General features: G+C 73.8%; 82 protein-coding genes and 3 pseudogenes (1 of these 85 cut by a window edge). 50 read left to right on the top strand and 35 right to left on the bottom strand.

Annotated features, from left to right (window positions below):
- The 21 genes from AB0947_RS30830 to AB0947_RS30730 form a co-directional block, all read left to right on the top strand.
- Window positions 1–363: NAD(P)H-dependent oxidoreductase (locus AB0947_RS30830; RefSeq protein ID WP_366753635.1), on the top strand; the 363-nt coding region annotated here is incomplete at its 5' end.
- Between the two features lie 160 nt (window positions 364–523).
- Window positions 524–1,018 (top strand): MaoC family dehydratase, encoded by a 495-nt coding sequence (locus AB0947_RS30825; RefSeq protein ID WP_366753634.1) that lies wholly within the window; start codon window positions 524–526, stop codon window positions 1,016–1,018.
- A gap of 202 nt (window positions 1,019–1,220) precedes the next feature.
- A complete protein-coding gene (locus AB0947_RS30820; RefSeq protein WP_366753633.1) occupies window positions 1,221–2,033 on the top strand; it encodes a restriction endonuclease in 813 nt (270 codons plus the stop codon).
- A gap of 207 nt (window positions 2,034–2,240) precedes the next feature.
- The gene (locus AB0947_RS30815) at window positions 2,241–3,542 is read left to right on the top strand and encodes a phosphatase PAP2 family protein (protein WP_366753632.1); all 1,302 of its coding nucleotides are present in this window, start codon (window positions 2,241–2,243) and stop codon (window positions 3,540–3,542) included.
- Window positions 3,543–3,685: 143 nt separating this feature from the next.
- The gene (locus AB0947_RS30810; protein WP_366753631.1) at window positions 3,686–4,867 is read left to right on the top strand and encodes an ROK family protein; all 1,182 of its coding nucleotides are present in this window, start codon (window positions 3,686–3,688) and stop codon (window positions 4,865–4,867) included.
- Between the two features lie 252 nt (window positions 4,868–5,119).
- Window positions 5,120–6,637, top strand: coding sequence for a sugar ABC transporter ATP-binding protein (locus AB0947_RS30805; RefSeq protein ID WP_366753630.1), 1,518 nt, complete (start codon window positions 5,120–5,122; stop codon window positions 6,635–6,637).
- The gene (locus AB0947_RS30800) at window positions 6,634–7,650 is read left to right on the top strand and encodes an ABC transporter permease (RefSeq protein WP_366753629.1); all 1,017 of its coding nucleotides are present in this window, start codon (window positions 6,634–6,636) and stop codon (window positions 7,648–7,650) included. The genes AB0947_RS30805 and AB0947_RS30800 overlap by 4 nt, the downstream gene beginning before the upstream one ends.
- A gap of 17 nt (window positions 7,651–7,667) precedes the next feature.
- Window positions 7,668–8,708, top strand: coding sequence for a substrate-binding domain-containing protein (locus tag AB0947_RS30795; protein WP_366753628.1), 1,041 nt, complete (start codon window positions 7,668–7,670; stop codon window positions 8,706–8,708).
- 70 nt (window positions 8,709–8,778) lie between these two features.
- The gene (locus AB0947_RS30790; RefSeq protein WP_366753627.1) at window positions 8,779–10,062 is read left to right on the top strand and encodes a Gfo/Idh/MocA family oxidoreductase; all 1,284 of its coding nucleotides are present in this window, start codon (window positions 8,779–8,781) and stop codon (window positions 10,060–10,062) included.
- A gap of 14 nt (window positions 10,063–10,076) precedes the next feature.
- Entirely contained in the window at window positions 10,077–11,075 is a 999-nt protein-coding gene (locus tag AB0947_RS30785; protein ID WP_366753626.1) for a sugar phosphate isomerase/epimerase family protein, read from the top strand.
- Window positions 11,076–11,169: 94 nt separating this feature from the next.
- On the top strand, window positions 11,170–13,656 hold the full coding sequence (locus AB0947_RS30780; protein ID WP_366753625.1) for a PQQ-dependent sugar dehydrogenase: 2,487 nt from the start codon (window positions 11,170–11,172) through the stop codon (window positions 13,654–13,656).
- Between the two features lie 12 nt (window positions 13,657–13,668).
- Complete coding sequence (locus AB0947_RS30775; protein ID WP_366753624.1) at window positions 13,669–14,997, top strand: ThuA domain-containing protein; 1,329 nt, start codon at window positions 13,669–13,671, stop codon at window positions 14,995–14,997.
- Window positions 14,998–15,120: 123 nt separating this feature from the next.
- Window positions 15,121–16,245, top strand: a complete 1,125-nt coding sequence (locus AB0947_RS30770; RefSeq protein WP_366753623.1) for an inositol-3-phosphate synthase — start codon at window positions 15,121–15,123, stop codon at window positions 16,243–16,245.
- Complete coding sequence (locus tag AB0947_RS30765) at window positions 16,242–17,132, top strand: SCO3242 family prenyltransferase (protein ID WP_366753622.1); 891 nt, start codon at window positions 16,242–16,244, stop codon at window positions 17,130–17,132. Before AB0947_RS30770 ends, AB0947_RS30765 begins: the two co-directional genes overlap by 4 nt.
- Window positions 17,129–17,542: a hypothetical protein gene (locus AB0947_RS30760; RefSeq protein WP_366753621.1), complete on the top strand. Its 414-nt coding sequence runs from the start codon at window positions 17,129–17,131 to the stop codon at window positions 17,540–17,542. Before AB0947_RS30765 ends, AB0947_RS30760 begins: the two co-directional genes overlap by 4 nt.
- Window positions 17,539–18,420: a sugar phosphate isomerase/epimerase family protein gene (locus AB0947_RS30755; protein WP_366753620.1), complete on the top strand. Its 882-nt coding sequence runs from the start codon at window positions 17,539–17,541 to the stop codon at window positions 18,418–18,420. The genes AB0947_RS30760 and AB0947_RS30755 overlap by 4 nt, the downstream gene beginning before the upstream one ends.
- Window positions 18,417–19,061, top strand: coding sequence for an EboA domain-containing protein (locus AB0947_RS30750; RefSeq protein ID WP_366753619.1), 645 nt, complete (start codon window positions 18,417–18,419; stop codon window positions 19,059–19,061). Before AB0947_RS30755 ends, AB0947_RS30750 begins: the two co-directional genes overlap by 4 nt.
- Window positions 19,061–19,909 carry a TatD family hydrolase gene (locus tag AB0947_RS30745; RefSeq protein WP_366753618.1) on the top strand — a complete coding sequence of 283 codons (849 nt, stop codon included), beginning with the start codon at window positions 19,061–19,063 and terminating at the stop codon, window positions 19,907–19,909. Before AB0947_RS30750 ends, AB0947_RS30745 begins: the two co-directional genes overlap by 1 nt.
- A 3-nt stretch (window positions 19,910–19,912) precedes the next feature.
- Window positions 19,913–21,082, top strand: coding sequence for a metabolite traffic protein EboE (gene eboE, locus AB0947_RS30740; RefSeq protein WP_366753617.1), 1,170 nt, complete (start codon window positions 19,913–19,915; stop codon window positions 21,080–21,082).
- Window positions 21,079–22,494, top strand: a complete 1,416-nt coding sequence (locus AB0947_RS30735; protein WP_366753616.1) for a nucleotide pyrophosphatase/phosphodiesterase family protein — start codon at window positions 21,079–21,081, stop codon at window positions 22,492–22,494. Before eboE ends, AB0947_RS30735 begins: the two co-directional genes overlap by 4 nt.
- Complete coding sequence (locus tag AB0947_RS30730; RefSeq protein ID WP_366753615.1) at window positions 22,491–23,642, top strand: sugar phosphate isomerase/epimerase family protein; 1,152 nt, start codon at window positions 22,491–22,493, stop codon at window positions 23,640–23,642. Before AB0947_RS30735 ends, AB0947_RS30730 begins: the two co-directional genes overlap by 4 nt.
- Window positions 23,643–23,706: 64 nt before the next feature.
- Here AB0947_RS30730 and AB0947_RS30725 read toward each other — a convergent pair whose 3' ends face one another.
- Complete coding sequence (locus AB0947_RS30725) at window positions 23,707–24,753, bottom strand: PhlD (RefSeq protein ID WP_366753614.1); 1,047 nt, start codon at window positions 24,751–24,753, stop codon at window positions 23,707–23,709.
- Between the two features lie 117 nt (window positions 24,754–24,870).
- On the bottom strand, window positions 24,871–25,704 hold the full coding sequence (locus tag AB0947_RS30720) for a helix-turn-helix domain-containing protein (protein ID WP_366753613.1): 834 nt from the start codon (window positions 25,702–25,704) through the stop codon (window positions 24,871–24,873).
- Window positions 25,705–25,989: 285 nt separating this feature from the next.
- On the opposite strand from AB0947_RS30720, the gene AB0947_RS30715 reads away from it, so the two are divergent.
- A complete protein-coding gene (locus AB0947_RS30715; RefSeq protein WP_366753612.1) occupies window positions 25,990–26,658 on the top strand; it encodes a hypothetical protein in 669 nt (222 codons plus the stop codon).
- A 322-nt stretch (window positions 26,659–26,980) separates the two neighbouring features.
- On the opposite strand, the gene AB0947_RS30710 is transcribed toward AB0947_RS30715, so the two are convergent.
- Window positions 26,981–28,126, bottom strand: a complete 1,146-nt coding sequence (locus AB0947_RS30710; protein WP_366753611.1) for a DUF6596 domain-containing protein — start codon at window positions 28,124–28,126, stop codon at window positions 26,981–26,983.
- Complete coding sequence (locus tag AB0947_RS30705; protein ID WP_366753610.1) at window positions 28,126–28,539, bottom strand: YciI family protein; 414 nt, start codon at window positions 28,537–28,539, stop codon at window positions 28,126–28,128. Before AB0947_RS30705 ends, AB0947_RS30710 begins: the two co-directional genes overlap by 1 nt.
- A gap of 236 nt (window positions 28,540–28,775) precedes the next feature.
- Between AB0947_RS30705 and AB0947_RS30700 the strand changes: the two genes are divergently transcribed.
- The 3 genes from AB0947_RS30700 to AB0947_RS30690 all read left to right on the top strand — a co-directional run bounded on the left by AB0947_RS30700 (window position 28,776) and on the right by AB0947_RS30690 (window position 35,260).
- Window positions 28,776–29,114, top strand: coding sequence for a CU044_2847 family protein (locus tag AB0947_RS30700; protein WP_366753609.1), 339 nt, complete (start codon window positions 28,776–28,778; stop codon window positions 29,112–29,114).
- A gap of 14 nt (window positions 29,115–29,128) precedes the next feature.
- Window positions 29,129–33,427 carry a trypsin-like peptidase domain-containing protein gene (locus tag AB0947_RS30695; RefSeq protein ID WP_366753608.1) on the top strand — a complete coding sequence of 1,433 codons (4,299 nt, stop codon included), beginning with the start codon at window positions 29,129–29,131 and terminating at the stop codon, window positions 33,425–33,427.
- 135 nt (window positions 33,428–33,562) lie between these two features.
- Window positions 33,563–35,260, top strand: coding sequence for a hypothetical protein (locus AB0947_RS30690; RefSeq protein WP_366753607.1), 1,698 nt, complete (start codon window positions 33,563–33,565; stop codon window positions 35,258–35,260).
- A gap of 194 nt (window positions 35,261–35,454) precedes the next feature.
- Here the strand turns inward: AB0947_RS30690 and AB0947_RS30685 are convergent, their stop codons facing one another.
- Window positions 35,455–36,699 carry an MFS transporter gene (locus AB0947_RS30685; protein WP_366753606.1) on the bottom strand — a complete coding sequence of 415 codons (1,245 nt, stop codon included), beginning with the start codon at window positions 36,697–36,699 and terminating at the stop codon, window positions 35,455–35,457.
- A 133-nt stretch (window positions 36,700–36,832) separates the two neighbouring features.
- Between AB0947_RS30685 and AB0947_RS30680 the strand changes: the two genes are divergently transcribed.
- A complete protein-coding gene (locus tag AB0947_RS30680) occupies window positions 36,833–37,768 on the top strand; it encodes a LysR family transcriptional regulator (RefSeq protein WP_366753605.1) in 936 nt (311 codons plus the stop codon).
- A gap of 53 nt (window positions 37,769–37,821) precedes the next feature.
- On the opposite strand, the gene AB0947_RS30675 is transcribed toward AB0947_RS30680, so the two are convergent.
- From AB0947_RS30675 to AB0947_RS30635, 9 genes and pseudogenes are all read right to left on the bottom strand, one after another.
- Window positions 37,822–37,956, bottom strand: coding sequence for a phosphodiester glycosidase family protein (locus tag AB0947_RS30675; RefSeq protein WP_366753604.1), 135 nt, complete (start codon window positions 37,954–37,956; stop codon window positions 37,822–37,824).
- 48 nt (window positions 37,957–38,004) lie between these two features.
- Window positions 38,005–38,127, bottom strand: coding sequence for a type B 50S ribosomal protein L36 (gene ykgO / locus AB0947_RS30670; protein ID WP_366753603.1), 123 nt, complete (start codon window positions 38,125–38,127; stop codon window positions 38,005–38,007).
- A 37-nt stretch (window positions 38,128–38,164) separates the two neighbouring features.
- Entirely contained in the window at window positions 38,165–38,425 is a 261-nt protein-coding gene (locus AB0947_RS30665) for a type B 50S ribosomal protein L31 (RefSeq protein WP_366753602.1), read from the bottom strand.
- A 74-nt stretch (window positions 38,426–38,499) separates the two neighbouring features.
- Entirely contained in the window at window positions 38,500–38,664 is a 165-nt protein-coding gene (gene rpmG, locus AB0947_RS30660) for a 50S ribosomal protein L33 (RefSeq protein WP_014669330.1), read from the bottom strand.
- Window positions 38,665–38,757: 93 nt separating this feature from the next.
- Window positions 38,758–40,653: a Na+/H+ antiporter NhaA gene (locus AB0947_RS30655; protein WP_366753601.1), complete on the bottom strand. Its 1,896-nt coding sequence runs from the start codon at window positions 40,651–40,653 to the stop codon at window positions 38,758–38,760.
- A 125-nt stretch (window positions 40,654–40,778) separates the two neighbouring features.
- On the bottom strand, window positions 40,779–41,045 hold the full coding sequence (locus tag AB0947_RS30650; protein WP_366753600.1) for a DUF2630 family protein: 267 nt from the start codon (window positions 41,043–41,045) through the stop codon (window positions 40,779–40,781).
- A 144-nt stretch (window positions 41,046–41,189) separates the two neighbouring features.
- Window positions 41,190–41,558, bottom strand: a complete 369-nt coding sequence (locus AB0947_RS30645; protein WP_366753599.1) for a hypothetical protein — start codon at window positions 41,556–41,558, stop codon at window positions 41,190–41,192.
- Between the two features lie 196 nt (window positions 41,559–41,754).
- Window positions 41,755–42,240 (bottom strand): annotated as a pseudogene (locus AB0947_RS30640) (transporter); the annotation flags it as partial.
- A 248-nt stretch (window positions 42,241–42,488) separates the two neighbouring features.
- Window positions 42,489–44,408: an ABC transporter ATP-binding protein gene (locus tag AB0947_RS30635; protein ID WP_366753598.1), complete on the bottom strand. Its 1,920-nt coding sequence runs from the start codon at window positions 44,406–44,408 to the stop codon at window positions 42,489–42,491.
- Window positions 44,409–44,604: 196 nt separating this feature from the next.
- Between AB0947_RS30635 and AB0947_RS30630 the strand changes: the two genes are divergently transcribed.
- From AB0947_RS30630 to AB0947_RS30620, 3 genes are all read left to right on the top strand, one after another.
- Complete coding sequence (locus AB0947_RS30630) at window positions 44,605–44,868, top strand: hypothetical protein (RefSeq protein ID WP_366753597.1); 264 nt, start codon at window positions 44,605–44,607, stop codon at window positions 44,866–44,868.
- Complete coding sequence (locus AB0947_RS30625) at window positions 44,861–46,084, top strand: hypothetical protein (protein WP_366753596.1); 1,224 nt, start codon at window positions 44,861–44,863, stop codon at window positions 46,082–46,084. Before AB0947_RS30630 ends, AB0947_RS30625 begins: the two co-directional genes overlap by 8 nt.
- A gap of 631 nt (window positions 46,085–46,715) precedes the next feature.
- Window positions 46,716–47,360, top strand: coding sequence for a CatB-related O-acetyltransferase (locus tag AB0947_RS30620; protein WP_366753595.1), 645 nt, complete (start codon window positions 46,716–46,718; stop codon window positions 47,358–47,360).
- 2 nt (window positions 47,361–47,362) lie between these two features.
- Here the strand turns inward: AB0947_RS30620 and AB0947_RS30615 are convergent, their stop codons facing one another.
- The 3 genes from AB0947_RS30615 to AB0947_RS30605 form a co-directional block, all read right to left on the bottom strand.
- Window positions 47,363–48,934 carry a glycoside hydrolase family 30 beta sandwich domain-containing protein gene (locus AB0947_RS30615; protein ID WP_366753594.1) on the bottom strand — a complete coding sequence of 524 codons (1,572 nt, stop codon included), beginning with the start codon at window positions 48,932–48,934 and terminating at the stop codon, window positions 47,363–47,365.
- A 130-nt stretch (window positions 48,935–49,064) separates the two neighbouring features.
- Window positions 49,065–49,961: an N-acetylmuramic acid 6-phosphate etherase gene (gene murQ, locus AB0947_RS30610; RefSeq protein ID WP_366753593.1), complete on the bottom strand. Its 897-nt coding sequence runs from the start codon at window positions 49,959–49,961 to the stop codon at window positions 49,065–49,067.
- A gap of 488 nt (window positions 49,962–50,449) precedes the next feature.
- Window positions 50,450–51,394 carry a MurR/RpiR family transcriptional regulator gene (locus AB0947_RS30605; protein ID WP_366753592.1) on the bottom strand — a complete coding sequence of 315 codons (945 nt, stop codon included), beginning with the start codon at window positions 51,392–51,394 and terminating at the stop codon, window positions 50,450–50,452.
- Between the two features lie 225 nt (window positions 51,395–51,619).
- On the opposite strand from AB0947_RS30605, the gene AB0947_RS30600 reads away from it, so the two are divergent.
- The 4 genes from AB0947_RS30600 (at window position 51,620) to AB0947_RS30585 (ending at window position 58,440) form a co-directional block, all read left to right on the top strand.
- A complete protein-coding gene (locus AB0947_RS30600; protein WP_366753591.1) occupies window positions 51,620–52,618 on the top strand; it encodes a BadF/BadG/BcrA/BcrD ATPase family protein in 999 nt (332 codons plus the stop codon).
- Window positions 52,619–52,626: 8 nt separating this feature from the next.
- A complete protein-coding gene (locus AB0947_RS30595; protein WP_366753590.1) occupies window positions 52,627–54,198 on the top strand; it encodes a sodium:solute symporter in 1,572 nt (523 codons plus the stop codon).
- Between the two features lie 176 nt (window positions 54,199–54,374).
- Window positions 54,375–55,541, top strand: coding sequence for an anhydro-N-acetylmuramic acid kinase (locus tag AB0947_RS30590; protein ID WP_366753641.1), 1,167 nt, complete (start codon window positions 54,375–54,377; stop codon window positions 55,539–55,541).
- A 16-nt stretch (window positions 55,542–55,557) separates the two neighbouring features.
- Entirely contained in the window at window positions 55,558–58,440 is a 2,883-nt protein-coding gene (locus AB0947_RS30585) for an FAD-binding and (Fe-S)-binding domain-containing protein (protein WP_366753589.1), read from the top strand.
- 538 nt (window positions 58,441–58,978) lie between these two features.
- On the opposite strand, the gene AB0947_RS30580 is transcribed toward AB0947_RS30585, so the two are convergent.
- Complete coding sequence (locus tag AB0947_RS30580) at window positions 58,979–59,557, bottom strand: TetR/AcrR family transcriptional regulator (protein ID WP_366753588.1); 579 nt, start codon at window positions 59,555–59,557, stop codon at window positions 58,979–58,981.
- Window positions 59,558–59,905: 348 nt separating this feature from the next.
- Here AB0947_RS30580 and AB0947_RS30575 point away from each other — a divergent pair, with 348 nt between their 5' ends.
- Genes AB0947_RS30575 through AB0947_RS30560 form a run of 4 tightly spaced genes read left to right on the top strand, consistent with a single transcriptional unit; the run spans window position 59,906 to window position 64,779 of the window.
- Window positions 59,906–60,487 (top strand): 2Fe-2S iron-sulfur cluster-binding protein, encoded by a 582-nt coding sequence (locus AB0947_RS30575; protein ID WP_366753587.1) that lies wholly within the window; start codon window positions 59,906–59,908, stop codon window positions 60,485–60,487.
- Window positions 60,484–61,476 (top strand): xanthine dehydrogenase family protein subunit M, encoded by a 993-nt coding sequence (locus AB0947_RS30570; protein WP_366753586.1) that lies wholly within the window; start codon window positions 60,484–60,486, stop codon window positions 61,474–61,476. Before AB0947_RS30575 ends, AB0947_RS30570 begins: the two co-directional genes overlap by 4 nt.
- On the top strand, window positions 61,473–63,611 hold the full coding sequence (locus AB0947_RS30565; protein WP_366753585.1) for a xanthine dehydrogenase family protein molybdopterin-binding subunit: 2,139 nt from the start codon (window positions 61,473–61,475) through the stop codon (window positions 63,609–63,611). The genes AB0947_RS30570 and AB0947_RS30565 overlap by 4 nt, the downstream gene beginning before the upstream one ends.
- Window positions 63,604–64,779 carry an XdhC/CoxI family protein gene (locus AB0947_RS30560; protein WP_366753584.1) on the top strand — a complete coding sequence of 392 codons (1,176 nt, stop codon included), beginning with the start codon at window positions 63,604–63,606 and terminating at the stop codon, window positions 64,777–64,779. The genes AB0947_RS30565 and AB0947_RS30560 overlap by 8 nt, the downstream gene beginning before the upstream one ends.
- 26 nt (window positions 64,780–64,805) lie before the next feature.
- Here the strand turns inward: AB0947_RS30560 and AB0947_RS30555 are convergent, their stop codons facing one another.
- Entirely contained in the window at window positions 64,806–65,804 is a 999-nt protein-coding gene (locus AB0947_RS30555) for an aldo/keto reductase family protein (RefSeq protein WP_366753583.1), read from the bottom strand.
- 104 nt (window positions 65,805–65,908) lie between these two features.
- Window positions 65,909–66,568, bottom strand: a complete 660-nt coding sequence (locus AB0947_RS30550) for a TetR/AcrR family transcriptional regulator (protein ID WP_366753582.1) — start codon at window positions 66,566–66,568, stop codon at window positions 65,909–65,911.
- Between the two features lie 124 nt (window positions 66,569–66,692).
- Between AB0947_RS30550 and AB0947_RS30545 the strand changes: the two genes are divergently transcribed.
- From AB0947_RS30545 to AB0947_RS30535, 3 genes are all read left to right on the top strand, one after another.
- Window positions 66,693–67,646 (top strand): chlorophyllase, encoded by a 954-nt coding sequence (locus tag AB0947_RS30545; RefSeq protein WP_366753581.1) that lies wholly within the window; start codon window positions 66,693–66,695, stop codon window positions 67,644–67,646.
- Between the two features lie 196 nt (window positions 67,647–67,842).
- The gene (locus tag AB0947_RS30540; protein WP_366753580.1) at window positions 67,843–68,667 is read left to right on the top strand and encodes an aldo/keto reductase; all 825 of its coding nucleotides are present in this window, start codon (window positions 67,843–67,845) and stop codon (window positions 68,665–68,667) included.
- A 50-nt stretch (window positions 68,668–68,717) separates the two neighbouring features.
- Window positions 68,718–69,512 carry an SDR family oxidoreductase gene (locus AB0947_RS30535; RefSeq protein WP_366753579.1) on the top strand — a complete coding sequence of 265 codons (795 nt, stop codon included), beginning with the start codon at window positions 68,718–68,720 and terminating at the stop codon, window positions 69,510–69,512.
- Window positions 69,513–69,527: 15 nt separating this feature from the next.
- Here the strand turns inward: AB0947_RS30535 and AB0947_RS30530 are convergent, their stop codons facing one another.
- On the bottom strand, window positions 69,528–71,978 hold the full coding sequence (locus AB0947_RS30530) for a SpoIIE family protein phosphatase (protein WP_366753578.1): 2,451 nt from the start codon (window positions 71,976–71,978) through the stop codon (window positions 69,528–69,530).
- Window positions 71,979–72,156: 178 nt separating this feature from the next.
- On the opposite strand from AB0947_RS30530, the gene AB0947_RS30525 reads away from it, so the two are divergent.
- A complete protein-coding gene (locus AB0947_RS30525; RefSeq protein ID WP_366753577.1) occupies window positions 72,157–74,223 on the top strand; it encodes a SpoIIE family protein phosphatase in 2,067 nt (688 codons plus the stop codon).
- A gap of 51 nt (window positions 74,224–74,274) precedes the next feature.
- Here AB0947_RS30525 and AB0947_RS30520 read toward each other — a convergent pair whose 3' ends face one another.
- Entirely contained in the window at window positions 74,275–74,637 is a 363-nt protein-coding gene (locus tag AB0947_RS30520) for an antibiotic biosynthesis monooxygenase (protein ID WP_366753640.1), read from the bottom strand.
- A gap of 39 nt (window positions 74,638–74,676) precedes the next feature.
- Window positions 74,677–75,039 (bottom strand): annotated as a pseudogene (locus AB0947_RS30515) (RidA family protein); the annotation flags it as partial.
- Window positions 75,040–75,111: 72 nt separating this feature from the next.
- Here AB0947_RS30515 and AB0947_RS30510 point away from each other — a divergent pair.
- A complete protein-coding gene (locus tag AB0947_RS30510) occupies window positions 75,112–76,041 on the top strand; it encodes a LysR family transcriptional regulator (RefSeq protein WP_366753576.1) in 930 nt (309 codons plus the stop codon).
- A 165-nt stretch (window positions 76,042–76,206) separates the two neighbouring features.
- On the top strand, window positions 76,207–78,486 hold the full coding sequence (locus AB0947_RS30505; protein WP_366753575.1) for a hypothetical protein: 2,280 nt from the start codon (window positions 76,207–76,209) through the stop codon (window positions 78,484–78,486).
- 400 nt (window positions 78,487–78,886) lie between these two features.
- Here AB0947_RS30505 and AB0947_RS30500 read toward each other — a convergent pair whose 3' ends face one another.
- Window positions 78,887–79,108, bottom strand: a complete 222-nt coding sequence (locus AB0947_RS30500; protein ID WP_225809492.1) for a hypothetical protein — start codon at window positions 79,106–79,108, stop codon at window positions 78,887–78,889.
- A gap of 115 nt (window positions 79,109–79,223) precedes the next feature.
- Entirely contained in the window at window positions 79,224–80,111 is an 888-nt protein-coding gene (locus AB0947_RS30495; protein ID WP_366753574.1) for an SDR family NAD(P)-dependent oxidoreductase, read from the bottom strand.
- Between the two features lie 56 nt (window positions 80,112–80,167).
- On the opposite strand from AB0947_RS30495, the gene AB0947_RS30490 reads away from it, so the two are divergent.
- The gene (locus tag AB0947_RS30490) at window positions 80,168–80,632 is read left to right on the top strand and encodes a MarR family transcriptional regulator (RefSeq protein ID WP_366753573.1); all 465 of its coding nucleotides are present in this window, start codon (window positions 80,168–80,170) and stop codon (window positions 80,630–80,632) included.
- 58 nt (window positions 80,633–80,690) lie between these two features.
- Here AB0947_RS30490 and AB0947_RS30485 read toward each other — a convergent pair whose 3' ends face one another.
- Window positions 80,691–81,644: a LysR family transcriptional regulator gene (locus tag AB0947_RS30485; RefSeq protein WP_366753572.1), complete on the bottom strand. Its 954-nt coding sequence runs from the start codon at window positions 81,642–81,644 to the stop codon at window positions 80,691–80,693.
- Between the two features lie 108 nt (window positions 81,645–81,752).
- The gene (locus AB0947_RS30480; protein WP_366753639.1) at window positions 81,753–82,334 is read right to left on the bottom strand and encodes a TetR/AcrR family transcriptional regulator; all 582 of its coding nucleotides are present in this window, start codon (window positions 82,332–82,334) and stop codon (window positions 81,753–81,755) included.
- 440 nt (window positions 82,335–82,774) lie between these two features.
- On the opposite strand from AB0947_RS30480, the gene AB0947_RS30475 reads away from it, so the two are divergent.
- From AB0947_RS30475 to crcB, 3 genes are read left to right on the top strand one after another with little or no spacing between them, the layout of a single operon-like run.
- Complete coding sequence (locus AB0947_RS30475; RefSeq protein ID WP_366753571.1) at window positions 82,775–83,260, top strand: CrcB family protein; 486 nt, start codon at window positions 82,775–82,777, stop codon at window positions 83,258–83,260.
- Entirely contained in the window at window positions 83,257–83,613 is a 357-nt protein-coding gene (locus AB0947_RS30470; protein ID WP_366753570.1) for a DUF190 domain-containing protein, read from the top strand. Before AB0947_RS30475 ends, AB0947_RS30470 begins: the two co-directional genes overlap by 4 nt.
- Window positions 83,610–83,984 carry a fluoride efflux transporter CrcB gene (crcB, locus tag AB0947_RS30465; protein ID WP_366753569.1) on the top strand — a complete coding sequence of 125 codons (375 nt, stop codon included), beginning with the start codon at window positions 83,610–83,612 and terminating at the stop codon, window positions 83,982–83,984. The genes AB0947_RS30470 and crcB overlap by 4 nt, the downstream gene beginning before the upstream one ends.
- A 22-nt stretch (window positions 83,985–84,006) precedes the next feature.
- On the opposite strand, the gene AB0947_RS30460 is transcribed toward crcB, so the two are convergent.
- Both AB0947_RS30460 and AB0947_RS30455 read right to left on the bottom strand, forming a co-directional pair.
- On the bottom strand, window positions 84,007–84,384 hold the full coding sequence (locus AB0947_RS30460; protein ID WP_366753568.1) for a fic family toxin-antitoxin system, toxin component: 378 nt from the start codon (window positions 84,382–84,384) through the stop codon (window positions 84,007–84,009).
- The gene (locus tag AB0947_RS30455) at window positions 84,384–84,623 is read right to left on the bottom strand and encodes a hypothetical protein (protein ID WP_366753567.1); all 240 of its coding nucleotides are present in this window, start codon (window positions 84,621–84,623) and stop codon (window positions 84,384–84,386) included. Before AB0947_RS30455 ends, AB0947_RS30460 begins: the two co-directional genes overlap by 1 nt.
- A gap of 211 nt (window positions 84,624–84,834) precedes the next feature.
- Between AB0947_RS30455 and rox the strand changes: the two genes are divergently transcribed.
- Entirely contained in the window at window positions 84,835–86,271 is a 1,437-nt protein-coding gene (gene rox, locus AB0947_RS30450) for a rifampin monooxygenase (protein WP_366753566.1), read from the top strand.
- Window positions 86,272–86,333: 62 nt separating this feature from the next.
- On the opposite strand, the pseudogene AB0947_RS30445 reads toward rox, so the two are convergent.
- The 3 genes and pseudogenes from AB0947_RS30445 to AB0947_RS30435 form a co-directional block, all read right to left on the bottom strand.
- Window positions 86,334–86,940 (bottom strand): annotated as a pseudogene (locus tag AB0947_RS30445) (hypothetical protein).
- 33 nt (window positions 86,941–86,973) lie between these two features.
- Window positions 86,974–88,308, bottom strand: a complete 1,335-nt coding sequence (gene lysA / locus AB0947_RS30440; RefSeq protein ID WP_366753565.1) for a diaminopimelate decarboxylase — start codon at window positions 88,306–88,308, stop codon at window positions 86,974–86,976.
- Window positions 88,309–88,321: 13 nt separating this feature from the next.
- Entirely contained in the window at window positions 88,322–88,672 is a 351-nt protein-coding gene (locus AB0947_RS30435) for an SAV_915 family protein (protein ID WP_366753564.1), read from the bottom strand.
- 309 nt (window positions 88,673–88,981) lie between these two features.
- On the opposite strand from AB0947_RS30435, the gene AB0947_RS30430 reads away from it, so the two are divergent.
- A complete protein-coding gene (locus AB0947_RS30430; protein ID WP_366753563.1) occupies window positions 88,982–89,548 on the top strand; it encodes a universal stress protein in 567 nt (188 codons plus the stop codon).
- A gap of 100 nt (window positions 89,549–89,648) precedes the next feature.
- On the opposite strand, the gene AB0947_RS30425 is transcribed toward AB0947_RS30430, so the two are convergent.
- From AB0947_RS30425 to AB0947_RS30415, 3 genes are all read right to left on the bottom strand, one after another.
- Complete coding sequence (locus AB0947_RS30425; RefSeq protein ID WP_366753562.1) at window positions 89,649–93,491, bottom strand: kelch repeat-containing protein; 3,843 nt, start codon at window positions 93,489–93,491, stop codon at window positions 89,649–89,651.
- A 49-nt stretch (window positions 93,492–93,540) separates the two neighbouring features.
- Window positions 93,541–94,965 carry a CHASE3 domain-containing protein gene (locus AB0947_RS30420; protein ID WP_366753561.1) on the bottom strand — a complete coding sequence of 475 codons (1,425 nt, stop codon included), beginning with the start codon at window positions 94,963–94,965 and terminating at the stop codon, window positions 93,541–93,543.
- A 136-nt stretch (window positions 94,966–95,101) separates the two neighbouring features.
- Entirely contained in the window at window positions 95,102–95,614 is a 513-nt protein-coding gene (locus AB0947_RS30415; RefSeq protein ID WP_366753560.1) for a DUF6069 family protein, read from the bottom strand.
- A gap of 277 nt (window positions 95,615–95,891) precedes the next feature.
- Between AB0947_RS30415 and AB0947_RS30410 the strand changes: the two genes are divergently transcribed.
- Window positions 95,892–96,264: the beginning of a MerR family transcriptional regulator gene (locus AB0947_RS30410; RefSeq protein WP_366753559.1), read on the top strand. Its footprint extends 452 nt past the window's final position; 373 of the gene's 825 nt are visible here — the first part of the coding sequence; its start codon is at window positions 95,892–95,894; the stop codon falls past the right edge of the window.

Genomic DNA, 96,264 nt, shown 5'->3' with positions numbered 1-96,264 from the left:
ACGCCGGTCTTCAGCGCCTCCTACAGCGGCCTGTTCAAGTCCTTCTTCGACGTGCTCGACAAGGACGCGCTGACCGGCAAGCCGGTCCTGATCGGTGCCACCGGCGGCACCGGACGGCACTCGCTGGTGCTGGAACACGCGCTGCGCCCGCTGTTCGCCTACCTCCGCGCCGTCGTCGTCCCCACCGGGGTCTACGCCGCCTCCGAGGACTGGGGCGCCGAAGGACTCGCCGAAAGGACCGACCGGGCCGCGGCGGAACTCGTCGCGCTGATGAGCGGACCGCCGGTGGTCGCGCGCCCCGCCCAGCCGGCCTTCGAGTTCCGCCCGCCCGCGCCCACCGTGCCGAGCACCAGGGGCCGGTGACCCCGGCCCGGCAGCGCGCCCCGCACCGGCCGAGGCCGACGCCGGGAGTCATGTGACCTGACTCGCCGTGAGCCGGGCCCCTCACGCGTACCCCGAGAGACGCACCAGCAAGACGTACCGGAAAGACGCACCCCAGAGAGACGACGGAGAGGACAGCACGATGGACACTCAGGACACGGCGCCGGCGACCGGGTTCGACCCGGACGCGTTCCTCGTCGTCCCGCCCAGGACCTTCGAGGACCTGCACGTCGGCGAGGTGTTCCGGGCCCCCAGCCGGACCCTGACCGACGCCCACGCGGCGGCCTTCCAGACGGTCTCCGCGGACAACCACCCGGTGCACTACGACGCCGAGTGGGCGCGCCGGCACGGGCACTCCGCGCCGGTGGTGCACGGCCTCCAGGTGCTGGCGTTCACCGCGCCGGGCGCCACGCTGTTCCCCCACTTCATCGGTGAGGTGTTCATCAGATTCCTGGAGGTGTCCTGCACGTTCCTGGCCGAGGTGCACTCCGGGGACACCCTGTACCCGGCCCTCACCATCACCGGCCTGGAACCGCGCGGCGACGACGGTGTCGTGGTGACGCAGGCCACCATCCACAACCAGCGCGGCGAACTCGTGCTGTCCGGACAGCACAAGTACCTGCTCCGGTGCGGTTAGACACGGACGGACACCGGGCCGGGGGCGGGCTCCGTCGCTCCCGTAGCGGGGACAGCCCTGGTCGGCGAGGTCGCCGGCCAGGGCTGAGCCATGAGCGGTGTGCGATCTTTCGATGATCTCGGGCATCCGGAGAGGACCGGCCTTTGTCGTCGCCGTCCGGGAGGGAACCCGCGTGTCCGTACCTATACGCCCCGTTCGACGTGTGCGGAACGACCGACGTTTCGATCTGCGCACGACCGCCTTGTTCTTCCTGCTGCTCGCGGTCCTGTTGTGCCTCCTCGCGCTGGTGGTGCGGACGGCCGCGGGCATGGTGGAGCGGCGCCCGCTGTGGGCCGGGGTCCTGGCGGTGCTCGGCATCGCCGCCGCCGTGACGGGCCGGTCCAGGTGGCGCCGGTTCTCCGCCGCGAAGTACGCGCGCCGGACCGCCCGCGCACTGGAGGAAGCGGCCGCGGAGGCAGCCGTTCCGCTGCGGCCGGCCGCGGAGGCGGCGGTTCCACCGCGGCCCGCCCCGGAGGCAGCCGTACCGGCGTGGCCGGCAGGCGAGGAGACGGCCGGTGGGGAGCCGGCCGGTGAGGAGACGGCCGGTGAGGAGACGGCCGCGTTCCCCGGCGGTGTGGTGGACTGCGCCGAGCTCGAGCCCGACGGTTTCGAGGAGGCCATAGCCGACCTGTGCGCCCGTGACGGGTGCCGGGAGGTGGAGGTGGTGGGCGGCGCCGGCGACCTGGGGGCGGACGTCACCGCGCTCACCCCGGACGGACGGCGCGTGGTGATCCAGTGCAAGCAGTACGGTCCGGCCAACAAGGTCGGCTCGCAGGACCTCCAGCGGTTCGGCGGAACCTGTTTCACCATCCACGAGGCCGATGTCGCGGCGGTCGTGACCACGAGCGACTTCACCACGCCCGCTGTCGAGTACGCGCGCCAGTGCGGCATCGTGTGCGTGGACGGCGACGCCCTGGACGCCTGGTGCCGCGGTACGGGGCCGAGTCCGTGGGACGGAGCGGGCATCGCGTGCTGACCGTGCGGGGCACTTCCCCATCCACAAGGCGCGGGCGCTCGGATAACATGATCGAACTCACGACAAGCACGCCCTCATTGCCCGACCTCGCCGGAAAACCACACAACACCCAACACATCGGCCAAACAATTGATATCTAGAGCATCGCGGGTCATTCCGCCACCAGACAACAGAAGTTCGTTCGCCGCGTGGCGTCGACCCCGGACGGTGCTCTGGGCCACGGCCGGTGTGGTGACCCTCGCGTTCCTCGTCGCGCTGGAGATCGCCGCGCGCCACTACGGTCTGCCGGGGCCGGTCACCTCTCAGGTGCGGGAACTGGTGTTCCCGCCCAAATCGGGGTTCCTGCTGTACGCCAGCATGGCGTTGACGATGGTGGTCCTCACCTGGCGGGAACGGTTCCTCGCGCTCGGCGCGGCGATCGGCATCGACGTCGTCTTCCTGCTGGCGCGGTGGGCGGCCGGCGCCGACCTGACCGACGGCGGCCATCCCTTCGGCAACGGCGCGTTGTGGGTCATCGTGGGCTGCGCGGTCATCGCGGTCACGCGCCGCACCGGCAGCGAACGCCTGCTGCTGCTCAAGGGCGTCGGGCTGGGCCTGCTGCTGGTGGCCGGCCGCAAGACGGGCGACACCTGGCTCCTCATCACGTCGAAGACCCGCCCGACGGTGCTCGACCCGTACGTCGCGACCGCCGACCACGCGCTGGGCGACCCGTCGTGGGTGGTGGGCCGGATCGTCCGGGCCACCGGCACGGTCGGCGCCCACACCCTCGACTACGTCTACGCCCAGCTCGCGGTGGCCGCGGTCGTCGTCGCGATGTACCAGCTGCGCCACGTGGCGGCCGAGCGCCGCTTCCCGCGCCACCATCTGGTGCGCACGTTCCTGGTCATCGGGCTCCTCGGGCCGGCCATCTACATGATCTTCCCGGTGGTCGGGCCGGTCTTCGCCTACGGCGCCGACGGCGGGCACTGGGCGGTCGCCGCCCTGTGGCCGGACACGCCGTCGCCCCTCGGTACCCCGCACCCCATACCGTTCGACGGGATCACCCCGCGCAACTGCATGCCCAGTCTGCACACGGCGTGGGCCACCGCGATCTTCGTCCACTCCCGCAAGGGACCGCGTTTCCTGCGCTACGCGGGCACGTTCTGGCTGATCGCCACGCTCACCGCCACACTCGGATTCGGCTACCACTACGGCGCCGATCTCATCGCCGGCGCGGTGTTCACGCTCACCATCGAGGCGGCGCTGCGCGCGTACGACCGGGGCTGGGACCGGTCCGGAATCCAGCTGGTCGCCCACGGTACGGCGGTATTCGCCGCGCTCCTGCTGTCGTACCGCTTTCTGCCGGTGCGAATGGCCGCGCACCCGTGGCTGTTCGGCCCCCTTCTCCTGCTGGCGATGCTCTCGGTGGTCCACGGCTTCGTACGGACCACCGCACTGTGGGAACCGAAGCCCGCTCCCGCTCCCCTACCGCAACCGGAACCGCAGCCGGAACTGGGAGCCGTCCCTTAGCCCACGCTCTTTGTCCTCTCAGTGGAAGAAGTTCCCGGGAATCCGTGCACAACTTCTTCCCAGGTTCGGCGGCCACTGCTACGTTCCCTGTCGAAAGCCCGACACTGGTGGCCGCAAAGGGCGGGGAGGGGCACGTGAGACGCATGACGGCACGACCGGCCAACGCGCACCAGGCCCGCCTGTTGAAGCTGCTGCGGGACGGCGGCCCCAACTCCCGGGCCCAGCTGGGCGACCAGGTCGACCTGTCGCGGTCCAAGCTGGCCGTGGAGGTGGACCGGCTGCTGGAGACGGGCCTGGTGGCGGCCGACGGACTCGCCGCCTCGCGCGGTGGCCGGCGCTCCCACAACGTCCGGCTCAACCCGGACCTCAGGTTCCTCGGTGTCGACATCGGCGCGACCTCGGTCGACGTCGCCGTCACCACCCCGGAACTGGAGATCCTCGGCCATCTCAACCAGCCCATGGACGTGCGCGAGGGGCCGGTAGCGGTCTTCGAGCAGGTCCTGGACCTGGCGGGGAAGCTGAGGGCCGCGGGGCTCGCCGAGGGCTTCGACGGCGCCGGCATCGGCGTCCCCGGACCGGTCCGCTTCCCCGAGGGCGTACCGGTCGCCCCGCCGATCATGCCCGGCTGGGACGGCTTCCCCGTCCGGGAGGCGCTCAGCCAGGAGCTCGGCTGCCCGGTCATGGTCGACAACGACGTGAACCTCATGGCGATGGGAGAACAGCACGCGGGGGTCGCCCGTACCACGGCCGACTTCCTCTGCGTCAAGATCGGCACCGGGATCGGCTGCGGCATCGTCGCGGGCGGCCGGGTGCACCGGGGCACCACCGGAAGCGCCGGCGACATCGGCCACATCCAGGCGGTGCCCGACGGCCGGCCCTGCGCCTGCGGCAACCGGGGCTGCCTGGAAGCACACTTCAGCGGCGCGGCCCTGGCCCGGGACGCGGTGCACGCGGCCGGGCAGGGCCTGTCCGCCGAACTCGCGGCCCGGCTGGAGGCGAACGGCACCCTCACCGCCGTGGACGTCGCCGCCGCTGCCGCCGCGGGGGACGCCACCGCCCTCGAACTGATCCGTGAGGGCGGCACCCGGGTCGGCCAGGTCATCGCCGGACTCGTGTCCTTCTTCAACCCGGGCCTGGTGGTGATCGGCGGCGGGGTGACCGGCCTCGGCCACACCCTGCTCGCCGCGATCCGCACCCAGGTCTACCGCCAGTCACTGCCGCTGGCCACCGGCAACCTGCCCATCGTCCTCGGAGAGCTGGGACCGAGCGCCGGAGTCATCGGCGCCGCCCGGCTGATCAGCGACCACCTCTTCTCACCCGCGTAGACGCCCCACCCGCGCCACCCGTCACCACCCCGCCCGCGCAAGCCCGTCAGCGTTCCGCCCGCGCGAACCTCAGCGTTCCGTGCGTGCGAGCGAACCACCGTTCCGCCCGCCCACGCACCCGGCCCGCATCAGCGACCCATCCCCCGCACCGCCGCACCACTCAACTTACTCGTGTAACGCCGCTCCCTGGCCGCAGGGCGCTCGCCCCGCTACGCCCTGACACCGGTCCGCACGCCCGCCGAGGGGACTCACATGGCACCAGAACCACCGCTGCTCAGCATGTCCGGAATCACCAAGTCGTTCCCCGGAGTCCGCGCTCTGGACGGCGTCGACCTCGACGTCCAGGCCGGGGAGGTGCACTGCCTGCTCGGCCAGAACGGCGCCGGGAAGTCCACCCTCATCAAGGTGCTGGCCGGCGCCCACCAGCCGGACGGCGGCGGCATCCACTGGCGCGGCGAGCCGGTCACCCTGCGCTCCCCGATCGCGGCCATGCGCCTCGGCATCGCCACCATCTACCAGGAACTCGACCTGGTGGAGCACCTGTCGGTGGCGGAGAACGTCCACCTCGGCCACGAGCCGACGGCCGCCGGGTTCGTCGTCCGCGTCAAGGCCGCGCGCGCCGCGACGGCGGCGCTGCTGAAGCGGCTCGGGCATCCCGAGATCGATCCGGCCCGTCTGGTCGGGGAGTTGTCGGCGGCGCAGCAGCAGATCGTGTCGATGGCGCGGGCCCTGTCCCACGACGTACGGCTCATCGTGATGGACGAACCGTCCGCCGCGCTCGACCCCGACGAGGTCGACAACCTCTTCCGGATCGTCGGCGATCTCACCGCCGACGGGGTCGCCGTCGTCTACATCTCGCACCGGCTGGAGGAGATCCGCCGCATCGGCGACCGGGTGACCGTGCTCAAGGACGGCCGGGCCGTCGCCGGCGGGCTGCCCGCGAAGACCACGCCGACCCGGGACGTCGTCGCCCTGATGACGGGCCGCAGCGTGGAGTACGTCTTCCCCGGGCGGCCCGCCCGGGCGCCGGAGGCCGAGCCCGTCCTCCAGGTGCGGGGCCTCGCCCGGGACGGGGAGTTCGCGCCGTTCGACCTCGATCTGCGCCCGGGTGAGATCGTCGGGCTCGCCGGCCTGGTCGGCTCGGGTCGCTCGGAGATCCTGGAGACCGTCTACGGGGCGCGCCGGCCGACCGCGGGCGACGTCGTCGTCGGTGGGCGCAGGCTGCGCACCGGGAGCGTCCGTGCCGCCGTGCGCGCCGGGATAGGGCTCGCGCCCGAGGAGCGCAAGGCGCAGGCCCTGCTGATGCTGGAGTCCGTCACGCGGAACGTGTCGGTGTCGTCCCTGTCCCGCTTCTCGCGGGGCGGCTGGATCGACCGGCGCGGCGAGCGCGGCGCCGCGCGGGCGGCGACCCGGGAGCTGTCGCTGCGCCCCGACAACCCGGACGTGCCGGTGCGCACCCTGTCCGGCGGCAACCAGCAGAAGGCCGTGCTCGCCCGCTGGCTGCTGTGCGGCTGCCGGGTGCTGCTGCTGGACGAGCCCACCCGCGGCGTCGACGTCGGCGCCCGCGCCGAACTGTACGCGGTGGTGCGCCGGCTGGCGGACGAGGGCCTGGCCGTCCTGCTGGTCTCCAGCGAGGTGCCCGAGGTGCTGGGCCTCGCCGACCGCGTACTGGTGCTCCGCGAGGGCCGTGTCGTGCACACGGCGCCCGCCCAGGAGCTGGATGAACACCGAGTCCTCGACCTCGTCATGGAAGGAAGCCCGGCGTCATGACGCAGCATGTCTCCCCGCCCCGGGACACCGCCGGCCCGACACCGCCGGCCCGGCTCCCCGTCTGGCGCGGCCTGCCGGCCCGCGCCGACCTGCGCACCCTCTCCCTGCTCGGGGTGCTCGCCGCGCTGGTCGTCATCGGCGGCGTCACCAAGCCCGACGAGTTCCTCGACACCCGCAACCTCCAACTGGTGCTGACCCAGGCGTCGGTGATCGGCGTGGTCACCGTCGGCATGACGTTCGTCATCACCTCCGGCGGCATCGACCTGTCGGTCGGCGCCATCGTCGCCCTGGCCTCCGTGTGGGCGACCACGGTCGCCACGCAGGAGTACGGCTTCGCCGGAATCCTGTTCACGGCGGTGGTCGTGGGCCTCGGCTGCGGTCTCGTCAACGGACTGCTCGTCGCGTACGGCGGGATGGTCCCCTTCATCGCCACCCTCGCCATGCTGGCGTCGGCGCGCGGTCTCGCCCTGCAACTCACCGACGGCAAGACGCAGATCGTGACCGTCGACGGCATCCTGAACCTAGGTGAGCGCGACTCCTATGTGCTCGGCGTCCCGCCGCTGGTCCTGGTGTTCGCGATCGTGACGGTCCTCGGCTGGCTGCTGCTCAACCGCACGACCTTCGGCCGGCGCACGGTCGCCGTCGGCGGCAACGCCGAGGCGGCCCGCCTCGCCGGCATCGACGTCCGCCGCCAGCGGCTCTACCTGTACCTGCTGTCCGGGCTGTGCTGCGGCATCGCCGCCTTCCTGCTGATCGTGCTCTCCGGCTCCGGCCAGAACACCAACGGCAACCTGTACGAACTCGACGCCATCGCGGCCGCCATCATCGGTGGAACCCTGCTCAGCGGGGGCCGCGGCACCGTCACCGGCTCCGTGCTCGGCGTGCTGGTCTTCACGACGATCACGAACATCTTCGCCCTGAACAACCTCCAGAGCGACGTCCAGCAGATCGCCAAGGGCGCGATCATCGTCGCCGCCGTCCTGGTCCAGCGCCGTACCGCGAGCACGACCTGAGGAAAGGGTTCACCACCATGTCACAGCTGACGAGCCGCAGAGGACTGCTCTTCGGGACCGCCGCCGTCTCCGCCGGTGCCTTCCTCGCAGGTTGCACGAGCAACGAGACGAAGGAGGAGAAGACGGCCGCGAACGAGCAGCCGGCCGCCGACGACAAGCCCGGCAGGCACGTCACCATCGGCTTCGCCGGACCGCAGGCCGACCACGGCTGGCTGAACGCCATCAACGACAACGCCAAGAACCGGGCGAAGAAGTACTCCGACGTCACCCTGGAGATCACCGAGGGCTCCAACGACACCGCCCAGCAGATCGGCCAGATCGAGACGCTGATCAACAAGAAGGTCGACGTCCTGGTCGTGCTGCCCGCCGACGGAAAGGCCCTGACCCAGGTCGGCCTCAAGGCGATGCGCGCCGGCATCCCGGTCGTGAACCTGGACCGCGTCTTCGACTCCGCGCAGGCCTACCGCTGCTGGATCGGCGGCGACAACTACGGCATGGGGCTCAACGCCGGGCACTACATCGGCGAGAAGCTCAAGGACAAGCCGGACGCCCGGGTCGTCGAACTCGCCGGCCTGGACAACCTGGAGCTGACCAAGCAGCGCACCCAGGGCTTCGACGACGCCTTGAAGAACTACCCGAACATCAAGAAGGTGGCCCGGCAAGCGGCCGAGTTCACCGTCGAGTCCGGTCAGGCCAAGATGGCCCAGCTGCTCCAGGCGCAGCGGAGGTTCGACGCCCTGTGGAACCACGACGACGACCAGGGCGTGGGCGCGCTGCGGGCCATCCAGCAGGCCGGGCGGGACGACTTCCTGATGGTCGGCGGCGCGGGCGCCCTCTCCGCCTTCCAGGCCATCAAGCAGGACGACGGCGTGCTCAAGGCGACCGTCCTGTACCCGCCGACCATGGCGGCCTCCGCCATCGACCTGGCCCGCGCCCTCGGCCAGGGCAAGGGCGTCGGCGGTCTCGCCGAGTTCGAGATCCCGGCGTCCCTGACCCTGTACTCGGCCGTGGTCGACAAGACCAACGTCGACCGGTACATGCCCACCGGCTTCCGCTGAGCCGGCCCGCCCGCCCGCACCCCCCACCGCGCCACGACGAACGCGCCCCGACGACGAGGAGGACGAGCGCATGGAACAGCCGCAGCAGTCAGCCGGCCCCGAGGCCGCACCGGAGAGGGCCCCGGGGGCCGCACCGGGGACGGCACCGGACGGGGCCCCCGGAGCCGGGAGACCGCCGCTGCGCGTCGGCATGGTCGGCTACGCCTTCATGGGCGCCGCCCACTCCCAGGGCTGGCGTACCGTGGGCCACGTCTTCGACCTGCCCCGCCGGCCGGTGCTGGCCGTGCTCTGCGGACGGGACGGCGCCGCCGCCCGGGCGGCGGCCGAGCGGCACGGCTGGGCCGCCGTGGAGACCGACTGGCGCGCGCTGATCGCCCGGGACGACGTCGACCTCGTGGACATCTGCACCCCTGGTGACAGCCATGCCGAGATCGCGGTGGCCGCGCTCGCCGCCGGCAAGCACGTGCTGTGCGAGAAGCCCCTCGCGAACACCGTCGCCGAGGCCGAGGCCATGACGCGCGCCGCGGAAGAGGCGTACGGGCGCGGGCGGGTGGCGATGGTCGGCTTCAACTACCGCCGGGTTCCCGCGACCGCGCTCGCCCGCCGGATGATCGCCGGTGGCCGGCTCGGCACCCTGCGGCACGTCCGGGTGACGTACCTCCAGGACTGGCTGGCCGACCCCGCCTTCCCGCTGACCTGGCGGCTGCGCAGGGAGCACGCCGGTTCCGGCGCGCTCGGGGACCTGGGGGCGCACATCGTGGACCTCGCCCAATACCTGGCGGGCGAGCCGCTGGCCGGGGTGTCGGCGCTGACGGAGACCTTCGTCCGGGAGCGCCCGCTGCCCGGCGGCCCGGGCCGCGGTCTGGCGGCCGGGTCCGCGACGGGCACCCCGCAGGTGAGCACCGGCACGGTGACCGTGGACGACGCCGCCGTGTTCACCGGCCGGTTCGCCTCCGGTGCCCTCGCCGCCTTCGAGGCCACCCGGTACGCCACCGGCCGCAAGAACGCCCTGCGCGTCGAACTCAACGGGGAGCGCGGCTCGCTCGCCTTCGACCTGGAGCGGCTGAACGAGCTGTGGTTCCACGACGCCACCGGGCCCGGCCCCGAGGCGGGCTTCCGCCGCATCCTCGTCACCGAGCCCGAGCACCCGTACCTGGACGCCTGGTGGCCGCCGGGCCACGGCCTCGGCTACGAGCACACCTTCGTCCACCAGGCCCGCGACCTGGTCCACGCCGTCGCCGCGGGCACCCGCCCCGACCCCTCCTTCGCCGACGGACTCCAGGTGCAGCGCGTCCTGGCCGCGGTGGAGGAGAGCGCCGAGAAGAACTCCGTCTACACGCCTGTCGCGAGCTGAAGGAGGCCGCGCTCATGCCGCGCCCGTTCACGCTGTTCACCGGCCAGTGGGCCGACCTGCCCCTGGCCGAGGTCTGCCGGCTCGCCCGCGACTTCGGCTACGACGGCCTCGAACTCGCCTGCTGGGGCGACCACTTCGAGGTCGACAAGGCCCTCGCCGACCCCGACTACGTGAAGTCCCGGCACCAGCTCCTCGACTCCTACGGCCTGAAGTGCTGGGCGATCTCCAACCATCTCGTCGGCCAGGCGGTCTGCGACGCCATCATCGACGAGCGGCACCGGGCCATCCTGCCCGACGCGGTGTGGGCCGACGGCGACCCGGAGGGCGTACGGCGGCGCGCGGCCGACCGGATGAAGGACACCGCCCGTGCCGCCGCGGCCTTCGGCGTCGACACCGTCGTCGGCTTCACCGGGTCGGCGATCTGGCACCTGGTCGCCATGTTCCCGCCCGCGCCCGAGTCGATGATCGAGCGCGGCTACGAGGACTTCGCCGACCGCTGGAACCCGGTCCTCGACGTCTTCGACGCCGAGGGCGTACGGTTCGCGCACGAGGTCCACCCCAGCGAGATCGCCTACGACTACTGGACCACCCACCGCGCCCTGGAGGCGGTCGGCCACCGCCCCGCCTTCGGGCTGAACTTCGACCCCTCCCACTTCGTGTGGCAGGACCTCGACCCGGTCGGCTTCCTGTGGGACTTCCGCGACCGGATCTACCACGTGGACTGCAAGGAGGCGCGCAGGCGCCTCGACGGCCGCAACGGGCGCCTCGGCTCCCACCTGCCGTGGGGGGACCCGCGCCGCGGCTGGGACTTCGTCTCGGCCGGACACGGGGACGTGCCCTGGGAGGACGTCTTCCGGATGCTGCGCTCCATCGGCTACGGCGGGCCCGTCTCCGTGGAGTGGGAGGACGCCGGGATGGACCGGCTCCAGGGCGCTCCCGAGGCCCTGTCCCGCCTGAAGGCCTACGACTTCGAGCCGCCGTCGGCCTCGTTCGACGCGGCGTTCGCCAACTGACGTCCCGCGTCGGTTGATGCACGGCTCCGGGACGACGGCGCGTCCCGGCGTACTCACCCGCCCCGTACAACCAGCCCCACTCTGGAGGCCTTTCGTGCACGGGAACGATCGCACCACCCGCACCGGAATCCGCAGACCACGCCTGCGCAAGGCGCTCGCCCTGTTCGGCGGCGCGCTCCTCGCGGGCGCCACCCTCACCCTCACCTCGCCCCAGGCCGGCGCAGCCGTCGCCGGCCAGGACCCGGCCGCGGCGGCCGAGGACTTCCAGCAGGTCACCCTCGCCAAGGGCGAGGCGGAGACCGGGGAGCCCATGTCCCTCGCCGTCCTCCCGGACCGCTCGGTCCTGCACACCTCGCGTGACGGCGAGCTGCGCCTGACGGACGCGGCCGGGAACACCAAGATCGCCGGCAAGCTCGCCGTGTACTCCCACGACGAGGAGGGCCTCCAGGGCGTCGGCGTGGACCCCGGCTTCACGACGAACCGTTTCATCTACCTCTACTACGCGCCCCCGCTGAACACCCCGGCGGGCGACGCGCCCGAGACCGGAACCGCCGCCGACTTCGCCCCCTTCGACGGCGTCAACCGCCTCTCCCGCTTCGTGCTGAACACCGACGGCACCCTGGACACGGCCAGCGAGAAGAAGATCCTCGACGTCCCCACCACGCGCGGCCTGTGCTGCCACGTCGGCGGTGACATCGACTTCGACGCGGCCGGCAACCTCTACCTGTCGACGGGCGACGACACCAACCCCTTCCAGTCGGACGGCTACACCCCGATCGACGAGCGCGCGGACCGCAACCCCGGCTTCGACGCCCAGCGCACCGCCGGCAACACCAACGACCTGCGCGGCAAGATCCTGCGCATCAAGGTCGGCGCCGACGGCTCCTACTCGATCCCCGACGGCAACCTCTTCCCGCCCGGGACGGACAAGACCCGGCCCGAGATCTACGCGATGGGCTTCCGCAACCCGTTCCGCTTCAGCGTCGACAAGGAGACCGGCATCCTCTACGTCGGCGACTACGGCCCCGACGCCGGCGCCGCCGACCCGAAGCGCGGCCCGGCCGGCCAGGTCGAGTTCGCCCGGGTGACCAAGCCGGGCAACTTCGGCTGGCCGTACTGCACGGGCGCCAACGACGCCTACGTCGACTACGACTTCGCGACCAATGCCTCCGGTGCCTCCTTCGACTGCTCCGCCCCGAAGAACACCTCCCCGCACAACACCGGCCTGACCGACCTTCCGCCGGCCCAGCCCGCCTGGATCCCCTACAACGGCCCGTCGGTCCCCGAGTTCGGCGACGGCTCCGAGTCCCCGATGGGCGGCCCGGTCTACCACTACGACCCCGCGCTCGACTCGCCGGTCAAGTTCCCCGAGGCCTACGACGGCGACTTCTTCGCCGGTGAGTTCGGCCGCCGCTGGATCAAGCGCATCAGCAGCGACGCGGACGGCACCGTGCGGTCCATCAAGGACGTGCCGTGGACCGGCACCCAGGTGATGGACATGGCGTTCGGGCCCGACGGCGCGCTGTACGTCCTCGACTACGGCGTCTCCTGGTTCGGCGGCGACGAGAACTCGGCGCTGTACCGCATCGAGAACGCCACCGACGGCCACTCGCCCGTCGCCCAGGCGGCGGCGAGCCGCACCTCCGGCCAGGCGCCGCTGAAGGTCCAGTTCTCCTCGCAGGGCACGAGCGACCAGGACGGCGACGCGCTCACCTACAGCTGGGACTTCGGCGACGGGACGCGGTCGACCGACGCCAACCCCACGCACACCTACCGCAAGAACGGCACCTACACCGCGACCGTGACCGCGAAGGACCCCTCGGGCCGCACCGGCGGCGCCAGCGTGCAGATCGTCGTCGGCAACACCGCGCCCACGGTGGTGCTCCAGACCCCGAAGGACGGGCAGCTGTTCAGCTTCGGTGACGCCGTCCCCTTCACCGTGAAGGTGACCGACCCCGAGGACGGCCGCCGGATCGACTGCGCCAAGGTCAAGGTCACCTTCGTCCTCGGCCACGACACCCACGGCCACCCGCTCACCTCGGCCACCGGCTGCACCGGCACCATCCAGACCAGCGCCGACGGCGGCCACGACGAGGACGCCAACATCTTCGGCGTGCTGAACGCCGAGTACACCGACAACGGAGGCGGCGGCCAGGCCGCGCTCACCTCGCACGACCGGAGCGTCCTCCAGCCCCGCCACCGCCAGGCCGAGCACTTCGGCGACAGCTCCGGCGTCTCGGTGATCGCCAAGGAGACGGCGCACGGCGGCAAGACCGTCGGTGACATCGACAACGGCGACTGGATCTCCTTCACGCCGTACGTCCTGGGCAACGCCAAGAAGATCACCGCGCGCGTCTCCTCCGGCGGCGCGGGCGGCACGCTGGAGGTCCGGGCCGGCTCGGCGGGCGGCACGCTGCTCGGCAAGGCGACCGTGCCGGTGACCGGCGGCTGGGAGACCTTCCAGGACGTCCAGGCCGACCTGTCCCGCGCCCCGCGCGGCACCACCACCCTCTACCTGGTGTTCAAGGGCGGCAGCGGAGCCCTGTTCGACGTCGACGACTTCACCTTCACCACCGGCTGAGAGGAGCGGCACATGCGCACAGTGACCGCCGTCGCGACGGCCGCGCTGCTCCTCGGCTGCGCCGCGGCACCGGCCGCCTCGCACGGCACGGACGGCACGGACGGCGCCAAGCGGGTGCTGGTCTTCTCCAAGACGGCCGGCTTCCGGCACGATTCGATCCCCGAGGGCGTGGCCGCGGTGCGGCAGCTCGGCGCGAGCGGCGGCTTCACGGTCGACGCCACCGAGGACGCGGGCGCGTTCACCCGGTCCACCCTGCGGCGCTACGACGCCGTGGTGTTCCTGTCGACCACCGGGGACGTCCTCGACAGCGCCCAGCAGGCGGCGTTCGAGGACTACGTCCACCGCGGCGGCGGCTACGTCGGCGTCCACGCGGCGGCCGACACCGAGTACGACTGGGCGTTCTACGGCGGCCTCGCCGGCGCGTACTTCCAGTCGCACCCGGCGATCCAGCCGGCCACCGTGCGGGTCGAGGACCGCGCCCACCCGGCGACCTCGGGGCTGGCGCGGACCTGGAACCGGACCGACGAGTGGTACAACTACCGCTCCAACCCCCGGGACCGGGCCCACGTCCTCGCCTCGCTCGACGAGTCGTCGTACACCGGCGGCACCATGAACGGCGACCATCCGATCGCCTGGTGCCAGGAGTACCAGGGCGGCCGGGCCTTCTACACCGGCGGCGGCCACACCAAGGAGTCGTACGCGGACCCGGAGTTCCGCCGGCACCTGCTGGGCGGCATCCGGTACGCCATCGGCGCCGCCCAGGCCGACTGCCGGCCGGAGAGCGGATACACCAGCCTGTTCGACGGTGACTCCCTCGACGGCTGGCGGCAGGCGGGCCCCGGCTCCTTCACCCTGTCCGACGACGGCACGCTCACCTCGTCCGGCGGGATGGGCCTGCTCTGGTACGCCGGCCGCAGCTTCGGGTCGTACTCCCTGAAGCTCGACTGGAAGGCGGCCGGCGACGACAACTCGGGCGTGTTCGTGGGCTTCCCGCCCTCGGACGACCCGTGGTCGGCCGTGGACAACGGCTACGAGATCCAGATCGACGCCACCGACGTCCCGGAGAAGACCACCGGGTCCGTCTACGGCTTCCGCTCCGCCGACCTGAAGAAGCGCGACCGTGCGCTGAACCCGCCGGGAGAGTGGAACACGTACGAGATCCGGGTCCAGGGCGAACGCCTGCGGATCTGGCTCAACGGCGTGAAGATCAACGATTTCACCAACACCGATCCGGCCCGGAGCCTCACCGACGGGCACATCGGCATCCAGAACCACGGAGCCGGTGACGAGGTGTCCTTCCGCGACATCCGGATCAGGGAACTGCCCGCCAAGGGCCACTGAACGGCGGCGGGCGGGAGACGCCGGACTCCCGCCCGCCGTCACCACCTCCGCACGCCCGAACCCCCCACGCACGGCGTTCATCCCCACCGCTTGCGGTGTCCGCGCTCGACAAGGAGGCTGCCCATGTCCGCGCCCCCCGCCCGTTCCCCGCGTGCCGGCGTCTGGCTGATCGGCGCCCGCGGCTCCGTCGCCACCAGCGTCGTCGCGGGCTGCGCCGCGCTGACGGCGGGCCTGCACCCGCCGACGGGCCTGGTCACCGAGGGCCCGGCGTTCGCGGGAAGCGGCCTGCCCGCGCTGTCGTCCCTGGTCTTCGGCGGCCATGACACCACGGACTGCCCCCTGCCCAAGCGGGCCGAACAGCTCGCCGCCGGCGGCGTCCTCCCGCCCGGCCTCCCCCCGGCCGTCGCCGCCGAACTCGCCGCCGCGGACCGGGAGATCAAGCCTGGCGGCCCCCTTCCCGGCGACACCCGCACCGCGGAGGAACTGATCACCGCCTTCGCCGAGGACCTGCGCGGCTTCGTCCGACGGCACGGCCTGGCCCGTGCGGTGGTGGTGAACGTCGCCTCCACGGAACCGGCCGCGACCGGGACGGAGCTGCCGCCCAGCTCCCTCTACGCGGCGGCCGCCCTGCGCGCCGGCTGCCCGTACGTCAACTTCACCCCCTCGACCGGACTGCACCACCCCGCGCTCGCCGCCCTCGCGGCCTCCAGCGGGCTGCCCCACGCCGGCCGGGACGGCAAGACCGGGCAGACGCTGCTGCGCAGCGCGCTCGGCCCGATGTTCGCCCAGCGGGCGCTCGCCGTGCGGGCCTGGTCCGGGACCAACCTCCTCGGGGGCGGGGACGGCGCCGCGCTCGCTGACCCGGCCGCCGCCGCGGCGAAGAACGCCGGCAAGGAGCGGGTCCTCGCCGACACCCTCGGCACGGTCCCCGAGGGCGAGGTCCACATCGACGACGTACCGGCGCTCGGCGACTGGAAGACCGCGTGGGACCACATCGCCTTCGACGGCTTCCTCGGCACCCGCATGGTCCTGCAGACCATCTGGCAGGGCTGCGACTCGGCCCTGGCGGCGCCCCTCGTCCTGGACCTGGCCCGGCTGACGGCCCGCGCCCACGAGACCGGCCGCGCCGGCCCGCTCACCGACCTGGCCTTCTACTTCAAGGACCCGGTGGGCGGCGCACCGGCCGCCCTGGCCGACCAGTACACCGCGCTCCAGCGCTTCGCCCGCGAACTGGGAACCCCGCAGTGAGCCGCCGGCCCGGCACCGGCCGCGACGGCACCCCAACACCGGGCGGGCGGCGGCTGCGGGCGTGGGCCGAACTGCTGCGGCTGCCCGCCCTGTTCACCGTTCCCGGGGACGCGCTCGCCGGAGCGGCGGCCGCGGGCGCCCGGCCGGGGCGCGCGAGCCTGCTCGCCATCGGTTCGTCGGTGTGCCTGTACGAGGCCGGTATGGCGCTGAACGACTGGGCCGACCGCGCCGAGGACGCCGTGGAGCGCCCGCACCGGCCCCTGCCGTCCGGCAGGGTGCGCCCCGCCGCCGCCCTCACCGCGGCCTGTGCCCTCACGGCCGCCGGGCTCGCCCTGGCCGCCCGCGCGGGGCGCCCGGCGCTGGCGGTCGCCACTCCGCTCGCGGCCACCGTGTGGTCGTACGACCTGCTGCTCAAGCGGACCCCGGCGGGCCCGGCCGCGATGGCCGCCGCCCGCGCCCTGGACCTGCTGCTCGGCGCCGCCGCCGGTGCCGGACGCGTCCGGCCGGCCCTGCCGTCGGCGGCCCTGCTCGGCACCCACACGCTCGCGGTCACGGCCGTCTCGCGCCAGGAGACCCGCGGCGGCTCCCCGACCGCCCCGCTCGCCGCGCTGGCCGCCACCGCCGCCGTGACCCGGCTGCTCCCCGGCCGCGCGCTCACCACCGCGCTCGCCCTCGGCTACGCCGGGACCGCGGCCCGCCCCTACCTCCACGCCTCCCTCAACCCGTCACCCCCGCTCACCCAGCGCGCGGTCGGCGCCGGCATCCGCGCCACGATCCCCCTCCAGGCCGCCCTCGCCGCCCGCGCCGGAGCCGGGGCGACGGCCCTGTTCACGGCGGCCCTCGGCCCACTGGCCGCCCGCACGGCGAGAAGGGTGAGCGTCACATGAACCCGCCCCGCACCCACCAGCACACCAACACCGCCACCGCCCAGGCCACGGCGCCCCGCCCGCCGGCCACCCTCACGCGGTCGGAAACACCCGCACCCGAACCGGCACCACCGCCCCGGCACGCCGTCCCCCGGCCCACCGGCCGCCCGCACGGCGAGAAGGGTGAGCGTCACATGAACCCACCCCGCACCCACCAGCACACCAACACCGCCACCGCCCGCGCCCGCAGCGGCACCCGCACCCGCACCACCGCCCCGGTCACGGCGCCACCCGGCCCGCCAGCCACCCGCTCGGCCGGCAACACGCGCGCAACCGGCACCGCCTGCATCCGCACCACGGCTCCGGGACCGGGCGGCCAGGAAGAGGCGTGTCGCATGGGGCCGCCGGTCGTGGAAGGGAGCCCCGCGTGAACCCCCCGCGCTTCGGCTACGGCACCAACGGTCTCGCCGATCTCCGGCTGGACGACGCCCTCGCCCTGCTGGCCGACCTCGGGTACGACGGTGTCGGGCTGACCCTCGACCACATGCACCTCGACCCGCTCGCCCCCGGCCTCGCCGGCCGCACCCGGCGGGTGGCCCGGCGGCTGGCCGGGCTGGGGCTCGACGTGGCCGTGGAGACCGGCGCCCGGTACGTCCTCGACCCGCGCCGCAAACACGGTCCCTCGCTGCTGGACCCGGACCCCGAGGCCCGTGCCCGGCGCGTGGACCTGCTGCTGCGGGCGGTGCGGGTGGCCGCCGACCTCGGTGCCACGGCCGTGCACTGCTTCAGCGGAATCGTTCCGCCGACCGATCCGGGCCCGGCCCCCGCGTGGGAGCGGCTCGCCGTCTCCCTCTCCCCCGTCCTCGACGCCGCCGAGGCCGCCGGCGTGCCCCTCGCCGTCGAGCCCGAACCCGGCCACCTCCTCGCGACCCTCGCCGACTTCCACCACCTGCGCCGCCTCCTCGGCGACCGGCCCGCGCTCGGCCTCACCCTCGACATCGGCCACTGCCAGTGCCTGGAGCCGCTGCCGCCCGCCGACTGCGTACGCGCCGCCGCGCCCTGGCTGCGGCACGTGCAGATCGAGGACATGCGGCGGGGCGTGCACGACCACCTCCCGTTCGGCGAGGGCGAGATCGACTTCCCGCCCGTCCTCGCGGCGCTCGCGGCCACCGGTTACCGGGGCCTGACGGTCGTGGAGCTGCCCCGCCACTCCCACGCCGGCCCGCACCACGCCGCCGCCTCCCTGCCGTTCCTGCGCCGCGCGAGCGCCCGTACCCCGGCCACCGTGCACGAAGGGAGCACCCCGTGACCCGTTCGACCGCCGCCGCGGCGCCCTCGCCCGACGCGCTGCGCGACCACCTCGAAGCCCACCTCGAACCGCCCGCGCGCGCCTGGCTGCGCGGAGCGCTGGCCGAGGCCGCCGACCACCCCGGCGGACACGGCCCGATCTCCGCCTGGGAGCTGCGGCTGGCCGAGGCCGGCCGGCGCTGCGGCAGCCGGCACGCCGACGCCGCCCGTGTCCTGATCCTGTGCACGGCCCACGCCGGCCTCGCCGCCGTCACCCGCGTCTACCGGCAGGGCACCGCCGCCGAACGGCGGGCCGTGCTGCTCGCCCTGCCCCACCTCGTCCCCGGCCCCGACGCGCTGCCCCTCGTCGAGGACGCCCTGCGCACGAACGACACCCGGCTGCTCGCCGTCGCCGTGGGCCCCTACGCGGCCCGCCACCTCGACGCCCACGGCTGGCGGCAGGCCGTACTGAAGTGCCTGTTCACCGGCGTCCCCGTGGAGGCGGTGGCCGGTCTCGCCGAGCGGGCCCGCGGCGACGCCGAACTCGCCCGGATGCTCACCGACTTCGCGGCCGAGCGCACGGCGGCCGGCCGCCCCGTCCCCGACGGCCTGTACCGCGTGCTCGCGCACGCCACCGCGGAGTCCGGCAAGGAGGTCTCCTGATGCGCCTGTTCGACCCGCACATCCACATGACGTCACGGACCACGGACGACTACGAGGCCCTGCGCGACGCGGGGGTCCGCGCGGTGGTCGAGCCGTCGTTCTGGCTGGGCCAGCCCCGCACCTCCCCCGCCTCCTTCCTCGACTACTTCGACTCGCTGCTGGGCTGGGAGCCGTTCCGCGCGGCCCAGTACGGCATCGCCCATCACTGCACGCTCGCCCTTAACCCGAAGGAGGCCAACGACCCGCGCTGCGCCCCCGTCCTGGACGAGCTGCCGCGCTACCTCGTCAAGGACCAGGTCGTGGCGGTGGGCGAGATCGGGTACGACGCGATGACCCCGGCCGAGGACAAGGCCCTCGCCGCCCAGCTCCAGCTCGCCGCGGACCACGGCCTGCCCGCGCTGGTGCACACCCCGCACCGCGACAAGCTCGCCGGTCTGCGCCGCACGCTCGACGTCGTCCGCGAGTCCGCCCTGCCCGTCGACCGGGTCCTGGTCGACCACCTCAACGAGACGACCGTGCGGGAGGCCAAGGACAGCGGCTGCTGGCTCGGTTTCTCCGTCTACCCGGACACCAAGATGGACGAGCGGCGGATGGTGGCGATCCTGCGCGCCTACGGCCCCGAGAAGGTCCTGGTGAACTCGGCCGCCGACTGGGGCCGCAGCGACCCGCTGAAGACCCGCCGGGTGGCCGACCTGATGCTGGCCGAGGGCTTCACCGAGGACGACGTCGACCGGGTGCTGTGGCGCAACCCGGTCGCGTTCTACGGCATGAGCGGTCGGCTGGAACTGGAGGTCGTCCCGCCCGAGCCCACCCACGAGGGCAACTCCCTGCTGCGCGGCGGGGAGTGAGCGATGCGCTTCCGCCACCCGGACGGTACGACCGTCCACCTCGCCTACTGCACCAACGTCCACCCCGCCGAGACCCTCGACGGCGTCCTCGCCCAGCTGCGCGACCACTGCGAGCCCGTCCGGCGCCGGCTCGGCCGCGACCGGCTCGGCATCGGCCTGTGGCTCGCCCATGACGCGGCCCGCGCGGTGGACACCGACCCGGCCGCGCTGCGAGCCCTGCGGCGGGAACTCGACCGGCGCGGTCTGGAGGTCGTCACCCTCAACGGCTTCCCGTACGAGGGCTTCGGTGCCGACGAGGTCAAGTACCGCGTGTACAAGCCCGACTGGGCGGACCGCGAGCGTCTGGAGTACACCACCGCGCTCGCCCGTGTCCTGGCCGCGCTGCTGCCCGACGACGTCACCGAGGGCAGCGTCTCCACCCTGCCGCTCGGCTGGCGCACCACCTGGAGCGCCGACCGCGCCGCGGCGGGCCGGGCGGCGCTGCGCACCCTCGGGCAGCGCCTGGACTCGCTGGCGGAGCTGACCGGCCGCTCGGTCCGCGTCGGCCTGGAACCGGAGCCGGGCTGCATCATCGAGACCACGGCGGACGCCCTGGCACCGCTCGGCGCCGTCGGCCACCCCCGCGTCGGCGTCTGCGTCGACACCTGCCATCTGGCCACCTCGTTCGAGGACCCGGCGGCCGCGCTGGACACGCTCGCCGCGTCCCCGGTGCCGGTGGTGAAGGCACAGCTGTCGGCCGCGCTGCACGCCGAGCACCCCGGCCGGCCCGAGGTGCGTACCGCGCTCGCCGGCTTCGCGGAGCCGCGCTTCCTGCACCAGACCCGCGCGCTCACCGGCGCCGGGGTGCGCGGCACCGACGACCTGCCCGAGGCCCTGGCCGGCGGGCCGCTGCCGGCGGACGCGCCCTGGCGCGCCCACTTCCACGTCCCGCTGCACGCGTCCCCCACCGCGCCGCTGACCAGCACCCTCCCCGTGCTCCGCGCGGCCCTCGCCCGGCTCGTCGGCGGGCCGCGCCCGCTCACCCGGCACCTGGAGGTCGAGACGTACACCTGGCAGGCGCTCCCGCCCGGCCTGCGCCCGCGCGGCCGGGACCGGCTCGCCGACGGCATCGCCGCCGAACTTGCCCTCGCCCGTGACCTGTTGACCGACCTGGGCCTGAAGGAGCTGCCATGACCGAGCGGACCCCCACCCCGCTCCTCGTCCTCGACGTGGTCGGCCTCACCCCCCGCCTCCTGGCGCACATGCCCCACCTGGAGGCCCTGGCCGCCGCGGGTTCCCGGGCGCACCTCGGCACCGTGCTGCCGGCGGTCACCTGTGCCGCCCAGTCCACCTTCCTCACCGGCGCGCTCCCCGCCGAGCACGGCATCGTCGGCAACGGCTGGTACTTCCGGGAGCTCGGCGAGGTGCTGCTGTGGCGCCAGCACAACGGCCTGGTCGCCGGGGACAAGCTGTGGGACGCCGCCCGCCGCGCCCACCCCGGCTACACGGTCGCCAACATCTGCTGGTGGTACGCGATGGGCGCCGACACCGACATCACCGTCACCCCGCGGCCCGTCTACTACGCCGACGGCCGCAAGGAGCCCGACTGCTACACCCGGCCGCCGGCCCTGCACGACGAACTCACCGACAGGCTCGGCACCTTCCCGCTGTTCCGCTTCTGGGGACCGGGCGCGGACCTGGTGTCCAGTCAGTGGATCATCGACGCCACCCGGCACGTCCTGCGCACCCGGCAGCCCGACCTGACTCTCTGCTACCTGCCGCACCTCGACTACGACCTGCAGCGCCACGGCCCGGACGACCCGCGCTCCCTGAAGGCCGCCGCCGGCCTCGACGCGGCCCTGGCCCCGCTGCTGGACGACGCCCGCGCCGAGGGCCGTACCGTCGTGGTGCTGTCCGAGTACGGCATCACCCCGGTGAGCCGGCCCGTCGACATCAACCGCGCCCTGCGCCGCGCCGGCCTGCTGGAGGTCCACACCCAGGACGGCATGGAGTACCTGGACCCGATGGCGTCCCGCGCCTTCGCGGTGGCCGACCACCAGATCGCCCACGTGTACGTCCGCCGCCCCGAGGACCTGGCGGCCACCCGCGCCGCCCTCGACGGCCTGCCCGGCATCGAACACCTCCTGGACGACGAGGGCAAGAAGGCCCACCACCTCGACCATCCGCGCTCCGGCGAGCTCGTCGCCGTCGCGGAACCGGACGCCTGGTTCACGTACTACTACTGGCTGGACGACGCCCGCGCTCCCGACTTCGCGCCCCTCGTGGAGATCCACCGCAAGCCCGGCTACGACCCGGTCGAGCTGTTCATGGACCCCGAGGACCCCTATGTGAAGGTCAGGGCGGCGACGGCGCTGGCCCGCAAGAAGCTCGGCCTGCGCTACCGCATGGCGGTCGTCCCCCTCGACCCCTCACCGATCCGGGGCAGCCACGGCCGCCTCCCCGCGAGCGACGACGACGGTCCGCTCCTGTTGTGCTCCACCCCCCGCGCCGTCGGCGACCGCATCGCGGCCACCGACGTGAAACCGCTCCTGCTGCACCTCGCCGGTCTCACCGCCGACGACCCGTCCAGAGAGAGGCACCCGTGAACATCAGCCAGCACACCGACGAAGACCTGCGCCGCAGCCTCGGCATCGGCCGCCGCCGCTTCCTGAGCACCTGCACCGCCGTCGCGGCCGGCGCCGTCGCCGCCCCCGTCCTCGGCGCCGCACCCGTCCAGGCGGCGCCCCAGGCCGCTCCCCGGGCCGCGGCCGGCGGCAAGGGCCAGGCCCTGGTGCCCGAGGACAAGCGCGGCATCATCCTCTACACCGTCCGCGACGCCGTCGGCCGGGACCCGCTGTCCACCTCGCTGCCGTCGGGCTTCCGCGCCGTGTTCGAGCAGCTGGCCCGGTTCGGCTACCGCCAGGTGGAGTTCGCCGGCTACGGCCAGCACGCGAACGCGCCCGGCGGGGCGAACCTGGAGTCCGTCCAGGGCGCGAAACTGCTGCGCCGCTGGCTCGACGACGCCGGCCTGCGCGCCCAGGGCAACCACGGCTTCATCCCCGGTTCCTGGCCGCTGACCAGCGCCGATCTGGACACCTTCAAGAAGCACCTGGAGATCGCGAACATCCTCGGCATGGCGCACATGGGCACCGGCGCCGACCCCACCAGCAGCCGCTACAAGGCGGACTGGGACGTGGCCGCCGACAAGTGGAACGCCCTCGGGGAGATCGCCCGCCACGCGGGCCTGAAGCTGTACACCCACAACCACGACGCCGCCTACGACTTCCTGCTGGACGGCGGCCCGCTGGACGCCCAGGGCAGGCCGACCCGCAGCTCCGGCGTCCGCAAGCTGGAGTACTTCCTGTCCGTCACCGACCCGAAGCTGGTCTGGCTGGAGATGGACGTCTTCTGGGCGCACGTGGCCCAGTACAAGTTCCGCACCTACACCGCCCACGACGGCTCCACGCGCACGAACGTCTTCGACCCGGCGGGCCTGGTCACCTGCCACGACAAGCGGTACCCGCTCTTCCACGCCAAGGACGGCACCGTGAACACGACGAACGGCATGGGGTACGACATGGTCCCGTTCGGCACCGGGGTCATCGACTACACGACGTTCTTCTCCCGCGTGGGCCACCGCAACTACCACAACCCGATGGTCGAGCAGGACAACGCCCCGAGCACGGCCAACCCGGCCCAGTCCCTGGAGCACGCGGCCATCGGCTACCGCAACCTGGCGGCACTGCGCCGCTGACCCCCCTCCTGGCAACGGCCGGCCCCCCGTGCCGACGGCCCCGGCCGTTGCCGTCGGCGGCCGGCTAGTCCCGCCAGGTGCCCCGCAGGGCGGAGACGGAGAATCCCGGGCCGTAGGCGACCACCAGCGCGCTCGCGCCGTCGGCCGGGGGCTCGCCGTGGGTGCGTTCGAGGACGCGGAGGACCGATACGCCCCCGAGGTTGCCCTCTTCGGAGAGGGTGTCGAGGGAGTGGCGGGCGTCGGATTCGGTGAGGCCGAGGGCGTCGGCCGTGTCGAGGATGATGGGCCTGGAACCGGGGTGGATGACGGGCACGTCGACGGTGCGGCCGGCGAGCCAGCCGGTGACGGCGGGCATGACGTGCCTCGCGCCGCCGGCCGCCTGTTTGGTGCTGTCGAAGTGCAGGCCCGTGCTGTCGATGCGGCCCGCGTACATGGTGAGGCTGTCCGGGAGCACGTACTCGAACAGCCCGCCGGCGTCGACGGCGAGGCCGGGGCCGAGGGGGTCGCTGGAGACGACGGTGGCGGCTCCGCTGTCGCCGAACAGCGCCTTGTAGATCATGTGCTCGATCTTGGTGTCGGCGTGGTTGTAGGCGGTGGACAGCACTTCGGCGGCGACGACGAGGACGCGGGATCCGGGGTGGAGGAGGGCCTGTTCCACGGCTCGGAGCAGGGCGTGGGCGCCGCCCGCGCAGGCGGTGGTCGTCAGGGCGGTACGGCGGACGGTGGGCCGCAGGCCGAGCCGCTCGACCAGGTGGACGTCGAGGTTCGGGACGGCCCAGCCGGTGGCGTGGGTGGTGATGAGGCCGGTGATGTCGCCGGGCTGGAGCCGGTACCGGTCGAGGATGGCGCGGGCGGCCTGTTCGGCCAGGGCGAGGCCGTCCGCGAAGGCGCGGGCGGCGCGGTCGCCCACCTCCGCGGTGCCGTTGATGGTGGGCGAGTTCAACGGCTGCGTGAAATAGCGGCTTTCGACGCCGCAGTTGCCGAGGACGCGGAGGATCGCGCCGAGCCGGGGGTGGTGCGGGTGGTGGGCGCGAATGTCGTCGGCTATCTCGGTTGTGGTGATTTTGTGTGCGGCGAGGACGGTGGTGGGCCGGGCGATATGAGCAGGCATGGGTTCCCCCCTGAAGGCGCTGCGACCTGATTAAGTCAAGGTACGGCAAAATTGGCTGGTTTGTTTCCTTGGCCGTCCTCGAAATACTGCCTGGCCGCGCACCAAAGGCGGGCAAATTCAGGCGTTCATGCCGTCCTCCTGGGCTTTCAACAGACGCGGTCGGCTCCTGGCCCGCCGCGGCCCCGGCCGGAATACGAGGATCATGCACCGGGACCCGGGCGCCGCGAGCGGCTGCGCCACACACATCGTCACCCACCCCGGTCCCTCGACCGCGTGACGGATCGGACGCTCGTCGCCGTCGGGGTGGATGGAGGCCCCGCCCTTCTCGTACAGGGGCTGGGCCAGGGGGTCGGCGAGGACGTCCGCCTCGATCTGCCGCAGGACCTTGTCGTCCGCGCGCTGGGCCAGCGCGGCCTGCAACTGGGGCATCACCAGCGGCGCCCACGCCGTGGCCCAGTCGAGGAGTTGGTCACGCCCGTCCAGCAGCATCCAGCGCATGGTGTTGGCCGGTGCCCGGCCGCTGTCGAACAGGGCGTGGAAGCGGTCGTTGCAGGTGACGAGGTTCCAGGAGGCGTCGGTGACGTACGCGGGGTGGGTGATGCCGGCGACGGCGTCGGCCCAGGCGGCGGGCAGGGCGTGGCCGGAGGTGTCGTAGAGGGGGCCGGGCGGGTCCTCGCCGCGGGCGTACCGGCAGAGGCTGATCCACTCCTGCTCGTTCATGCCGTACAGGCGCGCGACGTCGCGGAGGAGGTCGACCGGAGGGTGGTGGTAGTTGCCGGATTCCAGGCGCTGGTAGGTGCGGTCGGAGTAGCCGAGGAGTCCGTCGACCTGACCCTGTGACAGACCGGGCGCGCGGCGCCCGCGGCCGGTGGGACGGGGCAGTCCGTGTGTTTCGGGGGATATGAGCGCGCGACGGTCTTTGAGGAGCTTTTTCAATGCTTGGCGGTTCACTGGCGGCTTGTCCCCCGGGGCTGGCGTTGACTGCGGCTCAGTTTAATTACTGTCACGCGGTATTGATGTAAAAGATTCGCCGTAGATATCGACTGGTCGCGTGCTGCATGCTCGGTGGCGCGGGGTCGCTGGCCTGCGGATGCGGTGATCAGTGACCGCGTGGTGACACCCTCGCGGGTGCTGGTCGGCGTCGCTCGCGACGCCGGCCGGTATCCGTGAGCGAGGGGCCGGGACGGACCGGGAGGGCGACCGGTTTTCGGGTGCCGTTTCCCGTCGGCGGGACACGTGCGGCGCCCGAGACGCGGCACTCACGGTACGGCGCCCGGCTGCCAGGCCACGGCCGGTGCCCCCTCGCCCCACCCCAGGGGCCTCGGCACCGGCCGTCCGGCCAGGTCGTGCCCGGCGGTTCTTCCGGGCGTGCCCTGCTTCACCGCGCACCCCGACCGGCTCCGGCTGATGAACCGGGACCGACTCGAACGCGCCGGCGGCACCCGGCCCGACCCGGACGACTCCGTTCGGGCCACCGTGCTCCACAAGACCGAGCAGCTGCGCGAAGGGCAGCAGGCCGGCCACCTCGACCCGGCCTGGGACCCCGTCACCGGTGGGCCGCGCTGCCACGGTCAGGCCGTGCGCAGGGCCGGGCACACACGGTCGGGTTCGGGCTCGGTCCACCCGTTCGGCTCCGAATGGATACGGCGGCGCGGGGCATTCGGGTCCTGCCCGGGTGCGTCCCGGGTGGCTGGGCCGCGGCCGATCCCCGAGTACGGTCGCGGCGCCAGCCGTACGGCCGGCTGTTCCCGCTCCGCGCAACCGGGTGCCGGGACGGCGCCGTCCGCGTCCGAGGTCGCTGTTCACCCCGAGGACCACGCCGCCGCGCCCGCTCGCTGTCGAGGCGTTCTTCCCGGCCGTGCCCCCGGCCGTCGGGGCCGACGGGCTCCTGCTCGAACCCTGTGAGTTGCACCCGGAGCAGGTGGTCACCTACCCGTTCGCCGGTCTCCCGCCCGAGCAGCTGTGCGCCCGGATCGACGCCTGGGAGGGCGCCGTCGGGGCCGAGGGCGAGCGGGCTGACGGGGACACGGCGGAGCCGCCGCGCTACCAGGACGACCCGTCCTTCCCGGCCGGCCGGCGCGTCGGCGGCTTCGCCTCCCGGCACACCACCGATCCGTACCCCAGGGACTGCCCGGCCGGCCTCGGGGCCCGGCCGCGAGGCTCGGGCGCGAGGCTCGGGCGCGAGGCTCGGGCGCGAGGCTCGGGCGCGAGGCTCGGGCGCGGACCCTCAGTGGCGCAGGCGGGTGTTGAGGCGGGCGGCCTGGCGTGTGAGGTGGTCGCGTTCGGCGAGGTTGGTGGCGCGGCGGGCCGCCTCGGCGTACAGCCGCGCCGCCGTCGCGAGGTCGCCGTCGCGTTCGTGCAGGTGGGCCGCTACGGCGGTGTGGCGGGGCAGCGAGTCGTCCAGCTCCGCGAGCGCCGCCAGGCCGGCGCGGGGGCCGTCGGCCTCGCCGACGGCCACGGCGCGGTTGAGCCGGACGACCGGGTTGCCGGTCAGGCGCAGCAGTTCGTCGTACCACTCCACGATCTGCACCCAGTCGGTCTCCTCGGCGGTGGGCGCGTCGGCGTGGAGGGCGGCGATGGCGGCCTGGGCCTGGAACTCGCCCAGCCGGTCTCGGGCGAGGGCCGCCTGGAGGACCGTGACGCCCTCGGCGATCAGGCGCGTGTCCCATCGGGTCCGGTCCTGCTCCGCGAGCGGGACCAGGCTGCCGTCGGGCGCGGTCCGCCCGTCGCGCCGGGCGTGGTGGAGCAGCATCAGGGCGAGCAGCCCCGCCACCTCGGGGTGGTCGATGCGTGCCGCGAGCTGCCGGGTGAGCCGGATGGCCTCGGCGGCCAGGTCGACGTCGCCGGAGTAGCCCTCGTTGAAAACCAGGTAGAGGACGCGCAGCACGGTGGCGACGTCGCCGGGCCGGTCGAGCCGCACGCCGGAGACGGTGCGCTTGGCCCGGCTGATCCGCTGCGCCATGGTCGCCTCGGGCACCAGGTAGGCCCGGGCGATCTGGCGGGTGGTGAGTCCGCCGACGGCGCGCAGCGTGAGCGCGACCGCGGACGACGGCGTCAGCGACGGGTGGGCGCACAGGAAGTAGAGCTGGAGCGTGTCGTCCACCGTCGGCGCCGGCCCCGGCGCGGGTTCCTCCTCGGCGCGGTCCTCACGTCGGCGGCGCGCGGTGTCCGCCCGGGTCTGGTCGAGGAACTTGCGCCAGGCCACGGTGACCAGCCAGCCCTTCGAGTCCCGCGGCGGGTCGGCCGGCCAGACGCGGACCGCCTCGAGCAGCGCCTCCTGGACGGCGTCCTCGGCCGCCGCGAAGTCTGCTCCGCGGCGGACGAGGAGGGCGAGCACGCCCGGCGTGAGGCTCCTCAGCAGAGCCTCGTCCATCAGTGGCACTCGGTGGTGTCGGGCGTCGCGGTCAGGAACGGGCGCACCTCAAGCCACTCGTGGATCGGCTTCCCGCCCGCACCGGGGGCGGCCGACAGTTCCCCGGCCAGCTCGACGGCGCGCTCGTGGCTGTCGACGTCGATGACCATCCAGCCGGCGATGAGGTCCTTGGTCTCGGCGAAGGGGCCGTCGGTGACCGGCGGGCGCCCCTCACCGTCGTACCGGACCCACGTGCCCTCGGGGGCGAGCGCCTGGCCGTCGACGAACTCGCCGGTCTCCTCCAGGCGGGCCGCGAAGTCCCGCATGAACTGGATGTGCGCCGAGACCTCCTCGGGCGTCCACTGGTCCATGGGCACGTCGTTGACCGCCGCCGGAGCGCCGCGGTAGTGCTTGAGCAGCAGGTACTTGGCCATCGTGGTTCTCCTCGGTGGTGGTGCGGCCCATTGTGGCCGCGCTCACCCCTGGGACGGAGCCGGTCACGGGTTCTCGACATCGCCGCCGGATTTTTTTCCGCGGAGGTGTCCCGGGTGCGGAGCCGTGTGCTCCGTATGTGGTGGTTCTCAGGTGGACGGTGGAAGCAGGGGTCGACGGGGACTGCCTTTCGGTTGAGTAGCCGGGATGCGGTTCTGGACTGCGAGGAGGTTGGCCGGTGCCGAGTCTCGTACGGGTGCCGCTGGAAGGCGGCGGGGCGATTCTGCTGGAAGAGGCCGGCGCACCGGAGCCGGACGGGCCGGTGAAGGCGGGCCGGGTCGGTGACGCGGTGCGAGAACTGCCCCGCACGTTGCAGGAGTCGTTGGTTCCGGTACGGGAGACGGCGCGGGCGGTACTGGACCAGCTACGACAGGCGGGCCCGCGGGAGGTGGAGGTGGAGTTCGGGGTGAACCTGTCGGCGAAGGCCGGAGCGGTCATCAGCCTCGGCGAGGCAGCCGTGCATCTCAAGGTCCGGCTGGTGTGGGAGAGCGGCGAGCCGGGGCACGACGGCCGGTGAGCAACGCGGGGGCCATGGCGGGGGACGGTGAAGCGGCAGGCCGTGGTGGTGAACCGGCGAAGGGCGGTCTCCCGGACGACGAGGGGCATCTCGCCGGGGCGGGTGAGCCTTCGGTGCCCGCCTCGGTCTTCCAGGTCCTCGCGTCGGACGGCCGCGTCGCCGGGGCGGGTTTCCTGGCCGGGGAGGACACCGGCTTCACCTGTGCGCATGTCGTGCGCGCCGCCGGGCAGTCCCCGGGCGGCCGGGTGGAGGTGCGGTTCCCGCATCTGCCGGGGGCGCCGCGGCTGATGGCCGACGTGGTGTCCGAGCAGTGGCGGGCACCGGAAGCGGAGGACGTGGCGGTTCTCCGTCCCGGCCCGGTTCCCGCGGGCGCCCGGCCCCTGGCCGTGGGTGCGAGCGCGGGGTGCCGGGGGCACGGCTTCTTCTCGTTCGGTTTCCCCGCCCAGGCCCTGCGGGGCGGCCACTTCGGGTACGGCGAAGTCGGCGGACTGCTGCCGGGGGACGGCGGTGCGGGACGGCAGCTCCAGCTGACGAAGTCCAACGACCTGACCACCGGGTTCAGCGGCGCTCCGGTCGTGGACGAGATGACCGGCCTGGTGATCGGCATGGTCAGCTCCATCGTCTCCCCCGACATCCACGGGAAGGGGGTGCAAGTCGCCTACGCCACCCCGGCCGAAGTGCTGCGGGAGGTCCAGCCCCGGCTGACGGAGCACCAGGCGTGCCCGTATCTGGGGCTGAAGCCGTTCACGAGCCGGCACGCCGACTGGTTCCACGGCCGCGAGACCGCGGTGGAACGGGTGCTCGCGGCGCTGCGGGGAAACCGGCGGATGGTCATGCTGCTGGGCCCCTCCGGAGCGGGGAAGACCTCGCTCGTCCACGCGGGTGTCCTCCCCGCCCTGGCCCGGGGAGCGATACCGGGCAGCGACCGCTGGCTGCCCTTGAGCGCCCGGCCCGGCCGGGACCTTCTCACCGAGCTGGAGGGCGCGGGCCTGCCCGGCGCGGCCACCGACGGCCTGGTGGCCGCGGCCGAGGCCCGGCGTGCCGACGAGCCCGGCCACGACCGCCTCCTGCTGGTCGTCGACCAGTTCGAGGAACTCCTGACCCAGCCGGCTCCCCCCGTGCGGCAGCGGGCTGACGACAGGCGTCTGCAAGCCGTTGACCAGCTCCTCGAACTGGCCGGCTCGCACGCGCCCGTCACCGTGCTGGTGGTCATGCGCAACGACTTCTACGCCCCCCTCGCCGCCCTCGCCCCCGACTTGATGAACGCCGTCCTCCCGGGGCTGTGCAACGTCCCGGCGACACTGAGCCGCGGCGACCTCCTCGCGATCATCACGCGACCCGCCGCGGCCGTGGGCCTGCCCTTGGAGACCGACCTCGCGGAGCGGATCGTCGAAGACGTCCTGGCCGTCGACCCGGAAGCCCGGCAAACGCCGGTGACCCTGCTCCCGCCGCTGGAGCTGGCCCTGCGCCACCTGTGGACGCGCCGCCGTCGCGAGGACGGCAAGCTCACCCACGCGGCCTACGAACGGATCGGCAGGGTCACCGGCAGCCTGACGGACGGGTGCAACCACGCCCTCGGCCAACTGCCCGCGGCGCAGCGCCCGGTCGCACGGCGGATCCTCACCGCACTCGTCCGGCCCGCCGACGAGGACAACGGCATCCCCGCCACCCGTCAGCCCGTCCCCCTCGGCCGCCTGCGCGCCCTGGCCGCAGACCCGGCCGCAGACCCGGCCGCCGGCGCGGTCTTCGACGACGTGCTGGCGGCCCTGACCCGTCACCGCATCATCACCACCGACATCAGCACACGTCCCGGCGCGCCCCGCGGGGAACCGGCGGCGGAGCTCATCCACGACGCCCTCGTCCGCGACTGGGCCGACCTGCGTGACTGGGTCGCGCGGGACCACCAGTTCCAGGTCTGGCTGCGGCGCGCCACCGAGCAGCACAAGCGCCACGCGCGAAGCGGTCTGCCGGGTGACCTGCTGGACGGCTCCCTGCTGGCCGAGGGGGAGGAATGGGCGGGGCAGCGCTCGCTCCCGGACGAGATCGTCTCGCTGCTGGACGCGAGCCGGCAGCACCAGCAGTCGGCCATGCGGCGCACCCGGCGCGTCAACGCCGCCCTCGCCGCGGTGCTGGTACTCGCCCTGATCGTCACCGGCGTGGCGTGGGCCCAGCGGCAGACCGTCATCGGCCAGCGTGACCGTGCCGCCTCCGCCCAGGTGGCCGGAATCGCCCAGTCGGTCCGCCACAGCGATCCCCGGCTCGCGCGGCGGCTGGCGGTGGCTTCGGCGCGCCTCGCCGACACGCCCGAGTCGTGGTCCGCGCTCCTCGCGCTGCGCAACCAGCGGGAGGAGGACGTCCTCAGACTGCCCGGCTTCGTGGTGACGACCGCGAACCTCGACAGGGCCGGACGAACCCTCGTGGCCGCCGGCGGCAACCGCGTGGGGTTCTGGAACGTCGACACCCGCAGACGGATCGGGTCCTACAGCGCCACGGCCAAGGTCCTCTACGCAACGCTGTCGGCCGACGGCGAGACGGCCGCCGTGAGCACCGGGGACGGGAACACCCGCCTGATCGACGTCTCCCGTGCCCGTCCCCGCGACAGTCACGTCTACCCCAGCGCCAGGGACGTCCACCAGCCCAGGGTCGCGGTCAGTCCGCACGGCACCTATCTGCTGATCGAGGGGATCACCGCGGACAAGCCCACGATGACGGTCTGGGACACTCGTACGGCGAAGAAGGTCATCACGACGACCGGAAGCGACTTACCCATCTGGAGCACCTCCTTCTCACCGGACGAACGGGTGCTCTCGCTGCCGGTCGCCCACGGCAGGGGACAGCCGTTCACCTGGCTCGACACCCGGACCCGGAAGAAGATCCCGGTTCCCGACCTCGAACTGGGTTCCGACGATGTGCCGAGCCCGATCGTCTTCAGCCCGGACGGGAAACACGCGGCCTTCTCGGCCAAGGGCGGAAGGATCCGGGTCTTCGACCTCGCGGGCGGGTACTTCAGCGCCGAACTCACCGGAGGCGACGACCCCTCGGTCTACCCTGTCGGTTTCAGCCTCGACGGCCGGTACATCGCGCAGGGCGGCAACCTGTGGGACACGGCGTCTTCCCTGCGTTCGGACCCCGTCATGCGCTACTCGACGACGGACAGCGAGTGCTACGGCGATCCCGGCCCGCAGTTCACGTCCGACGACTCCGAGCTCCGGTGCGTCGGCACCGACGGCGCCGTCCGCTCCCTCGACATCACCCCGTTCACCAAGGTCCCCGAGGGGACGGGTGAGTTCTACGGGGAGGGCGTCGTGAGCGGCGACCGACGCACCCTCGCGCTCGTCCACGACCGCGACATCGAGATCCGGTCCCCGCTGTCGCGCACCAGGCGCCTCACCGTCACATCGGGCGCGAGCGAGTGGGGTGCGGCCGTGGACAAGATCCAGCTGAGCCACGACGGGCATCTGCTCGCCGTCCGCACCTATACCAGGATCGAAGTCTGGGACATCGCCGACAAGGCGGGCAGGAGGAAGGCGACTCTGCTCGGCAGGATGCCGGTCGTCCAGAAGGACCGGCTCAGCGGAGCGTTCATAGAGTTCGCGTTCTCACCGGACGACAAGTCGCTCGCGGTCCAGGTCGCCACACAGGACGGGACCAATGCGCTCACCTTCTGGAACCTGACCGGCACGCGCCGCATCCGCGACGTGCGCGCCGGCCTCGGCTACCCGGACGACGGAGCCGCCGTCGTCTTCCAGCCCGACGGCAAGAGCGTGATCGCCGCCCCGAACCTCGGCAGAGTCGCCTTCCCGTCCGGCCGGATCGTCACCAGGGGCACCCCGAGCATGGAGGTGGACGCGATCAGCGACGACGGCAGGACGCTCTACACCTACCCCCGGGCCTTCAGGCCCTACCTCCGCTTTCGGAACGCGTCGACGCTCCTGCCCGACGGAGACGACCTGCGCACCGGGCCCGTGGCCCCTCGTCTGTCCGCGCCGGAAAGGGCCACCGCCGTCTCACCCGACGGCCGGCTGTTCGCCACCGTGCACGAATCCGGCACCGGCTACGAGACCAAGGTCTGGGACAGCCGCACGGGGACCCAGCTCGGCGTCCCGCTCACGGCGTCCCCCGACGAGATCGTCGCGCTCGCGTTCACCCCCGGCGGCTCCGCGCTGACCACCGTGGACCGGTACGGAAGGACAGTCACCCACACCATCGCGGCCGCGCGGCTGGTGCGGGACCTCTGCGACGAGTCGGGTCCCCTGACCGCATCCGAATGGAGAGCACACATCCCCGACGTCCCGTACCGGAGGACATGCTGACCTGACTTGCCGGAAGCGACCGGCCGTACGCGGCGCGAGCGGCCCGCCCTGCCGCCTGTGCGACGAAACGCGGTCCCCTGGGCGATACCCTTCGCTGCGCGGCCGGTCGGCGACCCCCACGAGGGAGGCTCGGGCATGACCTACTACGACCTCGGCGGCCACACCCGGCGCGTGACCACGTCGTCCGACGCGGCGCAGACCTGGTTCGACCGCGGGCTGAACTGGACGTACGCCTTCAACCACGAGGAGGCCGTCCGCTGTTTCGAGGCCGCCGCCGCGGCGGACCCCGGCTGTGCCATGGCCGACTGGGGCCTGGCCCACGCCCTCGGCCCCAACTACAACAAGCCCTGGGAGTCCTTCGACGAACAGGACCTGGAGCGGACGGCGGAGCGGGCGCACGCCGCCGTGCGGCGCGCCCGTGCGAAGGCGGCCGGCGCCACCCCGGTCGAGCAGGCCCTCATCGGCGCGCTGGGGGCCCGCTACCCACGGTCCCGGGCCCCGGACACCGAGGACCGTTCCGTGTGGAACGCCGCCTACGCCGACGGCATGCGGGCCGCCCACCGGCTGGCCGACGGCGACCTCGACGTGGCCGCCCTGTACGCCGACGCCCTGATGAACCTCACGCCCTGGCGGCTGTGGGACATCCGCACGGGCCGTCCGGCCCCGGGCGCGCGCACCATTGAGGCCAGGGAGGTCCTGGAGAAGGCCCTCGCCACACGGGCGGGGGCGCGGCACCCGGGCCTGCTGCACCTGTACGTCCACCTGATGGAGATGTCCCCCACGCCCGAGGCCGCCCTGCCGGCGGGTGACCGGCTGCGCGGACTGGCGCCGGACGCGGGCCACCTCCAGCACATGCCGTCCCATCTGGAAGTGCTCTGCGGCGACTACCGCCGGGTGGTCTGCGACAACACCGAGGCGATCAGGGCCGACGAGAAGTTCCGTGCCCGGTCGGGCGCGATGAACTTCTACACCCTGTACCGGTGCCACAACCTCCACTTCAAGATCTACGGCGCGATGTTCCTAGGCCGCTACCAGGACGCCCTCGACACGGCGGACCGGCTGGAGGCCGCCGTACCCGAGGAGCTGCTGCGCGTGGAGAGCCCGCCCATGGCGGACTGGCTGGAGGGCTTCCTCGCGATGCGGGTGCACGTGCTGATCCGCTTCGGCCGCTGGGACGACATCCTGCGCCTGCCGCTGCCCGCCGACGCCCGGCTGTACCGCGTCACGACGGCGATGCTGCGGTACGCGCGCGGGGTCGCCCTCGCGGCGACGGGCCGCACCGGCGAGGCCGAGACGGAACGCGCGCTGTTCCACGCGGCGGTCGCCCGGGTGCCGCGGACACGGATGCTGTTCAACAACACCTGTACGGACATCCTGGCCATCGCCGCGCGGATGCTGGACGGCGAGCTGGACTACCGCAGGGGCAGGTACGAGGAGGCGTTCGCGGCGCTGCGCCGGTCGATCGAGCTGGACGACGGCCTGCCGTACGACGAGCCGTGGGGCTGGATGCAGCCCACCCGGCACGCCTACGGCGCGCTGCTCCTCGAACAGGGCCTGGTGGCGGAGGCCGAGGCCGTCTACCGTGCCGACCTCGGACTCGACGACACGCTCCCCCGCCCGCTGCAGCACCCGGGCAACGTCTGGGCGTTGCACGGTCTCCACGAGTGTCTGGTGCGGCTCGGCAAGGAGGGGGAGGCACGGATCGTGGCCCAGCAGCTGAAGATCGCCGCGGCGCTGGCGGACGTACCCGTCGAGGCGTCCTGCTTCTGCCGCCTGGGGACCGCCGCCGCGGGCTCCGCGTCCTCGCGGGGCTGCTGCGCCGAGGAGCACTGACGGCCGGGTACCGCTCCGGCGGGGGCGGAAGCACGTCCGTGCGCGGGTCGTCCGGGCCCCGGGCGCCCGAGGGCCGCACGACCCCCGTCGCCGGGCGGCGCGCCCGCGTCGCGAGACGTCACCCCCGGCGGCGGGCCGCCGTGGCTGCGTCTCGCGGCAGCGCCGTGCCGTCGTGAGGCCGCCGTACCGGTCCTTCAGGGGCGGACCGGTGCCGGTTCCGGGGCGGGGTGGGGCGTCGCCGCGCGGCGTGGGAGCAGCAGGGGGGTCGCCAGCAGGAGCACGCCGGCCAGGCCGATGGCCGTGCGCGGGCCGAGCAGGCTGCCCAGGACGCCCCAGACGGCCGTCAGCAGCGCGGTCGACGCCTTGGTCGTCACCGTCCACGCCGTCAGCGTGCGGGCGACCCGGTCGGTCGCGGTGCGCTCCAGGCGGTAGGTGGCGGACACGGGGTTGAACACCGCGCAGCCGAAGATGAGGCCGAGTTCGACGCCCGTCACCAGCAGCAGTCCCCCGGTGCCCGGCCCGGTGAAGGCGAGGCCGACGGGCCACAGGGCGCGCAGCGTCCCGGACACGACCAGGACGCGGTGCTGCCCGAACCGGGCGGCGAGCGGGCGGGCCAGCCGTGCGCCGAGCAGCCCGCCGATCGACGGCACCGCGAAGGCGAGGCCGTACTGCCACGGCGCGAACCCGAGCCGGCCGAGCATCAGGACGGCCAGCAGCGAATCGGCGGCCATCACCAGGCCGTTGAAGAGGGCGGTGGTGAAGAACAGCGGGCGCAGCGTCGCGTCGGCGAGGATGTACCGCCAGCCGTCGAGCAGGTCCCGGGCCCGCGGGCGCGCGGCCGGCCGGCGCTCGGGCGGCGGCTCCTGCCCGCCCATCGCGCGCAGGCCCAGGGCCGACAGCAGGTAGCTGACCGCGTCGGCCACCACCGTCGCCACCGGACCGAGGAGCCCGGTCGCCGCGCCGCCCAGCGGCGGCCCGATGATCGTGGTGGTCCAGGCCGTGGACTCGAACCGCGCGTTGGCCACGAGCAGGTCCTCGGCCGGCAGCAGCGTCTTCAGGTACGCGCCGGAGGCGGCGCGGAAGGTGATGTCGGCCGCCGCGACGACCACCGAGACCAGCAGGAGCTGGAGGAAGGTGAGCGCGCCGAGCGCGAACGCGACGGGGATCGTCAGCAGTGCCGCGCACCGCACCAGGTCCATCGCGATCAGCACGGGCCGCTTGCGGCGGAACTCCACCCACGGCCCGAGCGGCACCGCCGCTGCCGCGCCCACCGCGGCGCCCACGGAGGAGAGCGCGGCGACCTCGGCCGGCCCGGCGTGCAGCACGCGGACGGCGATCAGCGGGAACGCGCCGAAGGCGAGCCAGGTGCCGAGCGCGCTGGTCCCGTACGCTCCCCAGAGCCAGCCGAACGGCCGCCCCAGCCGGTGTCCGCCCCTCATGCCCGACGCCCCCTCGCCCTCATCCGCACAACCGGTCCGCGACCGGAACCATCAAAGCGAGCCTGGTGAGCAGCGGGCAAACAACCCCGGAGCCATCGGCCACAACCGTCGGTTGTGACCCTAGGGTGGCGGCATGGACCTCGACACCGTCCGGACCTTCGTCGCCGCCGCCGACGCGGGGCAGTTCCAGGAGGCCGCCGCCGAGCTGGCGGTCACCCAGCAGGCCGTCTCCAAGCGCATCGCCGCGCTGGAGCGCACCCTCGGGGTACGGCTGTTCACCCGCACCCCGCGCGGAGCCGAGCTCACCATCGACGGGCAGGCGTTCCTGCCCCACGCGCGCGAACTGCTGCGCGCCGCCGAGCGCGCGGTGGCGTCCGTACGCACCGGCCGCCGCCCGCTGCGCGTCGACGTGATCGCCTCGCGCGGCGCGGCGACGGGCCTGATGCGCGGGTTCCACCGCGCGCACCCCGGGATCGACCTCGACGTGGTGATGCTCTTCGACATCGAGAAGGCGGTCGCCGCCCTCCGCTCCGGCACGATCGACGCGTCCTTCCGCGCCGTCGCCGCGCCCGGCCGGCCCCTCCCCGAGGACGTCGAGTCCGTCCGGGTGCTCGACGAACCGCTCCAGCTCCTCACCGGCCCCGGCCACGTGCTGGCGGGCGCCCGGTCGGTGCCCCTCGCCCGGCTCGCCGGGCACCGGATCTGGATGCCCGGCGTCGTCCCCGGTACCGAGTGGGCCGCCTACTACGACGACCTGGTCGCCGAGTTCGGCCTCACCATCGAGGCGACCGGCCCCAACTTCGGCTCCGACGCGCTCCTCGACACGGTCGCGGACACCCCGGCCCTGGCCACCTTCATGGGCGCGCACACCAGCCTCGTCTGGCCCGCCGGCCTCGGCCTGCGCCGCATCCCGGTGACCGACCCGACGCCCGTCTACCCGCACTCACTCCTGTGGCACCGCGACAACCCCCACCCGGCGCTGGCCACCCTCCGCGAGCACCTCGCCACCACGACGGCCGGCCCCGACGCCACCGGGACCTGGACGCCGGACTGGGTGCTCCCCCGCTGACCCGCCCGCTGCGGCGGGAGCCGACGCGGCCGGCGGCGGGGCCGTGCCCTCGGTCAGTGGGCCGCCGCGTCGAGGTTCATCGCCCGCACGGCGCCGAGCGACCTCATGAAGACGGCGGCCTCGTGGAGGGTGAACCCCTCGCTGCCGTTCGTCAGCCGCCCGTCCAGGGAACGGGAACGGCCCGGCACCGCGGGTGCGGTGCCGGGCCGTGGCCGTGCTGGGGGCGTTGCGGGGGGTCAGCCCTGGCGGGCCTTGAAGCGGGGGTCCTTCTTGTTGATCACGTAGGTGACGCCCCGCCGGCGCACCACCTGGGCGCCCGGCTTGGCCTTCAACGAACGCAGGGACTTGCGTACCTTCATCGCGGTCTCCTCCCGGGAGGTCGAACGGGTCGTGCCGTCAGTGGCGGTCGGTGGTGGTGCGGCCGTAGCGGCGCTGGAAGCGCTCCACCCGGCCGGCGGTGTCCACGACGCGCGTGGTGCCGGTGTAGAACGGGTGGCTCGCCGAGGAGATCTCGACGTCGACGACCGGGTAGGTGGTGCCGTCCTCCCACTCGACCGTGCGGTGGGTGTCGACGGTCGAGCGGGTGAGCAGCTGGAAGCCTGCCGCGCGGTCGCGGAAGACGACGGGGCGGGAGACGGGGTGGATGCCGTTCCTCATGGGGTGTTCCTCCTCGCAGGGCGAGTGTTCTTCGCAGGGAGTGTGTGCTTCGCGGGGGGCGGGGTGCGCGCGGGTCAGCGCTCCTCGCGGAAGAGGACGTGCGCGCCGGCCACCGGGTCGTACTTGCGCAGGACCAGCCGGTCGGGGTCGTTCAGACGGTTCTTGCGGGTCACGTAGGTGACGCCGGTGCCCGCCGTCGACTTCAGCTTGACGACGGGGCGTGTGGTGCTGCGTGCCATGAGGGACTCCTTCCGCCGACCGCCCGAGCCCGTTGACTCGAACATGTCAGACGGTTCTCTCAACACCGTCACCCCGTGATGCATTCCCGGCCCTCACCGCCTCGCGCCGGCCCCGATCGCCGCCCGCTCACGAGCCGCCCGCACCGCCGCCGACAGGCTCGCGATGTCGTACGCCCCGTGGTGCCGGCGCCCGTTCACGAAGAACGTCGGCGTGCCCGCCACCTGGCTGAGGTCCGCCGACTCCACGTCCTCGGCGATCCGCGCCGCGCCCCGGTGGGAGCGCAGGTCCCGGTCGAAGCGCTCGGCGTCCAGCCCGAGGGTGTCGGCGTACGTGCGCAGATGGCCCAGGCGCAGCTCGCCCTGGTGACCGAGCAGCAGATCGTGCATCTCCCAGTAGCGGCCCTGCGCCGCCGCGGCCTCCGCCGCCTCGGCCGCCAGCTGGGCGTGGACGTGCACGTCCGTCAGGGGCAGGTGCCGCCACACGTACCGCACGTCGCCGAAGTCGCCGAGCAGCTCACGGACGACCGGTTCGGCCTGTCCGCAGTACGGGCACTCGTAGTCGCCGTACTCCACGACGGTCACCGGCGCGTGCCGCGGCCCCCGCACGTGGTCGCGGTCGGGGTCGACCGGCACGGCCAGGTCGACGAGCGTCTCCGCGTCGCCGAGCAGCGCCCGCTGCCGCAGCCTGCCCGGCAGCACCGCGAGGACCGCGGTGAGGAGCCGGCTGATCAGGAAGGAGCCGGCCAGGGCGCTCAGGATGCCGATCTTCGCGTCCGCCAGCTGTGTCCCCCTGAAGGCGAGGGTCGCGATGAGCAGGGAGACGGTGAAGCCCGTCCCGGCCAGGGCACCGCCCGCCGCGACGGCTCCCCAGCCGACCGGCGGCCGGACCCGCCCCCGGCTGACCCCGTACGCCAGCGCGGACGCCCCGACGACGCCCAGCGGCTTGCCGACGAGGAACGCGAGCAGGATGCCGAGCGTGACCGGCGAGGTGAACGCCCGCTCCAGTTGGCCGGCGTCGAGCGGGATACCGGTGTTGGCCAAGGCGAACAGCGGGACGACGAGATAGCTGGTCCACGGGTGGTACAGGCCCTGAAGCCGGTCGTTGGGCGAGATCGCGGACGCGAGGCCGGCCTGCGCCGAGCGTGCCAGCTCGGGCGTCGGCTGCTCTCGGAACATCCGGAACAGGCCCGTGGCGTGTTCCAGGTCGGCGCGTGCCGCCGGGTACGCGTAGGTGATCAGGCCCATGGCGAGGCCGATGACCACGGGATCGACACCCGACTCCAGCAGCGCGACCCAGGTGACGAGCGCGAGCAGCGCGTAGACCAGGCCACGGCGCACCCCGAGCGCACGGGCGAGCAGGATGACGCCGAACACCGCGACCGCGATGAGCAGCGCCGGTACGTCGACGCGCTCGCTGTAGGCGACGGCGATGACGCCCAGGGCGACGAAGTCGTCGACGACCGTGATCGTCAGGATGAAGATCCGCAGCCCGCTCGGCAACCGGTGCCCGGCGACGGCGAGCATGCCGAGGGCGAAGGCGGTGTCGGTGGACATCGCCGCGCCCCAGCCGTGCGCGGACGGGTGCCCCGCGTTGACCGCGAGAAAGAGGGCGACCGGGACGGCCATGCCGCTGATCCCGGCGGCGAGCGGCAGGGCCAGACGCCGGCGGTCGCGCAGTTCGCCCATGTCGAACTCGCGGCGCGCCTCCAGTCCGACGACGAAGAAGAACAGCGCCATCAGACCGCTGTTGATCCACTCCCGCAGTGAGAGGGACAGACCGTGGGTGCCGATCCCGACGGACAGGTGCGTCTCCCAGAACGACGCGTAGCCCGCGGGCGCCGCGTTGGCCCACAGCAACGCGACGAGCGCCGCCGTCACGAGGACGGCGGCGCTACCGGTCTCGGTCCGCAGGAAGTGGCGCAGCGGCGAGCGGGAGCCGGCGCAGGCGGTCTGGCCCGAGAGGTCGTCGGGTGCGAACGCCGTGCTCATCCGTGCTCATCTCCACCTCGTGCCGAGTCTCGTGCCGGCCGGCACTGCCGTGGCAACAGCGGCGGGTGGGGCGTTCATTCCGGGGGTGGAGACGCGGGAGGGGGCGGACGGGCCCGTGCCGGTCGTCAGGACAGGTACCGCTCCACCTGCGACGCCGGGCGCACCTGGGCCTCTTCGGGGTCCTGGCCGGCGGCGGCGCGGGCCCGGCGCTGCCGCAGGAGGTCCCAGCACTGGTCGAGCTCGGTCTCCAGCCGCGCCAGCCGTTCCTGCTCGGTCGGCTGGTCGATGCCGTGGTCCGCCAGACGGTCCCGCAGGTCCTTCTCCTGGTTGATCATCTCCGTGATGCGTCCGAGGATCTGCTTCTCGGCCTCGGCGCCGGGTCCCGTCGTCATGTCTCTCTCCCCAAGCCGTGATCCGACCTCAATCAGTCGATTCATGTATTGAACAGCAGGTTCGAGCCGTTCGCCACGGCGGGACGAGCGATGATCGTTTCCGCCGGGGGATGCCTGGGGAGGCACGGGATGCCGGGGGGCACCTCAGGACGTGAGAACGACCCGGCCGCCGGTCCGGCCGCCGCTGTCGCCCGTGACGCACTCCTGGTAGGGGTTCGGGTCGCCCTGGCGCTCCTGGCACGTCCAGGTGGTCGCCCCGACACGGATCGCGGCGGGCGCGCCCGCCCTGCTGGACGCGGACTTGGTGTAGGTGCTCGCGACCTCCAGGGCGGTGGCGCAGGACCCGGCCGGGTCGGTCCAGACCGCCAGCCCGGTGGCCTTGTCCACACCGCAGAACGTGACCGGCGACCGGGCGGCGGCGCCCGTGCCGGCGAACGCGGGGGCCGGGGCCCCGAGGCACAGCGCGGCGGCGCCCAGCAGGCCCGCGGCCGTCCCCGTCATGATCGAACGCATCACAGGTGTCTCCCTTGCGGTGACGAACGAGCCGGGGCGGGTCAGGCGTCAGTGCGCTCCGCACCGGTGTCCGGCCCTCTCACCGTACGATCATCCACGGGGGCGGGGCGATCGGCACGCCGCCGTCCGCCGGACGGTGCGGCCGGGGCACGAGCGCGGGCGGCCGAGCGGGGCTGACGTGGTCCGACGGCTCATCTCACCGGGCGGTACCGCGCAGCCGGGCGAGTGCGGCGTCCAGGTCGGCCCGGCGGGGGCGGTTGTGGGGCAGCCTGGCGAGCGCGGTCGCCCTTGCGCAGGCGTCGGTGAGGGCGGAGAGGACCGGGCCGGCCGCGATGCCGGCGGACAGCGCGGGGAAGGCCGGGTGGACCGCCACGCCGGGCAGGAGGCCGAGCGGCACGGCCGTGCCGGCGGTGAACCGGGCCTGGCGATCCATGCTCCAGGTGGCCTTCGTGCTGGTTTCGGGCCGGTGGGTGTCGTAGCCCCCGGCGGTCCAGGCGGTGGTTCCTCCGGTGAGGGTGGCGGTGGCGGCGCCGTTCCCGGCGAGGGCGCGGCAGGCGTTCTCCGAGCGGGCTCCGGGGGCGCGGACGAGGGGGATGTCGCCGCGCCCGGCGGCGGTGCGGACGTCGGGCAGGGCCCGGTCGAGCTGGTCCAGCGGGATGGTGAGGGCACCGGGCACGTGTCCGCGCCACCGGCCCGCAGCAGTGCCTCGGCGACTCGGAGCTCGCCGATGACCCGCGGTCGCCGTCAACCGCCGGCCGCGGGTCGCCCCCGGCGCGGGTGCACGCTGACGGCTCCGGACGTGACCGTGGAGGACGTCACGGTCCGCACCGGCACCCCCTGCGCCCGAGCGGGCTCACGGCCGCCTGCCGCCGGAAGTGCCGGTCCGCCGGGACGCCGGGCGCGGCCGGGGATGGCCGGCGATCGGGTCGGTCAGGGGAGCCCGGGGCTCGTACGCGCGGGCGACGGTGTCCTGCGGCCCTCGTCCGGTGCCGGGCCGGCCGGCCCGGACCGCGCGGCGGGTCCCGTTTCCGGCACCCGGCGTCCCCGGGCCGACTCGGTGCTCTCGCCGAGGAAACCGCCCGACTGGTGCTGCCAGAGCCTGGCGTAGGCGCCGTCCGCGGCGATCAGTTCCTCGTGGGTGCCCTGCTCGACGACGTTTCCGCGGTCGAGGACGACGAGACGGTCCATGCCGGCGACGGTGCTCAGCCGGTGGGCCACCACGAGGGCGGTACGCCCGTCCATCAGCCGCCACAGGGCGTCCTGGACGAGGAGTTCGCTCTCCGAGTCCAGCGCGCTGGTCGCCTCGTCGAGCAGCAGCACCGGGGCGTCGCGCAGGATGGCCCTGGCCAGGGCGACCCGCTGGCGCTGGCCGCCCGAGAGTTTGACCCCCCGCTCCCCCACCAGCGTGGCGAAGCCGTCGGGGAGCTGGTCGGCGAACTCGGTGACGTGCGCGGCCGCGGCCGCCTCGCGGATCTCCTCGTCGGTGGCGCCGGGCCGGGCGAACGCGATGTTGTCCCGCAGGCTGCGGTGGAACATGGCGGGTTCCTGCGGGACGTAGGCGATCAGTGAGCGCAGGTCGCTCTGGCGCAGCCGGCTGATGTCCTGACCGCCGATCAGGATGCGTCCGCCGTCGACGTCCGACATCCGCAGCAGCAGTCGGGTGAGGGTGGTCTTGCCGCCGCCGGACCTGCCGACCAGACCGATCCGTGCGCCGGCGGGCACGTTCAGGTCGAGTCCCTGGAAAATGGGCTTCGCACCCGCGTGGGCGAACGTCACCGCCTCGAAGCGGATGCCCGTGTCCCGCGGTGCGAGCGGTTCGGGCTCCGCCGGGTCGAGCACGGTGGGCGGCTCCAGCAGCAGTTCGGTGAACTGCGCGGCCTCGGTCATCGAGCTTTCCAGACGCCGGTAGATCTGGTTGAACTCGAACATGATCTGGGTGGCGTTGGAGTAGTAGGTGAAGCTGACGACGATCTCCTCGACGCCCTGGCCCGAGCCGCCGAAGGCGACGGCCACCAGCAGACCGAGCACGTTGGTCAGCACGGACATGGGGGCGACCAGGGTGTCGACGCGCAGGTTGCCGTAGTCCCACGACCTCAGCGTCAGGCGGCGGGAGTCCGCGACTCGGCTGCGGTGTTCGTCGGCCTCCCGCCGCTCCGCCGCGAACGCCCGGATGGTCTCCATGTTCATCAGGCTGTCGGCGACATGGCCGGAGACCCGGGCGATCGCCGCCTCACGTTCGTTGACGAGCCTCTGCCTGCGGCGGATCAGAGGCGTCGCGGCGACCACGGTCAGCGCGATCATCACGAGCAGGCCGACGACGAGCATCGGCTGGTAGCTCCACAGCACCACGGAACCGAACACGAGGGGGACGAGACTGCCCACGATCCGGTACGTCACCGTGTCGACGAAGTCCTCGAAGCGCTTGCCGTAGCTGAGCACCCGTTTGGTCAGGGAGCCGGCGAAATTGTCGTGGAAGAACGCCGCGTCCTTGGCCAGGAGTTCGTCCATGCCGCTCACGTACAGGTGTTCCATGCCGAGGGCGTCCAGGCGGTTCAGGCAGTGCTGCCCGACCCGCCACACGGCCTCGGCGAGCAGCAGCGTCACACCGAAGCCCAGCACGTACGGCAGTGCCGGGCCGAGGGTGAGTCCGCCCTCGCCGGCGGCCTGTCCGGCCAGTTTGGCGATCAGCAGGGGGGCGACGTAGCGGATGCCGATGTTGCCCACGGCCGGCAACAGCAGCGCGGGCAGGGTCAGCGGTCGTAGTCGCAGCAGTTCCCGGCCGTAGCGGCGCAGCGCCAGAACGACCGCGCTCCTGCCCGGCGCCGGCCCGCGTGCGTCTGTTGTCCCCATCACACTCCCGGAGGTTCGGAGACGTCGAAGTCTCCCGTCCGCGGAGTTTCTCAGTCCAGGCATTTAGCGCGGAACGGCGAGAACCGGACAGGCGCGCCGCGTTCAGGACACCCGGCGGGCGAGTCCGGTGGCGGTGGCCGGCATGCCGCCGCGGCCGGTTCCGTCATAGTGCGGACGCTGCGCACTAAGTGACGCTATGTTGGCGCTCGCAGGCGTCATCAGCGACGAAAGGCCCACCGCCATGTCCCGCCTCAACATCGCCCTCCTGACCCTCACGGCCGTCCAGAACGTCCAGGTCGCCGACCAGGTCCGCCGTGACCCGGCCGTCGTCAAGGCGGCCAGGCGGTTCGCCGAGGACAGCGCCCAGGCCTTCCGCTCCGGTGGTGCGCTGGTCCGCGAGGCGCAGGCCTCCTGGCGTCGTCACAGCCCGCTGGCCAAGGAGGCCGGAACCGGTGACTGATGTCAGCCCGGAGGCGATGGGCCTCGTCATCCGCGAGCACCGCCTGGCCCTGACACCGCCGATGACCCAGGAAGAGCTGGCCGCGCGGGCCGATTACGGGAAGGGCGGCGCGGTGTCGATCTCCCGGATCGAACGCGGGCTCATCAGCCCCGGCGAGCGCCGTCTGGCCGCCATCGCCCTCGCCCTGCGACTGACTCCGGCGCAGCTCACGCAGGAGGCGGAGGAGCGCACCAGGTCCCTCGCCCGTGAGCGCGGCCAGCGGCCGGTGAAGCTGCGCGACCAGGTCGCGGAGACGAAGAGGCGCCACGCCGCGATCAACGAGAAGGTCGCCCAGCGGTCCCAGATCACCCAGGAACTCGGAGAAGCCTTCAACCATGTCCACGACTCCGCCCGCGACGAGTTCTTCCTGAGGTTCGTGGAGCTGGCCGAGAGCATCAGCGGGGCGCCCGAGCCCGAGCGGCCCGGTGAGGAGGAGATCGAGAGCACGGGCGAGACCCCCACCGCGATCCGTGTCGAGGCCATGTCCGCCGGGATCGCCAACGCGATCCGGGGTGCCGCCGCCGGAGGCGCGACGGGGGCGGCAGTCGGCGGCGCCGCCGCCTACGGTGCGTTCACGGCCGCCGCGTTGCTCGGGACCGCCTCCACCGGAGCGGCCATCTCGACGCTGTCCGGCGTCGCCGCGACCAACGCGACCCTGGCCCTCCTCGGAGGGGGGACGCTGGCCGCCGGCGGTGCGGGCATGGCGGGTGGAGTGCTCCTGCTCACCGGGATGGTCGCCGCCCCGGCCGCAGCGCTGGCGGCCGCCGGCTTCTACGTCCTGAGGCAGCGCCGGACCAAGAGGGAGGAGGAGCGGCTCCGCACCGAGGTGGAGGTCGCGGAGGCGGCTCTGAACCAGTCGCAGCACGGCTTCGACACGATGATCGACGTACTGCACCGCGCCACGGCCATCATGGAGTACGTCAGCGTCCACGGCACCCACGCCCTGGAGAAGTGGAGGGCCGGTCTGCCGCCGGAGCCCCGGGACTGGGAGTCGCTCGGGCACGAAGGGCAGGCCCGGTACCGGGAGTTCCTGACCGTGGCGGGCTGCCTCGTCGCCGTGAGCAGCATCAACGTCAGCGCTCTGCTCACGGCGGAGCCCGGCGCGCTGCGCGAGATGGACGAGGCCGTCGACGCGACGCTGCGCTACGCGGACAGGACCATCAAGTCGATCGTCTGAGTCCCGAGGTGGTCGCCGTCGCGCGGACGTGGTGCCGCGGCGTTGTCAGTGGCGTGCCGCATGATGCGACAGATCCACGCCGAGAGCGATCCGGACCGCATGGACCCGGGTGTGCTCTGGCTGATCACGGGACTGGGCTCTGGCCAAGATCTTGTGATCCACGCGGCGATCCTCCTGTTGCGCCGGTAGGTTGGGGGGGCTATGGCGCTGGCGCACATCTCCCTGCTGGTGGCTTCGGGGCCGGTCGAAATGCCGCCTGCCGTGACGTGCGTCAGGTCGTTCGCCTCTCAGCCGATCGATCGGTTCTCCTGAAGATCCTGCGCTCCGGGGCCGGTCACGTCAGGTCAGGTCAGGTCAGGTCATGAGGAGCATCCGTTTGCGGAGCAGGTCGAGGTCGGCTCGGCCGTCGCCCTTCCGCTTGATCAGCTTGATGCGGGTGACCCGGCCCTCGACCTGGCCCGAGCTCCAGGAGCTGGACAGGCCGGCGACGACTGCGTCCTGGTCCCGGCGAAGTCGCGGACGTGTCTGGCCGCGGCGTCCTCCCCTCCCCGGTAAACCGGTGTACGGAGCGACCCGGTACGGGGATCATGGAACGGCCCGTGTCACGTCGACCGCTGGGAAGCCCTTCGCCATGCCCGTACCCGCCGACCCGACGGTCCTGCACCCGATGCCCGAGCAGCCGCGGGTGGTGCTGCTCAAGCCGCTGGTGAAGTCCCCGCTGATCGAGGCCGGGGAGTTCTCCTACTACGACGATCCGGACCACGCGACCGCGTTCGAGACGCGCAACGTGCTCTACCACTACGGGCCGGAGAAGCTGGTCATCGGCAAGTTCTGCGCGCTGGGCACGGGCGTGCGGTTCATCATGAACGGCGCCAACCACCGCATGGACGGCCCCTCGACGTTCCCCTTCCCCACCATGGGCGGCTCCTGGGCCGACCACTTCGACCTGCTCACCGGCCTGCCGAACCGCGGGGACACCGTCGTCGGCAACGACGTGTGGTTCGGCCACGGCGCGACGGTCATGCCCGGGGTGCGCATCGGGCACGGCGCGATCATCGGCACCGGGGCCGTGGTCACCGGCGACGTGCCCGACTACGGCGTCGTCGGCGGCAATCCGGCCCGCCTCATCCGCACCCGCCACACCCCCCGGGACGTCGCCCGGCTGCTGGCGGTGGCCTGGTGGGACTGGCCCCTGGAGCACATCACCGAGCATGTGCGGACCATCATGTCGGGCAGCGTCGCCGACCTGGAGGCCGCAGCCCCGGGCGGTCGCTGACGTCAGCGGCCGGGGCCGCTCCTCCAGCGGTAGGTGGCGAAGGAGTCCGCCGGGACCGTCACCACGAACGACCGGCCGGCGACGGTGATCCGGACCTTGCCGTCGGTGTGGGTGCTGTTGCCGAGGACCGCGACGAAGGAGCCGTCCTTCTTGCGGTAGACGACGTTGCCGATGCCGTGCTCGGCGGCGCTGGATTCGAGGCGTACGTCGCCGGGCGCGAGGTACTTGGCGAACTGCCCGATCGGGTACAGCTCGTCGCGGACGGTGAAATGGCGCGTGGCCGTGTTCACCGTCACCAGCCGGTCCCGCCACTTGGTGGTGGCCGCGACCTGGTTCCAGTCGACGTCGTTGTCCCGGGCCGGTGTCCAGTGCAGCGTGCCGCCGTCCTGGTCGGTGGTCTGGGCCCACAGGATGTAGGAACCGGCGTCGAGGCGGAAGTCGTCGAGGATGGTCGAGGGCGACAGGTCGCTCGTCTCGGTGAGCTGGACCGGCTTGCCCGTCTGCTCGTAGGCGTCGCGCATGACGGTCGGGTCGCCCCAGTAGGGGTGGAAGGCGATGGCGTCGGCCGCCTCGCGGACCTGCGCGCCGGTCACCGAGCCGTCGGGGGCGTCGTCGAAGATGCGGTGGTAGTTCTTGGTCGCCTCGCTGTGGGGGTCGCGCCAGTCCCAGAAGTTGAAGTCATGCACGTACAGCCCGGTGTTCAGCCGCGCGGCCCGGAACTCCCGCTTGATCGCCAGGGCCAGCTTCTGCTGCTGGGCGACGCTGATGTCCATGGCCGGGTAGACGACGTCCATGCCCGGCTCGTTCAGCAGGGTCAGGGCGTCGACCCGGATGCCGTGCCGGGCGTACGCCTGGACGAACTTGACGTAGTAGCGGGCGAAGACGTCGATGCAGTCGTCCCGCAACTTGCCGGCCTGGTAGTACTCCGTGCTGCTCCCGGGCTTGAGCGCGACCTGCCCGGTGAACCGGTTGTTCGTCTTCATCCACGCCGGTGCGCTCCACGCGGACGCGAAGAAGGTGGCGTGGGGGTTGTAGCGCTGGATGAGCTTGACCGTGTCGATGATGTGCAGGTCGACGTCCCGCCGGATGGAGAAGTGCTTCAGCCCGAAGTCGTCGGTGACGCCGGCGGGCAGGTCGTCCTCCGACCAGAACGGCAGGTGCTCGATGAGGTCGGGGCTGCCGATCGTCAGCCTGAACCGGTCCAGGCCCGCGCCGTGCACGGGGTCGACGAGGAGCCGGACGGCCTTCTCCCGTTCGGCGGGGGTGAGCTTCCACAGGTTGGACACGCTTGTCTCGTCCAGGGAGAAGCCCACGCCCGCGTACTGCTGCCGGACGGCCTTCGGGTCCGCGACGACGGTGGCGTCGACCGGGCCGCCGGGGTCGGTGCCGGTCCTGACCTCCGGCAGCGGCACCCAGGCCCGCGCGGCGCCGGTGGAGTAGGTGCCGGTCACGATCCGGCCGTGGCCGGGCGGCCCGCCCGCGGCTCGGTCGGCGTGCGCGGCCGGGCCCGCGCCGACCAGCGCGGACACGGCCATGGTCGCGACGGCCGCTAGTGCGGTGAGATGACGTCCCACGCCTGCTCCCTGGGCTCCGGGGGTGTCGGGGGTCGGCGCCGAACGGTGCCGGTGGCGCGCGACCGCTCCGGATCCAAGCAATTCCGCGGAGTTAAGTCAAGGTTTGAAGTAAGCCTGGCGTGCGCCTTGTTCAGGGCCGGCCCACGGCCGTCCGCGTGTCGCCGCCGGCCTTCTCCAGGCGCCGGGCGGCCTCCTCGGCGGTGCAGTGCGCGAGGAGCATGACGATGGCGGTCTTGGCGTGTCCGCCCGCCGCCCGCAGGGCCCCGGCGGCGGCGTCGGGGTCCGCGCCGGTCGCCTGGACGACCATGCGGCGGGCGCGGTCGAGCAGCTTCTCGTTGCTGGCCCGGACGTCGACCATCAGGTTCCCGTAGACCTTGCCCAGGCGGACCATGGAGGCGGTGGAGAGCATGTTGCAGACCATCTTCTCGGCGGTACCGCCCTTCAGCCGGGTCGACCCGGTGAGGATCTCGGGCCCGGTGGGGACCTCGATGGGGATGTCGGCGTAGCGGCTGATCACGGCGTCGCGGTTGCAGGCGACCGACACCGTTGTCGCGCCCTTGGCGGCGGCGTGCTTCAGTCCGCCGACGACGTAGGGGGTACGGCCGCTGGCGGCGAGCCCGACGACCGTGTCGCGGTCGTCCACGCCGATCCCTTCGAGGTCGGCGGCGGCCCGCTCGGGTTCGTCCTCGGCACCCTCCACCGCGACGACGAAGGCGCCGGGACCGCCGGAGAGCAGGCCCACCACCTGTTCCGGGGCGGTGCCGAAGGTCGGGGGGCACTCGACGGCGTCGAGCAGTCCGATACGGCCGCTGGTGCCGGCGCCGAGGTAGATGAGCCGTCCGCCGCGGCGCAGGGACGCGGTGATCGCCTCGACGGCGGTGCCGATCTCCGCGAGGGCGCCGCGTACCGCGCGGGCGACGGTCTGGTCCTCGTCGTTCATGACCGACAGCAGTTCGCCGACCGGCATGCGGTCGAGATCGACGGTCCGCTCGTTGCGGGTCTCGGTGCCGAGAGTGCTGAGGTCCACGGCGGCTTTCCTTTCCTGGACGGTACGGGGGGTGAGCCGGGGGCTCGGGGTGAGCGGAGGCTAGGGGGGCGGCGGAGGCCCGGGGGGGCGGGGCTGGTGGTCGGACCGGGGGCTCCGCATCGAAACGGGAGGGGTCGGGGGGTGAGCCTGGGGGCTCGGGGGGCTGCTGGTCGGAGCCGGGGCTCCTGGAGTGAGGCGGAGGCGGGAAGTCTGGGTGGTGGAGCGGGGGCTGCGGGCGTGAGCCGGGGGCTCGGAGGCGGGGGTCCGGGTCGAAGCCCGGGGATTCGTGGGCGGGGGCTCCTGGCCGGGGACGGAAGCTCGGTGGCTGCTGGTCGAAGTCGGAGGCTCGGGCCGGCGACGCCGGTTGCTGCTCGGAGCCGGAGGCTCGTCGGCGGGGGCTCGGGGTCGGACGCGCCGGCTGCTGGGGCGGAGGTGCCGGTGCCGGCCGATCGGAGGCATAACGCACCTGCCGAGCACCCCGGCAGGCGTCAGTCGGGCGTCTGCGTGCGGCGTCCCGGTTGCGGGGTGCTGCGGCGGCGGACCGCCTCGTAGGTCTCGTGCAGGGCCGCGGTCGCGGCGTCGTAGCCGCGCTGGGCGACGCCCACGAACAGGCAGTCGACGACGGCGAGCTGGGCGATGCGGCTGACGGTCGCGCCCGACCGGAAGGGCGTCTCCCGGGCGCAGGTCGTCAGCACCAGGTCCGCGCTGCGGGCGAGCGCGGAGCGGGGGACGTTGGTGAGGGCGATGGTGGTCGCGCCGCGCTCGGCGGCGGCCTGGAGCGGCTCGACGGTGTCCTCGGTCTCCCCGGAGTGGGATATCGCGAGGGCCACGTCGCCGGGTCCGAGCAGCGCCGTCGCGGTGAGGGCCGCGTGCCGGTCGGTCCAGATGAACGCCATGTGGCCGATGCGGTGCAGCTTCTGGTGCAGGTCCTGGCCGACGAAGGCGCTCGCGCCGACGCCGAAGATGTCGATCCGCCGCGCTCCCGCCACCGCGTCCACCGCACGGCCCAGGACGTCGATGTCCAGCCCGGCCCCGGAGTCCTCCAGGGCCCGCACCTCGTTGTAGACGATCTTCTCGACGATCTCGCTCAGCGTGTCGGTGGCGCTGATGTCGGTGCTCGGCATCGGGCGCTCGCCGTCGAGGGCGTGTTCGCGGGCCGCCGCGGCGGCGAGAGCGAGGCGCAGCTGGGGGTAGTTGGTGATGCCTATCGTCCGGCAGAAGCGCATCACCGTGGCCACGGAGGTGTCCGCCCGCCGGCCGAGCGCGCTGATGGACAGCTCCGACGCCTGCGCGGGATCGGCCAGGACGACGTCGGCCACCCGTCGTTCCGACGGTGCCATGGCGGGCAGTTCGGCGCGGATGCGCGCCAGGGTCCCGGCGGGGGACTCGTCCGCCGGCCGGGCCGGGGTGCGGGGTGGTTTCTGGCCGGCCATGGACCGCTGCCTCCTGGGTGAACGCCCGACTGGGTGGCGCCACAGTAACCACGCCCCGCGAGCGGCGTCAAAAATTTACGGGACTCACTCGATGACGTTACTTATTGACATCCGGAGGTCCGCCTTCTGATACTCGCTGCACCGCGATCCGCGCCGGCCACCGGTCTTCCGGCCACTGGTGACCGTTCGACGTGACGGATCCCTGGACACACGAAGGCGTGCCGCATGACAGCAGCAGTCGCGGTGGACCTGGGCAAGACCGGCTGCCGTGCCGTGCTGTGGGACGGCGCCGGCCCTGCCCGAGACGTCCACGAGGTGCCCGGCGCCCCCGGGCTCGCCACCGACGACGGGGTGACGACGGCCCGCGCCGCCGTACTCGCCGCCGTCCGGCCCCTGCTGGCGCGGGAGCCGTCCGTCCGGCCGTCGGCCGTCTGCGTGGGCGCGGCGGGAGCCGCCACCGCACCGGACGCGGCCCGTGCCCTGGCCGGGCTGCTCCTGGACGATCTGTCCGCCGAGGAGGTGGCCGTGACCAGCGACGCGGTCACCGCCCACGCCGGTGCCCTGGCCGGCCGTACCGGCGTCGTGCTCGCGATCGGCACCGGCGCGGTGGCCATCGGCATCGGGGACGACGGCGCGTACGCCCGCGTCGACGGCTGGGGTCCCTGGCTCGGCGACGAGGGCAGCGGCGCCTGGATCGGCGCCGCCGGGCTGCGGGCCGCGCTGCGCGCCCACGACGGACGCGGCCCGGACACCGCGCTGCTGGCCGCCGCGACCGAGCGCTTCGGCGACCCCGACCGGCTGCCGTCGGCCCTGGGCCGCGACGGCAACCCCGCCCGTACCGCCGCGTCCTTCGCGCCGGACGTCGCGCGCACGGCCGCGGCGGGTGACCCCACGGCCTCGGCGATCGTCCGGGACGCCGCCACGGCGCTCGGCGAGGCCGTGCTCGCCGCGGCCCGCCGGATCGGCGGCGACGGCCTCGACGTCGCCGTCACCGGCGGGCTCACCGGCCTCGGCGAACCGCTGCTCGGGCCGCTGCGCTCGGCGCTCGCCGGCTTCCCTCGCCCCCTGCGGCTGCGCCCCCCGCTCGGCGACCCGCTGGACGGCGCGTGCCTGCTGGCCCTGGACGCCCGCGGGCCGCACGAACCGCATGTCGTCCGCGTCCGGCGGACGGCCCCCTTCCCCCCTGTCCCCACCCCGCCGGTCTCCCCGCCGGCCGTTGCTTAGGAGAGAGCGTGCGCCAACTCGACCTCGTGGTGATCGTCGTCTATCTGGTGGCGATCGCCGTGATCGGACTGCGCCTGGCCGGCCGGCAGAAGACGTCGAAGGAATACTTCGTCGGCGAGGGCGGCATGCCGTGGTGGACGGTCTCGTTCTCCGTGGTCGCCACCGAGACCAGCGTGCTCACCGTCATCAGCGTGCCCGGCGGCGCGTACAGCGGACAGGGCTTCGGCAACGTCGAACTGGCCCTCGGCTACGTCATCGGCCGCGTCGTCGTGGCCACCGTACTCATCCCCCTGTACAAGCGGGGCGGCTTCGTCAGCGCCTACCAGTACCTCGGGACCAGGTTCGGGCTGAAACTCCAGGGGCTGGCGTCGGTCACCTTCGTCTTCACGCGTCTCCTCGCCGAGGGCGTGCGGCTGTTCGCCTCCGCGATCCCGATCAAGCTGCTGCTCGACGAGTTCGGCGTGCACGCGGGCTACCGCGTCATCATCATCGTGCTCACGGTGATCACCGTCGTCTACACCTACCTCGGCGGCATCAAGGCGGTCATCTGGACCGACGCCATCCAGATGGGCCTCTACCTGGGCGGCGCGGTCCTCGCCATCGCCGTCCTGTCCGGGCACGTCGGCGGCGCCGGCTTCTCGCACGCCCTGCACGCGGGCGAGTTCCGGCTGTTCGACACCGACTTCACCCTGGCGCACATCCTGACCAGCCCGTTCGCGCTGCCCACCGCGATCGTCGGCGGCGCGATCTTCGCCATGGCCAGCCACGGCTCCGACCAGCTCATCGTCCAGCGCATCCTGGCCACCCGCTCCCTGCGCGACGGCCAGAAGGCGATGATCGCCTCCGGCGTCTTCGTCACCGTCCAGTTCGCGGCGTTCTCCCTGGTGGGCGCGCTGCTGTGGTCGTACAACGACGGCAAGAGCTTCAAGGAGCTGGGCCTGAACAGCTCCGACAACCTGTACCCGAACTTCATCCTGCACGGCCTGCCGGTGGTGGTCTCCGGCCTGCTCGTGGCCGGCATCCTGGGCGCCGCCATGGGCTCGCTGTCCTCGGCGCTGAACTCCATGTCGAACTCGACCGTCGCCGACATCATCCACAGCTTCTTCCGCACGACGCCGTCCGAGGCGTCCCTGCTGAAGCTCGCCCGGGTGATGACGCTGGTGTGGGCGGCGCTGATGGCGGTCTTCGCCTGCGCGTTCAGCACCAGCACGGGCAACGTCTACCTGACCGGCCTGACCATCGCCGGCTACACCTACGGCGCCCTGCTCGGCGCGTTCCTGCTCGGCCGGATCGTCCGGCGCGCGGGCGAGGCCGACTCCGTGGTGGCGTTCCTGGTGACGGTCGCGGTGATGACGTACATCGTGCGCGAGGTCAAGATCGACGTGACCGTGGGCGGCGCCACGGTGCCGACGGCCATCGCCGCCCAGTGGCTGGTTCCGATCGGCGTGGTGGTGACCCTGGTCGTCGGCGGTCTGATGAGCCTGTTCCACCGCGCCCCCGAACCTGGGGCGGCCCGGCCGGCCGACGGCGAACCGGGCCCGGACGAGGGGCGGGTCGCGGCAGCCGTCCGCCAGGACTGATCCCCGCCCGGCAGGGGGCGGACCGGACCGGCACGCCCCCGCCGCGCGCCGGACAGCGGTCCGCACCCAACAATCCGGCCCCCTTCCTTCCACGCACGCCCCCGGAGGCACGCACCATGTCCCAGCCGCAGCGCACCGCGTCCGCCGAGCGGGCGGCGGACGGTCCCGAAGGCGCCATGCGGGTGATCGGGCTGATGTCCGGCACGTCGTACGACGCCATCGAGGCGGCCGCCGCCGACCTCACCCTGGACGGCGACACCCTGCTCCTGCGCCCCCTCGGCCACCTCTCCGTGCCCTACCCGCAGGACCTGCGCGCCCTGATCGCCGCCACGCTGCCGCCGGCCGCCACGACCACGCAGGCCGTCTGCGCGCTGGACAGCGGCATCGGGCAGGCCTTCGCGGGAGCGGCGGCGCGTGCCCTGCGGGAGCTGTGCGCGGGGGCGGCGGACCTGGTGGTCTCGCACGGCCAGACCCTGCACCACTGGGTGGAGGACGGCGTCGTGCGCGGCACCCTGCAACTCGGCCAGCCGGCCTGGATCGCCGAAGAGACCGGGCTGCCCGTCGTCTCCGACCTGCGCAGCAGGGACGTCGCCGCCGGCGGCCAGGGCGCCCCGCTGGTCGGCCTGACGGACAGTCTGCTGCTGCGCGCCCTGCCCGGCACCCCGGCGGCGCTGAACCTCGGCGGCATCGCCAACGTCACCGTCCTCGCGCCCGGCGCCGAACCGCTGGCCTTCGACACCGGCCCCGCCAACGCCCTGCTCGACGCAGCCGTACGGCACTTCACCGGCGACGGCGCCGCCTACGACGCGGACGGACGCCGGGCCGCCGCCGGGAACGTCAGCCCCGGACTCCTCCGCTTCCTGCTGGCCGACCCCTACTACCGCAGGCCCGCACCGAAGACCACCGGCAAGGAGCACTTCCACCTGCCGTACCTGCTGCGGGCGCTCGACGCCGTACCCACGCCCGCCACCGACGACGTGCTGGCCACGCTGGCCCGGCTGACCGCCGTGACCGTGGCCGACGCCTGCCGGGCCCACGGGGTCACCCAGCTCGTCGCCTCCGGCGGCGGCACCCGCAACCCGGTGCTCATGCGCATGATCGGCGAGGAGCTGCCCGGCGTGCCGGTGCGCCGCAGCGACGACCTGGGGCTGCCCTCCGACGCCAAGGAGGCCCTGGCCTTCGCCGTCCTGGGCTTCCTCACCGTCCACGGCCTGCCCGGCACCCACCCCTCCGCCACCGGCGCCGCCAGGGCCACGCTGCTCGGCAGCATCACCCCCGGCCTGGCGCCGCTGCGCCTGCCCGCCCCCGTCGCACAGCCGCCGCACCTGCTGCGGATCGTCTGATCCCATCCGAGGACCCATGACCCCCTCCGACGCCCCCTCCGCCGCCGCGCACGCGCAGGACCGGCCCGACCGCCTGGCCGAGCTGCTGTCCGCGTGCGTCGACGACCCGGCCAGGGTCACGACCGACGTTCCCCGCAGGGTCGCCGCCGCCCACGACGCCTCGCCGTACCTGTTCACCCCGCGCGCGGTGGTGCGGGCCGTGTCGGCGGCCGAGGTGGGCGCCCTGATGGCCGGCGCCCGCGCGGCCGGGCTGCCGCTCACGCTGCGCTCGGGGGGCACCAGCCTCGCCGGGCAGGCGGGTGGCGACGGCATCCTCGTGGACGTCCGCAGCGCGTGGCGCGCCGCCGAGGTCCTCGACGACGGGCTGCGCGTGCGGGTACAGCCGGGGCTGACCGTGCGGCAGGTGAACGCGCGGCTCGCCCGGTACGGGCGCCGGCTCGGCCCCGACCCGGCCAGCGAGTCCGCCTGCACCATCGGCGGTCTGGTCGCCAACAACTCCAGCGGCATGAACTGCGGCACCCGGGACAACGCCTACCGGACCATGGAGTCCCTCCAGTTCGTGCTGCCCTCCGGCACGGTGGTCGACACCGCGCTGCCCGACGCCGACGAGGCGCTGCGCGCCCGCGAACCCAAACTGCACGCGGGCCTGCTGCGGCTGCGCGACCGCGTGCGCGGCTCGGCCCGGTCCCGGGCCACCGTCGAGCGGCTGTTCTCGATGAAGAACACCATGGGCTACGGCCTCAACTCGTTCCTGGACCACGACGAACCCGCCGCCGTCCTCGCCCACCTGATGATCGGCAGCGAGGGCACCCTCGGCTTCGTCGGGGAGGCCGTCTTCCGCACCGTCCCGCTGCTGCCGCACACAGCCACCGGCCTGCTGGTGCTGCCCGGGCTCGCCGAGGCCACCGACGCCCTGCCCGCGCTGCTCGCCGCCGGTGCCCGCACCGCCGAACTCCTCGACGCGGCGTCGCTCCGGGTGGCGCAGCGGTCCCCCGACCCCGTCGACGAGGTGCGCGGCCTGCGCGTGGAGCGGCACGCGGCCCTGTTGGTGGAGTTCGCCGAGGAGGACCCCGGGCTGCTGGCGGAGCGGGTGGCGGACGCGCGGCGGGTCCTGGACCGGCTGCCCGCCGTCGGCGACACCGCGCTCGTGGGCGACCCGCGCGCCCGGGCCCGGCTCTGGCACCTGCGCAAGGGCCTGTACACCGCCGTCGCGGGCGCGCGCCGCCCCGGCACCACCGCGCTGCTGGAGGACATCGCGGTGCCCATGGACCGGCTCACCCGCACCTGCGAGGGCCTGACCGGGCTCTTCGACCGGTACGGCTACCAGGACGCGGTGATCTTCGGCCACGCCCGCGACGGCAACCTCCACTTCATGCTGACCCAGGACTTCGACTCCGCCGCCGAGGTCGAGCGCTACGCCCGGTTCACCGACGCCATGGTGGACCTCGTCCTGGACGCCGGGGGCACGCTGAAGGCCGAGCACGGCACCGGGCGGGCCATGGCGCCGTTCGTGCGCCGGCAGTACGGCGACGAGCTGTACGACGTCATGCGCGAGCTGAAGCGGCTGTGCGACCCGCACGGGGTGCTCAACCCGGGTGTGCTCCTGGACGACGACGCGAGCGCGCACCTGCGCAACCTCAAGAGCATCCCGGAGGTCGACCCCGCCGTCGACGCGTGCGTCGAGTGCGGCTACTGCGAGCCGGTGTGCCCCACCGCCGACGTCACCACGACACCGCGTCAGCGCATCGCCCTGCGGCGCGAGATCGCGCTGGCCACGGCGGCGGGGGACGAGGAGCGGCGGCGCGCGCTGGCGGAGGACTACGGCTACGCGGCCGTCGACAGCTGCGCGGCCGACAGCCTGTGCGTCACCGCGTGCCCGGTCACCATCGACACCGGGGCGGTGATGAAACGCCTGCGCGCCGAGGGGCACGGTGCGGTCGCGCAGCGCGCGGGGGACACGGTGGCCCGGCACTGGGGGACCGCCGTCAAGGCCGTACGCGCCGCCCTGAACACGGCGCACGCCACCCCCTCCCCCGTCCTGCGCACCGCGACCGGCGCGCTGCGCCGGCTGGGAGCGGGCGAGCTGGTGCCGGCCTGGAGCGACGACATCCCGCGTGGCGGCCCCGCCCGCCCCGCGCCCCACCGCCCGGCCGGAGCCCGCGCGGTGTTCTTCGCCGCGTGCATCGGCAGTCTCTTCGCCCCGGAGGACGGCGGACAGGGCAGCCCCGGCGGGGCGACCGGCGCGACCGGGGCCTTCCTGCGGCTGTGCGCGCGGGCCGGGGTTCCCGTCGCCGTGCCCTCCAGGCTGGACGGACTGTGCTGCGGCACCCCCTGGCAGTCCAAGGGGTACACCGCCGGGTACGGCACCATGGCCGCGCGCACCCTGGAAGCGCTGTGGGAGGCGAGCGGGCAGGGCCGGCTGCCGGTGGTGTGCGACGCCTCGTCCTGCACGCACGGTCTGGACCAACTGCGCGACGCCCTCCCGGAGTCCGACCGCGCCCGCTTCGCCGCGCTGCGCTTCGTCGACAGCGTGGTCTTCGCGGCCGAGCACCTGCTCCCGGCCCTGCCCGAGCCCCGGCGCCTGGGCCGCCTCGCCCTGCACCCCACCTGCTCCACGGTGCACCTCGGCATCGAGACCGCCCTGCGCACCGTCGCCGAGGCGGTGAGCGACGAGGTGACGGTCCCCGACAGCTGGGGCTGCTGCGCGTTCGCCGGGGACCGGGGCCTGCTGCACCCGGAGATCACCGCGTCGGCCGTCGCCGCCCAGGCGGCCGAGCTGAACGCGGTCACGTACGACGCGTACGCCTCCTGCAACCGCACCTGCGAACTGGGCATGACCCGGGCCACGGGGCATCCCTACCGGCACGTCCTGGAACTCCTCGACGAGGCGACGGCCTGAGGGGCGTGAGGGGGGCACGGCGTGAGAGGGCCACGGCCTGGGGGGCACGGCGTGAGGGGGAACGGCCTGGGGGCACGGCGTGAGGGGGCACGGCGTGAGAGGGCCACCGCCTGGGGGACGGCCCGGGGCGGCACGGCGGCCCCGGCCCTGCCGAGCTGATGACGGGCCGTCGACGTCGCCGCGTCGCCCCTCGGCTACCGGGACCATCGCCGGCTCGGAGCCTCACCCGCGAGGCGTGCCCGCCCCGGCCCCCTCCGGGCGACGCTTGCCCCTGAAGCCGCAGCGCCCGCCCGCAGCCCGGCACCGCCTCGCCCCAGGCGCCGCGCCCCGCAGCAAGCCGTCCACAGCACCCCGCTCGCAGACCAGCGGCGCTGCCCGGGGGCACCCGCGCCGGTGGCACCCGCGCCCCGGTCCGGTCGCACCCCACCGTGAGGCGACCCGCCCGAATTCGGCCGCACCTCACTTCCCGAGGCGACCCGCCGGGCAAGCCGCCGACACCTCGCACTCCGAACCCCTCGCCGGGCAAGCCGCCCGCACCTCACGCCCCGCGCGCTCCGCCGCGCAGTCCGTCCATGACCAGGTCGAGGAGGCGGGCGGCGCGGGGCTGCCAGTCGTCGTGGGGGTCGAGTTGCCACAGGCCCGCTATGGCGAGGAAGAAGTCGTCCGAGGTGACTCCGGGCCGGATGGTGCCCGCCTCCTCGTTGGCGCGCAGCAGGAGTTCCGCCGCGCGGGCCACCGGGGTGGGCGACGGCTTGGCGGGGCCGCCCGGCGCGCCGGTGACCTGCCGTATCGCGTCGGCCAGCCCGGCCTTGGCCATGGCGAACTCGGCGAGCCGGTCCATCCAGGCGCGCAGGGCCTCGTCGGGCGCCCGGCCGGCGAGCAGGTCCTCCGCGCTGTCCGCGACCTGCCGCATCTCGTGGCGGTAGATCTCCAGGACGAGTGACTCGCGGTTGGGGAAGTTGCGGTAGAAGGTGCCCTGCCCGACCCCGGCCTTCTTGGCGATCACGCTGAGCGGGGCGTCGGCGCAGCGCGACAGCTCGGTGAGCGCCACCTGCAGGATGCGCTCGCGGTTGCGCTGTGCGTCCGAGCGCCGGGGTGAGTCCTTCTGCTGCGGCACTCGTCCTCCTCACGGCGTGGCCGAACCTCGCCCTTGCTAAGCGGACAAGTGTCCGTTACGTTTCCCGTGACCGGACAGTTATCCGTTTAGCTTCACCATAGCGGCTGGGGCGGCCCCGCGGCAGGCGTCGGTCGCCCGCACCGGGGTCCCAGCCCCCGGCACCAAGACCGGCACAGCGCCCTGCGAACACGCCCTTCGAACCCGCACCTTCGCCCCGTCCGTCACGGCACACACCGCACGGCACACACCGCACGGCACACACCGCGCGGCACGCACCGCACGACACACCCCCCGCGCCGGGCCCCCGGCAGCCGGCCCCCGTTTCTGGAAACGCGAAAGAAGCAGCTCATGGCCTCATCGACGTCCAGTGTCATCACCCTGAAGATCAACGGCGAGAAGTACACACTGCCCGTCGACCACCGCACCACCCTGCTCGACGCCCTGCGCGAGCGTCTCGATCTCACCGGCACCAAGAAGGGCTGCGACCAGGGACAGTGCGGGGCCTGTACGGTCCTGCTGGACGGACGCCGGTCCGTCGCCTGTCTGCAACTGGCCGTGGCGGCCGAGGGCCGCGAGATCACCACCATCGAAGGCGTGGCCGACGGCGACCGTCTCCACCCCGTGCAGCAGGCGTTCCTCGACCTGGACGGCTTCCAGTGCGGGTACTGCACACCGGGCCAGATCTGCTCGGCGATCGGGATGATCGAGGAACACGCGGCGGGCTGGCCGAGCGCCGTCACCGAGGACGTCCGCCCCGAAGCGGGGCCACCACCCCTGACCGCCGAGGAGATCCGCGAGCGGATGAGCGGGAACCTGTGCCGTTGCGCCGCGTACGTCTCGATCGTCGACGCGGTGGCCCGCGCGGCCGGGGCCCGCTCGGACGAGGCCCGCGCGCACTCCGCGACGGGCGCCGAGGAGGCCGTGGCATGAGGGAGTTCGACTACCAGCGGGCGCACGACGTCGCCGGGGCCGTCGCCCTGCTCGGCGCCGATCCGGACACCCGCTACCTCGGCGGCGGCACCAACCTCGTCGACCTGATGAAGACCGGCGTCGAGCGGCCCGCGCGGCTCGTCGACATCCGCGAACTCCCGCTGGACGAGATCGAGACGACGCCGGAGGGCGGCCTGCGCATCGGCGCCACCGTCACCAACGGCGACCTGGCCGCCCACCCCGAGGTCCGCCGCCGCTACCCGGCGCTCGCCCAGGCGGTGCTGGCCGGTGCCTCCGGGCAGCTGCGCAACATGGCCACGGTCGGCGGGAACCTGCTCCAGCGCACCCGCTGCGGCTACTTCGCCGACGTCACCCAGCCCTGCAACAAGCGGGTGCCCGGCAGCGGTTGCCCCGCCATCCAGGGCGAGCACCACAACCACGCGATCCTGGGCGCCTCCGACCACTGCGTGGCCGTCCACCCCTCGGACATGGCCGTCGCCCTGACCGCCTTCGACGCCGTGGTCCGGTTCGAGACGGCCGACGGGCCCGGCCGGCTGCCGCTCGCCGACTTCTACCTGCCCGTCGGGGACACCCCGCACCGCGAGACCGCCCTGCCGCCGGGCGCGCTGATCACCGGCGTCACGCTGCCGCCCGCCCCGGTCGCCGCCCGCTCCCGCTACCGCAAGGTCCGCGAGCGCGCCTCCTACGCCTTCGCCATCGGCTCCCTCGCCGCCGCGCTCGACGTCCGGGACGGCGTCGTCCAGGACGCGCGCCTGGCCCTCGGCGCCGTGGCCTCCCGTCCGTGGCGGGCCGCCGCGGCCGAGCGGGTCCTGACCGGCGCACCGGCCACCGCCGAGACCTACGCCGCCGCGGCGGACGCCGAGCTGGCGGCGGCCCGGCCGCTGCCGCACAACGGGTACAAGGTGGACCTCGTCCGCAACCTCGTGGTGGCCGTCCTGACCGAACTCGCCGAGGAGACCGCACGATGACCGCCGTCACCACCGGAACACCCGCGCAGGCGCCCGCCGTCGGCACCGGCCACACCCGTGTCGAGGGCAGGGACAAGGTCACCGGAGCGGCCCGCTACGCGGGCGAGGTGCCCTTCGCCGGCCTCGCCCACGGCTGGCTGGTGCTGTCCACGGTCGCCCGGGGCCGCGTCACCGCCCTCGACACCGAGCCCGTCCTCGCCATGCCGGGCGTCCTGGCCGTGCTGGACCACCGCAACGCGATGCGCCTGGAGACCGACTACACCGGTCTGATGGGCATGCGTCCCGACCCGACCTGCGCGGTCTTCCAGCACGACCGGGTGCCGCACCGGGGCTGGCCGGTGGCGCTGGTCGTCGCGGAGACCTCCGAGCAGGCGCGGGAGGCCGCCGAGGCCCTCGTCGTGCACTACGAACAGGAGCCGCACGACGTCGAGTTCACCGGCGGGCGGCCGGACGCGTACCCGCTGGACGGCCACATGCCGGCGGTGACGGAGAAGGGCGACCTCGACGCCGCCCTCGCCTCCTCGCCCGTCGTCGTGGACGCCGAGTACACCACCCCCGAAGAGCACCACAACCCGATGGAGCCGCACGCGGCGACCGCCCGCTGGGACGGCGGGCAGCTGGAGGTGATCGACTCCAACCAGGGCGTCACCTGGGTCTCCGGCGAACTCGCGAACCTCTTCTCGCTCGACCCGGCCTCCGTGCGGGTGCGCTCCGAGCACGTCGGCGGGGGCTTCGGCAGCAAGGGTGTCCGCGCCCACCAGGTCGCCGCCGTGATGGCCGCGACCGTCCTGCAACGGCCCGTGCGGGTGGTCCTCACCCGGCGCCAGATGTTCTCGCTGGCCGGCTACCGCAGCCCCACCACCCAGCGCGTCCGGCTCGGCGCCGGCCCCGACGGACGGCTGCGCGCGCTGGAGCACAGCGCCGTCAGCGCCACCTCCACGGTGTACGAGTTCATCGAGCCCAGCGCCGGGGTGGCGCGGGTGATGTACGACGCCGAGGCCCACCACACCGCCAACCGCCTCGTACGGCTCGACGTGCCGACCCCGACGTTCATGCGCGCCCCGGGCGAGGCACCCGGGTCGTTCGCGCTGGAGGCGGCGCTCGACGAACTCGCCGAGAAGTGCGGGATCGACCCGGTCGAGCTGCGGCTGCGCAACGAACCGGACAAGGGCCCGGTGTCGGGCCTGCCGTTCGCCGGCCGCAACCTGGCCGCCTGCTTCCGGGAGGGCGCCCGCCGGTTCGGCTGGGCGGACCGGGACCCGCGCCCCGGGGTGCGCCGCGACGGCCGCTGGCTGCTCGGCACCGGTACGGCCGCGGCCTCGTTCCCGGCGGGCGCCGCGCCGTCCACCGCCGCCGCGACCGCGCACCCGGACGGCACCTTCACCGTGCGGATCTCCGCGGCCGACATCGGCACCGGCGCCCGTACCGCGCTCACCCTGGTCGCCGCGGACGCCCTCCAGGTGCCGCCGGAGCGGGTCGAGGTGCGCATCGGGGACAGCGCCTTCGGCCCCGCGATGATCGCCGGTGGCTCCATGGGCACCCGCTCCTGGGCCTGGGCGGTCCGGACCGCCGCCGGTGAACTGCGCGAACGGCTGGCCCTCGGCGCCGACGTCCCGCCGGAGGGGATCACCGTGCGCTCCGACACCGCCGAGGCCATCGCGGCCCTGCCGCGCGCCGAACGGCACTCCTTCGGCGCGCAGTTCGCCGAGGTCGCCGTGGACGTCGGCACCGGTGAGGTGCGGGTGCGGCGCATGCTCGGCGTCTTCGCGGCGGGCCGGATCGTCAACCCGCTCACCGCCCGCAACCAGCTGCGCGGCGGCATGATCTGGGGCATCTCCATGGCCCTGCACGAGGAGGCCCACCGGGACCGCGCCTCGGGCGGCCATGTCGGCGCCGACCTCGCCGGCTACCACGTGGCCACCCACGCCGACGTGCCCCGCGTCGAGGCCGACTGGATCGACGACCCGGACCCGGACGACCCGGTCGGCATCAAGGGCATCGGGGAGGTCGGCGTCGTCGGCGCCGCCGCGGCCGTCGCCAACGCGGTCTGGCACGCGACCGGCGTACGTCACCGCGCCCTGCCCATCCGGCCCGACCGGGTCCTGTCGGCCGCCGCGGGGGCGCCGGATGCTTGACCTGGCCGAGGAGCTGCGCCGCTGGACCGAGGAGGGCCGGGAGTTCGCCGTCGCCACCGTGGTGGCGGTCGGCGGCAGCGCGCCGCGCGGTCCCGGCGCGGCCCTCGCCGTCGACAGCGCGGGCACCGTCATCGGCTCAGTCTCCGGCGGCTGCGTGGAGGGCGCGGTCTACGACCTGTGCCGGGAGGCGCTGCGGACCGGGGAGAGCGTGGCCGAACGGTTCGGGTACAGCGACGAGGACGCCTTCGCCGTGGGGCTGACCTGCGGCGGGACGATCGACGTGCTGGTCACGCCGGTGACCGGCGACGCCCTCGTGCGCCCCGTCCTGCGGCCGGCGCTGTCGGCCGCCGCGCGGGGCGAACCGGCGGCCCTCGCCCGGGTCGCCCGGGGCCCCGCCGAACTCCTCGGCCGGGCCCTGCTGGTCCGGTCCGACGGCACGGTGGAGGGCGGTCTCGGCGGCCGTCCGGAGCTGGACCGGGTGGCGGCGGCCGAGGCCCGAGCGCTGCTGGAGGCGAGCCGCACCGGCACGGTGGAGCTGTCGGCGGAAGGCTCGCACTGCCGTGGCGGTGTGACGCTGCTGGTCGAGTCGAACGTGCCGCCCCCGCGCATGATCGTCTTCGGTGCGGTGGACTTCGCGTCGGCGCTGGCCCGGGCCGGAAAGTTCCTCGGCTACCACGTCACCGTCTGCGACGCCCGCCCGGTCTTCGCCACGCCGGACCGCTTCCCGGACGCCGACGAGGTGGTCGTCGACTGGCCGCACCGCTACCTGCGGAGCACCACGACGGACGCCCGTACGGTCCTGTGCGTGCTCACCCACGACGCGAAGTTCGACGTGCCGCTGCTGAAGGTGGCCCTGCGGATGCGGGTCGCGTTCGTCGGGGCGATGGGTTCGCGCCGCACGCACGAGGACCGCGACCGGCGTCTGCGGGCGGAGGGCCTCACCGAACCGGAGCTGTCCCGCCTCCGCTCACCGATCGGCCTCGACCTCGGCGCCCGCACACCGGAGGAGACCGCCCTGTCCATCACGGCGGAGATCGTCGCCGCCCGGCGCGGCGGAACGGGAGCGCCGCTGACCGGCGGCACGACGCCGATCCACCACGAGAGCGGACACGGGAAGGGGCACGGGGACGGCGGGCACGGGGACGGCGGGCGGGCGGCGGTCGCCTGACGGGGCCGCCCCCGGTGCCCGGCCGGTCAGCGGTGCTGGACGCCCGGCCGGGCGCCGGGGGCGAGGGTCGGTTCGGTGACGGGGACGTCGCCGAGCGCCCGGTCGACAGCGGTCAGCAGGTCGTCGGACAGGTCCACGCCGGAGGCGCCGGCGTTGGCGTGGACCTGCTCGGGGCGGGAGGCGCCGGTGATCGCGGAGGCGACTTCGCCACGGCGCAGGACCCAGGCGAGCGCCAGCGTGGCCATGCTCATCCCGGCCTCCTCGGCGATCGGGACGAGCCGCTGGACCGCTTCCAGGGTGGCGTTGCTGTAGACGAGGTCCTTCGAGACGGCCATGTCGGCGGAGGCGAAGCGGCTGCCTTCCGGTACGGGCTGCCCGGGCTCGTACTTTCCGGTCAGGACGCCCTGGGCGAGCGGGGACCACACGATCTGCGAGATGCCGTGGGCGGCGCAGAGTCCGAAGACCTCGGCCTCGGGGGCCTGCCAGAGCATGGAGTACTGCGGCTGGGAGGAGACGAACAGGCCGGGGCCGGCGACGTCGACCGCGGCCTGGATCTGTTCGGGGGTCCACTCGCTGAATCCGATGTAGCGGGCCTTGCCCTGCTCGACGACCTTCCGGAACGCTTCGACGGTGTCCTCGACCGGCACGGTGGGGTCGAAGCGGTGCGCCTGGTACAGGTCGACGTAGTCGGTTTTGAGCCGGGTGAGGGAGGCGTCGATCTGCCGGGCGATCTGCGCCGGGGACAGGCCCTGGTCGGACGGGTCGTCCGACATCGGGAAGTAGACCTTGGTGGCCAGGACGTAGGAGTCGCGGGGGTGGGCGGAGAGGATCTCGCCCCATGCGGTCTCGGCGGCTCCCCGGCCGTAGATGTTGGCGGTGTCGAAGAAGTTGATGCCGGCGTCGAACGCCGCCTCGGTGCAGGCGCGGGTCGCGTCCGCCTCGATGCCGCCGGAGTAGGTGAGCCAGGACCCGAGGGAGATCTCCGAGACGTCCAGGTCCGAACTGCCGAGCTTGCGGTACCGCATGGGTGCTCCTTGCTCTCGTTGTCTTCCGGTGGTTCCCGGTGGGCGGGGGCGGGGGCGCCCGGTCCAGGATCACGCCGGGCCGGGGGCCGCCGCGAACTCGGCGGTCAGCCCCGCGCCGACGGCGGTGCCTGGAGTCCTTTCAGGAGCAGGGCGACCAGGCGGCGGGGGTCGTAGCGGGGGTCGTTGTCGGCGCCGACGCAGAGGTTGCCGATGCCGCGCATCAGTTCGTACGGCTCGACGCCGGGCCGGATCTCCCCCGCCTCGACCGCCGCGTCGAGCAGTTGCCCGGCGACGGGCAGCAGGCGGTCGAGGAAGTAGGTGTGGAGCGCGGCGAAGCCGCTGCCGTCCGGTTGCGGTGTGTCGGCGAGCCCGTGCTTGGTGACCAGGAAGTCGATGAAGAGGCCGATCCACTGGCGCAGCGCCGCGAGCGGTGAGCCGGCGTCGGCCAGCAGGCGCGGGCCCGCTTCGGCGCACTCCTCGACCTGGTGGCGGAAGACTGCGACGACGAGATCGGCCCGGGTCGGGAAGTGCCGGTAGATCGTCCCCATACCGACGCCCGCCCTGGCCGCGATCTCGCGGATCGGCGCGTCGACGCCGGAGGTCACGAACACCTCTGCGGCGGCGGCCAGCAGTTTCTGCTGGTTGCGCACCGCGTCGGCCCGCTTGCCCGGGCCCGGGCCCTGCGCCGGTCCGGTCTGGCCTGAAGTGGACACCGCTCTGTCTCCCTGCCTCTCGCCGCCGCTAAGCGGAACAATGTTCCGCATGCACTTGTGAAGCGGAACGACGTTCCGTATCGTAGCCGCCAGCCAACCGGAACAACGTTCCGTTTCGTTCCGGCCGATGCCGGACCCGTTCCGGCCGATGCCGGACCCAAGGAAGGCCGCACCCATGAGCGCATCCACCCCCACCGTCACCCCGCCGGCCCCCGTGCTCTCCTACAGCCCGGTGGTGCTGACCGTGCCCGGACGTCCCGTCGGCCTCCAGGTGCGCGTGACCGCACCGGCGACCGGGACCGGACTGCCCGTCGTCCTGCTCTCGCACGGACACGGCGGCTCGAACAACCTGTCCTCCCTCAACGGTTACGCGCCGCTCGCCCACCTCTGGGCCGCCTCCGGCTTCGCCGTCGTCCAGCCCACCCACCTCAGCTCCAGCACGCTCGCCCCCCTGCTCACGGACGCTCCCGGAGCGCCCTTCTTCCTGCGTTCCCGCGCCGAGGACATGACCCACGTCCTGGACCGTCTCGAAGTGATCGAGGACGCGGTACCGGGACTCGCCGGGCGCCTGGACCACGGCAGCGTCGCCGTGGCCGGGCACTCGCTCGGCGGTTTCACCGCGAGCCTCCTGCTGGGCGCCCGTTTCACCGACCCCGACGACGGCGGCGAGGTGCGCCTGTTCGAGCCCCGGATCAAGCGGGGCGTGCTGCTGGCCGCGCCCGGCCGGGGCGGTGACGCCCTGAACGGGTCCATGGCGGAACGGCTGCCGGCCTTCAGGACCCTCGACTTCTCCGCCATGACCACGCCCGCGCTGGTCGTCGCCGGGGACAAGGACGACTCGCGGCACTTCACGGACATGGGCCCGGCCTGGCACGCCGACCCGTTCCATCTGGCCCCGGCCCCCAAGACCCTGCTCACCCTGTTCGACGCGGAGCACGGGCTGGGCGGGATCGCCGGGTACGACGCCGCCGAGACGACGGACGAGCACCCCGGCCGGGTCGCCGCCCTCGCCCGGCTGACCTCCGCCTACCTGCGCAGCGCGTTCGACCCGGGCGACAGCGCGTGGCGGGACGCGCAGGACGCGCTGACCACCGGCCCGGACGCGTTCGGGCGGGTGGAGTCCAAGTAGGCGCACCCCTTCCGGGACTACTTGCGTTTGCGCCTATACCGCGCCTGCAACTATTGTCGGCGACCGTAAGGCGTGCGCGCATTGATCGCTCACGCCTGGAACGTACAACGGCCGCCTCGGACGGTGCGACGGGGGTACCCAGACGGGACGCCCTCGCACCCGGCGAGCGGCGCACTCCCGGAAGGACGGCACAGCAATGAACCCGACCCCGAACGTGACGCTGAACAACGGCATCGAGATGCCGCAGCTCGGCTTCGGTGTCTTCCAGGTCCCCGACGACGAGACCACCGCGGCGGTCACCACCGCGCTCCAGGCCGGGTACCGCAGCATCGACACGGCCGCGATCTACGGCAACGAGCGTGGCGTCGGCCGGGCCATCGCGGAGTCCGGCATCGCGCGCGAGGAACTGTTCGTCACCACCAAGCTGTGGAACGAGGACCAGGGCTACGACGCGGCCCTCGCGGCCTTCGACGCCTCCCTCGACAAGCTCGGCCTGGACTACGTCGACCTCTACCTCATCCACTGGCCCACCCCGGCCCGCGACCTCTACACCGACACCTGGCGGGCCTTCGAGAAGATCCTCGGCGAGGGCCGCGCCCGGGCCATCGGCGTCTCCAACTTCCAGGTGGCCCACCTGGAGCGGCTGATGGAGAACTCCGGCGTCACTCCCGCGGTCAACCAGGTCGAGCTGCACCCCGGCTTGCAGCAGGAGGAGCTGCGCGCCTTCCACGAGCGGCACGGCATCGCCACGGAGGCGTGGAGCCCGCTCGCGCAGGGTGCGGTCCTCGGCGACCAGGCGGTGACGGACCTCGCCGCGAGGTACGGCGTGAGCCCGGCACAGGTCGTGCTGCGCTGGCACCTCCAGATCGGCAACATCGTGATCCCGAAGTCGGTGACGCCCGAGCGCATCCGGCAGAACCTGGACGTCTTCGGCTTCGAGCTGACCGAGGAGGACCTGCGGAGCCTGGCCGCGCTGGACCGGGGCCTGCGGACCGGCCCGGACCCCGACACGTTCAACTGAGCGCCGTACCACCCCGCCCCCCACACCCGTACCTGTCGAGGAGGTTCGCCATGCACATCGACCTGACCGGCCGGACCGCGTTGGTCACCGGCTCCACCCAGGGCATCGGCCAGGCCATCGCCGTCGGCCTCGCCCGCGCCGGCGCGCGGGTGGTCGTCAACGGCCGCCGCGGTGAGACCGTCGAGAAGGCCGTGCAGGAGGTCCGGGCCGAGGCCGGCGCGGCCGACGTCGTGGGCGCCGCCGGCGATCTGGCGACCGCGGACGGCGCCCGGGCCGTGCTCGACGCCGTGCCCCGGATCGACATCCTCGTCAACAACCTCGGGATCTTCGGCGCCGCCCCGCCGCTGGAGATCGAGGACGCCGAGTGGGTCCGCTACTTCGAGGTCAACGTGCTGTCCGCCGTCCGGCTGATCCGCGCCTGCCTGCCCGGCATGCGGGAACGCGGCTGGGGCCGCATCGTGAACCTCGCCAGCGACTCCGCCGTGGTGATCCCGGCGGAGATGATCCACTACGGCATGACGAAGACGTCCCTGCTGGCGGTCAGCCGCGGTTTCGCCAAGGAGGCCGCCGGCAGCGGTGTCACCGTCAACTCCGTGATCGCCGGGCCCACGCACACCGGCGGCGTCGAGGACTTCGTCCGGCAACTCGTCGGGGACGAGCTGGGCTGGGAGGAGGCGCAGCGCGAGTTCATGGTCAAGTACCGGCCGCAGTCCCTGATCCAGCGGCTCATCGAGCCCGAGGAGATCGCCAACATGGTCGTCTACCTCAGCTCGCCGCACGCCTCCGCCACCACGGGGGGCGCGCTGCGGGTCGACGGCGGCTACGTGGACTCCATCCTGCCCTGACCCGTGTCCGCCCGCTCACGGGAGCTCCTGTTCCGCCCAGATGATCTTTCCGTCGGGTGTGTACCGGGCTCCCCAGCGATGGGCCAGCTGGGCCACCAGGAACAGCCCCCGGCCGCCCTCGTCGGTGCTGCGGGCGTGCCGCAGCCGCGGGGCGGTGCTGCTGCCGTCGGAGACCTCGCAGGTCAGGCGGGCGTCGCGGAGGAGGCGCAGCCGGATCGGCGGGGCCGCGTAGCGGATCGCGTTGGTGACCAGTTCGCTGACGATCAGCTCCGTCGTCACGGCCAGGTCCCCGAAGCCCCATGCCTCCACCTGGCGGGTGGCGCGGGTCCGGACGTCGGCGACGGCGGCCGGGTCCGCCGGGACGCCCCAGGAGGCCACCTGGTCGGGCCGTACCGTGTGCGTGCGGACCAGGAGCAGGGCGATGTCGTCGGACCGGGGGCCCGGGGCGACGCGCTGGACGGTGGTCCGGCACAGGGTGTCCAGGTCGGTGCCGGGACGGGCCAGGGCCTCGCCCAGCCGGGCCATGCCCGCCTCCACGTCGCGGTCGGCCGCCGCGATCAGGCCGTCGGTGTAGAGGCCGAAGAGGCTGTCCGGGGGCAGTTCGATCTCGCCCGTCTCGAATCCGATGCCGCCCAGCCCGAGCGGCGGACCGGCGGGCGGGGTGGGGAAGTCGACGTGTCCGTCCGGTGTGACGAGGACGGGCGGCGGATGGCCGGCCCTGGCCATCGTGCACCGCCGGGTGACGGGGTCGTAGACGGCGTACAGGCAGGTCGCCCCGAGGAACGCGCTCGCGCCGTCGTCGGCCGCCCCGTCGCCGGTCTCCTCCTCGCTGAGCCGGAGCACCAGGTCGTCGAGATGGGCCAGCAGGTCGTCGGGCGGCATCTCCAGGTCCGCGAGGGTCTGTACGGCGGTGCGCAGCCGGCCCATGCCCGCCGCCGCCGTGATGCCGTGACCGACCACGTCGCCGACCACGAGTCCCACGCGGGCACCGGACAGCGGGATCACGTCGAACCAGTCGCCGCCGACCCCGCCCGCCGGGCCCGCGGGCAGGTAGTGCGAGGCGACCTCCAGCGCGGTGCCGCCGCTCAGGGCGTGGGGCAGCAGACTGCGCTGGAGCGTGACGGCCGCCATGTGCTCCCGGCTGTAGCGGCGGGCGTTGTCGACGCACAGCGCCGCCCGCGCCACCAGTTCCTGGGCCACCAGGACGTCGTCGGGCTGGAACGAGACGGGGTTGACCGAGCGGACGAACGTGGTGAGGCCGAGGACCGTGTTCCGGGCCCGCATCGGCACGGAGATGAGGGAGTGCAGTCCGAACTCCCGGACGCTGCCGTCCCGGTCGGGCTCCAGGTCGTCGGCCGGGTCGAGCACCGGGACGAGCGTGGGCTCACCCCTGATCAGCATGCCGGGGTCGTGCGGCGGAGGCAGGAAGTCCACCCGGTCGCCGATCCGCGCCACGGCCTCCGGGCAGCCCTCCCGCACCGAACTCATCCCGGCGCGGCGCAGCACCGGCCGCGCCGGCGCCGGTCCCGCGCCGGTGGGCCGCGCCCCCTGTCCCGCCGTGCCGAGGACGGGCTCCAGGAGGTCGACGACGACGAAGTCCGCGAGGCGGGGCACGGTGAAGTCGGCCAGTTCCTGGGCCGTGCGCATCACGTCCAGCGTCCGGCCGATGCTGGCGCCGGCCTCGTTGACCAGCGACAGCAGCCGGCGGGCGTTCCACCGCTCGGTGACGTCCAGCACCATGCAGCAGACGCCGGTGACCGACTCGTCGGCGTCCACCAGGGGGAAGAAGGAGGTGGAGTAGGCGTGCCGGCGGTGGGGGTCGCACCAGCTCCATCCCACGTACTCGTAGTCGGTGACCGGGATCCCGGTCTCCAGGACCTTCCGCATCAGCCCTTCGAGGGTGTCGGTCCGCAGCCCGGGCAGCAGTTCGCTCAGCCGGCGGCCCAGCCGTTGTTCCCGGGGCACGCCGCCCAGGCGTTCCAGGGTGTCGTTCAGCCACACGTAGCGCAGCTGCCGGTCCACCACCGCCATGCCGACCGGCGAGCGGGTCAGGAAGCCGTCGAGGACCGACTCGCCCATGGACCAGCGCTGCCGTCGCTCGCGCGCCGAGACCAGGAAGCACTCGTCGCCGTGGATGCGGAAGACGCCGGACACCCGGAGGTCGACCTCGAACCGGTGGCCGTCGCGGTGCCGTACGGGGACGAGGCCGCTCCATCCCTTCCCGGCCCGGCACCGTTCGGCGATGCCGGCGACGCGCACGGGGTCCTCCGGCACGGCCGCCAGGCGCGCGGCGGACCGGCCGGTGACCTCCGCCGCCGGGTAGCCGAACAGGTCCTCGGCGCCCCGGGTCCAGCCGAGCACGAGGCCGCGGCCGGACAGCACGCCGGCGGCGTCGGAGGACGCGTCGAAGGGGTCGCGTGCGCCGGGGGGCGTGCGAGGATCGGAGCCGTTTCGCGCAGTATTCATAGGGTCCGCCCTTTACATGACTATGGTCCTGCTTGTGCGGTTGATACGCACGGTCCCGTGGGCGGGAAGCGGGGCTGTGTCGCCCCCGGGGAGGAGCGGGGGGAGCATGGAAGGGGCCGGGTCCGGCCGGGACCGGGGCCTGGGCCGGGCGCCGCCGGCCGGGACAGGAGGCTCAGGGATGACAGCCGAATCCTTCCCGTCCGACGACGGCGCCTACGACGCCGACCGGCCCCGGCGGACCAGCCTGCTGGACGTGCTCAGCGTGGCCGCGCTGGTCCTGGACACCGACGGGCGCATCGTGTTCTGGACCCCGCAGGCCGAGGACCTGTTCGGCTACTCCGCGCACGAGGCGCTCGGCAGACCGGCGGCCCGCCTGATCATCCACCCCGAGCACCTGCACGGGGTCGTCAAGCTGTTCGCGGAGGTCATGGAGACGGGCCGGAGCTGGGCCGGCGCGTTCCCCATCCGGCACAAGGACGGCAGCACACGCCTGACGGAGTTCCGCAACATGCGGCTGCTCGACGACCTCGGGGACGTCTACGCCCTCGGGCTCGCCGCCGACCACAGTCTGCTCCAGCGCGTCGAGACCGACCTCGCCCTGTGCGAGCGGCTGATCAACCAGTCCCCGATCGGTCTCGCCCTCATGGACCCCGACCTGCGGTACCTGCTGGTCAACCCGGCGCTGGAGCGGATCGACGGCATCCCCGCCGAGGACCACCTCGGCCGCGGGCTGCGGGAGACCCTGCCCTTCACCGACGTCGACACCGTCGAGTCCGCGCTGCGCCAGGTGCTCACCACCGGCACCCCGCTGCTCGACCAGTACCACGTGGGCCGGCCCCGCTCCGACCCCGAGCACGAGCACGCCTGGTCGCTGTCCTTCTACCGCCTGGAGGACCCGGGCGGGCGGGTGCTCGGCGCCGCCGCGTCGGTCGTCGACGTCACCGAACGGCACCGCGCCGCCGCCGAGGCGGACCGGGCCCGGCGCCGGCTGGCCCTGATCGCCCACGCCTCCACGCGCGTCGGCACCAGCCTGGAGGTGGAGCAGACCGCCGCCGAGCTGGCCGACATCGCCAGCCGGGAACTGGCCGACGTGGTCGCCGTGGACGTACTCGACTCCGCCCTGGCCTGCCGCCGCGTGCGCGAGCCGGCGGGCGGCCCGGAGCTGTTCCGCGCCCTCGCCCTGAGCGCGGCCCACCCCACCGTGGCGCTGCGCGCGGCCGACAACCCCGGTGACCTCGCCTCCTACGACGGGGACCGCCTGGTCACGCTGTGCGTGCACACCGGCCGGCCGGTCCTGGTGCGACACGTCGGCGAACGCGATCTGCGGCGGATCGCCCGGGACGCCGAGGCCGCGGCGCTGCTCGCGCGCTCCGGCGTCCACTCGTACCTCGCCGTGCCGCTGATCGCCCACGGCGAGGTGCTGGGCGCCCTCGACCTCAAACGCACCCGCACTCCGGCCCCGTTCGACGAGGACGACGTCATCCTGGCCGGCGAGCTGGCGAGCCGTGCCGCCGTCGCCATCGACAACGCCCGCTGGTTCCAGAGCGTGCGCAACACCGCGCTGACCCTCCAGCGCAGCCTGCTCCCCGACCACCCGCCGCACCACACCGGCCTGCTCCTGGCCTCCCGCTACCAGCCGGCGCAGGCCACCAGCGAGGTGGGCGGCGACTGGTACGACGTCATCCCCCTCACCGGCGACAAGACCGCCCTGGTCGTCGGGGACGTCATGGGCAACGGCATCGACGCCGCCGCCACGATGGGCCGGCTGCGCACCGCCACCTGCGCCTACGCGGACCTGGACCTGGACCCGGGCGAGGTGCTCCAGCACCTGGACAAGATCACCTGCGATCTGGAGCACTACATCGTGACGTGTCTCTACGCCGTGTTCGACCCGCACACACGACAGTGCCGCATGGCCAACGCGGGACACATGCCGCCCGCGCTGGCCCGCCCCGGCGAGGAGGCGAGGCTGCTCGACCTGCCCTGCGGTGCCCCGCTCGGTGTCGGCGGCATCCGGTTCGAGACCGCCACGGCCGAGCTGGGGCCCGGCGACCTGCTCGTGCTCTACACCGACGGCCTCGTCGAGACCCGGCAGCACCCGATCGACGACCGGCTGAACGCCCTGCTCGGTTTCCTCGACGCACCCGAGCGCCCCCTGGAGGAGACCTGCGACCTCCTGCTGTACGGCCTGCGGCACCCCGACGACCACGACGACGTGGCCCTGCTCGTGGCGCGGGCCCTGTAGCCGCGGCACGCGGGGGCAGACAGCACGGCGGCAGGTGGTCCCCCCGCCCGCCTAGGCCCCGTCGGCTCGCGTGAACCCGTGGCTCCGCTCCACCTTCGCCACATGCAGTGTGTAGCTCTGGTACCACTCGGCTCGCCCGCGCTGTTGCGCCGCGCGGTGCTCGACGTCGGTCCGCCACCGGGTGAGGGCGTCGGCGTCGCGGAAGTAGCCGACGGTGATGCCCAGTCCGCCAGGGGTCTGCGCGTGGTCCATCCCCAGGAACCCGGGGACGTCCTTCACCAGCTCCTCCATACGCGCGTTGGTCTCGCTGTAGCCGCTCTGGTCCGGGGTGCGCACCGTGGTGAAGACCGCCACGTAGTAAGGGGGTTCATAGGCCCCGACGGGCATGACGGGCGCTGCCGCGTGATCGCTCATGGCACCATCGTGCGGCGGGACGCGCCGCCGCGCGTACACCTCCATCTCGATCTTCATCCGCGGGTCGGAGAGACCGCACACGAGCATCGTGGCGGCCGGCCGGACGTCCCCGAAGCAGCGGCGCAGGACCGGCCAGCAGGGCTCGAAGTCCTCGCGGTCGGGCAGCAGGTAGCGCACCCGCACCACGTCGGCGAAGGTGCACCCCGCCTCGGCCAGCGCGGCCTCGATGTTGCGCAGGCACTGCTCGGCCTGCACCACCACGTCGTCGGAGATCGTCATGGTGGTGTAGTCGAAGCCGGTCGTCCCGGACACATGCACCCAGTCGCCGTCGACCACGGCGCGGGCGTAGCCGATCTGCTCCTCGAACGTCGAGCCGCTGAGGACCGCGTGTCGCTCTGTCATGCGCCGAACGCTAGGTGACCAGCACAGACACGTCTAATACAGCCGGAGGCATGGCCTGATATCTCTGGGCGTATGGAGCGCCCCGAACTCGCCCTCCCGCAACTGCACGCCTTCGTCGTGCTCGCCGAGGAACTGCACTTCGGCCACGCGGCCGCCCGCCTGGGCATCGCCCAGCCGCCGCTGAGCCAGCAGATCCGCCGCCTGGAGGACAAGGTCGGGCACGCGCTGTTCACCCGGGAACCGGGGCGCGTCACGCTCACCCCGGCCGGCCGCGCACTGCTGCCCGCCGCCCGGCGGGCACTGACCGACCTCGCGGACGGCCTGGCCACGGCCAGGGCCGTCGGCGGCGGCCGGGCCGGCCGCCTGCGGATCGGCTTCGCCGCCTCCCTCGCCCTGACCGTCCTGCCCGGACTGCTGCGCACGTTCCGGCAGCGGTTCCCCGGCGTGCACCTGGACATCCGCGAGATGACCACCGCTCCGCAGATCGCCGCCCTGCACGACAAGACCATCGACATCGGTCTGCTGCGCGAACCCCCCGCCGACGAGACGGAACTCGGCTTCCGTACGGTACTCAGCGAGCCCTTCGTGGCCGTGCTGCCGTCCGCCCATCCCCGGGCCGCGCACCGGACCGTACGGCTCGCCCAGCTGGCGGACTCGCCCTTCGTGCTGCTGCCCCGCACGGCCGGCCCGACACTGTACGACCAGATCGTCGGCCTGTGCGCGGCGGCCGGCTTCACACCGCGGATCGCCCAGCACGCGGTGGAGTGGAACACCGTGTGCGCCCTGGTGGAAACCGGCCTGGGCGTCTCCCTGGCCCCGGCGAGCATCCGGCGCATCCGCCTCGAAGGCGTCGCCTTCCGCAGGATCGAACCCGGCACCGCCCGTACCCGAGTCGCCGTCGCCTGGCGTGCCGGCGACCGCAACCCCCTGGTCGCACACCTGCTGTCGACCATCAGCCAGGATCCGCCGGACAGACCTGCACGGCGACGCCGGCCGTCCTGAACGCGCCAGGGACGCCTGCCGTCAGAGGGCGCCTCCCGCCTCGTCGTGGAAGACCTCCGGCCAGTACCGGTAGTCGTCCGGGCCGGGCGACGCCTCCACGACAGGAGCCGCCACTGACAACGGCGGCCCACGGTGTCACGCATATGCCTCTGCCATAATCCGGAGATGTCGAGCCGAGACACGATCCAGTACGACCCCGACGCCGGTCTGCTCATGATCCCGGGCGATCCGGCCGAGGACCACGCCCTGGGGTTCGCGGTCTTCGACGACTGCGTCCCCGCCCTGCGCGCGTTCGTCCTGAGCCGGCTGCGGAAGGAGAGCGTCAGGCCGGCACCGCGCGAGGCGGAGTGCGACGCCGTCATACCCGTACGCGTGAGTCTCGTCCCCCGGCCCGACAACGACTACGACACGCGTGCCGTATCCGTCGCCGCCCCGCCCGAGGACGGCGGGTCCGTTCTCGACCGGCACCTGGGCTACCTCTACGGCAGTGCCCTGGACGTCACCGGTGAGAGCATCCGCAGGCTCACCGAGGAGACCGGCACGCCCGTCGGCTGCCACGGGTGGATCGAGCTCCACGACCTGGAGAGCGACAGCCGTTTCGACGAGGAGGAGTGCGACGACTTCCACGGCGACCAGGGCGACGGACACGGCGGGGCCGGCGCGGACTGGCGGCCCAGCCGCCGCGAGCCGGTGTCGTGGGCGGAGCAGAAGGCCGTCGGGTACGCGGTCGGTCCGGTACGGCTCCTGCTGCCCGGGCGGCGGACCGTACGCGCCCTCGTGGACGCGTACCTGGCGGAGCACGCCACGGCCCCGGACGCGCGGCAGGAGACTCCGGCCGGTGTCGAGCGGGGCCTGCGCCGGGCGCTGGCCGAGCGGCTCGCCATCCGGCTGCGGGCCGGCCTGAGCCACCGGGCCGCCGGCGGGTCCTGGGGGCGGGAGACGGAGCGGGACCGCGCGCGGCGGCGCCGGGACGCCGGGGCACGGTCGCTCCCGGAGTCCTGGGAGACGTACCGGAACGCGGCGCACGGCCGGCGCGGCCTGCGTGCCGTCACCCGTTCCGTCTTCCACCACACCCGGATCCTCGTCCTGGACGAGTCGGGTGTGGAGATCGGGCAGTACCACGAACCGGACGGCCCGCTCACCCTCGTCGACGAGCGACTGCGCGCCGAGGCGCTCGACGCGCTGCGCGCGCACGGGGTGGACGTGGACGCGCCCGTGGACCTGGCCGCTCTCGGCGCCTTCCCGGACGCGGTCGTGGTCGTGGGCCGGGGCACGTGGTCGATCCGGCTCCCGCAGCCGGGGTCGGCACGGGACGCGCTCGCCGAAGCCGGCTGGTTCGACCCGGACTCGGGGACGCTCACCGTGTACGCGGCGCCGCTCGCCGAGGCGTTGACGGTGCTGCTGCGCCGGCACGGAGTGCGGCCGCTGCTAGTGACGTGGGGCGCACCGCCCGCGGAGGTGGAACGGCACAACGCCCGGGCCGCGTTCGCGCCGGGCGCCGTCAGCCCGGTCAGCCGCTCCAGCCGGGTGACGGACGCCGTGCAGCGGCTGGTGCCGGAGCCCCACCGCCGCTGGCTCGACGCGAGGCCCGGCGGGACGGCCACCGCGACGGCCGGGAGCACGCTGCCGCCGCTCGCCGACGACGCGGCGGAGAACCCGTACTACCGGCGCGCCCTGGAAGCGCTGTTCGGGGCCCCGGTGGACCTGGCGCAGCGCGGGCCGTGCCGGCTCTGCGGGCGCTCCGCCCAGTCGGCGCGCCCGGGGCTCTTCTACTGCCACGGCTGCTGTGCCCTCGCGAGGAACGGGGTGCTGCGGGACACCGGCGAGGACGGCGCGTGGACGGAGGCGGTCGTGTACGCGCTGCGCCGGCTCGCCGGGACCGAGTTCTCCGGGCCGCCGTCCCTCGCCCAACTCGACCGCGTCAGCGTCCCGTTCGAGCGCCCCGGCCTGGTCGACGAGGCGATGCTCTGCCGTTTCCTGGTGCCGCGCCCCGCCTCCGCGCTGCTGAGCGCGCGGCCGGCGCGCCCGGCCCGCACCTGGACGGAGTGGCTGGCGCACGCGGGGCTTCTCACGGACGGGGTCCGTACGTCGATGGGTACGGCGACCAGGGCGACGGACGGGCATCTGTGCCGTTCCCTGTTCGAGCGGCACGTGGACGACTTCCTCCACCACTGGGGCGTGGCCCACGAGCCGGAGCCCGCCTACCCGCGCCACCCGGAACTCAACACGACCGGTCTGCGGGCGGACTGGCGCCTGGCGGACGGCACGTTCGTCGAGGCGCTGGGTCTGCTGACGAGGGAGGCGTACGCGGCGAAGGTCACGCGCAAGCGGGAGCTGGCCCGCCGGCACGGCCTGCGTCTCGTCACGGTCACGGCCGAGGACCTGGACCGGCTCCCGGAGATCTTCGCAGCCTGGCTCCCGAACACCCCGGCCACCACGGACTGACGCGGTCCTCGCGGGGCGGCCACTCCAGAGTCGGCGACGCCGGCACCGGGTCCGAGCCGCCGCCCGGCCGGCGCGACCATCCCCGCGCCGGCTTCGGCGCCGGTGACGACGGCACCGCGGTCGCGCAGGGCCGGGGCCGTCGTGTGTGGAGTTACGCCGCCTCGGGTCGCGCGGCGGGCGTACCCGGGGCGGGCTCCTGCGCGTCGTACGGGAGCCGGCTCTCGTCCTCCCCGAAGTCGGGAGCCTGGAAGGGGTTCGTCGCCGGCGGCGGCGATGCCGCGGCGGGGCGGCGGGGTTGCCCTTCCAGGGCGGAGAACAGCGACGTCGATTCGATGGGAGGTCTCTCTTTCGTCACAGGACCCTGAGGGGCCCTGGTGTGCCGTGACCGGGCACAGCGGTCCTACAGCTTGGTCATCTTGGCGTACGGGCTCAGGATCCGCAATTGCTCCGGGCCGAAGTCCACGAGCGCCGCGATTCCGTCCTCGACGCCGATCACCCGACCGAGGCCGTACACGTCGTGTGTGACCTGGTCACCGACGGCGAAGTGCTTGGGAGCCCGTACGGCGGGGGCCTTGAAGGGGCTGGTGGGCAGATGACGCTTGGGTGCAGCAGGCTGGGTCATGCCTCAGTATGCGCCCACGGGGCACCCGTTCGCTGTGGCCGTGGGCACAGATCCAGACAGGAATACCGGTGTCACGCCGCTGACCTGCGGTTTTGAAATCAACGACCTGCGGATTTCAGTCCTGGCGAGGCGAGATCGAGGGCATCCCGGCGAGCAACGACTCCGTTTCGGTCCACAGTTGCCGTTGGACGTCCTCGCCGCGGCCGGGCTCGGGGCACCGCAACGGCTCGGCGTCGCGTACGGAGAAGTAGCCGCCGGTGGTGTGCGCGAACGCCGGGTCGGTCGCCAGGCGGACGATGATCCCCGCGCCCTTGCTCGGGTCGCCGATCCGCAGGACGTCCAGGACGCGCCGCAGCGCGGCGGAGCCGGGCAGGTCGCGGCCGAGACCGGTGGCGTTGAAGCCCGGGTCGCAGCAGTTCACCGTGACCTTCGTGGCGTCCAGGCGCCGGGCCAGTTCCCGCGTCCACATGATGGTCATCAGCTTGGTCCGGCCGTACCGGGCCATCGACTCACGCCGCGTGTAGGGGGTGGTGTCCCGCAGGTCCCTGGCCGGCGTGATGCTCCCGGCCCGCCGGGAGGCCTCGGAGGCGACGTTCACGATCCGCGCCGGCGCGGAGGCCAGGAGCGTGTCCGTCAGCGCCTGGGTCAGGACGAACGGGCCGACGTGGTTGACGGCGGTCATCTCCGCCAGCCCCTCGGCCGTGACGCGCTGGGAGAACGCGTGCAGGCCCGCGTTGTTGACCAGTACGTCCAGCCGCGCGTACCGCGCGGCGATCTCCCGGCCCGCCCGGCGGGCCTGTGCGACGACCCCGAGGTCCGCGAGGAAGACGTCGGCGTGCGCGGCGCCCCCGGTCGCCTCCCCCAGCTCGGCGAGCAGCGCTCCGGCCCTGTCCGGGGAGCGCGCCACGATGCCGAGGCCGTAGCCGCGGCGGGCGAGCTCCAGGGCGGCGATCCGGCCCAGCCCGGAGGTCGCGCCGGTGATCACAGCAACGGGACGGGTCACCGTTCCCCCATTCGTGAGGTACCTCATCAATGACGTGTGGGACGATACCCCACGTCATGAGCAAGCACGAGACAGCGCCGCCCACCGGCCCCGACCCCGCGGACGTGGGCCTGCGGTTCCTGGGCGTCGCCCACCAGGTCCGCACAGCGGTCGATCAGCACATGGCGGCGGCCGGCCTGTCCCTGGCCCGCACCAAGCTGCTGCGGCTCCTCGCCCGGCGCGGCGCTCTCCATCAGGCCGAACTCGCCGAGGCGCTCGGCCAGGCGCCCCGCTCCGTCACCCAGGCCGTCGAAGCCCTGGAACGCCTGCGGCTGGTCACCCGGACCCCCGATCCCGTGGACCGCCGGCGCAAGACCGTCGCGCTGACCGAGCAGGGCCACGCGGCCCTCGCCGCCGGCGAGCAGGCGGGCACCCGGATACTCCGGCGCATCTTCGGCGCCCTCGACGCCCGTCAGCTCACGCGCCTGGAACAACTCCTCACGGACGCCGCCGAAGCCACCCTGCGCGGCGACACCCGCTGACCTCCCGCCCCGCGCGCCCCCCGTCGGCGGCACGTCACCGGTCCGGGGACGCCCCGCCTCAGGACGGCGACGGGAGCGGCGGCGGCGACGGAGGCGGTGGGTCCGCTTCGAGGGCCGCCGCGCGCAGGGCGGCTGCCACACGTATGACCGGCTCCGTCGGCGGATGGGGCAGCCGCGCCAGGAGCACGCGCCGCTGTTCCTGGGGCCCGCCGCGGACCGGGAGGACGCGGACACCCGGTGGCGCGGCGGCGGCGAGGGCGGCCGGCACGGTGGTCAGCCCGCAGCCGGCGGCCACGAGGTGGAGCTTGGCGAGCCAGTCCCGCGCGATGTGGGCGATCTCCGGCCGCTCGTCCAGGCCCGGCCACACCCCCATGAGCTGGTCCTCGCCCGAGGAGGCCCCCGCGATCCAGCGTTGCCCGCGCAGGTCGGCCACGTCGACGAAGTCGCCGCGGGCCAGCGGATGGCCGGCGGGCACCGCCAGGCACAGCGCGCGTTCGGTGAGGGTCCGCACGACCAGCGGGGGTGACTCGGCGTCCGGCGGCCGGAACGGCGGCGCGGACGCGAGCAGGGCCAGGTCGATGCTGCCGGCCCGCAGGGCGCGCACCAGCGCCGGGGTGCTCCCCTCGCGGCCGACGACCCGGAGGCCGGGGTCGGTGCGGCGCAGTGCCGTGAGGGCGCGCGGCAGCAGGACGGCGCCGGCGCTCGGGTACCAGCCCAGGCGGACCGTCGCGGCCTGCCCGGGCAGGCCCGACAGCTCCCTGGCGGCCGCGTCGATCTCGTCCAGCACGACCGTCGCCCGGCGCATGACGACGCGGCCGGCCGCGGTGAGCCGTACGCCGGCGCGCCGCCGTTCCAGCAGCTCGGCGCCCGCGGCGCGTTCGAGCGCGGCGATCTGCCGCGACACCGCCGACTGGGTGTAGCCCAGCGAGGCGGCGGCCGCCGTGAAGGTCCCCCGCTCGGCGACGGCACGGAAGACGCGCAGCGCGGTGAGTGACACATCCGTGAAGTCCATGATGTGTCCGGATGCTAGGGCCTGTGGTGCGGGTCGTCCCGGCGTCGCGGGCCCGGCCGCGCCCGGATTCGCCGGACTCGTGGCTACGGCGCCCTGGCCCGTCAGGGGTCAGGTCGCGGGGGCGGCGGCGGTGCGCAGCAGTGTCAGGGTCGTGTCGAGCGCCGCTTCCAGGTGTCCGATGGCGCCGGTGGACATCAGGATGGTCACGCCGCCCTGTACGGCGGCGACGAGTGCGGCCGCCGTCCGGTCGGCGTCCAGCCGCCGGTCGACCTCGCCGCTGCTCTGCATGTGCCGGATGCCGGTGCGCAGGGCCGACTGCCACTGGTCGATCAACTGGCCCGTGAGTGCCTGTGCGGCCGGGGTGCTGCGGCCCAGCTCGGTGATCAGCACGCCGAGCGGGCAGTCGACGCCCTGCTGTTCGTACCGGCGTACGACCGCGTCGCGCCACTCGTGCCAGGCCGCCCACGTGGTCAGGTCGCTGAGGTGCGGTTCCTGGTCCTCCAGGACGCGTTCGGCCTCGCGGGCGGCCACCGCGAGCAGCAACTCCTCCTTCCCGCCGGGGAAGTAGTGGAAGATCTGGCTCTTGCTGGTGGCGGTGCGGGACCGGATGTCGTCGAGTGTCGTCCCGGCAGCGCCCCGCTCGCGGATCTCCTCGGCCGCGCCCTCCACGATGCGGCGCCGGGTGGCCATGCCCTTGGCGGTCAGCCGCGGTGCGCTCCGGCCGCTCCTGTCCACGTGCCCTCCTCAGCCCCACGCTGGACCTGTGGGTCCATTTTATGCGAGGGGGCGCACATGCCGTCCGTTTCGCCTCGCCGTCCATTCAACGCTCCGGTGCGGCCCCGCGAGCGGTACGCGGTCGTGCACGGCGAGCCGGGACCCGACAACCTGCGCGCGACGCTCGCCCTGCGCTGACCCCTCCGCTGACCCCTCCACGCCGCTCCGCGGCACCCGGCGCGACGGCCCCGCATGGCCCCGGTTAACCTGGTCACCAGCGGCAGCCCGGATCGGGTGGTCGCGTGGCGGTGGGGCTCGCCGCACCCGAACCGCGGCACCGACGCCGCCGACAGTCCCTGCTTGTGAGCACACGCGCCCGCACGCCGGGCGGCCGCACGAGTAGGAGACGCGCGTCCATGAGAGCTCACCGCGATCAGATCACGGAGCCCGCGGTGTCCGGCGCCGGTCCGTCCGCGCCCGCGCGGCGCCCCGGACTCGCCGGCGGCCAGGCGCCGGTGATCGCGGTGGTCGCGGCCGGCGGCGCGCTGGGGGCCGTGGCCCGCTACGGCGCCTCCCTGCTGTGGCCGACCGCCGCCGGTGCCTTCCCCTGGACCACCCTCACGGTGAACGCGACCGGCTGCGCGGTGATCGGTGCCTTCATGGTCGTCATCACGGAGGTGTGGGCCGCGCACCGGCTGGTACGCCCCTTCTTCGGCACCGGCGTCCTGGGCGGCTTCACGACCTTCTCGACCTACTGCGTCGACATCCAGCAGCTGGTGCGGAGCGGTCACGCCCGCACCGGCCTGGCCTACCTGGCCGCCACCGCGCTCGCCGCGCTCGCGGCCGTGTGGCTCGCGGCGGCGGCGACCCGCTGTCTGATCGCGTGGAGGAGGACGAGATGACCCGGCTGCACGGCTCCGCGCTCCGCCTGACCGTCTTCGTCGGCGAGGGCGACACCTTCCGTCACAAGCCGCTCTACGGCGAGATCATCCAGCGCGCCCACGAGGCCGGGCTGGCCGGAGCGAGCGCGTTCAGGGGCATCGAGGGCTACGGCGCCTCCTCCCTGATCCACACCAGCCGCCTGCTGTCGCTCAGCGAGGACCTGCCCGTGGCGGTGGTCATCGTGGACGACGCGGCCCGCGTCCGCGCCTTCCTGCCCCAACTGGACGACCTGGTCACGAACGGGCTGGTGGTCCTCGACGAGTGCGAGGTCATCCGCTACGTCGGGCGCGTGAAGGAGGAGCGGGCGAAGTGAACTGGCTCCTCGTCATCGCCGGTGCCGTGGTCGGAGCGCCGCTGCGGTACCTGACCGACCGCGCCGTACAGGCCCGGCACGACACCGGCCTGCCGTTCGGCACCTTCCTCGTCAACGTGACCGGCTGCCTGATCCTCGGGCTGCTGTCCGGCGCGGTCACCTACGGGGCCGCCTCCCACTCGGTGCAACTGCTGATCGGCACCGGGTTCTGCGGAGCGCTCACGACCTACTCGACCTTCTCCTACGAGACGCTGCGGCTGGCCGAGACCGGCGCCAGGTTCTTCGCCGCCGTCAACGTGATCGCCAGCGTGGTCACCGGCCTCGGCGCCGTGTTCATCGGCACCGCCGTCGCCCAGGCGGCGTGGTCCTGAACGCGACGGGCGGGCGTGGCGGTCAGCTCGAACGGGGCCAGGCGCGCAGCAGGGCGGCGATCGCCGGCGCGGTGCACAGGGGGTCCCGCAGGAGGTCGCGCAGGGCCACGGCGTCGTCGTGGGTGGGCTTGACCGGGATGCCGGAGGCTTCCAGGTACATCACGCCCGTCGCCGCGGCGACGGCCATGTTGGAGCGCTCCAGCCAGCGGCAGCGGCCCAGGACGTGCACCAGGGCGGCGGCGCGGGCGAAGGGGCCGTCGTAGACGGGCCGTTCCAGCAGTTCCGCTCGGTGGCAGGCGACGGCGGCCACCGGCACGCCGTAGTCCTCGGGGGCCGGGTCCCGTGCGCCGGCCAGCTCCGCGACCTCCAGGATCCAGGGGACGTCGACGTACAGCTCCATCAGGCGGCGTGCGCGCCCGGGGTGCCCCGGTCCGCGTCCTCGGCCGCGTCGAAGACGGCCTGGTGCTCGTCGAGGAAGCGGCGGGCGGCGTCCATGCCGCGCTCCCGCAGACCGCCGGTGTCGTCCCGTACGAGGGAGGCGATGTAGTCGCCGACGCTCATTCCACGGTCCCGGGCCCGGGACCGGGCCAGTTCCGCGATCTCCTCGTCGACGCGCGCGCCCAGCTGTGTCTTCGCCATACCCCGAAGGTAACAGCTGTTACCAGGCTGGGGGCGCTTTTCCGGAGGGGTGGGGGCCGGGGGTACCGCACACATGACAAAGGCAAGGAGGTCACCCACCCACTCCTTGCCACTCTCAACATATAGCGCACAGGGGGCCTTGCGGCAAGGCCCCCGTGGCGTTGCACAATCTCCGGCCTCGACCAGAACCTGCGGAAACGGGGGGCCTTGAATGATCGACGTGCTCGTGGTCGGCGGCGGACCGACCGGCTTGATGCTGGCCTGCGAACTGCGGCTGCACGGCGTACACGTGGTGGTGCTGGAGAAGCTGGCCGAGCCGTCCGAGCAGTCCCGCGGGCGCGGTCTGCACGCGCGCAGCGTGGAGATCATGGACCAGCGCGGGCTGCTCGAACGGTTCCTGGCGGCCGGTGAGAAGTTCCGCGTCGGCGGGCTCTTCGGCGGTGTCATGAAGCCGTGGCCGGAGCGGCTGGACACGGCTCATCCGTACGGCCTCGCCATCTCGCAGCAGGCCACCGAGCGGCTGCTGAACGAGCGCGCCCTGGAGACCGGTGCCGAGATCCGGCGCGGCCGGGAGCTGGTCGGGCTGAGCCAGGACGCGGACGGGGTGACGGCCGGACTGGCCGACGGCACACGGCTGCGCTCGCGGTACCTCGTCGGGTGCGACGGCGGCCGCAGTACGGTGCGCAAGCTGCTCGGCGTCGGCTTCCCCGGGGAGCCGTCCAAGGTCGAGACGCTGCTGGGCGACATGGAGGTGACCGAGGATCCGGCGACGATCGCCGCCGTCGTCGCGGAGGTCCGCAAGACCCAGCTCCGGTTCGGCGCCATTCCCGACGTCGACGGGAACAAGGGGGTGTACCGCATCGGCGTCCCCGCCGACGGGGTGGCCGAGGACCGTACCACCGCGCCGACCTTGGAGGAGTTCACGGCGCGGTTGCGGGCGGTCGCGGGCACCGACTTCGGGGCGCACTCCCCGCGTTGGCTGTCGCGCTTCGGTGACGCCACCCGGCAGGCCGAGCGCTACCGGGCCGGCCGGGTGCTGCTGGCCGGCGACGCGGCGCACATCCACCCGCCGACCGGCGGCCAGGGGCTCAACCTCGGTGTCCAGGACGCGTTCAACCTCGGCTGGAAGCTGGCCGCCGAGGTGGCCGGCTGGGCGCCGGAGGACCTGCTGGACAGCTACCACGCCGAACGGCACCCGGTGGGCGCCGCCGTACTGGACAACACCCGTGCGCAGATGACGCTGCTGGGAACCGATCCGGGCGCGACCGCGCTGCGCGAACTGTTCGGCCGGCTGATGGACTTCGAGGAGGTGAACCGGTACGTCACCGGCATCATCACCGCCGTCGACGTCCGTTACGACCTCGGGGAGGGGCACGACCTGCTCGGCCGGCGCCTGCGGGACGTCCCACTGAAGCGGGGCCGCCTCTACGGGCTGCTGCACGGCGGCCGCGGCCTGCTGCTCGACCAGACCGGCCGGCTCTCGGCGGCGGGCTGGGCGGACCGGGTCGACCATGTCTGCGACGTCAGCGAGGAGCTGGAGGTGCCCGCGGTACTGCTGCGGCCGGACGGCCATGTCGCCTGGGCCGGCCAGGACCAGCGGGACCTGCGCGAGCACCTGACCCGGTGGTTCGGGGCCGCCGTGGAGTGAGCGGGCGGGCGCGGTCCCGGCGCGTACGGCGCCTCCCGGCTGCGCCCGATCCTCCCCCGGCGTCAGCGGTTGACGAAGGTGAGGCTGGTGGCGTCGTAGCGGCTGCCCGCGACGTGCCCGGGGGGCCGCGGCCTCGATCGCGGCGACGTCCTCGGCGGACAGCCGGAGGTCCAGCGCCGCGAGGTTCTCCTCCAGATACCGCTGCCGCCGGGTGCCGGGGACCGGCACCACGTCGTCGCCCCGGTGCCGCAACCGGGCCGGGGCCGGCTGCCCGGCGGAGGCCGAGCCGCCGCGGCTCCGGAGACCGGGTGGACCCCCTGCGCCCGGATGGTCCCCGCGGCGGCCTCGGACAGCCCCAGGTACCGCACCTCGCCGGCCCGCACCGGCTCGGTCATGGCCCCGGCAGTCGCCCCGATCCGGTGCCGGCAGCAGAGGTCGATGTGGTCGACCCCGGCCCGGCGCAGGCAGGCGGTGTCGCCGCGGAGCGGGGTGGGCTCGCCCAGGCCCTTGGCGAAGCCGGACTTGGTCGCCGGCACCGCCTCGTCGCGCCGCCCGGCGATGGCCCGCCCGATCAGTTCCCCGTGGTGCCCGGCGCCGTGGAAGTGTGACCCCGAGTCCCCGGGCGGAGACCGCCGGTTCGCCCAGGTACCGGGTGGGGACGTCGGTCATACCGCTGTCGCCGATACGGCAAGGCCGGCCTCCTTACAGGCCCACGTCGCGGCTGCGGATGTCCGCCAGGGACTCGCGGCGGACCAGCAGGCGGGCGAGACCGGCGCGCACGGCGACCACGGGCGGGCGGCCCACCAGGTTGTAGCCGGAGGCCATGGACAGCTGGTAGGCACCGGCCACGGGTACGGCGAGCAGGTCGCCGGGACGGATGTCCGCGGGGAGTTCCACGCCGGCGGCCAGGACGTCGCCCGCCTCGCAGTGCCGGCCCACCACGGTCACCCGGGCCGGGGCCGCGGTGCCGCCCCGGCCGATCAGCCGGGGCGCGTACGAGACGCCGTACAGGGCAGGGCGCGGGTTGTCGCTCATACCGCCGTCCACGGCCACGAACACCGTCTCGCCCGTGCGCTTCACCGCCAGGACGCGGTAGACGGCGACGCCGGCGGGTCCGGCGATCGCCCGGCCCGGCTCGATGAGCAGCCGGGGCACGGGGAGGCCGGCCGTCGCGCAGGCACCGGCGAGTTCCGCGCGGACCCTGCGGGCCAGCGCCGTGAGGTCCAGGGCCTCCTCACCGGGGCGGTAGGCGATGCCGTGGCCGCCGCCGAGGTCCAGTTCGGGCAGGATCAGGCCGTGCTGGTCGCGCAGGCGGGTCATCAGACCGACCAGGCGGCGTACGGCGACGAGGTACGGCTTGACGCTGGTGATCTGCGAGCCCACGTGGCAGTGCAGACCGGTGAGTTCGAGCTGCGGCTGGTCGAGGATGCGGGCGATGGCGTGCTGGGCGTAGCCGTCGGCGATCGACAGGCCGAACTTCTGGTCGCCGGTGCCGGTGCGGATCTTCTCGTGGCCACCCGCGCTGATGCCGGGCACGACCCGGACCATGATCTTCTGGTGGCCGTCCGGGCCGACGGCGGCGGCCAGCCGGGCGATCTCGGCGGGACTGTCGATGACGATGCGGCCGACGCCCAGACGCAGGGCGGTGTCCAGCTCGCGCGGGGACTTGGCGTTGCCGTGCAGCACGATCCGCTCGGGCGGGAAGCCCGTGGTGACGGCGAGTTCGAGCTCACCGGCCGAGCAGACGTCCAGGCCGAGGCCCTCCTCGGCCACCCAGTGGGCCATCGCCCGGCAGAGGAACGCCTTGGCCGCGTACAGGACGTCGGCGTCGGGGAAGGCGTCCCGGTAGGTACGGCAGCGGTCGCGGACCTCGGCCTCGTCCAGGACGTAGACGGGGGTGCCGAAGCGGTCGGCGACCTCGGCGAGCGGTACGCCGCCCACGTGGAGGTCGCCCGGGCGGGGCTCGGTGGCCGAGGCGGGCCACACCGACAGGTCGGCCGGCGTGGTCAGGGCGCCGGGATCGTGAACGGTGGTCATGGGGTGCTCCCTCTCAGCCGATCCGTACTGCCGGAGCCGGCGCCGGTTCCGGCGTCGTGGTCCCGGCCCGGCCGGGGGCCGGGGCGGTGAGCCGTGGGTCCACCGTGACGGTGGTGACGCCGAGCGGCGCGGTCAGCGCGCGCAGCGCGGGCTCGGCGAGCCGGATCCACGCCTGGCCGGCGCCGAGGGTGGCGGTCAGCCGGCTCGCGGAGGTGAAGCCCACGGCGGTGCGGTCGCCGAGCGGGGTGCGGAAGAGCCGGGCCGCACAACCGGAGGGACCCGGCCGGACCGGGACGTACAGGGGTCCGGCCGGGGACGGATCGGAGGGTTCGGCGTCGTCGTCGCCGTGGCGGAGTTCTGTCATGGGGGGCCTCCCGGGAGACAGGAAGTGGTGGCTGGGACGCCCCGGCCGCGGGGAGGCGGCCGGGGCTCGTCGCCGACGGTATGCCCGGTCTCCGGCGGGCGCGGCGGGTCCTGACGGGACGCTGACGGTGGTCCGGGCGACCTTGACGGGTTGCTGACACCCCTGGCGGGAGGGCGCGGCAGGTGGTGTCAGAGGCGCATCAGGAAGTGCTGGACGGGCTGTTCGTGGCCCTCGCGGGGAGGTGTGCTGGCAGCGGTTGCGCGGGGTCGCCGTCCGGGAGACCCCGCCGTCGTCCAGGAGGTGAGAGCGATGCCCGGGTCCCGCACACCCTCGGCAGCTCGCGTCGTGGTGGGAGTGAGCGGTTCGCCGGGCAGTCTGACAGCCCTCCGCCGGGCCGCAGACGAGGCCCAGCGCCGGGGGGCGGAGCTGTGGCCCGTGCTGGCCTGGGAGCCGCCCGCCGGAGATCTCTTCGCGCGCAGGTCCCCGGCCGCGGCCGTCATGCTCCCGCAGTGGGAACTGCTGGCGCGGGAAAGGCTGCTCAGGGCACTGTGCGACGTGTTCGGCGGTACGCACACGGGAGTGCCCGGACAGGCGCTCGTCGCCCGGGGAGCCCCGGGGCCGGCGCTGGTGCGGACCGCCGACCGCCCGGACGACGTCCTCGTGGTCGGCGCCGGGGCGCGCGGCCGCCTGCACCGCGCGCTGTGGCCGTCGGTCGGCCGCTACTGCCTCGCCCGTGCCGCCTGTCCCGTCCTCGCGGTGCCGCCGTCCCCGCTCCAGCGGGCGCTGACGACCGCGCACCGCCGGAACGCCCTGCGGCTGCGGCTGGACACCGGCCGTGTGGAGAGGGAGTTCGAGACGGCGCGCCCCGACGACTGACTCCCCGTGCGGACGGCGCCCGCGCCGCGCGAGACGGACGGCCCCCGCCCCCGGACACGTCCCGGGGACGAGGGCCGTACGCGTGCCCGCCGTCGTGTGGCTACGAGGCCGTTCGGGGCGGTACGCGCAGCCGGACCGGGATGTCCGGCACCCAGTACGGGCCGTCGGTGGCCAGGGTCAGGGACGCCGTCCAGTCGCCGGGCCGGGTCAGCCGGCGCGGGTCGAGGGTCACCGTGAACGTCGCGGTCCGCCCAGGCCGGAGCGTCAGGCGGTGCGGGTTGCCGGTCAGCCAGGGGACGTCCGTCTCGGTACGGTCGTATCCGGGCAGGACGTCGACGGTGGACACGGGGACGGGGAACCGGGGTTCGCCGCTGCCGCCCACCCGGTACAGGCCGGGTGCGCCGCCGCCCCGGTAGACGGCGGCCGGGGCGTCCGGCAGCCGCTGCCAGGCGTCCGTCCCGGGGTCGTAGGCGTAGCCCTCCGCGGTCAGCACCCGGTTGGGGCCGACCCGCTTGAACCCGCCGGAGACGAGGAGCCGCCCGTTGGCGGTGGCGTACGCGCCGGTGGCCAGGCCGGCCGGCATGGCGGCGATGGGCTGCCAGCTGTCCGAGGCCGGGTCGTAGACGTAGCCGGCGCCGGTCTCCACGTACTCGTGGACGCCGCCCGCGCAGTACAGCCTGCCGTCCACGGCACCGCAGTTGGCCCAGCTGATGGTCTGCGGGTAGGCGGCGGCCCGGGACCAGGACCGCGCGCCCGGGTCGTAGGCGTACACGGAGTCCGAGCAGTCGGTGTTCGTGCAGCCGCCGACGACGTAGAGCCGCCCGTCGGGCACGGCGCCCGCCGCGCCGTAGTGCCCCTCGGGGATGTCCGGGCCCTTCGACCAGCGGCCGGTGTCCGCGTCGAAGACCTGGGTGGTCCGGCTGACGGTCTCCTGGGGGCCCCAGCCGCCCACGGTGTACAGGCGGCTCCCGACGAACCCGTGCGCGGTGGCCTGCCGTGGCTCGGGCGCGGCCGGGCCCTGCTTCCAGGCGCGGCCGGCGGGGTCGTACACGTACAGGTCGGCGGTGGGTTCCCGGCCGTCGGAGCCGAGGGCGGAGTAGAGCCTGCCCCGGTAGGTGCCGACCGCGTTGTCCATCACGGGGACGGGCAGGCCGGGCAGCGCGTGCCAGGCGGTGCCCGGGGCCGGGGAGCCCGGGGCGGTGCCGGTGCGCTCGCCGACGCGGAGCCGGATCGGCGCGGTGCCGGTGTTCCGTACCGTCACCTTCCGCACCACGGTGGCCCGTCGGGAGGTGGCGTCGATCCGCCCCGGACGGACCGTCAGCCGGCCCGCCTTGAGGACGAACGAGGCCGCGGTGACGCGGTCGGCGGGTACCTGGACGGTGCGGGTGGCCGTGGTGTACGACGGTTTGGCCGCCGTCGCCGTGGTGGGCCGGCCGGAGCCGGGCACGAACAGCCGGTAGGCGCCGTCGCCGAGGCGCGGGTCACCGGTCGTGGCGACCGTCGGCGCGGCCGACCCGTCCGCCGGGCCGGTGTGCACGACGGCTCCGATCAGCCCCTTCCCGGTGTTGGCGTCGGTGACGGTCCCGGTGAGGACGCCGCCGGGCACGGGCGTGGCGACCCGTTCGGTGACCGTGACGTCGTCCACCGCCCAGAACAGGCCGGGCCCGGTGAAGTGGAACCGCACCCGTACCGCGCGCTCGCCGGCGTAGGCGGTGAGCGGGATCTCCACCCGGCCGCTCGTCCACAGCTGGTCCTGGTGCCACACCGTGGTCCAGGTCCGGCCGTCGTCGGAGCTGACCTGCACCTCGCCCTGCTGCTCGGCGGAGCCCTCGTAGTCGGTGTCGAAGCCCAGCGCCGGGTCCCCGGCGCGGCCGAAGTCGTAGGCGGGGCTGGTCAGTGAGGTGTCCAGGGGGCTCCCGGCGTGGTCGGCGTCGGCGACGGCGAAGCCGCCGGAACCGCCGGTGGTGTTGCCCCGGCCGCCGGGGTCGTCGAACGTCCAGCCAGGCGCGCCGGTCACGCTCCAGCCGGCGGGCGGCCCGGAGGTGCCGTCGAACGTCTCGCCGCCGACGGTGTCCGCCTTCACGGTGTACGCCGGGTCGTCCTCGGCCCAGGTGTCCACGGGCAGGGCCAGGCCCACGGTGAGGTCCTCGGTGCCGACCGTCACCCGGCGTTCCAGCGACTGGTAGGAGCTGTCGTCGCCGACCACGCGCAGGGTGTACGTGTGGTCCTCGGGGAGGTCGAGGCGGTAGGCGCCGGTGACCGGGTCGGACCACACCGGGGCGCCCGGCACCCCGGCGACCGTGATCCTCGCGTGCAGTGGCCAGCCGTGCCCCGAGCCGTCGGTGACGGTGCCGGAGATCCGGTGGGTGGCGAGCTTGCGCAGGCCGAGGTCCCCGCTCGCGGTGCCGCCGTCGGTGAGGCGGACGCCCGGCAGGGTGCCCGGCGCGTATCCGTAGGCCGTCACCCGGACGTCGTGGTCACCGGCGGGCAGCGGCAGGGTGTAGCGGCCGCGGGCGTCGGTGGCCGTGCTGTACGGGCCGGCCGTCACCTCGGCCGCCGCGACGCCCGCGCCCGAGCCCGCGTCAGTGACCGTGCCGGTCAGGGTGCCGTGCGGGCCCATGGTGAAGGCCGTCGGGCCGTCGGGGGTGCCGAGGCCCGTGGGGCCGTCGTAGCCCGGACCCGCGGTGCACAGGTAGGCCGGTGCGCAGTGCCCGTTGGCTCCCGAGGTCACGTCGTGCAGTCCCCGGCCGCCGGCGGCGTACGGGTAGACGGCGGGCCGGGAACCCGCCGCCGGGGCGCCCGCGTTCGCGTACACGCCGGCGATGATCGGCGCCGAGGCGCTGGTGCCGCCGGCCACACCCCAGCCGCCGGTGTCGCCGTAGCTGTCGTACACGGCGACGCCGGTGTCCGGGTCGGCCACCGCGGAGACGTCGGCGACGGTACGTCCGGGGCAGCCGGTGTCCCGCTGGAACGCCGGCTTGGGCTCGTACCGGGAGCAGCCGGAGCCCGTTCCACCGCCGTCGTGGTCCCACACCGACTCCGTCCAGCCGCGCGCGGTGTCCGGGTCCCTGGTGAGCGTGGTGCCGCCGACCGCGGTGACGTGCGGGGAGGCCGCCGGGTACGCCACGCCGTACCCGTAGTCGCCGGAGGAGGCGACGACGGCCACGCCCGGGTGGTCGTAGTGGACGTCGGCCGCCGACTCCGCCGGGTCCTCCGGGAAGAAGGTGTAGTTGGAGCCGTAGGAGTTGGAGACGTACTTCGCGCCGAGCGCGACCGCCTGGTCCACGGCCGCGCCCAGGTCCTCGATCGTGGCGCTGTCCGCCTCGACCAGCAGGATCCGGGCCTTGGGCGCCACCGCGGAGACCATGTCGAGGTCGAGGGAGATCTCGGTCGCCCAGCCGGGGTCGGGGTCGGGGCGGCGGGTGCCGCCGCGCTGGTCGGTCTTGGTGAAGCAGCCGTTGGCGGTGGTGCAGGGCGGCAGCCCGTACTGGGCGCGGTAGACGGCGAGGTCGGCCTCGGCGTTCGGGTTGTCGAAGGCGTCGACCACGGCGACGGTGGCGCCGGCGCCGCCGTCCGCGGGGAGGCCGTAGGCACCGCGCAGGTCGGCCGGTCCGTAGCCCTGGGGGCCGGCATCGGCCCCGCGCCGTTTCTGACGACTCGTCAGATCGGTGCGCAGCAGACCGAAGCAGGTGAACTCGTGCGGCCTGGGCGCGCCGCAGAGCGGTCGCACGTGGTCCCGTGCGGTCTGCGTGGCGGGTGCCACGGTGCGGTCCCGTGCGGTCTGCGTGGCGGGCGCCGCGGACCGGTTCGCGGTCTCCGCGCGGGCGGGGGCCGGGGCGGCGAGGACCGTCAGCAGGGCGGTGGCCAGCGCGGCGGCGCGGGCGGTCAGGCGTCTGCGCCGGCGGGGCGCGGTGCCCCGTGGCGTGAGCAAGGGTATGGGCAACTCAACTCCTGTGGCATGGGCGGCGGTTGGACGCGCCGCCCCGCACACGTTAGTTGAGCTGTGAAGAAGTCTCTGTTCCGTGCGGGATCGGGATCTGTACCAGGAGGGAAGTGCCGGCGCCGGGGGGCGAGTCGATGGTGAGGGTGCCGTCGAAGGCGGACACGCGGTCCGCCAGGCCGGTCAGGCCGCTGCCGGCGGTGGCGCCGCCGACACCGCCGACGCCGTCGTCCACCACGTGGATCCGCAGGACGTCCGTGAGGGCGAGGGAGATGTCGATCCGGGACGCCTGGGCGTGTTTGACCGCGTTCGTCACCGCCTCGGCCACCACGAAGTACGCGTTCGACTCCACGGTGGTGGAGAGCCGCCGGGGGTAGTCGGCCCGTACGACGGCGGGAACCGGGCACCGGGCCGCCAGGTCCTCCACGGCCGCCGCCAGGCCCTTCACCGTCAGCACCAGCGGGTAGATGCCCCTGGCCAGTTCCCGCAGTTCGTCGATCGCCGTCTGCGCGTTGTCGATCGACTGGTCCATCAGCTCGGTCACCGGCGTGTCCGTGTCGGAGATCATCTCCCGCGCCAGCCGGAGCCCGATCATCAGGCTCACGAGGCGCTGCTGTGCCCCGTCGTGCAGGTCGCGGGCCGTACGCCGGTGCACCGCCTCGACGCTCTCCACGGTCCGTCGGCGGCTGTCCTGCAACGAGGCCGCCATGGTGTTGAAGGACGCCCCGAGCGCGTCGATCTCCGCCACCTTGCTGGGCGGGATGCGGACGCCGAGGTCGCCGCCCGCCAACCGCCCGGCCGCTGCCGCCGCCCCGCGCACGGGCCGTACGACGGCGCGGTGCTGGAGCACCGTGAAGGCGGCCACCAGCGCGGTCGACGCCGCGATGCCCACGCCGGCCGCGATCACCGCCCGGTGCGCGTTGGCGCCGGCGGCGTCCTCGCGCGCGGCGAGCTGGGCGCGCTCGCCCGCCGTGTACGCGTCGAACCGGGCCCGCAGGGCGTCGACGCGGCGCTTCCCCTCGGCCGTCGCCGCCAGGCCGGACGCGGCGGGGTCGCCCCGCCGGACCGACTCCACCAGCGGGATCGAGTAGTCGTCCAGGAAGGACCGGACGCCCCGCGTGATCTGCTCGGCGGTGCGCCGCTGCGCGGGGGTGGTGGCGGAGCGGGTGAACCGCCGGATCCCGGCGGGCAGCGCCGTGCGCGCCGCCTGCCAGGGCTGGAGGAAGTCCTCGCGTTTCGTGATCACGAAGCCGCGCTGCCCGGTCTCCAGGTCCACGAGCAACTGCTCCATGGTTCCGGCCTCGACGAGAGCCGTGCGGGAGGCGCGGCGCGCCGACGTGGAGTCGTTCGCGTCGTCGATCGCCCACAGCAGGACCACGAACGCGACACCTATCAGCAGGGCCAGCAGAGCGCTCGCCGCGACCGTGAGGCGCGTCAGCCCCAGCCCCCGGCCGCCGTACCACCGTCGTACCGTCATGCTCCGCAATGTAGCCGCACATGACCGGGGGCGTTCGATGAGACGGTGGCGGCGGCACACGTGACGCCGGTGTCAGCGCCGCGGGATCGACACGTGCCTCGGCGTCAGCGGGCCGGGCCGTTCCCGGGGCCGTACGTCACCAGGTGTCCTCGCCCCGCTGCGGCGCCACGCTGTACGCGGTCGCCGACAGCAACCCGGTGATCGTTGCGCCGATGGCCAGGAACACGGCCGCGGTGGCGAGGCGGGCGTCCAGCGCGAGGTCCTTGGTGAACGGCAGCAGGGCCAGCGCCACGGTCACCAGGCCGGCGATCCAGACGAAGAAGGCGCGCGGCCGGGCGACGGTCAGCAGCAGCAGGTGCAGCAGCCCGGTGCCCACGACGGCGCCGGCCGCCGCCCAGGCCGCCAGGTATCCCGTCGTCACATCGCCCCACACGCCCGCCTCGTGCGGCGCGAACAGCGGAACGTCGAGGACACCGCGGACGAACATCGTGGCCACGACCGCGACCAGCGCCGCGACCACCGCCGTGGCGGCGCCGGTGGCCCACAGCCGGCCCGCCGCGACGGACCGCGAGCCGGGCGGCGCCTGGTACCCGGGGCCGCCGCGCGGGCGGTAGGAGGGGGCGTCACCGTAGGGAGCGGAACCGGCCATGGGGAACCACCTTTCACGCGTGGTCGTCACGACGTGACGCCGCGGTCGGCCCGCCGTCACTCGCGCTGACTCCAGCATGCCTCCCCCGCCGCGGATCGGCGCGGCCTGCGCCGGGTCGCACCGCACGGGCAACGCCTCCCGCGCGAGGCACGCCTGACGCGACGACAGATGCCTCTCTCCGGCAGGGAGTCCCGCACCGCGGCCTCGCCGTCCCCGGCCGGCAGGTAGATAGGTTCTAGACCCTCACACCGTGTCAGGCGATCAACTCGGAGACATCATGTTCACCATCGGAGACTTCGCCCGGCACGGCCGCGTCTCGGTCCGGATGCTGCGTCACTACGACGCGACCGGTCTGCTGCGCCCGGCCCATGTCGACCCCGTCAGCGGCTACCGCCACTACACCGCCGCCCAACTCGCCCGCCTCAACCGGATCATCGCGCTCAAGGACCTCGGGTTCTCCCTGAGACAGGTCCGGGACATCGTGGACGAGAAGGCCGACGCCGAGGAACTGCGCGGCATGCTGCGGCTGCGGCGGGCCGAACTGGAGACCGCCGTGGCCGCGGCGGGAGCACGGCTGGTCCAGGTCGAGGCGAGGCTCCGAGCGATCGAGAGCGAGGGGCACATGCCCACGAACGACGTCGTCGTCAAGA

This window comes from Streptomyces sp. NPDC047841 (genome assembly GCF_040704085.1).
GTDB classification, from domain to species: domain Bacteria; phylum Actinomycetota; class Actinomycetes; order Streptomycetales; family Streptomycetaceae; genus Streptomyces; species Streptomyces argyrophylli.
Note: the sequence above shows the minus strand (reverse complement) of the source record. Positions and strands in the feature narration are given on the sequence as shown.

Coding starts and splice junctions, on each gene's coding strand:
- AB0947_RS30825 (WP_366753634.1), top strand. CDS start 524: ATGGACACTCAGGACACGGCGCCGGCGACCGGGTTCGACCCGGACGCG.
- AB0947_RS30810 (WP_366753631.1), top strand. CDS start 3,686: ATGACGGCACGACCGGCCAACGCGCACCAGGCCCGCCTGTTGAAGCTG.
- AB0947_RS30805 (WP_366753630.1), top strand. CDS start 5,120: ATGGCACCAGAACCACCGCTGCTCAGCATGTCCGGAATCACCAAGTCG.
- AB0947_RS30800 (WP_366753629.1), top strand. CDS start 6,634: ATGACGCAGCATGTCTCCCCGCCCCGGGACACCGCCGGCCCGACACCG.
- AB0947_RS30795 (WP_366753628.1), top strand. CDS start 7,668: ATGTCACAGCTGACGAGCCGCAGAGGACTGCTCTTCGGGACCGCCGCC.
- AB0947_RS30790 (WP_366753627.1), top strand. CDS start 8,779: ATGGAACAGCCGCAGCAGTCAGCCGGCCCCGAGGCCGCACCGGAGAGG.
- AB0947_RS30785 (WP_366753626.1), top strand. CDS start 10,077: ATGCCGCGCCCGTTCACGCTGTTCACCGGCCAGTGGGCCGACCTGCCC.
- AB0947_RS30775 (WP_366753624.1), top strand. CDS start 13,669: ATGCGCACAGTGACCGCCGTCGCGACGGCCGCGCTGCTCCTCGGCTGC.
- AB0947_RS30770 (WP_366753623.1), top strand. CDS start 15,121: ATGTCCGCGCCCCCCGCCCGTTCCCCGCGTGCCGGCGTCTGGCTGATC.
- AB0947_RS30760 (WP_366753621.1), top strand. CDS start 17,129: ATGAACCCGCCCCGCACCCACCAGCACACCAACACCGCCACCGCCCAG.
- AB0947_RS30745 (WP_366753618.1), top strand. CDS start 19,061: ATGCGCCTGTTCGACCCGCACATCCACATGACGTCACGGACCACGGAC.
- eboE (WP_366753617.1), top strand. CDS start 19,913: ATGCGCTTCCGCCACCCGGACGGTACGACCGTCCACCTCGCCTACTGC.
- AB0947_RS30735 (WP_366753616.1), top strand. CDS start 21,079: ATGACCGAGCGGACCCCCACCCCGCTCCTCGTCCTCGACGTGGTCGGC.
- AB0947_RS30725 (WP_366753614.1), bottom strand. CDS start 24,753: ATGCCTGCTCATATCGCCCGGCCCACCACCGTCCTCGCCGCACACAAA.
- AB0947_RS30710 (WP_366753611.1), bottom strand. CDS start 28,126: ATGGACGAGGCTCTGCTGAGGAGCCTCACGCCGGGCGTGCTCGCCCTC.
- AB0947_RS30705 (WP_366753610.1), bottom strand. CDS start 28,539: ATGGCCAAGTACCTGCTGCTCAAGCACTACCGCGGCGCTCCGGCGGCG.
- AB0947_RS30695 (WP_366753608.1), top strand. CDS start 29,129: ATGGCGGGGGACGGTGAAGCGGCAGGCCGTGGTGGTGAACCGGCGAAG.
- AB0947_RS30690 (WP_366753607.1), top strand. CDS start 33,563: ATGACCTACTACGACCTCGGCGGCCACACCCGGCGCGTGACCACGTCG.
- AB0947_RS30685 (WP_366753606.1), bottom strand. CDS start 36,699: ATGAGGGGCGGACACCGGCTGGGGCGGCCGTTCGGCTGGCTCTGGGGA.
- AB0947_RS30680 (WP_366753605.1), top strand. CDS start 36,833: ATGGACCTCGACACCGTCCGGACCTTCGTCGCCGCCGCCGACGCGGGG.
- ykgO (WP_366753603.1), bottom strand. CDS start 38,127: ATGAAGGTACGCAAGTCCCTGCGTTCGTTGAAGGCCAAGCCGGGCGCC.
- AB0947_RS30665 (WP_366753602.1), bottom strand. CDS start 38,425: ATGAGGAACGGCATCCACCCCGTCTCCCGCCCCGTCGTCTTCCGCGAC.
- rpmG (WP_014669330.1), bottom strand. CDS start 38,664: ATGGCACGCAGCACCACACGCCCCGTCGTCAAGCTGAAGTCGACGGCG.
- AB0947_RS30655 (WP_366753601.1), bottom strand. CDS start 40,653: ATGAGCACGGCGTTCGCACCCGACGACCTCTCGGGCCAGACCGCCTGC.
- AB0947_RS30650 (WP_366753600.1), bottom strand. CDS start 41,045: ATGACGACGGGACCCGGCGCCGAGGCCGAGAAGCAGATCCTCGGACGC.
- AB0947_RS30645 (WP_366753599.1), bottom strand. CDS start 41,558: ATGCGTTCGATCATGACGGGGACGGCCGCGGGCCTGCTGGGCGCCGCC.
- AB0947_RS30635 (WP_366753598.1), bottom strand. CDS start 44,408: ATGGGGACAACAGACGCACGCGGGCCGGCGCCGGGCAGGAGCGCGGTC.
- AB0947_RS30630 (WP_366753597.1), top strand. CDS start 44,605: ATGTTGGCGCTCGCAGGCGTCATCAGCGACGAAAGGCCCACCGCCATG.
- AB0947_RS30620 (WP_366753595.1), top strand. CDS start 46,716: ATGCCCGTACCCGCCGACCCGACGGTCCTGCACCCGATGCCCGAGCAG.
- AB0947_RS30605 (WP_366753592.1), bottom strand. CDS start 51,394: ATGGCCGGCCAGAAACCACCCCGCACCCCGGCCCGGCCGGCGGACGAG.
- AB0947_RS30600 (WP_366753591.1), top strand. CDS start 51,620: ATGACAGCAGCAGTCGCGGTGGACCTGGGCAAGACCGGCTGCCGTGCC.
- AB0947_RS30590 (WP_366753641.1), top strand. CDS start 54,375: ATGCGGGTGATCGGGCTGATGTCCGGCACGTCGTACGACGCCATCGAG.
- AB0947_RS30585 (WP_366753589.1), top strand. CDS start 55,558: ATGACCCCCTCCGACGCCCCCTCCGCCGCCGCGCACGCGCAGGACCGG.
- AB0947_RS30575 (WP_366753587.1), top strand. CDS start 59,906: ATGGCCTCATCGACGTCCAGTGTCATCACCCTGAAGATCAACGGCGAG.
- AB0947_RS30570 (WP_366753586.1), top strand. CDS start 60,484: ATGAGGGAGTTCGACTACCAGCGGGCGCACGACGTCGCCGGGGCCGTC.
- AB0947_RS30565 (WP_366753585.1), top strand. CDS start 61,473: ATGACCGCCGTCACCACCGGAACACCCGCGCAGGCGCCCGCCGTCGGC.
- AB0947_RS30560 (WP_366753584.1), top strand. CDS start 63,604: ATGCTTGACCTGGCCGAGGAGCTGCGCCGCTGGACCGAGGAGGGCCGG.
- AB0947_RS30555 (WP_366753583.1), bottom strand. CDS start 65,804: ATGCGGTACCGCAAGCTCGGCAGTTCGGACCTGGACGTCTCGGAGATC.
- AB0947_RS30550 (WP_366753582.1), bottom strand. CDS start 66,568: ATGCGGAACATTGTTCCGCTTAGCGGCGGCGAGAGGCAGGGAGACAGA.
- AB0947_RS30545 (WP_366753581.1), top strand. CDS start 66,693: ATGAGCGCATCCACCCCCACCGTCACCCCGCCGGCCCCCGTGCTCTCC.
- AB0947_RS30540 (WP_366753580.1), top strand. CDS start 67,843: ATGAACCCGACCCCGAACGTGACGCTGAACAACGGCATCGAGATGCCG.
- AB0947_RS30535 (WP_366753579.1), top strand. CDS start 68,718: ATGCACATCGACCTGACCGGCCGGACCGCGTTGGTCACCGGCTCCACC.
- AB0947_RS30530 (WP_366753578.1), bottom strand. CDS start 71,978: ATGAATACTGCGCGAAACGGCTCCGATCCTCGCACGCCCCCCGGCGCA.
- AB0947_RS30525 (WP_366753577.1), top strand. CDS start 72,157: ATGACAGCCGAATCCTTCCCGTCCGACGACGGCGCCTACGACGCCGAC.
- AB0947_RS30520 (WP_366753640.1), bottom strand. CDS start 74,637: ATGAGCGATCACGCGGCAGCGCCCGTCATGCCCGTCGGGGCCTATGAA.
- AB0947_RS30510 (WP_366753576.1), top strand. CDS start 75,112: ATGGAGCGCCCCGAACTCGCCCTCCCGCAACTGCACGCCTTCGTCGTG.
- AB0947_RS30505 (WP_366753575.1), top strand. CDS start 76,207: ATGTCGAGCCGAGACACGATCCAGTACGACCCCGACGCCGGTCTGCTC.
- AB0947_RS30500 (WP_225809492.1), bottom strand. CDS start 79,108: ATGACCCAGCCTGCTGCACCCAAGCGTCATCTGCCCACCAGCCCCTTC.
- AB0947_RS30490 (WP_366753573.1), top strand. CDS start 80,168: ATGAGCAAGCACGAGACAGCGCCGCCCACCGGCCCCGACCCCGCGGAC.
- AB0947_RS30485 (WP_366753572.1), bottom strand. CDS start 81,644: ATGGACTTCACGGATGTGTCACTCACCGCGCTGCGCGTCTTCCGTGCC.
- AB0947_RS30480 (WP_366753639.1), bottom strand. CDS start 82,334: ATGGCCACCCGGCGCCGCATCGTGGAGGGCGCGGCCGAGGAGATCCGC.
- AB0947_RS30475 (WP_366753571.1), top strand. CDS start 82,775: ATGAGAGCTCACCGCGATCAGATCACGGAGCCCGCGGTGTCCGGCGCC.
- AB0947_RS30470 (WP_366753570.1), top strand. CDS start 83,257: ATGACCCGGCTGCACGGCTCCGCGCTCCGCCTGACCGTCTTCGTCGGC.
- AB0947_RS30460 (WP_366753568.1), bottom strand. CDS start 84,384: ATGGAGCTGTACGTCGACGTCCCCTGGATCCTGGAGGTCGCGGAGCTG.
- AB0947_RS30455 (WP_366753567.1), bottom strand. CDS start 84,623: ATGGCGAAGACACAGCTGGGCGCGCGCGTCGACGAGGAGATCGCGGAA.
- rox (WP_366753566.1), top strand. CDS start 84,835: ATGATCGACGTGCTCGTGGTCGGCGGCGGACCGACCGGCTTGATGCTG.
- lysA (WP_366753565.1), bottom strand. CDS start 88,308: ATGACCACCGTTCACGATCCCGGCGCCCTGACCACGCCGGCCGACCTG.
- AB0947_RS30435 (WP_366753564.1), bottom strand. CDS start 88,672: ATGACAGAACTCCGCCACGGCGACGACGACGCCGAACCCTCCGATCCG.
- AB0947_RS30430 (WP_366753563.1), top strand. CDS start 88,982: ATGCCCGGGTCCCGCACACCCTCGGCAGCTCGCGTCGTGGTGGGAGTG.
- AB0947_RS30420 (WP_366753561.1), bottom strand. CDS start 94,965: ATGACGGTACGACGGTGGTACGGCGGCCGGGGGCTGGGGCTGACGCGC.
- AB0947_RS30415 (WP_366753560.1), bottom strand. CDS start 95,614: ATGGCCGGTTCCGCTCCCTACGGTGACGCCCCCTCCTACCGCCCGCGC.